Raw genomic sequence first — 113,002 nt, forward strand, 5'->3', positions numbered from 1 at the left:
AGGCGGGTGTAGGCACCGAGCAGCACGACGATCAGCGCCAGCAGGGTGGCAAACAGCGCGAGGCGGAATCCTGGCTTGGCCATGCCGTTCTCCTTAGCCGATGTTCGACAGTTTCAGCAGTTGGCGCAGGTCGTTGAGCAGGTCCTTGCCCTTGACCCGGGCGTCATAGCGCAGCACCAGGTTGCCGTGGGGGTCGATGATCCACAGTTGTGGCGCGGCGGCGCCCCGGATCTGGCGGGTGTAGGCGGGCAGATCGAGGGCATAGCGTTGCAGTTGCGGATACTCGCGTTGCAGCTTGGCCGCGTAGTCGTCGGCCAGTGGCTGCGCGGTCGCGAGCGCGTGACTGGCCCGCGAAGCATCGCGTCCCAGGCCGATATGGATCTGCCGCGCCAGGTAGACCAATTGCTGGCAGTCCACCGAGCACGCCTGCGGCGCGGTCACCAGCAGTTGCCAGCGGGTCTCTTCGGCCTGTATCCCGAGGTCGGCACGGCCCTGGCCGTTGCCGATCAGTTCGCCGTGGTAGCTGCGGCCTTCCGGCACCCAGAACTGCAGCTTGTACATGCCGGTGGCCAGGAGCATCGGTCCGATGACCATCAGCACGATGAGGATCAGTTGCCAGCGACCACGGGCACGCACGCCCGGCTGTCGTGGCTCAGTGGTGTCGAATGGATTCATGGCCGCTCCCATGCTGTTTCTCCCTTGCGTTATGCCATCCGAGATAGAGATAGAGACCGAACAGGGCCAGGGCCATGGCGAACCACTGCACGGCGTAGCCGAGGTGCTTTTCCGGCCCCATGCCTTCGGCCACTACCGGCCAGCCGGTTTCGTAGCTGCCGGGGCCAGGCTCCTGGCGCAGTTCGTAGGCGAAGCCGTCACGGCCCAGTTCCTTCCACAGCCTGTCCGGTTCGATCGCGGTCACCAGTCGCGGCCAGGCGGCATCGGCCGGGTCGGCGTGCAACTGGAAGGTCGCGCCCGGCGCCACGTAGACCCAGACGTCGAGGTTCAGCACCTGCTCCGGCGTGCTGAACGACGGTGGGGTGCGCCGTTGCGGCCAGGGCAGCCAGCCACGGTTGACCAGCAACCAGAGCCCGCTGGCCTGGTCGTGGAACGGCTGGATCAGTTCGACGCCAACCCGGCCGTTGCGAATGCGGTTGTCCAGCAGGTAGCTGTGTTCGCCATCGAACTGGCCGCGCAGGCGCACCCGGCGAAAGGCCGGATCGGCCTTGTCGTGGAGCTGCCCGACGCTCAGCGGCTCGGCCATGCGCCGCTGGGCATGACTGTCGAGCAACACCCGCTTCTCCTCGCCACGGTGCAGTTGCCAGAAACCCAGCGACACCAGCACCGGCAGCAACAACAGCACCACCAGGGTCGGGGCCACGCCGGGACGAAAGTGCCTCATGCTGGCACCCCATGGACAGGAAGCGGGCTCGCTATACTCAAATACATGCGCATCTCCCCCCGGAGTCTCACCATGCTCAAAGCGGCGATAGTCCTGATGCTGATTGCCACGGTGGTCAGCCTGTTCAGCGGTCTGTTCTTTCTGGTCAGGGACGAGGGTCCGTCCCATCGCCTGCTGACCGCGTTGACCCTTCGTGTCGTCCTCGCCGCAGCCACCCTCACCTTGATCACCTGGGGCTTCTACAGCGGCCAACTGGTCTCCAGCGCCCCCTGGTAGGCGGGCGCCGCGTTCACAGCACGTAGACGAAAACGAACAGGCCGATCCAGACCACGTCGACGAAGTGCCAGTACCAGCTCGCCGCCTCGAAGCCGAACTGGTGCTCGGCGTCGAAGTGCCCGCGCAGGATGCGTACCAGCATCACGAACAGGATCAGCGTGCCAATGGTCACGTGGGCACCGTGGAACCCGGTGAGCATGAAGAACGTCGCACCGTAGATGCCCGAACCGAGGGTCAGGCCCAACTCGTGGTAGGCGTGCAGGTATTCCTTGGCCTGGAAGCCGAGGAACGCCAGCCCGAGCAGCACCGTCAGCGCCAGCCAGGCTTTCAGCGCGCCACGGTGGCCCTTCTTCAGGGCATGGTGGGCAAAGGTCACCGTCACGCTGGAGCTGACCAGCAGTACGGTGTTGAGCAGCGGCAGGCCCCACGGGCTGATGGTGCCCTTGGGTGACGGGAAGAGTTTCGGATCCGGGTTGTCCAGCAGCGGCCAGGCTTTCTGGAATTCCGGCCAGAGCATATGGGCCAGGCCCTTGGCGCCACCTTCACCGGCCAGCCACGGCACCGACATGTGCCGCACGTAGAACAGCGCGCCGAAGAAGGCGATGAAGAACATCACCTCGGAAAAGATGAACCAGCTCATGCCCCAACGGAACGAACGATCCATCTGCGGGCTGTAGAGGCCGGAGCGGCTTTCCCTGATCACCGCGCCGAACCAGCCGAACAGCATGTAGGCCAGCAGCAGGCCGCCGACGAAGAAGATCAGCGGGCCATGGGATTCCGGGCGGGCCGCCTTGAGGTCGTTGAACCAGGTGCCCAGGCCGTAGACCGTGACCAGCAGGCCGAGGGTGGCGATGATCGGCCACTTGCTCTGGGCCGGGACGTAGTAATGCTCGTGGGTTGGAGTCGCCATCTATTGTTCTCCTTGTCGGGCACGCCGACTGGCCTACCCACCCGAGTGGGCCACGGGTGGGTTGTGGGCGGTGATGTCGAACAGCGTGTAGGCCAGCGTCAGGTGCTTCACATCCCTGGGCATGTCACGGTCAACGATGAAACGGACCGGCATCTCGACCCGCTCCCCGGGCTTGAGCGTCTGCTGGGTGAAGCAGAAACATTCGGTCTTGTGGAAATACACCGCCGCATTGCCCGGGGAAATGCTCGGGATGGCCTGGGCCTTCATCACCCGGTCGGTAGGGTTGTAGGCGACGAAGATCATCTCGTTCACGGCACCGGGGTGGACGTCGATCCGGTCGGCCTTGGGGTAGAACTCCCAGACCATGTCCACCGCGTTGGTGGAGAGGAACTGCACGCCGATCTGGCGCGAGGCATCCACCACCTGCTCACCCTCGTACTGGCCGGCGGTCTTGCCATTGATGCCGAACGCCTTGCACATCACGTCGTAGATCGGCACCAGGGCGAAGCCGAAGGCGAACATCGCCACCACCACCAGCAGCAGTCGGCTGACCAGGCGCCTGAGTGAAACCGAGTCGCTCATCGGACGGTCCTCCCGGTCACTTCACTTCCGGCGGCGTGGTGAAGGTGTGGTACGGCGCCGGCGACGGAATGCTCCACTCCAGGCCCTCGGCACCGTCCCACGGCTTGGCCGGCGCTGCCGGGCCGCCACGGATGCACTTGATGACGATGAACAGGAACAGCAACTGCGTGGTGCCGAACATGAAGCCACCGATCGACGAGACCATGTTGAAGTCGGCGAACTGCAGGTTGTAGTCGGGAATCCGCCGCGGCATACCGGCAAGGCCCACGAAGTGCATCGGGAAGAAGGTCAGGTTCATGCCGACGAACGACAGCCAGAAATGCAGCTTGCCCAGGGTTTCGTCGTACATGTGGCCGGTCCACTTCGGCAGCCAGTAGTAGGCCGAGGCGAAGATGCCGAAGATCGCCCCCGGCACCAGCACGTAGTGGAAGTGCGCCACCACGAAGTAGGTGTCCTGATACTGGAAATCCGCCGGCGCGATCGCCAGCATCAGCCCGGAGAAGCCGCCGATGGAGAACAGGATGACGAACGCCACGGCGAACAGCATCGGCGTCTCGAAAGTCAGCGAACCCTGCCACATGGTGCTGACCCAGTTGAACACCTTCACCCCGGTCGGCACCGCGATCAGCATGGTCGCGTACATGAAGAACAGCTCGCCCACCAGCGGGATGCCGACCACGAACATGTGGTGCGCCCAGACGATGAACGACAGGAAGGCGATGCTCGCCGTGGCGTAGACCATCGAGGTGTAGCCAAACAGCGGCTTGCGCGAGAAGGTCGGGATGATCGCGCTGACGGCGCCGAAGGCCGGCAGGATCATGATGTACACCTCGGGATGGCCGAAGAACCAGAACACGTGCTGGAACAGCACCGGGTCACCGCCGCCGGCGGCACTGAAGAAACTGGTGCCGAAGTGGATGTCCATCAGCATCATGGTCACGCAGCCGGCCAGCACCGGCATCACCGCGATCAACAGGAAGGCGGTGATCAGCCAGGTCCAGACGAACAGCGGCATCTTCATCAACGTCATGCCCGGGGCCCGCAGGTTGAGGATGGTCGAGACCACATTGATCGCGCCCATGATCGAACTGATGCCCATCAGGTGGATGGCGAAGATGAAATAGGTGACGCTTTCCGGCGCGTAGGTGGTCGACAGCGGCGCATAGAAGGTCCAGCCGAAGTTCGGTCCGCCACCGGCGCTGAACAGGGTCGAGACCAGCAGGCCGAACGCCGCCGGCAGCAGCCAGAAGCTGAAGTTGTTCATCCGCGGCAGGGCCATGTCCGGCGCGCCGATCATCAGCGGGATCATCCAGTTGGCGAGGCCGACGAAGGCCGGCATCACCGCGCCGAAGACCATCACCAGGCCATGCATGGTGGTCATCTGGTTGAAGAACGCCGGCTGCACGATCTGCAGGCCGGGCTGGAACAGCTCGGCGCGGATCACCATGGCGAACGAGCCGCCGATCAGGAACATGGCGAAACTGAACCACAGGTACAGCGTGCCGATATCCTTGTGGTTGGTAGTCAGCACCCAGCGCATCAGGCCCTTGGCGGGACCGTGGGCGTGGTCACCGGCGTGACCATGGTCATCGATCACAGCACTCATGTCCTGTCTCCTGCAGAGGTTTGAACCGGACGGCCCGGGAACACGATGGGCCCGGTCATTTGCTTTCTGCCTGTTTCAGCGCCAGCACGTCTTTCGGCGTGACCATGTCGCCCTTGTTGTTGCCCCAGGCGTTGCGCTCGTAGGTGACGACCGCGGCGATATCGACTTCCGAAAGCTGCTTGCCGAAAGCCGCCATCGCGGTACCCGGCTTGCCGTGGAAGACCAGGCTCAGGTGGGCTTCCTTGGGCCCAGTGGCGATTTTCGAGCCCTTGAGCGCCGGGAACATCGGCGGCAGGCCCTGGCCTTCGGCCTGGTGACAGGCGACGCAGGTGGTGTGGTAGATCTTGTCGCCACGGGCCACCAGCTCGTCGAGGGTCCATTCCTTGCTGGTCAGTTCCTTGAGCTTGGCCGCCTCGGCCTTGCGCTCGGTCAGCCAGGCGTCGTAGTCGGCAGGGGATTTCACGTCGACGACGATGGGCATGAAACCGTGGTCCTTGCCGCACAGCTCGGCGCACTGGCCACGGTAGATGCCGGGCTTGTCGACCTTGGTCCAGGCCTCGTTGACGAAACCGGGGATGGCGTCGCGCTTGACCGCGAAGGCCGGCACCCACCAGGAGTGGATCACGTCGGCGGCGGTCACCAGGAAACGCACCTTCACCCCCGCCGGCAGCACCAGCGGCTGGTCGACCTCGAGCAGGTAGTGCTCGCCCTTGGCGGCCTGGTTGTGGATCTGGTCCTGGGGCGTGGCCAGGTTGCTGAAGAACTCGACGTCCTGGCCCAGGTACTTGTAGTGCCACTTCCACTGGTAACCGGTGATCTGGATGTCCACGTCCGATTCGCTGGTGTCGTACATCCTGATCAGCGTGGCGGTGGCCGGAATCGCCATGGCCACCAGGATCAGCAGCGGCACGACGGTCCAGAGGATCTCCACCGTGGTGCTTTCGTGGAAGCGGGCGGCCACCTGGCCGGTGGAGCGGCGGTGAATGATCATCGACCAGAACATCGCCCCGAAGACGATGACACCGATCACCACGCAGATCCAGAAGATGGTCATGTGCAGGTCGAAGACCGCGTGACTGACCTCGGTCGCCCCCTGCGTCATATTCGTGGTCCAGGCGGCTTGCGCCTGGCTGAATAACGACCACAACAGCAGGCCCATCCAGACCCGTGGATGTCGCATCATTGCGCGTTCCCCTTATCGTTCTTGTTATCCCGTCGGCTTTCACCTGGGGCAAAGGGGAATGGTCGGACTACGCACGCGGACCATTCGGTCTTGCCGAAACACAAAGCCGGACGTCATCAGCTAACTCCATACAAAACCGAGTATAGACAGCGACCGGGACCACGCAATGCAATACAAAAAATGAACCTGTCAGTTTCCTGAAAGCCACGAATGGCGTGGGCTGTAGCGAAATGATGGCAATTCAATATAACGCACGCATATAACCATGAAATAATTATTACAAATACGTCTTAACAGCTTTTATAACCCAGCTACCTTATGGTCTCCCTTTTTCCCTTTGTATTACCGACTGGAGCATTCATGAACACCGCCGCATTGCGCGAGCAAATACAACGTGCACATCAACACGAAGCCGAAACCGGCCAATTGACGCGACAACTGGAAGTTCAACTGCCGCACCTGCACCCTGCCATTCAATTACCGGAGATCGATGCCACGGGAGTCATGACCCGTTTTGTAACCGCCTACATCGAGCTGGTCCCCGACCTGCTGGATGCCGCCAATTCGGTCGCCCGCGAAGCGGGTATCGAATCGCAGATCAAACCTGTGCTGAAAATTGCCGAGCAGTTCTTCCTGCAACCGCCCAGCATTCTCGAAGGCCATGTCGGCCTCGACGGCCTGCTGGACGAAGCCTATCTGGCACATCGCCTGGTGGAGGAGGTCAACGATCTGTACATCGTGCATTTCGGCCAGTCGCTGATCCCGCTGAACACCACCGTGGCCAACCTGATCGCCCACCAGTTGATCGGCGAAGCGTTCGCCAACCAACTGGATGAAGCGGTGCATCACGCGGTCGATGAAATGCTCGACGAGGAGAGTTTCGCCCTCGAATCGGTGGAAGCCTATCGCGACCGCCTCAACAGCCCGGACACGGAAGCGGCGTGGAAACGCTGGCCTTGCCTGTCCCGCCAACTGGGTGTGGAGCTGGAACTGGAACAGCCCGCCGCCTGACCTTGCCGCTGCGCACCTAGACCGTCGACCCCACACCGGTCGTGGTGCGCAGGCGACCCTCCAGACGCCGTTTCAACCCACGGGATTCGATCACCAGCCGCGAGCCCTTGGCCGCGTTGGCGCGCCCCCATTCCTCGAGCAGTTCCAGGCAGGAATGGTCGATGTAGGTCAGGTTGCTCAGTGGCACATGCAGCGTGGTTCCCGGCGGCACCTTCGACAGCACCTGAGTCAGTACCGGCACCTTGAGAAAGGTCGCCGCCCCGGTCAGGCGCAGTTCCTGCTCGCCTTCACCCGGCAGGTCCACCAGGCTGACCTTCAGCCGCGAGGCCTTCCAGGCCAGCTTCGCCAGGGTCAGGCCGAAACCGATCAGCACGCCGGTCAGCAGGTCGGTGAAGACAATCGCCAGTGCCGTCGCGGCATAGGTGAACATCGGCATCCGCCCGTAGCGGCCCAGGCCGCGGAAGACCTTGAGGTCGACCAGCTTCAACCCGGTGAACACCAGCACGCCGGCCAGGCTCGCCACCGGAATGCTCTGCAGCACGCTCGCCAGCAACAGCACGAAGGCCAGCAGCCAAAGGCCATGGAGCATGGTCGACAGGCGAGTGCGGGCGCCAGCCTGGACGTTGGCCGAACTGCGCACGATCACCCCGGTCATCGGCAATGCCCCAAGCAGGCCGCAGAGCATGTTGCCGACTCCTTGCGCCGACAGCTCGCGGTCGAAGTCGGAGCGCTGGCCGTCATGCATGCGGTCGACCGCCGCCGCCGAGAGCAGGGTTTCGGCACTGGCGATGAAGGCCACGGCAAAGGCCGCGACCAGGATCGCCGGGTCGGCCAGGTTGAGCAGGTCGGCCGGACGCAGCCAGTCGATGGCCTCGGCCAGGTTCTCCGGCACCTCCACGCGGCGTACCGGCAACGCCAGCACCAGGCTCACCAGTGTCGCCAGGCCCACGCCCAGCAGGGCGCCCGGCACGAAGCGCAGGCGCTGTGGCTTGAACTTCTCCCAGAGCCACATCACCAGGATCGTCAGCAGGCCCAGCAAGCCGGCCTGCCAGCCGATGCCGGCACCGACCAGCGGCAGGGCCTTGCCCAGGGCCTGGGGAAAGCCCAGCAGGTTGTCCAGGCCCGAAGGCAAGGGCGATGCGTCGAACATCACATGGATCTGCGACAGCACGATCAGCACGCCAATACCGGCGAGCATCCCGTACACCACGGCCGGAGCGGTAACCCGGAACCAGCAGCCCAGGCGCAGGCGCCCGGCGAGCAGTTGCAGCAGGCCGGCCAGCAGCAGGATCGGCCCGAGCATGGCGAGGCCATGCTGGCGCACCAGTTCGAACACCAGCACCGCCAGGCCCGCGGCCGGACCGCTGACCTGCAACGGCGAACCCGCCAGCCAGCCGACCACCAGGCCACCGACGATGCCGGTGATCAATCCCTTGGCCGGCGGCACGCCGGACGCGATGGCGATTCCCATGCACAGCGGCAGGGCGACCAGGAACACCACCACGGAAGCCAGCAGCTCCCGGGGTAAAACAGCTTTCAGTTGCGCAGCACGCATGACGAATCTCCTGAGGATTTCTTCAGGCATGGCAAAGCCAGACCGCTCTGTGGCAGTCATGGCAGAACCTTATCGATTGAGAAGAGCTTTAGGCAGAAGTGACCTGTCCCGGCAATACCGCTCCCTTCTGACGACGTCGACGGCCGTCAAAAGGGCGAATACCGCCGAGCCCGGCTCTAGAAGCGTGCCTTGGGCGTCGCGCAGGGGATGGGGTGGGTGCCATCCAGAGGCAGGAAATCGCCCCGGTCCGCGTCGTAGGCTTTGATTTCGCTGGTTTCGATGTTGTACACCCAGCCATGAATGAACAGATGCCCGCTGGCGATGCGCGAGGCCACCGAAGGGTGGGTACGCAGGTGCTGCAGTTGGGCGATCACGTTCTCTTCGGTCACCACGTGCATGCTTTCACGTTCGTCGGCGCAATTGCAGTTGTCATGGACCATGGTGCGTGCCACCTCGGCATGCCGCAGCCAGGCCTTTACCGTGGGCATCTTGTCCAGGCTTTCAGGGTTCAGCACCGCGCGCATGGCGCCGCAGTCCGAGTGGCCGCAGATAATGATGTGCTGCACGCCAAGGGCGAGTACGGCGTACTCGATGGCGGTGGACACACCACCGTTCATCTGGCCGTAGGGTGGCACCACGTTGCCGACGTTGCGGGTGACGAACAGGTCGCCGGGGCCGGTCTGGGTGATGAGTTCGGGAACGATGCGCGAGTCGGCGCAAGTGATGAACATGGCCCGGGGAGCCTGGGCCGTGGCGAGTTTCTTGAAAAGTTCTTCCTGCTGCGGAAAGACTTCATGGTGAAAACGCAGAAAACCATCGACGATATGTTGCAGTGCTGCATCGGCGCTTTCGGTCTCGGGGAGCACTGAAGCCGACGCAGCCAACGGCTGTTTATCCTTGTCACTCATGATTCATCCTCTTTACGGGCGGATTTAAGGGGATTTTCCTGATTTGGCTTGCTCAGGGCCAGCGTTCTTCGGGTCAGCGCGCCCGATTCCTTGAACACTACCTGCAAAAACACAGGCCTGGTCACCATAACCCTGGAAACTTAACTCAAACTGAATCAGAGGCTCTAGGACGGGTGTTCCACATCCCTCCCGAGGGACAGTCCCGACGCCGGCCATCACGAAGAGACATTATATGGCATGCCTCATCCAAAGCTTACGTCAGAGCAGTGACATCTGCGCTCCCGGCGGGCAGAAAAGGCTGCAATCGAGGTTGAAACCATCCCGGCGGTCCAGACCCAGGCGCTTGAGGGCCTTGGCGAAGCGCTGGGCGAGCAGGTCGGCGAACGGTCCCTCGCCACGCATCCGCGCACCGAAGCGGCTGTCGTACAGCTCGCCGCCGCGGCTCTGGCGGATCAGGCTGAGGACATGGGCCGCCCGCTGCGGGTAATGCGCGGCCAGCCATTCCTCGAACAGCGGCGCCACCTCCAGCGGCAGCCGCAACATCATGTAGGCCGCGCTCCGGGCACCGGCGGCATGGGCCTCGCCGAGCAGGCTTTCGAGTTCGCTGTCGTTGATCATCGGAATCATCGGCGAGCACAGCACGCCCACCGGAATGCCTGCCTCGCGCATCACCCGGATTGCCCGCAGGCGCGCCCTGGGTGCTGCGGCGCGGGGTTCGAGGATACGCTTGAGTTCGTCGTCCAGGGTGGTCAGGCTGATCATCACCGCCACCAGCCGCTGCCGGGCCAGCTCCGCCAACAGGTCGAGGTCACGCAGGATCAGCGCGCCCTTGGTCACGATCGTCACCGGATGCCGGTAACGCAGCAGCACTTCGAGGGTCTGCCGGGTCAGCCGGTGCTCGCGCTCGATCGGCTGGTAGGGGTCGGTATTGGAACCCAGGTTGATCGGCGCGCAGCGGTAGCCCGGTTTCGACAGCTGCTGTTCGAGCACCGCCGGCGCGTTGCTCTTGGCGATCAGCCGGGTCTCGAAATCCAGGCCCGGCGACATGTCCCAGTAGGCGTGGCTGGGCCGCGCGTAGCAGTAGATGCAGCCGTGCTCGCAACCGCGATAGGGGTTGATGGAGCGGTCGAAGGGCAGGTCCGGCGAGGTATTGCGGGTGATGATGGTCTTCGCCGTCTCGATGCGCACCTCGGTGCCCTGGGTTGGCGGCACCTCCTGGTACCAGCCGTCGTCCTCGACCACCGAGCGGCTCGGCGCGAAGCGGTTGTGCGGGTTGCTCGCGGTGCCACGACCGCGTGGCGGGAGAGGAGTGGACATTGGCGAAGCCCTTGACTGTATTTATATACAGTAATCGAGCAGGCGGGATCTGACCAGCACTCGCCGACCTGCGGGCTTCACCGACGAATCTTTGACATGAGCCTCACAGGCTTTTGATCCCTCGGGGGGCATGCTGCGTGCCAGTCTCCCCTCTCTCCCGGGTCACCCTGTCATGTCCATCACTCGTGCCCTCGCGATCCTGTGCATCACCCTGAGCAGCCTGTTCATGCTGGCCCAGGCCCAAGCCGACAGCACCTTCGTCCGCCCGCCCCAGTGGGCCCAGCCGGTCGGCGACAAATACAACCTGAACCAGATGAGCCCGACGCTCTACCGCAGCGCCCTGCCGGACGCCGATGCCCTGCCGCTGCTGGAACAGCTGAAGATCGGCACGGTGATCAACTTCCTGCCGGAGTCGGACGCCAGCTGGCTGGCGACCCCCAACGTCAAGAAAGTGCAACTGCCCTACCGCACCAACCATGTCGACGACGCCGACGTGCTGGCCGCCCTGCGGGCGATCAGGGACGCCGAAGGCCACGGCCCGGTGCTGATGCATTGCAAGCACGGCTCCGACCGCACCGGCTTGATGGCGGCCATGTACCGGGTGGTCGTCCAGGGCTGGAGCAAGGAGGACGCCCTGGCCGAAATGACTCAGGGTGGCTTTGGCGAAAGTTCCCACCATAAGGACGGCATTCGCTACATGATGAAGGCCGATATCGACAAACTGCGCACGGCCCTGGCCAATGGCGATTGCAGCACCAGCCCATTCGCCACCTGCAATGTGCAGAACTGGTTCAAGTCAGCTTCGGCCAACGCCCACTGAGGGCGATGCCGGGCCGGCACTGACCCGTGGCGCCTTCAACGCCGAGCCGAACATCATCGCCGCCCACGCCGGGACCGAGCGCGGCCGGGCCGGGCCTGCAGGGTCACTTTCGGTACCCTGATCAGCGGTCTCGCCGTTCTGCACCTTGACCAGTTGCTCCATCAGGTCGATGAACTGCGGGTCGCTCGAGTCGCGCATGACGGCTTTCGCCGGTCGCCCGAGAAAGGCCGCGACGGATTCCGTCAACGAACGGATGGGCGCCGGAACAAACAGTTCCTCGCGCAGGCGACGGCCCTCCACAGCATCGAACAGCCCCTTTTCCACGAAACGCGCAAAGACCTCAGTAGCCAGTTCCAGTCCCCACAGATAGGTGAAATAGCGGGCCTCATAGCCCGTGACCAGGTGGGTGAAGGAGTAGATGAAACGGTCGGGCATCGGCTTGGGCCAATGGGCGAGGTTCTCCTGGGTCAGCGCGTGGATATTCGCGGTATCGACCGGCTGCAGCAGGTGCAGGAAAAAGTCCATGCCCGAATACATCAGTTGCATACTGTCATTCAGCCAGGTCTGGCTTTCCAGGAAGATCCGCAGGCGACGGGCCTGCTCGGTGGACAGGCTGGCCCCGGTCTGGTGGTGACGGCTCATGTCGACCAGGAAATCGACGTTGTAGCTCCAGCGTTCCATCAATCTGGAAAAAAACTCCCGCACATCCATCCCCGAATGCTCGCTGCACGACAACTGCCAGGTTTCCGACGTGTCGAGCAGTTGATACAGGCAATGCCCGAACTCGTGGAACAGGGTCCGCACCTGCCCGTGTTTCAGCAGCACGGGCGCACCTGTGCCATTGCCGGGCAGGGCACAGGACAACACCGCCACCGGCAGCTTCACTTCGCGCCCCTCGACCGACAGCAGGCGATGGGCAAGGGAAAACGTGGAACCGGACTTGAACAGTTTCTGCTCGCGGGAAAACAGATCGAGAAACAGATAACCGAGGGTCTGCCCGGCCTCGCGGACCTCGAAGGCGCGCACGCTGGCGTGCCAGGTATCGAGCTGCGGGCGCTCGACGAACTCGATGCCGAACAGGCGCCTGGGCAGGTCGAACATCTTTTCCAGCACCCGTTCGAGTTCGAAATGGCGACGGAACTCGTCCTCATCCAGTGCCCCTTTGTGCAGGCGCCTCTTCTGCCCGTAGTACAGATAGTCCCAGGGTTGCAGGGGGGTGGGTGCCAATGAGGTCAGTTCCTCGCGCTCGGTGATCCAGGCGGGGGCCTTGCTCGCGATCTGCTGGTGGAGGAACCAGAGCACATGGGCCGGCTTGCGCACCGAAAGACGTTGCAGGGCCAGTTCGGCGAAACTGCCAAAGCCCAGCATCCGCGCCTGCTCCAGGCGCAGCCGCAGCAACTGTTCGAGCACCCTGCTGTTGTCGAAAGTCTTGCAGTCCGCCAGGCCCTGGTCGGAGGCCAGGGTGCCGCGTCGCTGGAACACCTGCTGGCGCAAGGCCGATGCCTGGGCGTCGGTCATGATCGTGCGGACCAGCTCCGGATCGCTCATGTCGATCTTCCAGCCCAGCAGTTGCTTGTCCTGATAGAGGGCCATGGCCGCCTTGTCGTGGCTGGACAGCCCGTCCAGCAGCGCCTCGTCCGCCACGTCGATCTGCCAGCTGGAACAGTCGGTGGCCGCGGCCACATTGCTGAGAAAGCGCAGACGCAGTTCATCGGTCGTCTCGCCCAGTTCCCTGAACCGCTGGCGCTCCTCGGCGGGCAGCGCCATGCCATCCAGACGGAAGCGCCGCAGGACCCTGTCGAGCAGGACCCGGCGCGGCCGACTGAACTGGCGGGCCAGCGGGCTGGCGGCCAGCTTCTGGTAAAGGGCGTACAGCTGCTCGTTGCCCCAGAGCAGTTGGTCGAACTGCACCTCAATGCGAAAACAGCGCACGAACGCCTTGTTCCACTTCGCCCCGGAACGCGCGCGGGACAGGGCCAGGAGGGTGCCGACACACCAGGCCATGCGCGCGCCGAGCGCGTCGAGCGGCACGACGAAATCATCCCAGGTGGGCAGCTCGCGCTGACTGACGAGGATCGCCTCGATGGTGCTGCGGGCCTCGTTGCGCACCTGCAGCATCGCCGGTACCAGGTGATGGGCGCGTATGGACGAGTAAGGCGGCAGTTCGCCACAGTGATGCAGCAGCGGGTTGTAGGTACCCATGGGCACTCCTTGAGAGACGCGGCCCCGGGACGGGACCACTCAAGGAGCGAGCCTAGGTGGCGCAAGCCTGGCGCTGGACCTACATAGATAGGCCCGGCAGCGGCGATTACTCGCTCGGCTTTTTCAGCTTGGGATTGGGGAAGAACTGCACGGTTTGCACGGTCTTGTCGGCGACTTTCGCCGTCGGCGTGTTGACCCGCGTGCTCAACTCCCTGGGCACCGACAGCCCCTGTTCGTTGAGCGTGTCGGCATAGCCGCACGCCACGCACTCACGATGCGGAACGTCATCCTCGCTCCACATCATCAGCTTGTCCTGCTCGCTGCACGCCGGGCAGACCGCCCCGGCGATGAAGCGTTTCCTGGTCTTGGTCACGACTACCTCACTCATGCCGCCGCGTCCTCGCTCAGGCCGCTGTGGCGCAACAATGCGTCAATCGAAGGTTCACGGCCACGGAAATCGACGAACAGCACCATCGGTGCCTGGGAGCCACCGCGGGCGAGGATCGCTTCGCGGAACGCGCGACCGGTCCGGGCATTGAGCACGCCTTCTTCCTCGAACCGCGAGAAGGCATCCGCCGACAGCACCTCGGCCCACTTGTAACTGTAGTAGCCGGCCGCGTAGCCACCGGCGAAGATGTGCGCGAAGCTGTTGGGGAAGCGGTTGTAGGCCGGTGGACGCATCACCGAGACCTCGTTGCGCACCGCCTCCAGCACCTGGGCCACGCTGCGGCCGTCGCCGTGGGTAGCATGCAGTTCGAAGTCGAACAGCGAGAACTCCAGCTGGCGCACCATCATCAGGCCGGACTGGAAGTTCTTCGCCGCGAGCATTTTTTCCAGCAGGTCCTGGGGCAGTGGCTCGCCCGTCTCGTAGTGGCCGGAGATCAGCGCCAGGCCTTCCGGCTCCCAGCACCAGTTCTCCATGAACTGGCTCGGCAGTTCCACCGCGTCCCAGGCCACGCCGTTGATACCGGATACGCCGGCATGCTCGACGCGGGTCAGCAGGTGGTGCAGGCCGTGGCCGAATTCGTGGAACAGGGTGGTCACTTCGTCGTGGGTCAGCAGCGCCGGCTTGCCGCTGTCGGCCGGGGCGAAGTTGCACACCAGGTTGGCCACCGGGCTCTGCAGCACGCCATCGGCGGTGCGGCGACGGTCACGGGCACCGTCCATCCAGGCGCCGCCCCGCTTGTTCGCGCGGGCATACAGGTCGAAGAAGAAGCGTCCGACGTGCTGGCCGTTCTCCCTGATTTCGAACAGGCGGACATCCGGGTGCCAGGTATCGAAACCGGTCTGCTCGGCGATCTCGATGCCGTAGAGCTTCTGCACGATGGCGAACAGGCCGCCGAGCACCTTGTCGATCGGGAAGTAGGCACGCAGGGCTTCCTGGGACACGCTGTAGCGCTGCTCACGAAGCTTCTCGCCGTAGAAGCCGCTGTCCCAGCTCTGCAGTTCGGCACAGCCCTGCTCGGCAGCGTAGGCCTTGAGCTGTTGCAGGTCCTGGGCGGCGAACGGCTTGCTGCGCCTGGCCAGGTCGCGCAGGAAGGTCAGCACCTGGTCGCTGGAATCGGCCATCTTGGTCGCCAGGCTCAGTTCGGCGAAGCTGGCAAAGCCCAGCAGCTTGGCCAGTTCCTGGCGCAGGTCGAGAATTTCAGCCATCACCGGGCCATTGTCGAACTGGCCGGCGTTGGGGCCCTGGTCGGAGGCGCGGGTGCAGTAGGCGGCGTAGACCTCTTCGCGCAGGGCGCGGTCTTCGGCGTAGGTCATCACCGCGTAGTAGCTGGGGAATTCCAGGGTGATCAGCCAGCCTTCCAGGCCCTTGGCCTGGGCCGCGGCGGCCATCTGCGCCTTGGCCGAAGCACTCAGCCCGGCGAGGGCGGCCTCGTCGGTGATGTGCTTGGTCCAGGCCTGGGTGGCGTCGAGCAACTGGTTGGAGAAGCGACTGCCCAGCTCCGACAGCTTGCTCTGCACTTCGGCATAACGCTTCTGCTCGGCCTCGGGCAGGTCGATACCCGACAGGCGGAAGTCACGCAGCGAATGTTCGAGAATGGTTTTCTGCGCCACGTCGAAGCCGGCGGCCTCGGGGCTGTTGGCCAGGGCTTCGAAGGCCTGGAACAGCTCGCGGTTCTGGCCCAGCTCGGTGGAGTAGGCACTGAGCGCCGGCAGGCAGGCCTCGTAGGCTTCGCGCAGCTCCTGGCTGTTGCACACCGCGTTGAGGTGGCTGACCGGGCTCCAGGCGGCGCCCAGGCGGTCATTGAGTTCGTCCATGGCCAGCACCAGGCCGGCCCAGCTCGGATTTTTCCCCTGGCTTTGCAGGATACCTTCGATGGCCTTGCGGTTGTCGGCGAGGATCTGCTCGATGGCCGGTTGCACGTGCTCGGCACGGATCGCCGAGAAGGGCGGCAGGTCGTAGGGCTGCAGAAGAGGGTTGTTCGCGCTCACGGTGGACACCTTGGCTGAAAAAACATGTAGGAACAAAGATGGGGCCATCTTAATTACAATCAATGCCCACCGCAGCTATCAGCAACAGAGAGAGTGCCTATCGTGACCCTTCGCACCTACCAGAACCACACGCCGTCCCTGGGTTCCAGGGCTTTTGTCGACCACTCGGCGGTGGTGATCGGCGATGTCGAGATCGGCGACGACAGTTCGATCTGGCCGTTGACCGTGATCCGTGGCGACATGCACCGCATCCGCATTGGCGCCCGCACCAGCGTGCAGGACGGTTGCGTGCTGCACATCACCCACGCCGGGCCTTTCAACCCCGACGGTTTCCCGCTGCTGATCGGCGATGACGTGACCATTGCCCACAAGGTCATGCTGCACGGCTGCAGCATCGGCAGCCGGATCCTGATCGGCATGGGCAGTATCGTCATGGATGGCGCGGTGATCGAGGACGAGGTGATCGTCGGCGCCGGCAGCCTGGTGCCACCGGGCAAGCAACTGGCCAGCGGCTTTCTCTACGTCGGCAGCCCGGTGAAGCAGGTGCGGCCGCTGACGGAGAAGGAGAAGGCCTTTTTCACCTACAGCGCCGCGAACTACGTGAAGCTCAAGGATCAGCACATCGCCGAAGGCTACGACCGCGCCGAGTGAGCGTTTTCTGTACGGATTGGGACATTTCATGCACTACCAGACAATTCTGTTCGACCTCGACGGCACCCTGACCGACCCACGCGAGGGCATCACCCGCTCGATCCAGTTCGCCCTCGCCAAGCTGGGTATCGACGAGCCGGACCTGGGCAAGCTGGAACACTTCATCGGCCCGCCGCTGCTGCAGGCGTTCATGCAGTTCTACGGCTTCGACGAGGCCAAGGCCTGGGAGGCGGTGAATTTCTACCGCGAGCGCTTCAAGGTCACCGGCCTCTATGAAAACCGTGTGTTCGACGGTGTCGTGCCGCTGCTGGAAACCCTCGGCGGGCAAGGGCGCACGCTGTATATCGCCACCTCCAAGCCCTGGGTGTTCGCCCGCGAGATCGCCCGCCATTTCGACTTCGCCCGGCACTTCAAGGTGATCTACGGCAGCGAGCTGGATGGCACGCGGACCGACAAGGTCGAGCTGATCGCCCACCTGGTCGCCGAGGAGGGCCTGGAACCTGGCGATACGCTGATGATCGGCGACCGCAAGCACGACCTGATCGGCGCGCGCCGCAACGGCCTGGCCGCGGCGGCGGTGGGTTACGGGTTCGGCAGCTTCGAGGAGCTGAGTGCCGAGCAGCCGGCGTATCACTTCCAGACACTGGACGAGTTGCATCGGGCGTTTGTGTAGGCGCAAGAGCGAGCCGCGCCGTTCGCGGGCAAGCCACGCGCCGACAGGGTTGTGCCACACGCTGGCGCCAAACTCTCTGTAGGAGCGCGGCTTGCCGCGAAGAGGCCGGTCAGCCCGGCATCAATTTCTGTAACGCCGCCTTTCTCGCCTCGGGCGGCATGGCCCCCAGCCTTTCCACCTCGGTGAAAAACGCCGGCCAATCGCCGTCGACCTGCCTGAACAGCGCCGCAAACGCCGGCACCCACTGGTCATAAAGCCCGAACGGCAACAGCTTGGCGTTGTTCAGCGGCGTATTGATCCAGCCATCGTAGCGCCTGTCGCCGGCCCACTGCGTCGCCTGCAGCAGCCGGTATTCCTGGCGCAGACGCTCGAACTCGGCGGCCTTGCGCGCGCGCATCCGCTCGGCCGGCAACGGCAGCGCGTAGAGCGCCTGCAGGCGCTTGCGGGTGTCCAGCACCAGGGTGATGAACTGATCCTTCTGCTGCGTCTCGTTGCCCAGGGTCGCCGGCAAGCCGCGCGCCGCCCGCCACTGCCGGGTACCTTCCTGCTCGACGAAGTTGGCGTAGGACTCGTTGAACTCGGTGTCGTCCTTCACATAGAAGCGCTGGTGCGCCAGCTCATGGAAGATCAGCGTCGCCAGGCGCTCGTCGCCCCAGTTCATCATCGAGCTGAGGATCGGGTCATCGAACCAGCCCAGGGTCGAGTAGACCTCGACCCCACCGATGTACACATCCAGGCCCTGCTGGCGCTGCAACGCGGCTTCGCCCCGGGCCGCGCCCTGGCTGTAGTAGCCGCGATAGGCGACACAGCCGGCGATGGGGAAACAGTGGCTCTGCGGCGTCAGGGAAAATTCCGGGGTGGCGAAGACGTTCCACACCACGTAGGGCCGCCTGATATCGGCATACAGCCGATAGCTGCGGTTGTCCGGCAGGTGCAGGTGCTGGCTGGCGAAGGCCCGCGCCTCTTGGGAACGGATCAGGTGCTCGCGCAGCGCCTGGGGACGGCTGGGATCGGCGATCACCTGCGCCACCGGTTCACGGGCGCGCAGCAGGCTCAGTTGGCCGCTGGCCAGCTGGCTGTAGTAGTCCAGGCTGCTGCAACCGCCCGCGAGCAGCAGCAGGCCTGCCAGACCGAGGCGTAGAAGGGGAGCGAATGGCCGGTGCGGCATGCGGATCATCCAGTCGGGGTTTGCGCCAAGACTATCGCGCGCGACGAAACATGTTCCATGAAGATTGGCCACATTCAGGCAAAAGCGTCCAGCCAAGACCACTGATCACAGGTATGCTGAACCCCTGTCATCAAGCGAAATCCATCATGCGCAAGCTGCTGACCTTCCTTGCCCTCGCCAGCCTCGGCGGCTGTGCCGGACCGCTGCCGGCGGTCGACCCGAACATGGCCTGGATCGACCTGGGGACCCGCACCGGCACCCTGGTCATGGCCGAAACCCTGGACAGGAAGCGCCTCGACGACGGGCGCTTCTTCCAGGTGACACCCGGGCCCCATGAGCTGACCGTGCGCTTCGACTACGACGTGTACATTGGCGGCATGGCGATGAACACCGACCCGCTGCAGCGAATCTGCTACATCAGCGTGTCCTACCCGAACTTCGAGGCAGGACGGCGTTATCACCTGGAAGGGGTTGCCCTGGGGTTCCAGGCCAATGCCCGACTGTATGACGACAAGGGCGTACAGATCGCCTCGGATGAACGAGTGATCTGCATGCCCTAGGGGCCTCAGGTATCGTTTTTCTGGTAGATGATCGCCTTGGTGCCGTTTTCACAGGTACCGACCACCATCGCCACGTCATGCTTCTCGGCTTCCTCCCGGGAGACGATCTCCAGGGTGTAGGAAGGTACGGCGTTGGCCTGGATCTTCACCTCGATCTCGTTTTTCAACTCCTGGCAGTCCTTCGGGGCCGCCAGGGCCTGAGTCGCCAGCGCGCAACAGAAAATGCCCAGGGCAATGCGTTTCATGATCAGACTCCTTCTGGCGGCAACGCGTCGCAAGGGCGTACGCAATCAGTTGCCGCATACCGATTCGACCACAAACGGGAGAATCAAGTTCTGACTCGCCTCACAACCTGTGATAACGGAGCCACACGTGGGCGCCGGTTCCCTCCATGAAAGCACAACCCTGTGGGGCCAACTTCTTGGGGGCAGTCCGGAGATCGCCAAAAGCTTCGCGGAGGAATCCAGCTGCCACAGGTCATGTTCCGCGAAGTCAGCCCAGCAGGGTCGCATCCAGGCTGATCTTCGCGTTCAGCACCTTGGACACCGGGCAACCCTCCTTGGCCTTCTGGCTCAGCTCATCGAACTGCTGCTGGCTGGCACCCGGGATCTTCGCCTTGAGAATCAGGTGCACCGCGGTAATGGCAAAACCGCCATCCACCTGGTCCAGCGTCACCTCGGCGTGGGTGTCGATGCTGTCGGCCTTGAGCCCGGCCTCGCCGAGAATCATCGAGAAGGCCATGGAAAAGCACCCGGCATGGGCCGCGCCGATCAGTTCCTCGGGGTTGGTGCCCCGGCCACCCTCAAAGCGTGCCTTGAAGCCATAGGGTGCCTCGCGCAAGACACCGGTTTCGGTGGAAATGGAGCCGATACCGGTTTTCAGGTCGCCTTCCCAGTGAGCCGAGGCTTTCTTCGTGATACTCATGGACTGTCTCCTCAAAAGCGACGCGGGGGTTCGCGCCAGACCAAAATTTTGAGAATAGTCGGCCTCTCAAAGTTCATCTTGTAGGAGTCGTCTTTGATTTCTGCAGGTTAAAAACTCAGACTGCTCTTGAAACTCGGGTATATGCCCATATTGCCCAGAACACCGACAGGTCCTTCGCCGCGTATCGCAAGCCTGTCCCTCAAACAGGAGTAACAGGCTTATGAAGCGCTTGTCCGACGTGAAGTTTTCCACCCTCGACCTGGTACCGGTGCGCCAGGACGGCAGCCCGGCGCAGTCGCTGCGCAACTCGCTGGACCTGGCCCGGCATGTGGAAAAGTGGGGCTTCAACCGGTTCTGGGTCGCCGAGCACCACAACATGGACGGCATCGCCAGCTCGGCCACCTCGGTGCTGCTGGCCTATCTCGCCGGCGGCACCTCGAGCATTCGCGTCGGCTCCGGCGGGGTGATGCTGCCCAACCATGCACCGCTGGTGATCGCCGAACAGTTCGGCACCCTGGAAAGCCTCTACCCCGGGCGGATCGACCTGGGCCTGGGCCGGGCACCCGGTTCCGACCAGATGACCGCCCACGCCCTACGCCGCGAGCGCTCGGGCAGTGCCGACGATTTCCCGGAAGACGTGGCCGAACTGATGAAATACCTCGGCCCGCGCACCCCCGACCAGCGTGTGATCGCCGTCCCCGGTACCGGTACCCAGGTGCCGGTCTGGCTGCTCGGTTCGAGTCTGTTCAGCGCGCAACTGGCCGGCGAGCGCGGCCTGCCCTACGCCTTCGCCTCGCATTTCGCCCCGCGCTACATGCATGAGGCGATCCGCGTCTATCGCAACCACTTCAAGCCTTCGCCAGTGCTCGACAAGCCCTACGTGATGCTCGGCGTGCCGCTGGTGGCGGCCGACAGCGACGAGCAGGCCGACTACCTGGCAACCTCGGTCTACCAGCGCATCCTCGCGCTGATGCGCGGCCAGAGCCTGGTGCAGCGGCCTCCGGTGCAGAGCATGGACGGTCTGTGGCTGCCCCATGAGAAAGAGGCCGTGGCCAGTTTCCTCGGCCTGGCGACGGTCGGCAGCCCACAGAAGATCCGCGCCAAGCTGGAGGTGCTGATCGAGCACACCCAGGCCGACGAACTGATCTTCACCTGTGACCTGTACGAACACGCCGATCGCCTGCACTCCTACGAGCTGCTGTCGCAGGTGATGAAGGGCTGAAACCCGATCGACGCCCATGAAAAAGCCGGCGCATTGCGCCGGCCCTGATCCTGCGAACGCTTACTTGCGCTTGTAAGTAATGACCTTGGTACCGGCTTCGCAGGTGGCCACCACCTTGCCGTCGGCGCCTTTCTCGCCGGTGGCGCGATCCAGGATCTGCAGCGAATAGCCATGCACGCCCTTGGACTCCAGCTTGTCCTTGATCTCCCTTTCCAGCTCGTCACATGGCTTGCCTGCCGCAAGGGTCGTTCCCGCGACACTCAACAAACCCAGCGCCAAAATCAGCTTCTTCATCGGTCACATTCCCTGGTCGTATCAAAAAAAGTGCGTCGGCTTTTGGGCGACGCACAGGAGGCTCGATTGGAGCCTTCTGTATAGCAAGCTATATGGCAGTCGGCCAGTGGACTAGTTCACAAGTGCCAGCATTTACTCAACTGTTGGCGATCTTGAAGCCGACCTTGAGGGTCACCTGGAAGTGTGCCGCCTTGTTGTCGCGGATATGCCCGCGGGTCTCGACCACCTCGAACCACTCCAGGTGCTTGAGACTCTTGCCGGCTTCGGCCAGGGCGTTGTTGATCGCTTCCTCGATGCTGTTGGGCGACGAACCGACCAGTTCGATCTTCTTGTAGGTGTGATGATCACTCATGCTGCTCTCCTTGGGCTTGCGGGCTGTCAGGGACAGCCTAGCAGTGATTTTCCAGAGGGCCCGGATGGGGTCGGCACAGCGGATTGCAGATTTTCTGCACTTTCGCCAACCGGTGCAGTCGGACTTCACAGACGCCATCCATCACTGAGAGGAGAGCCGATATGGCCAGTTCATCGTTGCGTAAAGCTGCACTGCAAAGCATGGAAGCGGAGATCGAGAGCCTGCTCAAGTCCCTGGAAAGCCTGAAGGACGACGCCTCGGACGAATCGCGCAAGACCCTCAAGGCCCTCAGGAGCAACGCCGAAAGCGCCCTGCGCCATTCGCGTCACCTGCTCAGCGACGCCTACGAGGAGGTCAAGGTGAAGACCCGCGAGACCGGGATCGCCACCCGTGACTACGCCCAGGAACATCCATGGACCACGGCGGGCGTGGCAGTCGGTGCGTTGGGTCTGCTGGCGGCCTACCTGCTGTGCAAGCGCGGGGATTGAGGCCGGTCAGGCACCTTTTTCCAACTCGGCCTTGAGCCACTGCGCCAACTGCAGGGCGCGGCCATCCACGGCCCGCCCCGGCAACCACAAGGCCAGTCGCCCGGGGGTTTCGTTGAAGCCCCACGGCGCGACCAGCCGACCAGCGCGCAAGTCATCGGCCACCAGCGCCTGCGGCGCGATCGCCACTCCAAGCCCGGCCACCGCCGCTTCCAGCAGGTAGTACAGGTGCTCGAAGCCCTGTCCGTACTTCAACCCGGACGCCTCGATACCATTACTCCTTGCCCAGCTCGGCCAGGCCTGCGGGCGCGAACTGGTATGCAGCAGCGGCTCGCCCACCAGTGCGCGGGCCGGCGCCTGGCGCAGGGCCGCATAACGGGAAAAATGCGGGCTCATCACCGGCCCGATGCGCTCGCAGGCCAGTTCATGCACCAGCATGTCCGCCGGCCACGGTGGCTCGGCGAACAGCAGCAGGGCATCCAGCCCCGGCTTGCGGGGATCCAGGTCGCCCTCGCCGGCGGACAGGTGCAGGCGCAGGTCCGGCAAATCGGCATTCAGCCGCCCGAGCCGCGGGATGAACCAGCGCGCCAGCAGGCTGCCGGAGCAACCGAGGACGAACGGTGCATCGCTCGAATCGCGGGTCAGTTCGGCGCAGACCAAACGCAGCCGCTCGAAAGCCTCGGCGCTGGCATCGCGCAGGCGGAGGCCGGCATCTGTGAGTTTCAGGCCGCGCCCATCCTTGACGAACAGGCTCAGCCCCAGGTGTTCCTCCAGCACCTTCAGTTGCCGGCTGACCGCACCGTGGGTCACGTGCAGCTGTTCGGCAGCTTGGCTGACGCTGTTCAGGCGGGCCGTGGCTTCGAAGGCGCGCAGGGCATTGAGCGGGGGCAGGTCGCGGCTCATGATATCTGTGAGTTTTCCTGACAGGTTACGGCGATCTTATCGGTTTTCATCCACGCCTGTCATGGTTAGAGTGAAGCCATCGATCATTCCATCGCCCACCTGGAGCCTCCCATGACCCAGTCCACCCTGCGCAACGGCCCCGATGCCCATGGCCTGTTCGGCGCATTCGGCGGCCGCTACGTGGCTGAAACCCTGATGCCGCTGATCCTCGACCTGAACCGCGAATACGAGGCGGCCAAGGCCGACCCGGCATTCATCGAGGAACTGGCCTACTTCCAGCGCGACTACGTCGGCCGTCCCAGCCCGCTGTACTTCGCCGAACGCCTGACCGAACATTGCGGCGGCGCGAAGATCTACCTCAAGCGCGAAGAGCTGAACCACACCGGCGCACACAAGATCAACAACTGCATCGGCCAGATCCTGCTGGCACGGCGCATGGGCAAGAAACGCATCATCGCCGAGACCGGCGCCGGCATGCACGGCGTGGCCACCGCCACCGTGGCTGCGCGCTTCGGCCTGCAATGCGTGATCTACATGGGCACCACCGACATCGAGCGCCAGCAGGCCAACGTGTTCCGCATGAAGCTGCTGGGCGCCGAGGTGATCCCGGTGGTCGCCGGCACCGGTACCCTCAAGGACGCCATGAACGAAGCGTTGCGCGACTGGGTGACCAACGTCGACAGCACCTTCTACCTGATCGGCACCGTCGCCGGCCCGCACCCGTATCCGGCCATGGTCCGCGACTTCCAGGCCGTCATCGGCAAGGAAACCCGCGAGCAGTTGCAGGCCCAGGAAGGGCGCCTGCCCGACAGCCTGGTGGCGTGCATCGGCGGCGGTTCCAACGCCATGGGCCTGTTCCACCCGTTCCTCGATGACACCAGCGTCGAGATCATCGGCGTCGAGGCGGCCGGCCACGGCATCGAGACCGGCAAGCACGCCGCCAGCCTGAACGGCGGCGTACCGGGCGTGCTGCACGGCAACCGGACCTTCCTGCTGCAGGACGACGACGGCCAGATCATCGACGCCCACTCGATTTCCGCCGGTCTGGACTACCCCGGCATCGGCCCGGAACACGCCTGGTTGCACGACATCGGCCGCGTCCAGTACACCTCCATCACCGATGACGAAGCCCTGGCCGCGTTCCACCAGTGCTGCCGCCTCGAAGGCATCATTCCGGCCCTGGAGAGCTCCCACGCCCTGGCCGAAGTCTTCAAGCGCGCGCCGAACCTGCCCAAGGATCACCTGATGGTGGTCAACCTGTCCGGTCGCGGTGACAAGGACATGCAAACCGTCATGCACCACATGCAACAGTCCCAGCAGGAGAAACACTGATGAGCCGCCTGCAAGCCCGCTTTGCCGAGCTGAAACAACAGAACCGCGCCGCCCTGGTGACCTTCGTCACCGCCGGCGACCCGGGCTACGACACCTCCCTGGCGATCCTCAAGGGGCTGCCCAAGGCCGGTGCCGACGTGATCGAGCTGGGCATGCCCTTCACCGATCCGATGGCCGACGGCCCGGCGATCCAGTTGGCGAACATCCGCGCCCTGGCTGCCAAGCAGAACCTGGCGAAAACCCTGCAGATGGTTCGCGAGTTCCGAGCCGAGAACAACGACACCCCGTTGGTACTGATGGGTTACTTCAACCCGATCCACTACTACGGCGTGGCACGCTTCATCGAAGAGGCCAAGTCCGCCGGTGTCGACGGCCTGATCGTGGTCGACCTGCCGCCGGAGCATAACGGCGAACTGTGCGACCCGGCCCAGGCCGCTGGCCTGGACTTCATCCGCCTGACCACCCCGACCACCGACGACGGCCGCCTGCCGACCGTCCTCAACGGCAGTTCCGGCTTCGTCTACTACGTCTCGGTCGCGGGCGTGACCGGTGCCGGTTCGGCCACCCTGGAACATGTCGAAGAGGCAGTCAGCCGCCTGCGCCGCCACACCGACCTGCCGATCAGCATCGGCTTCGGCATCCGTACCCCGGAACAGGCCGCCGCCATCGCCCGCCTGGCGGACGGTGTGGTGGTCGGTTCGGCCCTGATCGACCAGATCGCCAAGGCCGAAACCGGCGAACAGGCCGTCGATGGCGTGCTGAGCCTGTGCGCGGCGCTGGCGGAAGGGGTGCGTGGCGCGCGCCACTGATCCAGCGAATAGTCGCTACACCCAAGGGCTTCAGTGCTACGGCGCTGAGGCCCTTTTTCATGGGCGTCAAAATCCTTTCCCTACTCAATGTTCAGAGGGGCTAACCGATTCACCGGCGATGGGCGTTTATTGGCAGAATTCCCTTCTACAAGCGCCAACCATTGAACGCTCGTACCGCCTTTTAAACGGTGGATCGCGCCAGTCCTAACGTGCTGGATCGTCTCGACTTCAAGAATGGGCCATCATGACACGTCCCTTTGCCTCCCTTTCAAGTTCACCAACTATTCCTCCCGGCATGTTGCAAAGCGAGCAGTCGGGGAAAAACTATAAAGCCAACCAGCAATTGCAAGATGGCAAGAACGTTCCCGATGAAGCAGGGCCCAACGCACAGATAAATTTTCTCCACAAGCAACGCGCGGAGATGCTAGGCTCTGTCTGAAAAAAGCCGTCGCATACACCGCAAGACACAAGCCAGCGAGACCATCGCTGCATAACTTTTTGCGAGCTTGTCGAAGCGCGTGACGATTCGGCGGTTCTCTTTCAGCCAGCCAAACATGCGTTCGATGATGTTGCGCTGTCGGTATTTGGGCCGGTCGAACAGTCTGGGTAAGCCAGGCTTGGGCTTGCGCTTCATCGAACGCAGTGGGATGACGGGTTGCATTCGATATTGGTCGCAGTAGCGGCGTAGCGCTTCGGCGTCGTAGCCCTTATCGGCAAGCAGCCATTTACAGCGCTTGCGCGGGCGCCCACGTTGGCTCGATGGAATGCTGACTCCGTCCAACAGTGGTTGTGCGTAGCTGGTGTCACTGGCTTGACCGCCAGAGAGGAGAAAGCGCAACGGTATCCCGTTGGCGTCGCAGAGCATGTGGATTTTGGTTGTCAGGCCGCCACGACTGCGGCCTAGAGCGTGATCGGTAGGCTCGTCAGCCCCCCTTTTTTCCGCGCTCCAGATGAAGCACGGGTTGCTCTAACAGCGGTCGAATCGATCATCCAGGTGCGGGGGTCGATCAAGCCTTTGTCATTAAGTCTGAGGTGCAATCGTCTGAGCATCTGATCGAATGTTCCGCGGTTTCGCCAGACTCGGAAGCGGTGATAGACCGTCGCCCAAGACCCGAAACGCTCGGGCATATCTCGCCAGGCTGCTCCTGAACAAAGTACCCAGAGCACACCATCGAGCATCAAGCGATCACTGCTGCGGGGCCGGCCCCTGACGTGAGCTGCCGTAAAGAGATCGGCGACCACCGCCCACGCTTCATCCGAGAGCTCATAACGCTTTGCCATCACAGAATTCCTTTCCGTAGATGGTCGGCGACTGTACAGAGCCCAGGCTGTTCTGAGGCCACATTTCAGTTTCTTGGGATTTCAGACAGAGCCTAGACCTCAAGGCTAAGGCTGCTTTATTACAGGTAACAAACCAACCCAAGAAAGCTTTTTTGAGCTATTCAAAAAAAGACAGTCAATTTGTCGTCAGCGATAGTCTGAATTTTATAAAAAAACTGGCTATCAAGCTTGGGCTCAGCGACGGTGGATATTCAAATGCCCCCTTCAACCCCAAATCTCACAACATTGCCAACCCTGGTCAAAGAGTCAAAATCGAGGATTTGATCGAACGTTTGGAGAACAGTCAACAGCGCGTCACTTCAGAAATAAAACTTAACGAAATTCTCAACTCAGGGGATAAGTGGGACGATATTGGTGAACCTCCACCAGAGCCACCACCAGCACCCGGCAACCTGAAGTCTGTCAAACAAAAAGGCTCGCCCCCTGAAACATCACCGCCTGCCAAGCCACCACGCAACTTTGAATATAGCGTTCCCGCCCAGGATATTCGAGCCGAACGGCCAACGACAGCTGCTGACCTATCTAATGAAAGCTCCGATACCGAAGACTCCACAGACAGAGAATTTAATGAGCTATATAACTCATACCCAGCGCTTGCTCAAATGTCTGCTGACGCCATAGACAAAGAATTTGACGAAACATTCGGATACAAACAAACAGCGCCTGGTAGCCAGGGCGCGTCATTATCATTAGCCAACCCTGGACACTCTGAAGCCGACAAGAGTGCCGTGCCAATCCGACCACCGCGAAAGAGAGATGCTCTGAACGATCAGAAAAAAAACCAGAGCCCCTCTGAAGATAGGTTAACAGGAATAAATAAAGGTCACGTTGTAAACCTCATCTCTCACTATGAGGAGCTGACCAAGAACAATTCGACTAAATCGCCTGGCACAGGATAATTCATCGGACTTTTCCAAAGCGACAGAAAAGAGATCATTGCCAGCAGCAATCAGCCGCCCTGGTGACCTTCGTCACCGCCGGCGACCCGGGCTACGACACCTCCCTGGCGATCCTCAAGGGGCTGCCCAAGGCCGGTGCCGACGTGATCGAGTTGGGCATGCCCTTCACCGACCCAATGGCCGACGGCCGCCTACCCACCGTCCTCAATGGCAGTTCCGGCTTCGTCTACTACGTGTCGGTCGCGGGCGTGACCGGTGCCGGCTCGGCCACCCTGGAACACGTCGAGGAGGCGGTCACCCGCCTGCGCCGCCACACCGACCTGCCGATCAGCATCGGCTTCGACATCCGTACCCCGGAACAGGCGGCCGCCATTGCCCGCCTAGCGGACGGTGTGGTGGTCGGTTCGGCCCTGATCGACCAGATCGCCAAGGCCGAAACCGGCGAACAGGCCGTCGATGGCGTGCTGAGCCTGTGCGCGGCGCTGGCGGAAGGGGTGCGTGGCGCGCGCCACTGATCCAGCGAATAGTCGCTACACCCAAGGGCTTCAGTGCTACGGCGCTGAGGCCCTTTTTCATGGGCGCCATAAACTTTTCCTACCTGGAATTCAGAAGTGATCGCCGATTCGTTGATAAAGAGCGATTGCTGAAAGCGCCGTTCGATATCGGCGCCCGAGTATTCCAACTGGTAGTTCGCGTCGACTCACAACATGAAAACTCAAACAGGAACAAAGGACCCTATATATGTCTCCCCCAATCAAAATGTCAGGCCCAGGCTTGTTGGCAGTTAGAGAAAACTCTATAAAATCTGCCGAAGCCAGTATTGAATATTATAAAAACCAAAACACCTTCATTGACAAGTTGATCAGCACCGTCAACTGCCAACCTCAAAAAGGCTTTCTTAAATTAGACAAAGAAAATAGCCCTTACCTAAATGAAAAGCTAACCATAGGAATAATAACGGGAAAACACAGGATAGAAAACTCAAGACTACCCGAGAACATCAGAAATCTTGGTATAGATCTGAAGTTCGGAAAAATGACATCCCGAGCAGATATCATCTCAAAACTTGAGAACAGAAAGAGCGAAAACAAACATGGCATTGAAACAAACAATTTAATAATAAAAAACAACAGGGAAAAAATAGCTGAAGCATTGGCAACTCAAAAAGAAAAACCCTCTGAAAAAACTGAAATCCAACAAGAAAAAAACAATATACCCTCAACAGAAAATCCAGCCCAAAATACCTCAAAGCTTTCGACAACATTAGAAGGAGGCGAATCCACCTTTAATGAGAGGAAGCCTGAATTCAGCAATCCGAAAAAACCGATACCATACCCAAGAAATATACATTTCAATAGAGTTTCTCCCACATTGCTTATAGAGAAACCCGCTCAGGGAAAAACAAACAATACCATTCATGGCGGCAATACAGCCAATCCCAGTATAGGTATGGGGCCATCCAACACAAGCGAAGAACAGACTGGAAATTCTCAATTAAAACCACCGAAGGATTTTTTAAATTTCTGGTTGAGGGATAGCGGCAAACCTTTAAATAAAACAGCCAACAAACCCTTCTCCAGAAACCCCAGCACCTGATTAATCAAGTTACAAACACGCAGAAACGGGGACTGACTTATTTCCTCTTAAGCTTAAAGTCCTAGCTGACTAGCCACTGTAAGTAAGGGTGAAGAGGGCCTATCGACAATAGCGCTCTTCACCCTTTCAGCACTTCACAGACAGGACCGATTGGTGAGCTGAATCCAGCGGACCGTCAATTCACTTTATCGTCGCCCTGTTTTCAGGATTCATTCCTCCTCCAAACTCACGCCATTGTTGCTCAACCTGCTGATGCAGTTCATTGAGCTCTTTGGCCTCGCCAAAGCTCCTGTAGATGTTCCGGCCGGACCATGCAAGAGCCGCCACCGATGCCCCGGCGAGCGCAGCAAGACCCAACGGTGGGGATGCGATAAACAATAGTGTCCCCACTACAGCCGCCCCACCCCCGATCAGGATTTTTGTCTTGGTTGGCTTGAAGGAGCGCTTGAGTGCCAATTTCAGGGTATCCTGGGTCGTCATCCGTTTCGGCAGGAGCCTATCTACCTCGCTCTTCAGCGACTCGGCGACCGGAAGTACAACCTGCTCCAAATCATTTTTCTCCAGTTTCAGATGAACGTCATGGGAAAGATTACGTACCTTGTTCAAGTCGGCAATCGCGTTAGCTGAGTACTTAACCAAGTTTTTTGAAAGTTCAAGCTTGCCATCCATTCCCTCTGCAGGCTCTCTCTCATCCAGTTTTTCGTGGTGACGGTTGAGTACACCCCGGTAGTTTTCCAGAACCTTTTTGCGGATGGATTTGGCGAAGTCGAGTTGCAGTGTTTCGAACCCCTCCGATATACCCTCCACCGCCTTTTTACCAAACCTTTTCTCCACCTCGCTGATATCTGACTCGTGGTGGGTTTGCGCGACCTGATACAGGTCACTCAGGTTCCTGTTGATATGGATGATGTTGTCCACCGACCTTTCGAGGCTCTTTCCCTTGAAATAATCGTCGACGGAGAAAGAAGCTACCGCTTCGGTCATATCCGCGACAAATTCGCCTTCATAGGCCAGAACAGTACCTCGGAGCACCTTGTGAAAGTTTTCCTCGGTTTTTGTATCGATCTGGCGGGCACTCTCCGCATTCATGACCTCAGGGTAGATATTTCGCCCCTTCATCTGCTGGGCGTAATCCCCGTGTGCCTGCTTCAAACGTTGATCAAGCATCTGCTTCGTCCGTGATGCCACGGCTTTCGGCGCGTGCTGTTCGTGAATCCGATCCAGATTCCCGAGCATTTTTTTCTGGAACACCTTCCCGGCCTCTGCCACCTCGTTATTGAAGCGGTCCACCCGCTCCCCGGTTTTCACTCGATGGAAAAAACGCCTGACCGCATCGACGAAGCCACGGTCATTGAGCGAAAGGCCGCTTTTCTGTGCCACTGCCAGCGCTGATGAGCGTGCCTGGTCCAGGTCTTTCTCCGTGCGGCCGTAGTGGCTGATCAGATCGTCCACGGCACCCTCCGGCAAGGGCTGGTCGTGGCGCTGCGGATCGCTGAAGTGCTCAAGCACGTCGCTCATGACCTTTCGCTTCATAGCCACTACCTCGCCCTTGCCCGGACGGTGCATTGCCGGCTCGGCCGCCTTGCGGATGATCCGGTCATGGGCCGCATCGTCGAGCAGGCGATAGCCTGCACCAGGGAAGTCGAAGTTTGTCAGCAGCGTATAAAAACTGCCTTTCCCCTTGTGCAACGCCTTGAATGCCTGCAGCAGACTCTGAAATTCCCTCTCATTGGCAGGTGGTTCCTTCCATGTGACGGAGTCCTTTCCCTCTTCGCTCTTCAGGGTCAGGAAGTTTGAGAGCGGCGGGGTGCTAATGTCCTTGGCCAGTTTTTTAAGGTGGTTGCTGTTGGTGCAGTCCCCAATAGAGCCGTTGCCATGGGTCCTCAGGTAGGTAGTGAGCAGTTGGGTGAGCGCAAGGGGGGCACCGAATTCCACGTCAAGCTTGGATGCAGACAGCAACAGCTCCGGCGCACTGGTGGGTGAGTCATCAAGGATCTCGGGGGCACTCTCGAAAGGGTTCAACTCTTGCGGATAGGCCGGCGGGTCCCTGGTAACACGTTTGGGGGAGGGTGATCCCTGCTGCACCTTGACACTGGACTCATCAGCGGTGCCGATTTCGCCCTCAAAGGGGTTCAACTCTTGCGGATAAGTGTCAGCAAAGGGATTGAGCTCATCTGGGTAGTCAGGTGCAGTTCCTTTACTGTGAACATTTGAAATCGAGGAGTCGATAGTTTTCATTTTGTTACTAGTGTTTTCGACTCTATCGATTTTCACTGCGAAACTTGACTGATTTCCAGTTATTGGTAAAAAAGTCTCCACTGATCCTTTTATAACTTTCAATAATGTCGCTCCAGCTTCTCGCTCATAAATAAATCATTCGAGCGCATCACTGCCATGGCGACTACTACAATCCGCGCATCCTTCGAAGGTAAAGTTCCTGATACGCAGGATTTGCGTACACCCAAGAACCTTGTGGGAGCTGGCTGCGGGCGGCGTTCCGACGAAGGCGACCACCCACGGAAATGGCTAGAAAATAGACAGATCCAGCGGCCGTACCGCGCCCATCCAGATGGCATGGTCGCTATGGTCCGCCAGGTCATCGCCCGTCAGAGGGTGGGTGAATATCACCAACCCCTGGCGATTGAGCGCCAACCACGGCACCACTGCGCCAAACTGCTCGGCCTCGAAAGCCAGCTGGCAGCTCCAGTCTGGGTGAGGCCCCACCAGCCGCTCATGCACCCGCCCCATCTTCAGCGGGAATGTCGCCGCCGCCCGCTCGCACAACTCACGGGCCTGGTCGAGGGTCGATGCATCGAAGTAGACATGGGCGTGATAACCCTTGATTACTGGCATACCACTCTCTTTCAAAAACTCTGATCGATCCCCCACGCTACACCGCAATCGACGGCAAGCCCAGCCCCACCAGCGATTGCGCACTGCTGGCCTGCTCGGCCATCAGCCAGTCGAAGAACCGCTGGATCAACACCCCGCGCCGTTTGCGCGGCGGCAGCACCACGTAGTAACCGAAAGTCGACAGTACCGTCTGGCTGATGGGCCGGCACAACAGGCCCTGCTCCAGCAGGTTATCCACAAGGTGCCGCCAGCCGATGGCCACGCCCTGGCCGCCGATCGCCGCCTGGATCAGCAGCGTGTAGTTGTCGAAGCGCAGTTGCCCCGGTGCCGGCGCGCTGGTCAGGCCCAGCTCGCGAAACACCCCGGCCCAGTCGAACCAGTGGCTGCTGTTCTCGCCCTTGAGGTGCAGCAAGGGAAACTCCAGCAACGCCTCGGTCGCCAGCGGCCGCTCGCGGCCCTGGAGCAACTGCGGGCTGCACACCGGGAACACTTCCTCGCTGAACAGCCAGTGGCTTTCGCCCTGCTTGAACCGGCCCTGGCCAAACAGCACGGCCACGTCGATGTCGCTGCGCAACATGTTGTGGCTGCGTTCGCTGGTCACCAGGCTGACATCGACCAGCGGGTTGGCCGCATGGAAGCGGTGCAGCCGCGGCATCAGCCAGTACGCGGCGAAGGCGAAGTCGGTGGCGACCTGCAGCACCTCATGCCGGCTGTGGGCAGTTACCGCACTCAGGCCACTGTCGATGCTCTGCAGGCCCGCCTGGACCTGCTCGAACAGCAGCAGGCCGGCCTCGGTCAGTTCGATACCCCGGTAAATGCGGTCGAACAGCCGTGTCGCCAGCTGTTCCTCCAGGCGCTTGATCTGCTGGCTGATCGCCGGCTGGGTAGTGCCCAGCTCGACCGCCGCGGCGGTGAAACTGCGATGACGGGCCGCCGCTTCGAACACCCGCAGCAGGTCGAGAGACAACTCACCCAGCGCATCAAACATAAGCGGTACTTATCCTAGTCATTGTGTGGCATGGGCTTTACCGTCCGAGGGCAAAGGCCACATGCTCGATCGCAGCACTATCGCATAACAATTGACTATGGAACGCCGCGATACCATGAAGCGCAAGAACATTCTCTTCATCATGGCCGACCAGATGGCCGCGCCGCTGTTGCCCCTCTACGGCCCATCGCCGATCAAGCTGCCGAACCTGAGCCACCTGGCCGCCGAGGCGGTGGTGTTCGATGCCGCCTACTGCAACAGCCCGCTGTGTGCCCCTTCGCGCTTCACCCTGGTCAGCGGCCAGTTGCCAAGCAGGATCGGCGCCTACGACAACGCCGCCGATTTCCCCGCCGACGTTCCGACCTACGCCCACTACCTGCGTCGCCTGGGCTACCGCACCGCGCTGTCGGGCAAGATGCACTTCTGCGGCCCCGACCAGCTCCACGGCTACGAGGAACGCCTGACCAGCGACATCTACCCGGCGGATTACGGCTGGGCGGTGAACTGGGACGAACCGGACGTGCGCCCCAGCTGGTACCACAACATGTCCTCGGTGCTGCAGGCCGGGCCCTGCGTGCGCACCAACCAGCTGGACTTCGATGAAGAGGTGGTGTTCAAGGCCCAGCAGTACCTGTTCGACCATGTGCGCGAAGGCGGCGACCGGCCCTTCTGCCTGACCGTGTCGATGACCCATCCCCACGACCCGTACACCATTCCCAAGGCGTTCTGGGACCTGTACCGCGACGAGGACATCCCGCTGCCGCACACGCCGGCCCAGGCCAGCCTCGACCCGCACTCGCAGCGCCTGCTCAAGGTCTACGACCTGTGGGACAAGCCGCTGCCTGTGGACAAGATCCGCGATGCGCGCCGCGCCTACTTCGGCGCCTGCAGCTACATCGACAGCAATGTCGGCAAACTGCTGCAGACCCTGGAAGACATCGGCCTGGCCGACGACACCCTCATCGTGTTCTCCGGCGACCACGGCGACATGCTGGGCGAGCGCGGGCTCTGGTACAAGATGCACTGGTTCGAGATGTCCGCCCGGGTACCGCTGCTGATCAGCGCACCGGGGCAGTTCGCCGCCCGGCGCGTCAGCGCCGCCGTGTCCACCGCCGACCTGCTGCCGACCCTGGTGGAACTGGCCGGCGGCCGCGTGCAGGCCGACCTGCCGCTGGACGGCCGCTCGCTGCTGCCACACCTGACGGGCGAGGGCGGGCACGACGAGGTGTTCGGCGAATACATGGCCGAAGGCACCGTCAGCCCGCTGATGATGATCCGCCGCGGTGCCTACAAGTTCATCTACAGCGAAGACGATCCCTGCCTGCTCTACGATATCCACAACGATCCACGGGAAGAGGAAGAACTCAGCCAGTCACCGCAACACCAGCCACTGTTCAACGACTTCCTGGCCGAAGCCCGGGCGAAATGGAACATCCCGGCGATCCACCAACAGGTGCTCGCCAGCCAGCGACGCCGGCGCTTCGTCGCCGACGCCCTGACCCTCGGAAAGCTGAAGAGCTGGGACCACCAGCCGATGGTAGACGCCAGTCAGCAATACATGCGCAACCATATCGACCTCGACGATCTGGAGCGCAAGGCCCGTTATCCACAACCCTGCCAAAACCAATAACGAACACAAGGGGAAGCCATGAAGAAGTTATCCACAATCCTCTGCGCCGGGCTGCTGGCCGCGAGCAGCCTGGGCGCCCATGCCGACCCGGCCTGCGACACGGTGAAAATGGCCGATCCGGGCTGGAGCGACATCGCCGCGACCAACGCCATCGCCAGCCTGCTGCTCGAAGGCCTGGGCTACAAGGCCAAGGTCGATACCCTGGCGGTGCCGATCACCTACGGTGGTCTCAAGGATGGCCAGGTGGACGTGTTCCTCGGCAACTGGATGCCGGCGCAGCAGGGCTTCCATGACAAGTTCATCGCCAGCGGCGATGTCACGCAACTGGCGAAGAACCTCGAAGGCACCGAATTCACCCTGGCGGTCCCGGACTACGTGTGGGACGCCGGCGTGCATGACTTCGCCGACCTGCACAAGTTCGCCGACAAGTTCGACAAGAAGCTCTACGGCATCGGCTCCGGCGCACCGGCCAATGCCTCGCTGGCACAGATCATCAAGAACGACGAGTTCGACCTGGGCCAGTGGAAACTGGTGGAATCCAGCGAACAGGCGATGCTGGCCGAGGTCGGCCGGTCGATCAAGAAACAGAAGTTCGTGGTGTTCCTCGGCTGGACGCCGCACCCGATGAACGTGCAGATCAAGATGCATTACCTCAAGGGCGGCGAGAAGTATTTCGGCGACAGCGGCAGCGTCTACACCGTGACCCGCAAGGGTTATGCACAGGCCTGTCCGAACGTCGGCAAGCTGTTTGCCAACCTGGGCTTCACCCTCGACATGGAAAACAGCATCATGGCCGAGGTGGCGAACAGGAAGCTGAGCAATGCCGACGCGGCCAGGGCCTGGATCAAGGCCAACCCGGCGGTGCTGGACAAGTGGCTGGACGGGGTGAAGACCGCGGATGGCCAGGATGGGCTGGCGGCGGTGAAGGCCAGGCTCTGAGCTTCGGGCTGCCTGATTCATCTGTTACCGATCATTCCCACGCTCCGCGTGGGAATGACTCTCTGGACGCTCGGCGTCCGCTCTTGTGACCCACAGCGTCACAGGCCGCATTCCCACAGGGAGCGTGGGAACGACCAACGATCACCAGGCCTTCTGGCACACTGCCCCCGACACGACTCATCCAACCGAGAACCCCATGGGCCGGACCAACCGCCACGCATTCCTGCCATTTCTCAGCTGGCTGCCCCGGCAGACCCGCGCCAGCGTCAGCCGTGACCTGATCGTCGGCCTGAGCGGCGCCATCCTCGCCCTGCCGCAATCGGTGGCCTACGCCCTGATCGCCGGCCTGCCGCCGGAGTACGGCCTGTACGCGGCCATCGTGCCGGTGCTGATCGCCTGCCTCTGGGGCTCGTCCTGGCACCTGATCTGCGGGCCCACCGCGGCGATCTCCATCGTCCTGTTCGCCAGCGTCAGTCCGCTGGCCGTGCCCGGCAGCCAGGACTACATCACCCTGATCCTGCTGCTGACCTTCATCGCCGGGATCTTCCAGTGGCTGCTGGGCCTGCTGCGCTTCGGCGCTCTGGTGAACTTCGTTTCGCATTCGGTGGTGCTCGGCTTCACCCTCGGCGCCGCCGTGGTGATTGCCCTCGGCCAATTGCCCAACCTGTTGGGCATCGATGTTCCCAACCAGGCCACCGCGCTCAATAGCCTGCTGGCGCTCATGCAGCATATCGGCGACATCGACCGACCTTCGCTAACACTGGGGCTCGGCACGCTGGTGGTCGGCCTGCTGCTCAAGTCGCTGCTGCCGCGCTGGCCGACGTTGCTGATCACCCTGGTGCTGGCCAGCCTGCTGGTCTGGCTGTGGCCGGCGATGTTCGGCCACGTGCAACGGGTCGAGGGTTTCGTCGGGCGCCTGCCGCCGTTCAGCCCGTTGCCGCTGGATCTGGAAGCTGTGCTGCGGCTGCTGCCCAGCGCCGTCGCCGTGGGCATGCTCGGGCTGGTGACGAGCCTGTCGATCGCCCGCTCGTTGTCCGCCCGCTCGCAGCAGTTGCTCGATGCCAATCAGGAAGTGCGTGCCCAGGGCCTGTCGAATATCGTCGGCAGCCTGTTTTCCGGCTACCTGTCCGCCGGTTCGTTCACCCGCGCCGCCCTCAGTTACGAGGCCGGAGCCTGCTCACCGCTCGCCGGGGTGTTCTCGGCACTGTGGGTGGCGCTGTTCGCGGTGTGCGGCTCGGCGCTGATCGCCCACATCCCGATTCCGGCCATGGCCGGCAGCATCCTGCTGATCAGTTGGGGGCTGGTGGATCACCGCGGCATCCGCGCACTGTTGCGGGTCAGCCATGCCGAATTCGCGGTGATGTCACTGACCTGCGTGGCGACCCTGCTGCTGGAGCTGCAGACGGCGATCTATGCCGGGGTGCTGGCCTCGCTGTTCTTCTACCTCAAGCGCACCTCGCAACCCCGGGTGCAGCACTGGCGCGACGGTGACGAAGAGGTGCTGCGGGTCGGCGGGTCGATCTTCTTCGGCGCCAGCCATTACCTGCAGGTGCGCCTGCAGCGGTTGAAAGGGCCGCGGGTGGTGATCGAAGCGCAGCAGATCAACTTCATCGACTATTCCGGGGTGGAGATGCTGCACCAGGAAGCGCGCCGGCTGGCGCGGGAGGGGCGCAGCCTGACGTTGAGGAAGGCACGGGCGCAGGTGGTCGAGGAGTTGGTCAAGCTCGAGGGTGTGGATAGGTGCCCGATCCGTTTCGAGGATTGAGCACGCTCTCCTGATGCACCGCCGTTCCCATGTACAACGCTACCCCTTGTAGGAGCCGGGCTTGCCCGCGAACCGCCAAAGGCGGCCATTCATCCCGAAGCAGTGTGGCGCCGGTAAAATCGCCTTCGCGGGCAAGCCCGGCTCCTACAGGGGATGCGGCGATTGATGATCGTTCCCACGCCAAGCGTGGGAACGATCGAAGTTTGACCGGGAACAGAGTATCTACAAGGTTCGCGGTAACTTGTGGAATTCAGGCAGCCAGCAGGCGCCGCAACTCGGCCAGCACCGGCGCCGTGTCCGGGCGCACGCCACGCCACAGCTCGAAGGCAACCGCCGCCTGTTCGGCGAGCATGCCCAGGCCATCCAGGGCCACCGCCGCCGAGTGCGCGCTGGCCCAGCGGCAGAATGCGGTCGGTTCCTTGCCGTACATCATGTCGTAGCAAACGGTCTTGCCGGGTTCGACCAGGCTCGGCGCAATCGGCGGCACATCGCCGGACAGGCTGGCCGAGGTGGCGTTGATGATCAGATCCACCGGCTCGCGCAACCACTCGAAACCGCTGGCGGACACCGGCCCCAGATCGGCGAACAGCTCGGCCAGCAGCTCGGCCTTCTCGACGGTGCGGTTGGCGATCACCACCGACGCCGGCTGCTGCGCCAGCAATGGCTCCAGGGCACCGCGTACCGCGCCGCCGGCCCCCAGCAGCAGGATGCGCTGGCCTTGCAGGCTGAAGCCGGCGTTGACCTCAAGATCGCGCACCAGCCCGGCACCGTCGGTGTTGTCGCCCAGCAGGCTGCCATCGGCCAGTTTGCTCAGGGTATTCACCGCGCCGGCTCGCCGCGCCCGGTCGGTCAGGCTGTCGGCCAGGCGGAAGGCCTCTTCCTTGAACGGCACGGTGACGTTGGCGCCACGACCTTCCTGGAAGAACGCCCGGGCACAGCCGGAAAAATCGTCCAGCGGCGCCAGCAGCGTGCTGTAGTCCAACCGCTGGCCGGTCTGTTCGGCGAACAGGCGGTGGATCAGCGGCGACTTGCTGTGGCCGATGGGATTGCCGAAGACAACGTAACGATCCATCAAACAGGGTCCTGTCGGGGCTGGCGGGCCAGCGGTCAGATCAATAGGGTGGGAATTCGGTCGTTGCAGGCTAAACCGCCAGCCAATCCCGATCCTGCAGGAAGTACTCGGTCAACCGCGCCTCTTCGCTACCCGGCTCGGCCTTCCAGTCGTAACCCCAGCGCACCTGCGGCGGCAGCGACATCAGGATCGACTCGGTACGCCCACCCGATTGCAGGCCGAACAGGGTGCCACGGTCGTACACCAGGTTGAACTCCACATAACGCCCACGGCGGAACTCCTGGAACTGGCGCTGCTGCTCGGTCCAGGCCTGCGCCTTGCGCCGCTGCACGATCGGCAGGTAGGCCTCGATGTAGGCATCGCCGATCGCCCGCATGAAGGCGAAGCAGGTGTCGAAGTCCCACTCGTTCAGGTCGTCGAAGAACAGGCCACCGATGCCCCGCGGTTCGTTGCGGTGCTTGATGTGAAAATAGCTGTCGCACCAGGCCTTGTAGCGCGGGTAGACATCCGCCCCGAACGGCGCGCAGGCCTGTTCGGCGACACGGTGCCAGTGCACGCAGTCTTCCTCGTTGCCGTAGTAGGGCGTCAGGTCGAAACCGCCGCCGAACCACCAGACCGGCTCTTCGCCTTCCTTCTCGGCGATGAAGAAGCGCACGTTGGCGTGGGAGGTCGGCACATACGGGTTGTGCGGGTGGATCACCAGGGACACCCCCAGCGCCTCGAAGCCGCGCCCGGCCAGTTCCGGCCGGTGGGCACTGGCCGAAGGCGGCAGGCCGGCACCGAAGACGTGGGAGAAATTCACGCCACCTTTCTCGATGACCTGGCCGTCGGCGATCACCCGGGTCCGTCCGCCGCCACCGGCAGGGCGGGTCCAGGCGTCTTCGACGAAACGCGCACCGCCATCCTCGGCTTCCAGCGCAGCGCAGATACGGTCTTGCAGGTCGAGCAGGTAGGCTTTAACGGCTTCGGTGCGGGTAGTCATGGCATCACCTGGAATCGGGCAAAGCTACGCGGCAGATCTGACGTGCCGGCGGCAAAAGGCCCGTAGCATAACACCGTGCCCGTGACAGTCGCAGTTGACGAAGGTCAAGCGAAGGAGTCCGATAGGGGATCTTCAGGCTTTGCAAGAAATCATTTCAAGGAGCGTATCGATGGCCAAGCGAATCCAGTTCCGTGCCCATGGCGGCCCCGAAGTCCTCGAGTATGTGGACTACACCCCCGCCGAACCGGGACCACAGCAGGTCAGGGTGCAGAACAAGGCGATCGGCCTGAACTTCATCGACACCTACTGGCGCAGTGGCCTGTACGCACCGCCGAGCCTGCCTTCCGGGCTGGGCGGCGAGGGCGCCGGGATCGTCGACGCGGTGGGCAGCGAAGTGACCCGCTTCAAGGTCGGCGACCGGGTCGCCTATGGCACCGGGCCGCTAGGCGCCTATAGCGAGTTTCACCTGCTGCCGGAGGCGCATCTGGTGAAGCTGCCGGAGCAGATCGACTTCGAGCAGGCCGCCGCGGTGATGCTCAAGGGCCTGACCGTGCAGTACCTGCTGCGCCAGACCCACGAACTCAAGGCCGGTGAAACCGTGCTGTTCCACGCCGCCGCCGGCGGGGTCGGAGCACTGGCCTGCCAGTGGGCCAAGGCCATCGGGGCGAAGCTGATCGGTACCGTGAGCTCGGCGCAGAAGGCCGCCTATGCCAAGTCCCTGGGGGCCTGGGAAACCATCGACTACAGCCATGAGGATGTTGTGAAGCGGGTGCTGGAACTGACCGATGGCAAGAAGGTTCCGGTGGTGTACGACGGGGTCGGCAAGGATACTTGGACGACGTCCCTGGATTGCCTATCACCGCGGGGCCTGCTGGTGAGCTTCGGCAACGCTTCGGGGGCGGTGGAAGGCGTCAACCTGGGGATTCTGTCGGCCAAGGGCTCGCTGTACGTGACCCGGCCGACCCTGGGCACCTACGCCAGTAACCCACAGCAGTTGCAGGCCATGGCCGACGAGTTGTTCGGGCTGGTGATCGGTGGCCAGTTGAAGGTCGAGATCGGCGCGCGCTACGGGTTGGCCGAGGCGGCCAAGGCGCAAACCGAGCTGGCGGGGCGGCGGACGACCGGGTCGACGGTGTTGCTGCCCTGAGGTCGTGGGGGATGGCCGCTGCCTGGCAGCAGCGGTTCGCGGGCAAGCCCTGCTCCTACAGGCATGGCGTCGTGCACTTGTATCGTGTGCACCCAATACCTGTAGGAGCAGGGCTTGCCCGCGAACCGCCGCGAAGGCGGCCTCAGGGACCAGTGAGAACTACGACGGACGCACCACCTTGCCCGTCGCCAGATCGCGGATCAGGCTCGGGTTCTTGCGCCCGCCCAGGCTGCCACCCAGTACCAGGTCCAACTGCCCGCCGAAGTACTGCTGCACCCGCAACCGGGTCCTGGCCGACGGCCGGCCCTGGGGGTTGGCGGAGGTGGAGATCAGCGGCCCGACCAGCGAGCACAGATCCCGCACCAGCGGGTGGTCGCTGACCCGCACGGCCACGGTGTCATGGCGGCCAGTGACCCACTCAGGCAGCAGGTCCTGGTGCGGCACCAGCCAGGTGTTGGGCCCCGGCCAGGTACTGGCCATGCGGTCGACCCACTCCTGCGGGAACTCCTCGAAGAGGAAATCGAACTGGCGGATATTGTCCGCCACCAGAATCAGCCCCTTGTCCACCGAACGATTCTTGAGCGCCAGCAACCGATCCACCGCCTCTTCGTTCCAGGGATCACACCCCAGCCCCCAGACCGCTTCGGTTGGATAGGCAATCACCGCTCCTGCGCGAACTTCTCGTGCGGCTTCTTGCACGCGCCAACTCTTGACCATCGCTTGCTCTCCGGATTCAACGCTGCCGGCAGTTTACCTCAGGTCGGGCTACGCGCTAACCAGCGTCCGCCGTCACTGGCCACCCGGCCTTCCAGTTCCAGCTCGGTCAGGCTCGCCAGGACCCGCGCCAGGCTCCAGCCACAGGCCCGGGCCAAGGCCTCGCTGGTCTGCGGCGCGGCATGCAGCAGGGCCAGCAGCGGGTGCGTGGGCGCCTCGGGCAGTACGCTGGCCGGCATGCGCTGCCAACCCCGCAGGTTCTGCAGGATATCGTCGACCGTTTCCACCAGCACCGCACCGTCGCGAATCAACTGGTGACAGCCACGCGCGGCCGGGTGATGGATGGAGCCGGGAATCGCATAGACCTCGCGCCCCTGTTCCGCCGCCAGCCGGGCGGTGATCAGCGAGCCGCTGCCGACGCTGGCCTCGACCACCAGTACGCCGAGGGACAGGCCGCTGATGATCCGGTTGCGCCGGGGGAAATTGCCGGGTTGGGGGGTGGTGTCCAGGGGAAACTCGGAGACCACGGCGCCGCCCTGGTCGATCATGGCCCGGGCCAGGGCGCGATGCCGCTGTGGATAAAAATTCTCGATGCCGGTGCCGAGCACGCCCACCGTCAACCCGCCAACGTCCAGTGCGGCCTGGTGGGCAGCGCCATCGATGCCCAGGGCCAGGCCGCTGGTGATGACAAAACCGGCGGCGGCCAGGCTGCGGGAAAAGGCCGCGGCGGTATCCATGCCCGGTCGCGAGGCACGTCGGCTACCGACCAGCGCCAGTTGCGGCTTGTCCAGGATCGTCGGCTCGCCGGCGACGAACAACAGCGGCGGGGCATCGTCCAGTTCGGCCAGCAGGGCCGGGTAGGCGGCCTGGTCCCACATCAGCAAATGCTGCTCCGGCCGCTCTAGCCAGGCCAATGCAGCGCTGGCGCCATCGCGCACGGCCGGGCTGCGGCGCGCCTCGGCGCTGCTCGCGGGCAGCCCCAGCGAGCGCCAGGCCGCGGCCGGGGCACTCAGGGCGGAAGAGGCCGAACCAAAGGTTTCGATCAGTTGGCGGAAGCGCCTGGGGCCGATTTCCGGCAGGCGATGCAGCCGCAGGCGGGCTTCCAGCTCCGCCGGCGACAGGGTGTTGCACACAGACTGTGACATCAGCTCATCCTTGATCCGTGGCAGTCGTGATCAAGCAGGACAAGCTGTGGATAACTCTGTGAGTAACCTGTTCAGCAAGCGGTCGCAGATACTGCGACAGCCGTTACGGATTGCGTACCTTGTCCTGCACCGCCAGCGACCGCGTGGCATTGAGTACCAAACCATAGCTGAGCTTTTCGTAGGTGCGGAACACCATCAGCAGGCCGGAACGCTCGTCGGGAATCTTCACCGGCTGCCCGGTGACCCGGTCGCGGACCGTCTCGCCGGTCTTGAACACCGCGAGAACATTGCCTTCGGCCAATCCGTCGCGGCGTCCCTTGTCGATCGTGACCACGTCCATGACGCCGATCTGTGTAACACCTCGTGGCACATCTATGATCACGCCGTTGACCTGGGACTGCGGCGCGCTCGGCATGAAGGTCGAGGTGATCGGCCGTTCCTCGCTGACGAACAGCCGGTCGCCCAGGCGCACTTCCTCGGTGGTACGGCGCAGGGTCAGGGTGCCGACATCGCCTTCGGTGGCCAGCAGTTCGCCGGTGCCGATGTCGTCGGCGTTGATGCCGAGGAACTCCTTGGTCTGCGGGTCGGTGTAGACCTTGCCCTGGCGGAACAGGCCGTACACGTTGTGCGTCGGGTCGAATGCGCCGCGTGCGTAGATCCGGTCGCCCATGCCGCTGAGCACCCGCTCGTTGCTGCCGGCGAGGATGTACGGGGCACGCTTGAACGCCTCGACGCTGTCGACGATGCGGTTGCTCAGCAGGAAGGCGTTGATCTTTTCCAGCGGAATGCTCGGAATCGCCTCGGCCACCGCCGAGCGGCGCACCTGTGGCGACAGCTTGATGGTGCCGCGCGACGCACCGCGCTCGACCACCAGCCGCGGCTGGCCGTCGACGAACTGCAGGGTCAGGGTGTCGCCGGGGTAGATCAGGTCGGGGTTGGCGATCTGCGGGTTGGCGTGCCAGATCTGCGGCCACTGCCAGGGCTCGCGAAGAAACTTTCCGGAAATATCCCACAGCGTATCGCCGCGCACCACGGTGTAGCGCTGTGGATAACCATCCTTGAGTTGCACTTGCGCCTGCGCGACACCGGTAAAGGCCAGCAGCAGGGCGAGTAGTGTTTTCCTCATGCAGTGAATCCCTTTATCATGTGTCTTCGCGTGAAACGCCAGAGCCCCCGCGGCTCGCTCCCAGGGAGAACGTTTTACAACGGTAGCCGATCCCGCCGGGATGTTTCGGCAGCCGTCTCTGACTTTACCTCACATGTGCAGCAAATACGCCTATGGCCATTTTAAACATCCTCGAATTCCCAGATCCGCGCCTGCGCACCATCGCCAAACCCGTGGCCGAGGTGGACGACAAGGTTCGGCAACTGATCGATGACATGTTTGAAACCATGTACGAAGCCCCGGGCATCGGCCTAGCCGCGACCCAGGTCAACGTGCACCAGCGTATCGTGGTCATGGACCTGAGCGAGGATCGCAGCGAGCCACGGGTGTTCATCAACCCCGAGTTCGAGCCGCTGACCGAAGAGAAGGACCAGTACCAGGAAGGCTGCCTGTCGGTACCGGGTTTCTACGAAAACGTCGACCGCCCGACCCGCGTGCGCATCAAGGCACTGGACCGCGACGGCAAGCCGTTCGAACTGGAAGCCGATGGCCTGCTGGCGGTGTGCATCCAGCACGAATGCGACCACCTCAACGGCAAGCTGTTCGTCGATTACCTGTCCACGCTCAAGCGCGACCGGATCAAGAAGAAGCTGGAAAAGCAGCACCGCCAGAACGCCTGATCCCCCCACCGACTCTGTCCTGTAGGAGCCGGGCTTGCCCGCGAAGCTTTTAGCGCTCTCAAGGGCCATTCGCGGGCAAGCCCTGCTCCTACAGAAAGTGGCATTCATAATGTCCTGTCCTCTCTCAAGCGAGCCCTCCCATGACTGAGCCACTGCGCATCGTCTTTGCCGGCACTCCCGAATTCGCCGCCGAACACCTCAAGGCCCTGCTCGACAGCCCCCATGAGATCGTCGCGGTCTACACCCAGCCGGACCGGCCGGCCGGGCGCGGGCAGAAGCTGATGCCCAGCCCGGTCAAGCAGTTGGCGCTGGAGCACGGCATCAGCGTCCTGCAACCGCCGACCCTGCGCAACGCCGACGCCCAGGCCGAACTGGCGGCGCTCAAACCGGACCTGATGGTGGTGGTCGCCTATGGCCTGATCCTGCCGCAGGTGGTGCTGGATATTCCGCGCCTGGGCTGCATCAACAGCCACGCCTCGCTGCTGCCGCGCTGGCGCGGTGCGGCACCGATCCAACGGGCGGTGGAAGCCGGAGACGCGGAAAGTGGCGTCACCGTGATGCGCATGGAAGCCGGCCTGGACACCGGGCCGATGCTGCTCAAGACCGTCACCCCGATCAGCGCCGAGGACACCGGCGGCAGCCTGCATGACCGCCTGGCCGAACTCGGCCCACCCGCGGTCATCCAGGCCATCGCCGAACTGGCTGCCGGCACGCTGGTCGGCGAGGTGCAGGACGACAGCCTGGCGACCTACGCCCACAAACTGAACAAGGACGAGGCGCGCATCGACTGGCAGCGCCCGGCCGTCGAGCTGGAGCGGCTGATCCGCGCGTTCAACCCGTGGCCGATCTGCCACAGCAGCCTCGATGGCGAAGCCCTGAAAGTACTGGCCGCCCGCACCGCCGAGGGGCAGGGCCAGCCGGGCGAAATTCTCGCCGCGAGCAAGGACGGCCTGATCGTCGCCACCGGTAACGGCGCGTTGTGCCTGACCCGCCTGCAACTGCCCGGCGGCAAGGCGCTGAACTTCAGCGACCTGTTCAACAGCCGCCGGGAGAAATTCGCCCTCGGTACGGTACTCGGCCAATGAACCCGCGCCTGGCCGCCGCCAAGGCCCTGGCCGCCGTGCTCAGCGGCAAGGCCTCGCTCAACAGTTCGCTGCCGGCGCAACTGGACAAGGTCGAGGCCCGCGATCGCGGCCTGACCCAGGACCTGGCGTTCGGCGCCGCCCGCTGGCAGCCACGGCTGGCGGCGCTGGCGGCCAGGCTGCTGCAGAAGCCCTTCAAGGCCGCCGATACCGATGTCGAGGCGTTGTTGCTGGTGGGCCTCTACCAGTTGCTCTATACGCGCATCCCGGCCCACGCCGCCATCGGCGAAACCGTCGGTTGCGCCGACAAGCTGAAGAAACCCTGGGCCAAGGGCCTGCTCAACGCCGTGTTGCGCCGCGCCCAGCGCGAAAGCACCGAGCTGCTGGCCGAGCTGGAGCGCGACCCGGTGGTGCGTACCGCCCACCCGCGCTGGCTGCAGAAGTCGCTGAAAGCCTTCTGGCCCGAGCAGTGGGAAGCCATCTGTGCGGCGAACAACGCCCATCCGCCGATGATCCTGCGGGTCAACCGCCGCCATCACAGCCGCGACGCCTACCTCAGGCTGCTGAGTGACGCCGCCGTTGCGGCCCGGCCGTGCGACTACAGCCGCGACGGCATCGTCCTCGACGAAGCCTGCGATGTGCGCAACCTGCCGGGCTTTGCCGAAGGCTGGATCAGCGTCCAGGACGAAGCCGCGCAACTGGCCGCCGACCTGCTGGACCTGGCTCCCGGCCAGCGGGTGCTCGACGCCTGCTGCGCGCCGGGCGGCAAGACCTGCCATATCCTCGAAGCCCAGCCGCAACTGGCCGGGGTGGTCGCTGTCGACCTGGAGGCCAAGCGCCTGCTGCGGGTACGCGAGAACCTCGACCGCCTGGGGCTGGAGGCCGAACTGATCGCCGCCGATGGTCGCGACACCGCCAGTTGGTGGGATGGCAAGCCGTTCCAGCGCATCCTGCTCGACGCGCCCTGCTCGGCCACCGGCGTGATCCGCCGCCATCCGGACATCAAGCTGACCCGCCAGGCAGACGACATCGCCGCGCTGGCCAGCCTGCAGGGTGAGCTGCTGGACGCCATGTGGGCCACTCTGGAAGTCGGCGGCATCCTGCTCTACGCCACCTGCTCGACCCTGCCGACGGAAAACACCGAGGTGATCGAGGCGTTCTTGGCCCGCACCTCCGGTGCCCGCGAGCTGGATATCCCCGGCAGCTTCGGCGTCAGGCAACCCCATGGCCGGCAACTGCTGGCGCAGGAAGGCGGCCATGATGGTTTCTATTACGCCAAACTGATCAAGATCGCGGCCGCGCGCGGCTGACCGGGTCGAAACGGAGCTGCTACCCGATGAAAATCATCATTCTCGGCGCAGGACAGGTCGGCGGGACGCTGGCCGAACACCTGGCCAGCGAAGCCAACGACATCACCGTGGTCGACACCGATGGCGAGCGCCTGCGCGACCTCGGCGACCGCCTGGACATCCGTACCGTGCAGGGCCGCGCCTCGTTTCCGACGATCCTGCGCCAGGCCGGCGCGGACGATGCCGACATGCTGGTGGCGGTGACCAACAGCGACGAGACCAACATGGTCGCCTGCCAGGTGGCCCATACGCTGTTCCACACCCCGACCAAGATCGCCCGGGTACGCGAGTCGGCCTACCTGACCCGCACCGAGCTGTTCGACAACGACGCGATCCCGGTGGACGTGCTGATCAGCCCGGAACAGGTGGTCACCAACTACATCAAGCGCCTGATCGAAACCCCCGGCGCCCTGCAGGTGATCGACTTCGCCGAGGGCAAGGCCCAGCTGGTGGCGATCAGGGCCTACTACGGCGGCCCGCTGGTGGGCCAGCAACTGCGCCAACTGCGCGAGCACATGCCGAATGCCGACACCCGCGTGGCGGCGATCTTCCGCCGCGACCGGCCAATCATGCCTCGCGGCGATACGGTGATCGAGGCCGACGACGAAGTGTTCTTCATCGCCGCCAAGGCGCACATTCGCGCGGTGATGAGCGAGATGCGCCGGCTCGACGAGAGCAACAAGCGCATCGTCATCGCCGGCGGCGGGCAGATCGGCGAGCGCCTGGCCGAGGCGATCGAAAGCCGCTACCAGGTGAAGATCATCGAGATGAGCGCCGCCCGTTGCCGGCAGTTGTCCGACACCCTCGACAGCACCGTGGTGCTGCAGGGCAGCGCCTCGGACCGCGACCTGCTGATGGAAGAGAACATCAACGATGCCGACCTGTTCCTGGCGCTGACCAACGACGACGAGGCCAACATCATGTCCTCGCTGCTGGCCAAGCGGATGGGTGCGAAGAAGGTCATGACCATCATCAACAACCCGGCCTACGTCGACCTGATCCAGGGCGGCGATATCGACATCGCCATCAGCCCGCAACTGGCGACCATCGGCACCCTGCTGGCCCACGTACGCCGTGGCGATATCGTCAGCGTGCACTCGCTGCGCCGGGGTGCGGCGGAGGCCATCGAGGCGATCGCCCATGGCGACATGAAGTCGAGCAAGGTGATCGGCCGGGCCATCGAGGACATCGCACTGCCGCCGGGCACCACTATCGGCGCGATCATCCGCGACGAGGAAGTGCTGATCGCCCACGACGACACGGTGATCCAGGCCGGCGACCATGTCATCCTGTTCCTTGTGGATAAGAAGCACATCCGCGATGTGGAGAAGCTCTTCCATGTCGGCCTGAGCTTTTTCTGAGATATTGCGACAACACGGAAAGGACCTGCCTCATGCTCGAATCACTGGAGAAGATGCTCGCCAAGGGTGTGGATAACCCGCTGCTGCGCTTCGGCCTGGGCAAGGGTTACCTGGATCTCGGCGACCACGCCCGCGCCGCCGAACACCTGCAGCGCTGCGTCGCCCTCGACCCCAAGTACTCGGCCGCCTGGAAGCTGCTGGGCAAGGCCCATCAGGGCACCGGGGACATGGTCGCCGCGAGGCAGGCCTGGGAACACGGCCTGGAAGCCGCCCGTGCCCATGGCGACAAGCAGGCGGAAAAGGAAATGACGGTGTTCCTGAAGAAGCTGGAGAAGGCTGCGCTCAAAGATCGATGAAGCGCAGGCCGATGCCTTCGGCGTCGACCCGGATCACTTCCATGCGAATGCGCGGCGCGGCCACCGGCAGGTCCTGCACCTGGCCGTAGACCACCGCCCCGGTGGGCAGTCGCGACAACCCCGGATGCTGCACGTAGACACCCTGGCTGGACAGATTGCGCGTATGCCCCAGGCATTCGCCTATGCTCGGGTGCTGGATCTTGATGCGCAGATAGTTCTTGTTCTCGGACATCTGATGCGCCCTTGGATAAACCGCTGTGGATAAATCATCGACGATTTTATCCACAGACCCCACCGATAAGTTGTTTCAGTACCAGCGCTGCTCACCCGCCGGACGCTTCTTGAAGCGTTTCATGCTCCACATGTACTGGCTCGGATAGGCCCGCACGTAGCGCTCGACCACCTTGCTCATGGCCGCGGCCGAGACTTCGGCATCGGTGCTGTACATCTCCTCTGGCGCCGCTTCGAGGATCACCTTGAAGCCCGAACCATCGGGCAGGCGCAGCGCGTGCAGGAACACCCCGACCGCCTTGCCGCCGGCGAGCATGTTCGGCACGAACTTGCTGGTCAGGGCCCGGGTACCGAGGAACGGCACGAACACCCCGGCGGACTCGGCCGGCTCCGGGTCGGCGGGGATGCCCACCGAGCCGCCCTTGCGCACTTCCTTGATGACGCTGAGGATGCCTTCCTTGGTCGAGGCCGCCACGCGGTTGCCCAACTGCACCCGCTGCTTGCGCAGCAGTTCGTCGACCGCCTTGAGCTTGGGCGGACGGTAGAAAATGATCGGTTTGCACTGGCTGCAGTAGAAGTGATTGAGCACTTCCCAGTTGCCCAGGTGGCTGGTGATGCCGACCACGCCCTTGCCCGAGGCCAGCGCCTCCTTCAGCACATCGAGGCCTTCGACCTCGCGCACCAGCGCGATCGAGCGCTCGGCCGGCCAGATCCAGGCACAGGCGCTTTCGGTCAGGGACTTGCCGATATCCTTGAGGCTCTGTCCGACCAGTTGTTCGCGAGCGACCGGATCGAGTTCGGGAAAACACTTGGCCAGGTTGATCCGCACCACGTCGCGGGAACGGTTGGGCAGCTTCCACATCACCCAGCCGATGGCCGAGCCGACACGCTGCACGGCACGCCAGGGCAGCATCGCGAACAACCGCAACGCCCCCACCAGCATGGCGCCTTTAAACTTTTCCACAGGTCACTCCCGGTGTGCTTGGCTAATCGTCAGCCGGCTATTGTAGCCGTGGCGCGGCCAGCGCGGCATAGCTATCACAATCGGTGGTGTGGTCCATGACCATGCCCGAGGCCTGCATGAACGCGTAGCAGATGGTCGGGCCGACGAAGCCGAAGCCGAGCTTCTTCAGCGCCTTGCTCATGGCCTCGGCCTCGGGCGTGACGGCCGGTACCTCGCTGCGATCGCGGAAATGGTGGATCTGCGGCACGCCGCCGACGAAGGACCAGAGCAGCGTCACCGGGTCCTCCAGCTGGAGCCAGGCGCGAGCATTGCGCCGCGCCGCCTCGAGCTTCAGGCGGTTGCGCACGATCCCCGGATCGAGCAGCAGGGTTTGCAGGTAGTCATCGCTCATGTCGGCGACTTTCCGCACATCGAAACCGAACAGAACCTTACGGTAGTGCTCGCGTTTTTTCAGGATGGTGATCCACGAAAGCCCGGCCTGGAACCCTTCGAGCAAAAGCAACTCGAACAGTCGCTGCCCATCGCGCAGCGGTACGCCCCACTCCCGATCGTGGTAGTCCATGTACAGGGGATCGTCGTTGCACCAAAAGCAGCGTGGCATAAGGCTCCAGGGAGGCGGAGGCGCGACCTAATCGGGTATACTCCCGCCTTTTGAATCGCAGCCCAAGTAACAGGTGAATTTCGTGAGCCAGCCTACGCCAGCCGTGCGTACCTTCCAAGACTTGATTCTCGCCCTCCAGCAATACTGGGCCGAGCAAGGTTGTGTGGTACTTCAGCCCTACGATATGGAAGTAGGCGCCGGGACTTTCCATACCGCCACGTTCCTGCGCGCCATCGGCCCGGAAACCTGGAACGCCGCCTACGTACAGCCCAGCCGTCGCCCGACTGACGGCCGCTACGGCGAGAACCCGAACCGCCTGCAGCACTACTACCAGTTCCAGGTGGTGCTCAAGCCCAACCCTGACAACTTCCAGGAGCTGTACCTGGGCTCGCTCAAGGCCGTCGGCCTGGACCCGCTGGTGCACGACATCCGCTTCGTCGAGGACAACTGGGAATCGCCGACCCTCGGCGCCTGGGGCCTGGGCTGGGAAGTCTGGCTCAACGGCATGGAAGTCACCCAGTTCACCTACTTCCAGCAGGCCGGCGGCATCGAGTGCTACCCGGTCACCGGCGAAATCACCTACGGCCTCGAGCGCCTGGCGATGTACCTGCAGGGCGTCGATTCGGTCTACGACCTGGTCTGGGCCGACGGTCCGTTCGGCAAGGTGACCTACGGCGACGTGTTCCACCAGAACGAGGTGGAGCAGTCGACCTACAACTTCGAACACGCCAACGTCGAGAAGCTGTTCGAACTGTTCGATTTCTATGAAAGCGAAGCCAAGCGCCTGATCGAGCTGGATGAGCCGCTGCCGTTGCCGAGCTATGAAATGGTCCTCAAGGCCTCGCACACCTTCAACCTGCTGGATGCACGCCGGGCCATCTCGGTGACCGCGCGTCAGCAGTACATCCTGCGTGTGCGCACCCTGGCGCGTTCCGTCGCCCAAGCCTACCTGCTGGCACGTGCCAAGCTGGGCTTCCCGATGGCAACCCCGGACCTGCGTGATGAAGTGTTGGCTAAGTTGGAGGCGGCACAATGAGTGCGCAAGATTTTCTGGTAGAACTGGGCACTGAAGAACTGCCACCCAAGGCCCTCAATACCCTGGCCGAGGCGTTCCTGGCCGGTATCGAGAAAGGCCTGCAGGCCGCCGGCCTGAGCTTCGAAGCCAAGCAGGTCTACGCCGCGCCACGCCGCCTGGCGGTGGTGCTCAAGCAACTGCAGACCCAGCAGCCGGACCGCAGCATCAACCTCGACGGCCCGCCACGCCAGGCCGCCTTCGATGCCGAGGGCAACCCGACCCAGGCCGCCCTGGGCTTCGCCAAGAAGTGCGGCGTCGAGCTGAGCGAGATCGACCAGAGCGGGCCGAAGCTGCGCTACAGCCAGAACATTCCGGGCAAACCGACCGCCAGCCTGCTGCCGACCATCGTCGAGGACTCGCTGAACGACCTGCCGATTCCCAAGCGCATGCGCTGGGCCGCGCGCAAGGAAGAGTTCGTGCGTCCGACCCAGTGGCTGGTGATGCTGCTCGGTGACCAGGTCATCGACTGCACCATCCTCGCCCAGAAGGCCGGTCGCGAGTCCCGTGGCCACCGTTTCCACCACCCGGAAAACGTCCGTATCGGCTCGCCGGCCAGCTACCTCGACGACCTGCGTGCCGCCTACGTGCTGGCCGACGCCAACGAGCGTCGCGAGCTGATCAGCAAGCGCACCACCGAGCTTGCAACGATGCAGGAAGGCACGGCGATCATGCCGCCGGACCTGCTCGACGAAGTGACGGCACTGGTGGAGTGGCCGGTACCGCTGGTGTGCTCGTTCGAGGAACGTTTCCTCGAAGTGCCACAGGAAGCCCTGATCACCACCATGCAGGACAACCAGAAGTACTTCTGCCTGCTGGACGTCGATGGCAAGCTGCTGCCGCGCTTCATCACCGTGGCCAACATCGAGAGCAAGGATCCGAAGCAGATCATCGCCGGTAACGAGAAGGTCGTGCGCCCACGCCTGACCGACGCCGAGTTCTTCTTCAAGCAGGACAAGAAGCAGCCGCTGCAGGATTTCAACCTGCGCCTGCAGAACGTGGTGTTCCAGGAGAAGCTGGGCAGCGTCTACGACAAGGCCGAGCGTGTCTCGAAGCTGGCCGCGTTCATCGCCCCGCGCATCGGCGGCGACGCCCAGCGTGCGGCCCGGGCAGGCCTGTTGTCCAAGTGCGACCTGGCCACCGAGATGGTCGGCGAGTTCCCGGAAATGCAAGGTATCGCCGGTTACTACTACGCCCTCAATGACGGCGAGCCGGAAGACGTTGCCCTGGCCCTGAACGAGCAGTACATGCCACGTGGTGCCGGTGCCGCCGAACTGCCAAGCACCCTGACCGGTGCCGCGGTGGCGATCGCCGACAAGCTCGACACCCTGGTCGGGATCTTCGGTATCGGCATGCTGCCGACCGGCAGCAAGGACCCCTACGCCCTGCGCCGTGCCGCCCTGGGCGTGCTGCGCATCCTGATCGACAAGAAACTCGACCTCGACCTGATCGAGACCGTGGCCTTCGCGGTCAACGCGTACGGAGCCAAGGTCAAGGCCGCGGGCCTCTCCGACCAGGTGCTGGAGTTCATCTTCGACCGCCTGCGTGCCCGTTACGAGGACGAAGGCATCGACGTCGCCACCTACCTGTCGGTGCGTGCCCTGAAGCCGGGCTCGGCCCTGGACTTCGACCAGCGCGTCCAGGCGGTGCAGAAGTTCCGTCAGTTGCCGGAAGCCGCAGCCCTGGCCGCGGTGAACAAGCGTGTATCGAACCTGATCAGCAAGGCCGAACCGACCATTTTCTCGACAGTCGATCCGAAGTACTTCGACAATGCGAAAGAGTTCTCCATGCACTCGGCCATCCAGCAAGCCGACAAGGACGTCCAGCCGCTGATGGAGAAACGCGAGTATGCCGAGGCACTGGCACGCCTGGCCGCCCTGCGCGAATCCGTCGATGCCTTCTTCGAAGCGGTCATGGTCAACGCCGAGAACGAAGACGTGCGCAAGAACCGCTACGCCTTGCTTGCACGTCTGCGCGGGTTGTTCCTCAACATCGCCGACATTTCGCTGCTAGGCTGAGGACGCGACTTGAAGCTGCTGATACTCGATCGCGACGGGGTGATCAACCAGGACTCCGACGCCTACATCAAGTCGGTGGAGGAGTGGATTCCGATCCCCGGGTCGATCGAAGCCATCGCGCAGTTGAGCAGGGCGGGCTGGACGGTCGCCGTGGCGACCAACCAGTCCGGCATCGCCCGCGGCTACTACGACCTCGCGACCCTGGACGCCATGCACGAGCGCCTGCGCTCGCTGGTGGCGCAACAGGGTGGCGAGCTCGGGCTGGTGGTGTATTGCCCTCATGGGCCGGACGAGGGCTGCGATTGCCGCAAGCCCAAGCCGGGCATGCTCAGGACCATCGCCGCGCATTATGGCGTTGAACTGGCTAGGCTATGGTTTGTCGGCGACAGCCTCGGTGACCTGGAGGCCGCCAGCGCCGTCGATTGCCAGCCCGTTCTGGTAAAGACCGGCAAGGGCGAAAAGACCCTGGGGAAAACCCTGCCGGTGGGCACGCTGATCTTTGACGATCTGGCGGCCGTCGCGGCTGAGCTTATCCACAACTAGCGCCTTTCTGACTTCCTGATCAAGGACTGTTCAGGGGTTCACTTATTAACAGGCGGGCAATGCCCGCAACGGTAAATGTCGCTATGTCGATCCTGCAGGCCATCAGAACCTTTTTCTTTTACCTGCTGCTGGGCACCAGTTCGCTGCTGTGGTGCTCCCTGAGCTTTTTCGTCGCGCCGTTCCTGCCGTTCAAGGCGCGCTATCGCTTCATCAACGTGTACTGGTGCCGCTGCGCGCTGTGGCTGACCAAGGTATTCCTGAATATCCGGGTCGAGGTGCAAGGTGCACACAACGTTCCCGAGCGGCCCTGCGTGATTCTGTCGAACCACCAGAGCACCTGGGAAACGTTCTTCCTGTCGGCCTATTTCTCGCCCTTGAGCCAGGTGCTCAAGCGTGAGTTGCTCTACGTGCCGTTCTTCGGCTGGGCCATGGCCATGCTGCGGCCGATCGCCATCGACCGGGACAACCCGAAGGAAGCGCTCAAGCACGTGGCGAAAAAGGGCGATGAGTTGCTCAAGGACCACACCTGGGTGCTGATCTTTCCGGAGGGCACTCGCGTGCCCTACGGTACCATCGGCAAGTTTTCCCGCGGCGGTACGGCGCTGGCGGTGAATGCCGAGCTGCCCGTGCTGCCGGTAGCCCACAATGCCGGCAAATTCTGGCCGAAGACCGGTTGGGCGAAGAAACCGGGCACCATCACCGTGGTGATCGGCGCCCCGATGTACGCCGAAGGCACCGGCCCACGGGCCATTGCCGACCTGAACGAGCGGGTCCAGGCCTGGAACGAGAACGCCCAGCGTGAGATGGGTTCACTGCCGCCGGTAGCGGCTGCCGAAGCACCCAGCGCCGCCTGACCGATCTGTGGATAACTTGTGCACAAGATTTTGATATTTCTTGAAATAGCCACGTAAGTAGATGATTTATATACTTATTTCTCTGTATGACTATTCAATGTAAATCGTGCATAAGTTTTTTCGAGCAATAAAAAAACCGGCTTTCATGCCGGTTTTTTCATGCCTGCGAATCTCTCAGACCTTGTCGATATCCACATCCCGGGTTTCTTTCAGGCAGAACAGCCCGACCACCAGGCTCACGCCGGTGATCAGCACCGGATACCAGAGGCCATAGAAGATATCCCCGGTGTAGACCACCAGGGCGAACGACACGGTCGGCAGGAAGCCACCGAACCAGCCGTTACCGATATGGTAGGGCAGGGACATGGAGGTGTAGCGGATCCGGGTCGGGAACAGTTCGACCATCACCGCCGCCAGCGGACCGTAGGTCATGGTCGCGATCAGGATCAGCAGCACGATCAGCAACACCACCATCGGCTGGTTCACCGTCGCGGCCTCGGCCTTGGCCGGGTAGCCGGCCTGGCCGATCGCCGCGCGCATGGCCGCCTCGTCGAAGCCGTTGATCTTCTGCGCGCCCACGGTGACCGTCACCTCGCTGCCCGCTGCAGCCGACTGGGAACTGTAGGGCAGGCCCTGCTTGACCAGGAAGGTCTTGACCTTGTCGCAGGGGCTGTCGAAACGCGCCTTGCCCACCGGGTCAAACTGGAAGGTGCAGCCGGCCGGGTCGGCCGTCACCACGATCGGTGCCTGCCGGCTGGCGGCATCGATCTGTGGGTTGGCGTAATGGCTGAGGGCCTTGAACAGCGGGAAGTAGCAGACCGTCGCCAGCAGCAGGCCCATCATCAGGATCGGCTTGCGCCCGACCTTGTCCGAAAGCCAGCCGAACAGCACGAAGAACGGCGCACCGATCACCACGCTGATGATCAGCAGGGTGTTGGCCTGGCCCGGGTCCATCTTGAGCATCTGGGTCATGAAGAACAGGACATAGAACTGCGCGGTGTAGAAGGTCACCGCCTGCCCGGCATTGATACTGAAGAGGGCGGTGAGAACGATCTTCAGGTTCTGCCAGGAGCCGAAGGACTCACGGATCGGTGAATGACTGGCCTTGCCCTGGGCCTTCATTTTCACGAAGGCCGGTGACTCGTGCATGCTCATGCGAATCCAGGTGGAAATAGCCAGCAGGACGATCGACAGCAGGAACGGCAGCCGCCAGCCCCAGGTTTCGAACTGGTCACCGCTGATGTAGCGGCTGGCCAGGACCACCAGCAGCGACAGCAACAGGCCGAGGGTGGCCGTGGACTGGATCCAGCCGGTGTGGAAACCGCGTTTCCCAGTGGGCGCGTGTTCGGCCACATAAGTGGCGGCACCCCCGTACTCGCCTCCCAGCGCCAACCCCTGAAGCATGCGCAGCAACACGAGGATGATCGGCGCGGCGATGCCGATACTGGCGTAGGTCGGCAGCAGGCCGACGGCGAAGGTCGACAGCCCCATCAGTACGATGGTCATGAGAAAGGTGTACTTGCGGCCGATCATGTCCCCCAGCCGGCCGAACACCAGCGCACCGAAGGGCCGCACCAGGAAGCCGGCGGCGAAGGCCATCAGGGCGAAGATGAACGCCGTGGTGTCGTTGACCCCGGCGAAGAACTGCTTGCTGATGACGGCGGCCAGGGCACCGTAGAGAAAAAAGTCATACCACTCGAAAACCGTCCCGAGGGATGACGCAAAAATGATCCGGCGCTCTTCCTTGCCGCTGCTGGCAGAGACAGACGCCGACTGTTGCTGGATGTAGTCCGACATGAGTGATGTCCTCGGCCTCGTGGGCCACAGTGATTATTCTTGTTGTTCCACTGTGGACTCCGGCTGACTGCCACCGGAGTCCGTGTCTTGCTCGTTACCGATCTTTCTTTTGACCGCTCCTGTCATCCGCCTGAACAGCGCAATCCGCACCGCCTGCTCCTACAGGATTGTGGATAACTCCGCCGCAGGCGTCCGGACATCTGCCAGGATCATCTGCGCCGCCTTCTCGGCAATCATCACCGTGGGCGAACAGGTATTGCCCGAGGTGATCTGCGGCATGATCGAGGCATCGGCCACTCGCAGGCCCGGTACCCCATGCACCCGCAAGCGGGCATCGACGACGTCCTGCACACCGTGGCCCATGCGACAGGTACCCACCGGGTGAAAGATGGTGGTGCCGATCTTCGCCGCCGCTTCGTGCAGCTGTTCCTCGCTTTGCAAGGCCGGGCCGGGCAGGTACTCCTCGGGGGCAAAGCGGCGCAGGGCAGGGGAGGCGACAATGCGTCGGGTCAGGCGAATCGCCTCGGCGGCGACCTTCAGGTCCTCGGGGTCACTGAGGTAATTGGGGTCGATCAGCGGAGCAGCGCCCGGATCGGCCGAACGGATGTCGATGCGCCCGCGGCTCTGCGGACGCAGATTGCACACCGAAGCAGTGAACGCCGGAAAGCGATGCAGCGGCTCGCCAAAGCGCTCCAGCGACAGCGGCTGCACGTGGTATTGCAGGTTCGCCGACGTCTGCTCCGGGCTCGACTTCACGAACGCGCCCAGTTGACTCGGCGCCATCGCCAACGGACCACTGCGGTCGTAGAGATATCGCAGGCCCATGCCGGCCTTGCCCCACAAGCTATTGGCCATCTGGTTGAGGGTCCGGGCATTGCTGAGCTTGTAGATCAGCCGCAATTGCAGGTGATCCTGCAGGTTGCCGCCGACCCCCGGCAGTTCGTGGCACACGCCGATCCCCAGGCTCTCCAGCAGCGGTCGCGGGCCGATCCCGGAACGTTGCAGAATCCCCGGCGAACCGACCGAACCGGCACACAGGATGATTTCCCGACGGGCCGGGAACAGATGTTCTTCGCCTTGCCAGCGCGCCAGCACCGACGTTGCCCGACCTTTTTCCAAGTTGACCCGGTCGACCTGTACGCCGGTGAGGACGGTCAGGTTGGGGCGCTTGAGTACCGGCCGCAGGAACGCCTTGGCCGAATTCCAGCGTACCCCGGAGCGCTGGTTGACCTGAAAGTATCCACAGCCCTCATTATCCCCCGTATTGAAATCACTGACACTGGCGATACCGTTTTCAGCAGCCGCCTCACGGAACGCATCGAGAATCGGCCAGGAATAACGCTGCTGTTCCACCCGCCACTCACCGGTGTCGCTGTGGAACTCCCCACTACCGCCGAAGTGATTTTCGCTGTGCTTGAACAGCGGCAACAGGTCCTTCCAGGCCCAGCCCGGATTGCCCTGTTCGGCCCAGCGGTCATAGTCGTGGGCCTGGCCACGCATATAGATCATGCCATTGATCGAGGAACAGCCACCGAGCACCTTGCCCCGAGGATAACTCAGGCTGCGGCCCTGCAGGCCGGGTTGCGATTCGGTCTTGAAGCACCAGTCGGTGCGTGGGTTGCCGATGCAGAACAGATAGCCGACGGGGATGTGGATCCACGGGTAGTTGTCCCGGCCACCGGCTTCGAGCAGCAGCACGTTGTTGCTCGGGTCGGCGGACAGCCGATTGGCCAGCACGCAGCCAGCTGGCCCGGCACCGACGATCACGTAGTCATAAGGCAAATGGGCAGATGCCATGAGGACCTCGCCTTTATTGTTCTTGTATCAGCCCATGTTATTGATTAGTTTCGGGATGAAAACCTTCGTTTTTGCGCAAGTGCTGTGCGTTTTCAAGCAGGCAGGTGAACCCCACGATTCACAAGGAAGCTCAATGTTTGACTGGAACGATCTGCGTTTTTTTCTCGAACTGCAGCGCAGCGGCCGCCTGCTGACCGCGGCCAAGCGGTTGAATACCACCCACAGCACCGTGGCCCGGCATATCGAGACCATCGAGCAGAGCCTTGGCACCGCGCTGTTCGTCCAGCATGCCCAGGGCTACGAGCTGACCCCCGCCGGCCAGGCCCTGCTCAAGCATGCCGAAGCCATGGAAAACGTGGCACTGCTGGCCCAGGAAGAGATCACCCAGGCCATCGCGCCGCTGGGCAAGATCCGCCTGGGGGTCACCGAAGGCATCGGCATCATGTTTCTCACTTCGCGCCTGGGGGCGCTGTTCGAGCGCTATCCGGGGCTGGAGGTAGAACTGGTGGCCGTACCGCGCTTCGTCAGCATCCTCAACCGCGAGGCCGAGATCAGCATCCATCTGGACCGCCCCCACGCCGACATGCTGATCACCCGCAAGCTCACCGACTACCGCCTGGCCCTCTACGCCAGCCCGGCCTACCTGGCCCGGGCGCCCCGCCTGGAAACCCGTGACGATCTCTCGGAGCACCAGTGGATCGGCTATGTGGATGACCTGCTGTTCAGCCAGGAGCTGCTGTTCCTCGACGACTTCTGCCGCTCGCCGAACGTGACCCTGCGCAGCACCAGCGTGGTCGCCCAGCAGATCGCCGCCCGGGCCGGACTGGGCATTGCGGTGTTGCCCAACTACATGGCCAAGGATGATCCGGAGCTGGTGCGGGTACTGCCGCAGGAGACGATCCAGCGCAGCTACTGGATCAGTACCCGCCGTGAGTTGCACAAGTCGGTGCGGTTGCGGGTGGTGTGGGATTTTCTGTTGACGCTGTGTGCCCAGGAACAAGCGGTGTTGCTGGCCGAATGAGGCAATAAGAAAGCCCGCTTGCGCGGGCTTTCTTGAGCAGCGAGCCACCGGGAATCAGAAGTCCAGGTTGGCCACCGACAGGGCATTGCTCTCGATGAAGTCGCGGCGTGGTTCGACCGCATCGCCCATCAGGGTGTTGAAGATCTGGTCCGCCGCGATGGCGTCTTCGATCGTCACTTTCAGCATCCGGCGAACGGTCGGATCCATGGTGGTTTCCCACAGCTGATCCGGGTTCATCTCACCCAGCCCCTTGTATCGCTGGATGGTGTGGCGCTTGGTACTTTCAGCCATCAGCCAGTCCAGGGCTTCCTTGAACTCGGTCACGGCTTTCTTGCGTTCGCCACGCTGGATGTAGGCCCCCTCGTCGAGCAGCGAGCTCAGTTGCGCGCCCAGGGTGACCACGGTCTTGTAGTCGTTGCTGCCGAAGAAGTCGCGGTTGAAGGTGACGTAGCTCGACAGGCCATGGGAGATCAGTTCCACCTCCGGCAGCCAGACGTTACGCTCACGGTCTTCGCGCAGGCTGGTCTTGTAGACCAGGCCGGACTTCTCGCTCAGGCGCAGGCGGGCATCGTACTTGGCCAGCCATTCCTGCATCGCCGAATGATCGCCCAGTTGCTCAAGGCTTACCGCCGGCAGGTAGATGAAGTGCTCGGTCAGCTCCTGTGGATAGATACGCGACAGGCGCTTGAGGGTCTTCATCACCATGCGGAAGTCATTGACCAGACGCTCCAGCGCCTCGCCGGAAACACCCGGCGCGTCTTCATTCAGGTGCAGGCTGGCGTCTTCGAGAGCCGACTGCGTCATGTATTCTTCCATGGCGTCGTCGTCCTTGATGTACTGCTCCTGCTTGCCTTTCTTCACCTTGTACAGCGGTGGCTGGGCAATGTAGATGTAACCGCGCTCGATCAGCTCCGGCAACTGACGGAAGAAGAAGGTCAGCAGCAGGGTACGAATGTGCGAACCGTCGACGTCAGCATCGGTCATGATGATGATATTGTGATAACGCAGCTTCTCGATGTTGTACTCTTCGCGACCGATGCCACAACCCAACGCGGTGATCAGCGTGCCCACTTCCTGGGACGAGATCATCTTGTCGAAACGAGCCTTCTCGACGTTGAGGATCTTGCCCTTGAGCGGCAGGATCGCCTGGGTCCGACGGTTGCGACCCTGCTTGGCGGAACCGCCTGCGGAGTCACCCTCCACCAGGTACAGTTCGGAAAGGGCAGGGTCCTTCTCCTGGCAGTCAGCCAGTTTGCCCGGCAGGCCGGCGATATCCAGCGCACCTTTGCGGCGGGTCATCTCACGGGCCTTGCGCGCCGCTTCACGGGCACGAGCGGCATCGATCATCTTGCCGACCACCAGCTTGGCTTCGTTGGGGTTCTCCAGCAGGAAGTCGGAGAAGTACTTGCCCATTTCCTGCTCGACCGCACCCTTGACCTCGGACGACACCAGTTTGTCCTTGGTCTGGGAACTGAACTTCGGATCCGGCACCTTGACCGAGATGATCGCCGTCAGGCCTTCACGCGCATCGTCACCGGTGGTGGCGACCTTGTGCTTCTTCGCCAGACCTTCCTGTTCGATGTAGTTGTTCAGGTTACGGGTCAGTGCGGAGCGGAAGCCCACCAGGTGGGTACCGCCATCACGCTGAGGAATGTTGTTGGTGAAGCACAGCAGGTTTTCGTTGAAGCTGTCGTTCCACTGCAGGGCGATTTCCACGCCGATGCCGTCTTCACGCTGGATGTTGAAGTGGAACACCTGGTTGACCGTGGTCTTGTTGGTGTTCAGGTATTCAACGAAGGCACGCAGGCCACCCTCGTATTTGAACATCTCTTCCTTGCCGGTGCGCTCGTCACGCAGCAGGATGCCGACGCCGGAGTTGAGGAAGGACAGCTCGCGAATCCGCTTGGCCAGGATGTCCCAACTGAAGTGGATGTTCTTGAAGGTTTCGGCGGAAGCCTTGAAGTGGATCTGGGTACCTGTGGTTTCGCTGTCGCCAACGATAGCCATCGGTGCCTGGGGTACGCCGTGGACATAGGTCTGTTCCCAGATCTTGCCGCTACGGCGGACGGTCAGAACCAGCTCTTCGGACAGGGCGTTCACCACCGACACACCCACACCGTGCAGGCCGCCGGATACCTTATAGGAGTTGTCGTCGAACTTACCGCCAGCGTGCAGCACGGTCATGATGACTTCGGCTGCGGAGACGCCTTCCTCCTTGTGTACATCGACCGGGATGCCGCGGCCGTTGTCGCGAACGGAGATCGACTCGTCCGGGTGGATAGTGACGCAGATGTCGTCGCAGTAACCAGCCAGCGCTTCGTCGATGGAGTTGTCGAGCACCTCGAACACCATGTGGTGCAGACCGCTACCATCATCGGTGTCGCCAATGTACATACCGGGACGTTTGCGTACGGCATCCAAACCTTTCAGCACCTTGATGCTGTTCGAGTCGTACGTATTTTCTTCGCTCATGCCTTCACTCCCGATGGTCGTGGGTCTGGGTGATACAGCCCTGTTCCACGTGGAACAGCGCAACTGGCGTTTCCGTCTGCCAGCCTTCCCTCAGTAATTCGTGGTCTACACAGGTGATGAACACCTGGCAGCGTAATTCTTCAAGCAAACGACATAGTGCGCGGCGGTGCTGGTCGTCCAGTTCGGACGGCAAGTCATCCACCAGATAAATACATTGCCCGCGCCGGGCCTGACTCACCAGGTGTCCCTGGGCAATGCGCAACGCGCAGACCACCAGTTTCTGCTGCCCCCGCGACAGAATGTCTGCGGCGTTGTGTGCGCCCAATCGAAGACGCAAGTCAGCTCGCTGTGGTCCAGCCTGGGTATGGCCCATCTGCTGGTCCCGCTGCAGGGAGGAGGCGAGCACGGCGCTCAGCTCTTTTTCCTTGTCCCAGCCACGGTAATAGCTCAGCGTCAGCCCCTCGAGTTCGACTAGTTCGCTCAAGGTCTGCTCAAAGACTGGTTTCAAGGCTTTGATATAGGCGCGGCGGTATTCATCGATTTCGGCACTGGCCAGGCACAGTTCCCGGTCCCAGGCCGCTTGCGAAGCGGCGTCAAGTGTACCATGCCGCAGCCACGAGTTCCGCTGCCGCAGGGCCTTCTGCAGGCGCTGCCAGGTCGACATGAAGCGCGGTTCCACGTGGAACACTCCCCAGTCGAGGAACTGCCGACGAATCTTCGGCGCCCCCTCCAACAGACGAAAGCTGTCGGGGTTGATCAACTGCAGCGGCAGGATTTCCGCCAACTGCGCGGCGCTCCTGGCATTCTGCCCGTCGATGCGGATCTGGAATTCCCCCTGGCGATCGCGGGATATCCCCAAGGCGCTCTGCCCACCCTCGGCCAGTTCGACGTGGCCGAACACCGTACAGGCCAACTGCTCGTACTGGATCACCGGCAGCAGACGGGTGCTGCGGAACGAACGGGCCAGCCCCAGCAGGTGGATGGCTTCCAGCACGCTGGTTTTGCCGCTGCCGTTGGCGCCGTAAAGGATATTGATACGCGGGGAGGGGGAGAAGGTCACCGGGTGCAGGTTGCGCACCGCGGTGACCGAAACACGGCTGAGGGACATCTAGCGTGTGCTGAACATATAAAGGAGGGGCACGGTTACAGGCGCATCGGCATGACGACGTAGGCCGAGTCATCGTTGTCCGATTCCTGCAGCAGCGCACTGCTGTTGGAGTCGGACAGGATCAGGCGCACCTGCTCGGTGGTCATCACGCCCAGCACGTCCAGCAGGTAGCTGACGTTGAAGCCGATTTCCAGGGAGCCGCCGTTGTAATCGACGCCCACTTCTTCTTCCGCCTCTTCCTGCTCGGGGTTGTTGGCCTGGATCTTCAATTGACCACTGGCCAGTTGCAGACGGATGCCGCGATACTTCTCGTTGGACAGGATCGCGGTACGGCTGAAGGCTTCGCGCAGTGCCTGGCGGTCACCCAGTACCAGCTTGTCCCCGCCTTTTGGCAGGACGCGCTCGTAGTCGGGGAACTTGCCGTCGACCAGCTTGGAGGTGAAGGTGAACTCACCGGTGGTGGCGCGGATGTGGTGCTGACCCAGCACGATGCTGACGTTGCCTTCCGGCTCGGTGAGCAGGCGGGCCAGTTCCAGGATACCCTTGCGCGGCACAATCACCTGGTGACGGTCCTGCTGGCCGATGTCGGCCTGCATGGAGCACATCGCCAGGCGGTGGCCGTCGGTGGCCACGGCACGGATCACGCCGGCGGACACTTCCAGCAGCATGCCGTTGAGATAGTAGCGCACGTCCTGCTGGGCCATGGCGAAGCTGGTGCGCTCGATCAGGCGACGCAGCTTGCTTTGCTCCAGGCTGCAGGTCAGCGAACCCGGGCCTTCTTCCACAGTCGGGAAATCGTTGGCAGGCAGGGTCGACAGGGTGAAGCGGCTGCGGCCGGCCTTGACCACCAGTTTCTGCTCGTCGACCTTGATGTCGATCAGGGCATCGTTCGGCAGGCTCTTGCAGATATCCATCAGCTTGCGCGCCGGTACGGTGATCTCACCGGGTTCGGCAGGCTCTTCGAGCTGGACGCGGCCGACCAGTTCGACTTCGAGGTCGGTACCGGTCAGCGACAGTTGCTGGCCTTCGACGACCAGCAGCACATTGGAGAGCACCGGCAAGGTCTGGCGGCGCTCGACGACGCCTGCGACCAGTTGCAGGGGTTTCAACAGGGCTTCGCGTTGAATGGTGAAATGCATGGTCTAGTCCCTTGCCTTAATAAGCTGCGCTGCAATTCTCAAGTGGTCAGTGTACGCAGCAGGTTCTTGTAGTCCTCGCGGATGTCCGCGTCGGATTCCTTTAGTTCGTTGATCTTGCGGCATGCGTGCAAGACAGTGGTGTGGTCGCGCCCACCAAACACATCGCCGATTTCCGGCAGGCTGTGGTTGGTCAGTTCCTTGGACAGGGCCATGGCGACCTGACGCGGACGAGCGACCGAGCGCGAACGGCGCTTGGACAGCAGATCGGAAATCTTGATCTTGTAGTACTCGGCCACGGTCCGCTGGATGTTATCCACAGACACCAGCTTGTCCTGCAGGGCCAGCAGGTCCTTCAGCGATTCGCGGATCAGCTCGATGGTGATCTCTCGCCCCATGAAGTGCGAGTGGGCGATCACCCGCTTCAGTGCGCCTTCGAGTTCGCGTACGTTGGAGCGAATACGCTGGGCAATGAAGAACGCCGCGTCATGGGGCAGTTCGACCTTGGCCTGGTCGGCCTTCTTCATCAGGATCGCCACGCGGGTTTCCAGCTCGGGCGGCTCCACCGCAACGGTCAGGCCCCAGCCGAAACGCGACTTCAGGCGCTCTTCCAGGCCTTCGATTTCCTTGGGATAGCGGTCACTGGTGAGAATCACCTGCTGGCCGCCTTCGAGCAAGGCATTGAAGGTGTGGAAAAACTCTTCCTGGGAACGCTCCTTGCGTGCGAAGAACTGAATGTCGTCGATCAGCAGGGCGTCCACCGAACGGTAGAAGCGCTTGAACTCGTTGATGGCGTTCAACTGCAGCGCCTTGACCATGTCGGCGACGAAACGCTCCGAATGCAGGTAGACCACCTTGGCATTCGGGTTCTTCTTCAATAGATGGTTACCCACAGCATGCATCAAGTGGGTCTTACCGAGACCGACGCCACCATACAGGAACAGCGGGTTGTAGCCGTGCTTGGGGTTGTCCGCCACCTGCCACGCCGCAGCGCGGGCCAACTGGTTGGACTTACCCTCGACGAAGTTCTCGAAGGTGAAGGTACGGTTCAGGTAACTGGTGTGCTTGAGTGCGCCCTCGACCTGGACCGTGCGCTGTTCGGCACGTACCGGAGCCTGCTGCGCGGCGGCGCCGGCCATCGGATCGAAACTGTCGCGGGACGGCTCTTCGCTGGCCTCCGCCACTTCCTTCTGGCTGGCGGCTGGCGGGGTCGGCGTTGCCACCGGTGCAGTCGGTGTAGCCGCCGCGGCGGCAGCCGCACTGGCGGCCAGGGCCTGGGAAGCCGCGGCAGCCAGAGGAGCATTCGGTGCAGCACGCGGCGCCGAACTGCGTTTGCTGCCTATTAATAAGGAAAGGGCAGGCGCCATGCCGTTGCCATGCTCGTTCAGCAGCTCAAGCAAACGTCCCAGGTACTTTTCGTTCACCCAGTCGAGCACAAAACGGTTCGGTGCATAGACACGCAACTCGTCGCCTTCGGCTTCGACCTGTAGTGGACGGATCCAGGTGTTGAATTGCTGGGCAGGCAGCTCATCACGCAGAAGCTCCACGCACTGCTGCCAAAGTTCCACTGACACGGATATCCCCTAAGTTGAAAGCCGGTAAGGCAAAAACAAGCGGCCATTGTACCGGCAGGCCGAGCACTTATCCACACGTCGATTGCAGGCAGAGCCCGGCGAATCAATCTCTTATCTGTGAACAAGGCGACCAGCGGTATGTGAATAAGCCCTGTGGATAACAGCCCTTGAGGGCGTTGCACAAGTGTGATCGAAAGTCTGTGGACAACCCGCCTGTGGATAACCTCTCTTTCCACACACAACTTATTCGCCGGCGCAGCACAGGCAGGGCACCGTTTCCCCACCGTGTTGTCATTCTCTGTACAGTAGGTGTTTCCTGGCCTCAAGCCAGTTATCCACAGGTGCTCGCGAGCTAAGCTTTTATAAGCTTTACAGAAAAACTTTAAATAATTCGCTTCTTTATTTCTATGTCTTGAGCTCGTGTTGATCAAGCCCGGGAACGAGAAATACCTATAGGAAGGAAAAGCTGGTTGGAAATTGACCTGAAGGCTTGCTTTCTCTAGAATCGCCGATCTCTTAAAACGGGGGCCATTCCGGCCCGTTGTGACGAACCAGGTAGCAACGCCATGAAACGTACTTTCCAACCCAGCACTATCAAACGCGCCCGCACCCACGGTTTCCGTGCTCGCATGGCAACCAAGAACGGTCGTGCCGTCCTGTCGCGCCGCCGCGCCAAAGGTCGTGCCCGTCTGTCGGTTTGATATTCCGGCTTTGGTGGTGAGTCAGGACTTCAGTCGGGAAAAGCGTCTGCTTACTCCACGACATTTCAAGGCGGTCTTTGACTCCCCTACCGGCAAGGTTCCGGGGAAAAACCTCCTGCTCCTTGCGCGCAACAACGACCTCGATCATCCCCGGCTGGGGCTGGTTATCGGTAAAAAGAGCGTCAAGCTCTCCGTTGAGCGCAATCGCCTCAAACGTGTGATGCGCGAATCGTTCCGTCTGCACCAGGATTTACTGGCAGGCTGGGACATTGTTATCGTCGCGCGCAAAGGTTTGGGGGACGTAGAAAACCCCGAATTGATTCAGCATTTCGGTAAGCTGTGGAAACGCCTGGTTCGTAATGCACCAGCTGCCGCAGTCAAAACCGAATCTGCAGGGGTAGACAGTCCAGATGCGTAAACTGGCACTCGTTCCGATCCAGTTTTACCGCTATGCCATTAGTCCCCTGATGGCCAGTCACTGTCGTTTCTACCCCAGTTGTTCCTGCTACGCGTACGAAGCCATCGAAACTCATGGACTCCTGCGCGGTGGCTGGCTGACCTTTCGTCGTTTAGGTCGCTGTCATCCGTGGAATGCCGGTGGTTATGACCCGGTTCCACCTATTCCTACCTCCCGTTCTTCTTCGATGGCCGAGTAATCATGGATATCAAACGCACGATCCTGATCGTCGCCCTGGCAATCGTGTCCTACGTCATGGTTCTGAAATGGAACCAGGACTACGGCCAGGCTGCCCTGCCGACTCAGAATGTTGCCAGCACCACCGTTTCCGGTCTGCCGGATACCGCAACCGGCAGCAATGCCGCCGCCAGTGATGACATTCCACGAGCCACCAATGACACCAGCGCTCCTGCCGAAGCACCGCTGGCCGTCAGCAAGGACCTCATCCAGATCAAGACGGATGTGCTGGAACTTGCCATCGATCCGAAAGGTGGTGACGTCGCGCAACTCAAGTTGCCGAAATACCCACGTCGCCAGGATCATCCGGACGTTCCATTCCAGCTGTTTGACAACGGTGGCGAGCGTATCTACCTGGCACAAAGCGGCCTGATCGGTACCAACGGCCCGGACTCGAATGCCGCAGGTCGTCCGCTGTACGCATCCGAGCAGAAAAGTTATCAACTGGCTGACGGTCAGGACCAACTGGTCGTCGACCTGAAGTTCAGCGCGAACGGCGTCAACTACATCAAGCGTTTCACCCTGAAGCGCGGCCTGTATGACGTGACCGTTTCCTACCTGATCGACAACGAAAGCGGCCAGCCATGGTCGGGGGCGATGTTCGCCCAGCTCAAGCGCGACGCCAGCGCCGATCCGTCCTCGAGCACCGCCACCGGTACCGCGACCTACCTGGGCGCCGCCCTGTGGACAAGTTCGGAGCCGTACAAGAAAGTGTCGATGAAAGATATCGACAAGGGCTCGCTGAAGGAAACCGTCCAGGGTGGCTGGGTGGCCTGGCTGCAACACTACTTCGTAACCGCCTGGGTTCCTGCCAAGGGCGACAGCAATGTCGTAAGCACCCGCAAGGACAGCCAGGGCAATTACATCATCGGCTACACCGGTCCTTCGCTGAACGTGGCGCCAGGCCAGAAGGCCGAGGTCAGTGCCGTTCTTTACGCCGGTCCGAAGATCCAGTCCGTACTGAAGCAGTTGTCCCCAGGCCTGGAACTGACCGTCGACTACGGCATCCTGTGGTTCATCGCCCAGCCGATCTTCTGGCTGCTGCAACATATCCACGGCCTGCTGGGTAACTGGGGCTTCTCGATCATCGTGCTGACCATGCTGATCAAGGGCCTGTTCTTCCCGCTGTCGGCTGCCAGCTACAAGTCGATGGCCCGCATGCGTGCCGTTGCCCCGCGACTGGCCCAGCTGAAGGAACAGTTTGGCGACGATCGGCAGAAGATGTCGCAGGCCATGATGGAGCTGTACAAGAAAGAGAAGATCAATCCGCTGGGTGGCTGCCTGCCGATCCTGGTGCAGATGCCGGTTTTCCTTTCGCTGTACTGGGTGCTGCTGGAAAGCGTTGAAATGCGCCAGGCCCCGTTCATCCTGTGGATTACCGACCTGTCGATCAAGGATCCGTTCTTCATCCTGCCGATCATCATGGGCGCCACCATGTTCATCCAGCAGCGTCTGAACCCGACTCCGCCGGACCCGATGCAGGCCAAGGTGATGAAGCTGATGCCGATCATCTTCACCTTCTTCTTCCTGTGGTTCCCTGCAGGTCTGGTGCTGTACTGGGTTGTGAACAACTGCCTGTCGATCGCCCAGCAGTGGTACATCACCAGCCGTATCGAAGCCGCTACCAAAAAGGCCGCTGCCTGACATACGCTGTGGATAACCACTCAAGACGCCCCCTAGTGGGGCGTTTTGCTATCTGCCACTTTCTGTTTTGAGGCTCGCTCCATGAACGTCCCTCGGGAAACCATCGCCGCCGTCGCCACCGCCCAGGGTCGTGGTGGTGTCGGTATCGTCCGTATTTCCGGGCCTCTGGCGCAGACTGCGGCACAGGCCATCAGCGGTCGTGAGCTGAAACCGCGGTTTGCCCACTATGGCCCATTCCACGGTGAGGCCGGTGAAGTGCTGGACGAAGGCCTGGCGCTGTATTTCCCGGGGCCGAATTCGTTCACCGGCGAAGATGTGCTGGAGCTGCAGGGCCACGGTGGCCCGATCGTGCTCGACATGCTGCTGCAGCGTTGCCTGCAACTGGGTTGCCGGTTGGCCCGTCCGGGCGAATTCAGCGAACGCGCGTTCCTCAACGACAAGCTCGACCTGGCCCAGGCCGAAGCGATCGCCGACCTGATCGAGGCGAGTTCCGCCCAGGCGGCGCGCAATGCCCTGCGTTCGTTGCAGGGAGCGTTTTCCCAGCGTGTGCATAACCTCACCGAACAGCTGATCAGCCTGCGGATCTACGTCGAGGCGGCCATCGACTTTCCCGAGGAGGAAATCGACTTCCTTGCCGATGGCCATGTCCTGGCGATGCTCGACGCGGTCCGTGACGAGTTGTCCACAGTGATCCGCGAAGCCGGGCAGGGCGCGTTGTTGCGCGATGGCATGACCGTGGTGATCGCCGGCCGGCCGAATGCCGGCAAGTCGAGCCTGCTCAATGCCCTGGCCGGGCGCGAAGCGGCCATCGTCACCGAGATCGCCGGCACCACCCGGGATATTCTCCGTGAACATATCCACATTGATGGCATGCCGCTGCACGTGGTCGATACCGCCGGCTTGCGCGACACCGACGACCATGTGGAAAAGATTGGAGTGCAACGGGCGCTCAAGGCCATCGGCGAGGCGGATCGCGTGCTGCTGGTGGTGGACGCCACGGCGCCCGAGGCTGCAGATCCCTTCGCCCTGTGGCCGGAGTTTCTTGAACAGCGGCCAGACCCGGCCAAGGTCACCTTGATCCGCAACAAGGCCGACCTGAGCGGCGAGAAGATCGCCCTGGAAGTCAGCGAGGACGGTCATGTCACCATCAGCCTCAGCGCCAAGTCTGCTGGCGAGGGCCTGGAGCTGCTGCGTGATCACCTCAAGGCCTGCATGGGTTATGAACAGACCGCCGAGAGCAGTTTCAGCGCACGTCGCCGGCACCTGGAAGCCCTGCGCTTCGCCAGTGCGGCCCTGGAACACGGCCATGCCCAGTTGACCCTGGCGGGGGCGGGCGAGCTGCTGGCCGAAGACTTGCGCCAGGCCCAGCAGTTCCTCGGCGAAATCACCGGTGCATTCAGCTCCGATGACTTGCTGGGAAGAATTTTCTCGAGTTTTTGTATCGGAAAATGACAGCCAGCAGCAATGTGGTTATCCACAATTCAAGGTAGGCGCCTGCCTTGAGGTGAGCCGGGACGGTAGGGGTCCACCCGGCTCGCGTTTCTTACCTGTTCCTGAAAACGGCCACTTGCGCCATTTCCCTCCAGCCATACCCGTCATCAACCCTTTCCTGCCTGACACTCCAATCTCCACTGATTCATCCTGGCCACGGGAGGATTTTCCGTGTCCGGCCGTCGCCTCCCCGGTCTTTTTCTGTGGATTAAGCCCTGTGAATAACCGCGCTTCAGCTCAGTTGATAACCCGGCCTGAAAACTGAGGATGAACCGATCTGTGGATAACGATCACTTTAATCCACAGGCTTACACCGGTTATCCCAAACCCTCCCGAGCACATGACCACAGAGTTATGAATCGTTGTACACATTGATAAATAAGGGCTGCATAACCTTATCCACAGATAGGTTGGGCCCTAAGAATAAACATAAAAACAAGGTTTTAATACATTTCCTTCTTTTTGATTTCTATTGTGCGTGCTTATCCACAACTGGTTAAATTTTGTGCAAAGGGTTCTTTAGGAAGGGCGAATTCCCTATACTGGGTCATTCAGTCCAAATTTCTCTTATTTACCTACCTGGAAGCAGGCACGAGGTGCGTGGTGGATTTCCCTTCCCGTTTTGAAGTGATCGTCATCGGCGGCGGTCATGCCGGTACCGAGGCAGCACTAGCATCAGCACGCATGGGGGCAAAAACCCTGTTGCTGACGCACAACGTGGAAACCCTCGGTGCCATGAGCTGCAACCCGGCCATTGGTGGTATTGGTAAAAGCCACCTGGTCAAGGAAATCGATGCCCTTGGCGGCGCTATGGCGATTGCCACCGATAAAGGTGGCATCCAGTTCCGCGTTCTCAACAGCCGCAAAGGTCCGGCGGTGCGCGCCACCCGGGCCCAGGCCGACCGCGCCCTGTACAAGGCCGCGGTACGCGAGATCCTGGAAAACCAGCCGAACCTGTGGATATTTCAGCAATCCGCCGATGACCTGATCGTCGAGCAGGACCAGGTCCGCGGCGTCGTCACCCAGATGGGCCTGCGTTTCTTCGCCGACTCCGTGGTATTGACCACCGGTACCTTCCTGGGCGGACTTATCCACATCGGTTTGCAGAACTATTCCGGCGGCCGTGCCGGTGATCCGCCCTCGATCGCCCTGGCCCATCGCCTGCGCGAGCTGCCGCTGCGTGTCGGCCGGCTGAAAACCGGTACGCCGCCACGCATCGACGCGCGGTCTGTGGATTTCTCGGTGATGACCGAGCAACCAGGGGACACGCCGATCCCGGTGATGTCTTTCCTCGGTTCCAAAGAGCAGCATCCACGGCAGGTCAGTTGCTGGATTACCCACACCAACGCCCGCACCCACGAGATCATTGCCGCCAACCTCGATCGTTCGCCGATGTATTCCGGCGTGATCGAGGGCATCGGCCCGCGCTACTGCCCGTCGATCGAGGACAAGATCCACCGTTTCGCCGACAAGGCGAGCCACCAGGTGTTCATCGAGCCGGAAGGTCTGACCACCAACGAGCTGTACCCGAACGGGATATCCACATCCCTGCCGTTCGACGTCCAACTGCAGATCGTCCAGTCGATCCGCGGCATGGAAAACGCCCATATCGTCCGGCCCGGCTACGCCATCGAGTACGACTACTTCGATCCGCGTGACCTCAAGTACAGCCTGGAAACCAAGGTGATCGGCGGTCTGTTCTTCGCCGGCCAGATCAACGGCACCACCGGTTACGAGGAGGCCGGGGCCCAGGGTCTGTTGGCTGGTGCCAACGCCGCACTGCGGGCCAAGGGCAAGGACAGCTGGTGCCCGCGTCGCGACGAGGCGTACATCGGCGTATTGGTCGACGACCTGATCACCCTCGGTACCCAGGAGCCGTACCGGATGTTCACCTCCCGTGCCGAGTACCGCCTGATCCTGCGCGAGGACAACGCCGACCTGCGCCTGACGGAAAAAGGCCGCGAACTCGGGCTTGTGGATGACGTGCGCTGGGCGGCTTTCTGCAAGAAGCGCGAGGGTATCGAGCAGGAAGAGCAGCGTCTGAAAAGCACCTGGGTCCGCCCGGGTACCGAGCAGGGCAACGCCATCGCCGAAAAATTCGGCACCCCCCTGGCCCATGAATACAACCTGCTGAACCTGCTGAGCCGTCCGGAAATCGACTACGCTGGTCTGGTCGAAGTGACCGGGCAGGGTGCGGATGATCCACAGGTCGCCGAACAGGTCGAGATCAAGACCAAGTACGCCGGCTACATCGACCGCCAGCAGGACGAGATCGCCCGCCTGCGGGCCAGTGAAGACATCCGCCTGCCTGTGGATATCGATTACTCGACCATTTCCGGCCTGTCGAAGGAAATCCAGAGCAAGCTCAGCGCCACCCGTCCCGAGACCCTGGGCCAGGCTTCGCGCATTCCCGGGGTGACGCCGGCGGCGATATCCCTGTTGATGATTCATTTGAAAAAACGCGGCGCCGGCCGTCAGTTGGAGCAAAGCGCTTGAGTTCGTTGGTCACCACGCAACACGCCGAAGAGTTATCCACAGGTGCTCGCCAGCTCGGTGTCGACCTGACCGCAACCCAGCACGAACAGCTGCTGGGTTACCTGTCCCTGTTGATCAAGTGGAACAAGGCCTACAACCTGACCGCCGTGCGTGATCCGGACGAAATGGTTTCGCGGCACCTGCTCGACAGCTTGAGCGTGATGTCCTTCATCGAGGACGGGCGCTGGCTCGATGTCGGCAGTGGCGGCGGCATGCCGGGCATCCCCCTGGCGATCCTGTTTCCCGGTTCGGCTGTGACCTGCCTGGACAGCAACGGCAAGAAGACCCGCTTTCTGACCCAGGTCAAACTCGAACTCAAGCTGGATAACCTGCAAGTTATCCACAGTCGTGTCGAAGCCTTCCAGCCTGAACAGCCCTTTACCGGCATCATTTCCCGGGCGTTCAGCAGCATGGAGAACTTCACGAACTGGACCCGTCACCTGGGTGACCGCGATACACGCTGGCTGGCAATGAAGGGCGTCCATCCAGCGGATGAGCTGGTAGCATTGCCGGCAGACTTCCACCTCGATAGCGAACACGCCTTGGCCGTACCCGGTTGCCAAGGCCAACGTCATCTGCTGATACTGCGCCGCACGGCATGATTGGGAACACAAGCAAGAATGGCTAAGGTATTCGCGATAGCGAACCAGAAGGGTGGCGTGGGCAAGACCACCACCTGCATCAACCTCGCAGCATCCCTGGTCGCGACCAAGCGCCGGGTGCTGCTGATCGACCTCGATCCACAGGGCAACGCCACCATGGGTAGCGGTGTGGATAAGCACGGCCTGGAAAACTCCATCTACGATGTGCTGATCGGCGAATGCGATCTGGCCCAGGCCATGCACTTCTCCGAACACGGCGGTTACCAACTGCTGCCGGCCAACCGCGACCTGACGGCGGCCGAAGTGGTGCTGCTGGAAATGCAGATGAAGGAAAGCCGTCTGCGCAGCGCCCTGGCGCCGATCCGCGAAAACTACGACTTCATCCTGATCGACTGCCCGCCATCGCTTTCGATGCTGACCCTCAATGCCCTGGTCGCGGCCGACGGGGTAGTTATCCCCATGCAGTGCGAGTACTACGCCCTCGAAGGCCTGAGCGACCTTGTGGATAACATCAAGCGCATCGCCGAGCTGCTCAACCCCGAGCTGAAAATCGAAGGCCTGCTGCGGACCATGTACGACCCACGTCTGAGTTTGATGAACGACGTTTCCGCACAGCTCAAGGAACATTTCGGTGACCAGCTGTACGACACCGTGATTCCCCGCAACGTCCGACTGGCCGAGGCGCCGAGCTACGGCATGCCGGCCCTGGCCTACGACAAGCAATCCCGCGGCGCGGTGGCCTACCTGGCCCTGGCCGGCGAGATGGTTCGTCGCCAGCGCAAAAATTCACGCGTCACCGCCCCGGCAACCTAAGGAGTCCCCATGGCCGTCAAGAAACGAGGACTCGGACGCGGACTGGACGCTCTGCTGAGTGGTCCGACCGTCAGTGCGCTGGAAGAGCAGGCTGTACTGGCCGACCAGCGCGAGCTGCAGCAGTTGCCACTGGACCTGATCCAGCGCGGCAAGTACCAGCCGCGCCGCGACATGGACCCCCAGGCGCTGGAAGAACTGGCGAATTCAATCAGGGCCCAGGGCGTCATGCAGCCGATCGTGGTCCGTCCGATCGGCGGCGGGCGCTATGAAATCATCGCCGGCGAACGCCGCTGGCGCGCCAGCCAGCAGGCCGGCCAGGAGACCATCCCGGCCATGGTCCGCGATGTGCCGGATGAAACCGCCATCGCCATGGCCCTGATCGAGAACATCCAGCGCGAAGACCTCAACCCGATCGAGGAAGCCCTGGCCCTGCAGCGCCTGCAGCAGGAATTCCAGCTGACCCAGCAACAGGTCGCCGAGGCTGTGGGCAAGTCCCGGGTGACCGTGGCCAACCTGCTGCGCCTGATTGCGTTGCCGGAAGTGATCAAGACCATGCTGTCCCACGGCGACCTCGAAATGGGACACGCCCGTGCCCTGCTCGGATTGCCGGATGACCGGCAGGTCGAAGGGGCGCGACACGTTGTCGCACGCGGCCTCACCGTACGTCAGACCGAAGCCCTGGTCCGCCAGTGGCTGAGCGGCAAACCGGTACCGGTCGAGCCGCCCAAGGCCGATCCGGATATCAGCCGTCTCGAACAGCGCCTGGCCGAGCGCCTGGGCTCTGCGGTGCAGATCCGCCATGGCCAGAAAGGAAAGGGCCAGTTGGTGATCCGCTACAACTCGCTCGACGAGTTGCAAGGTGTCCTTGCGCACATCCGCTGAAACATTTCCTCATGTAGCGCGCAGTCGGAAAAGACTACCTGACAGTTGAATAGGGGCTGAACCGCCCCTATACTCTGCGCGCATTTTGTCGGCACAATTTATGCCAAGTTATTGATTTACGGCGGCCGACCCTTGAGGAGCGCAAGTGATGGAAAACCGCACGCCAAACAGGTTGCCCTTCCATCGCTTGGCGGTATTTCCGGTTTTATTGGCTCAATTGGTCGTATTGCTGGTGGCCGCGCTGGCGCTTTGGCAATGGCGTGGTGTCGTTGCCGGATACTCGGGACTCTGCGGAGGCCTGATAGCATTGCTCCCCAATGCGTATTTTGCTCACAGGGCCTTTCGGTTTTCCGGCGCCCGAGCAGCCCAGTCCATCGTCCGGTCCTTTTACGCCGGCGAGGCGGGCAAGTTGATTTTGACGGCAGTGCTGTTCGCACTGACGTTTGCAGGTGTGAAGCCACTGGCGCCGATCGCGGTATTCGGCGTCTTCGTGCTGACCCAGTCGGTCAGCTGGTTTGCACCCCTGCTAATGAAAACAAGACTTTTGAGACCTTAGGGCGTTTGAGGCAAACATGTCAGCAGAATCCGCTTCGGGCTATATCCAGCACCACTTGCAGAACCTGACCTTCGGTCAGCTACCTAACGGCGGTTGGGGCTTCGCCCATTCCGCAGCAGAAGCCAAGGCCATGGGCTTCTGGGCATTCCACGTGGATACCCTGGGCTGGTCCGTGGCTCTGGGCCTGATCTTCATCCTGCTGTTCCGCATGGCGGCGAAGAAGGCGACCTCCGGTCAGCCGGGCGCCCTGCAGAACTTCGTCGAAGTGCTGGTCGAGTTCGTCGACGGCAGCGTCAAGGACAGCTTCCACGGCCGCAGCCCGCTGATCGCGCCGCTGGCCCTGACCATTTTCGTCTGGGTGTTCCTGATGAACGCCATCGACCTGGTACCTGTCGACTGGATCCCGCAACTGGCTGCGCTGATCTCCGGCAACCACGAGATTCCGTTCCGCGCCGTATCGACCACCGACCCGAACGCCACGCTGGCCATGGCTTTCTCGGTGTTCGCGCTGATCATTTTCTACAGCATCAAGGTCAAGGGCATCGGCGGCTTCATCGGCGAACTGACCCTGCACCCGTTCGGCAGCAAGAACGTCCTGGTCCAGGCGCTGCTGATCCCGGTCAACTTCCTGCTGGAATTCGTGACCCTGATCGCCAAGCCGATCTCTCTGGCACTGCGTCTGTTCGGCAACATGTATGCCGGCGAGCTGGTGTTCATCCTGATCGCCGTGATGTTCGGCACCGGCCTGCTCTGGCTGAGCGGCCTGGGCGTGGCTCTGCAGTGGGCGTGGGCGGTGTTCCACATCCTGATCATCACCCTGCAGGCGTTCATCTTCATGATGCTGACCATCGTCTACCTGTCGATGGCGCACGAAGAAAACCATTAAGACCGGCCTCGGCCAGTCTGATGTCTCTCCCGGTCAAACGGGAGAGGGCCTCAAGCGGGAAACCGCGGCAGGGCCCGCTGAAACGATTTGTTTTACCGCTTTAAATTAAAAAAACCTAAACCATACGACGTAAAAGTCGGGAGGAAAGATGGAAACTGTAGTTGGTCTAACTGCTATCGCTGTTGCACTGCTGATCGGCCTGGGCGCACTGGGTACCGCAATTGGTTTCGGCCTGCTGGGCGGCAAATTCCTGGAAGGCGCTGCTCGCCAGCCAGAAATGGTTCCAATGCTGCAGGTTAAAATGTTCATCGTGGCCGGTCTGCTCGACGCCGTTACCATGATCGGCGTTGGTATCGCTCTGTTCTTCACCTTCGCGAACCCCTTCGTTGGTCAACTCGCTGGCTAATCACTCGAATTTTCGAGTTGATTGATGGACAACGAACGAGCGAGGTGTTGGCGTGAACATTAATGCAACCCTGATTGGCCAGTCCGTTGCGTTCTTCATTTTTGTACTGTTTTGCATGAAGTTCGTGTGGCCTCCGGTCATCGCGGCTTTGCACGAACGTCAGAAGAAGATCGCGGATGGATTGGACGCTGCCACCCGTGCAGCTCGCGACCTGGAGTTGGCCCAAGAGAAAGCGGGCAATCAACTGCGCGAAGCGAAAGCACAGGCAGCCGAGATCATTGAGCAAGCCAAGAAACGCAGCAACCAGATCGTCGAAGAGGCTGTTGAAAAAGCCCGCGTCGAAGCTGAGCGCGTGAAGGCTTCGGCTCAGGCCGAGATCGAACAGGAACTGAACAGCGTCAAAGACGCGCTGCGCGCCCAACTGGGTAGCCTGGCCGTCGGTGGTGCCGAGAAGATCCTGGGCGCCACAATCGATCAAAACGCGCACGCGGAGCTGGTTAACAAACTGGCTGCTGAAATTTAAGCGAGGGCGATCATGGCAGAACTGACCACGTTGGCCCGACCTTACGCTAAGGCGGCCTTCGAGCACGCTCAGGCCCACCAGCAACTGGCCAATTGGTCAGCCATGCTCGGCCTGGCAGCAGCGGTGTCGCAGGACGACACCATGCAGCGCGTGCTCAAGGCCCCGCGACTGACGAGCGCAAACAAGGCCGCCGCGTTTATCGACGTGTGCGGCGACAAGTTCGATGCCAAGGCACAGAATTTCATCCACGTCGTTGCCGAAAACGACCGTCTCCAGCTGTTGCCGGAGATCTCCGCCCTGTTCGACCTGTACAAGGCCGAGCGGGAGAAGTCGGTAGACGTGGAAGTCACCAGTGCTTTTGCATTGAACCAAGAACAGCAAGACAAACTCGCCAAGGTTCTCAGTGCACGACTCGACCGGGAAGTGCGCCTGCAAGTTGCGGAAGATGCATCCCTCATCGGGGGTGTTGTCATTCGCGCCGGCGACCTGGTTATCGATGGCTCAGTTCGCGGCAAACTCGCGAAACTGGCCGAAGCATTGAAATCTTGAGTTTGAAGGGGCAGCAGAGCAATGCAGCAACTCAATCCTTCCGAAATAAGTGAAATTATCAAGGGCCGCATCGAAAAGCTCGATGTGACCTCCCAAGCCCGTAACGAAGGCACCGTCGTCAGCGTGTCTGACGGTATCGTGCGGATTCACGGTCTGGCCGACGCTATGTACGGCGAAATGATCGAGTTCCCGGGCGGCGTCTACGGCATGGCCCTCAACCTGGAGCAGGACTCCGTGGGTGCCGTGGTACTGGGCGCGTACACGACTCTGGCTGAAGGCATGAGCGCCAAGTGCACCGGCCGCATCCTGGAAGTTCCGGTAGGTAAGGAACTGCTGGGTCGCGTGGTCGACGCACTGGGCAACCCTGTCGACGGCAAAGGTCCGCTGAACAACACCGAGACCGACGCGGTCGAGAAAGTTGCTCCAGGCGTGATCTGGCGTAAGTCGGTAGACCAGCCTGTACAGACTGGCTACAAGGCAGTCGATGCCATGATCCCGGTCGGCCGTGGCCAGCGTGAGCTGATCATCGGTGACCGTCAGATCGGTAAGACCGCCATGGCGATCGACGCCATCATCAACCAGAAGAACAGCGGTATCTTCTGCGTATACGTCGCCGTTGGTCAGAAGCAATCGACCATCGCCAACGTGGTTCGCAAGCTGGAAGAAAACGGCGCACTGGCCAACACCATCATCGTTGCCGCCAGCGCTTCCGAATCGGCTGCCCTGCAGTTCCTGGCTCCGTACTCCGGTTGCACCATGGGCGAATACTTCCGCGACCGCGGTGAAGACGCGCTGATCGTTTATGACGATCTGTCCAAGCAGGCTGTGGCTTACCGCCAGATCTCCCTGCTGCTGCGTCGTCCACCAGGACGTGAAGCGTACCCAGGTGACGTGTTCTATCTCCACTCCCGTCTGCTGGAGCGCGCATCCCGCGTTTCGGAAGAGTACGTCGAGAAGTTCACCAACGGCGCAGTGACCGGCAAAACCGGCTCCCTGACCGCTCTGCCGATCATCGAAACCCAGGCTGGCGACGTTTCCGCGTTCGTTCCGACCAACGTGATTTCCATCACCGACGGTCAGATCTTCCTGGAATCGGCCATGTTCAACTCGGGCATCCGCCCAGCAGTGAACGCCGGTGTTTCGGTATCCCGTGTAGGTGGTGCCGCTCAGACCAAGATCATCAAGAAGCTGTCCGGTGGTATCCGTACCGCCCTGGCTCAGTACCGTGAACTGGCGGCATTCGCCCAGTTCGCTTCTGACCTGGACGAAGCGACCCGCAAGCAACTTGAGCATGGTCAGCGCGTTACCGAGCTGATGAAGCAGAAGCAATACGCGCCAATGTCGATCGCCGACATGTCGCTGTCGCTGTATGCCGCTGAGCGTGGGTTCCTGACCGACATTGAAATCGCCAAGATCGGCAGCTTCGAGCAGGCGCTGATTGCTTACTTCAACCGCGATCACGCCGATTTGATGGCCAAGATCAACGTGAAGGGTGACTTCAATGACGAAATCGACGCTGGCCTGAAGGCTGGTATCGAGAAGTTCAAGGCCACCCAAACCTGGTAAGCCGCAGCGGGAGCCGCAAGGCTCCCGCTTGCTAACCTGATAGGTGTTACATGGCAGGCGCAAAAGAGATTCGCAGTAAGATTGCGAGCATCAAAAGCACGCAAAAAATTACCAGCGCCATGGAAAAAGTGGCGGTCAGCAAAATGCGCAAGGCACAAATGCGCATGGCTGCTAGCCGTCCTTATGCGGAGCGTATCCGCCAGGTAATTGGGCATCTGGCCAACGCCAACCCGGAATACCGCCACCCGTTCATGATCGACCGCGACATCAAGCGCGTCGGTTACATCGTGGTGAGCAGTGACCGTGGTCTGTGCGGCGGCTTGAACACCAACCTGTTCAAGGCCCTGGTCAAGGACATGGCGGTAAACCGCGAAAACGGCGTCGAGATCGATCTGTGTGTCGTGGGTAGCAAGGGTGCGGCGTTTTTCCGCAACTTCGGCGGCAACGTCGTTGCAGCTATCAGCCACCTGGGTGAAGAGCCGTCGATCAACGACCTGATCGGCAGCGTGAAGGTGATGCTGGATGCCTACCTGGACGGCCGTATCGACCGCCTGTCCGTGGTATCCAACAAGTTCATCAACACCATGACCCAGCAGCCTACCGTGGAGCAGTTGATTCCACTGGTGGCAACCCCGGATCAGGATCTCAAGCACCACTGGGACTATCTGTACGAACCGGACGCCAAAGAGCTGCTTGACGGCCTGATGGTGCGCTATGTGGAGTCGCAGGTGTACCAGGCGGTGGTCGAGAACAACGCTGCTGAACAAGCGGCGCGGATGATCGCGATGAAGAACGCTACCGACAACGCCGGTGATCTGATCAGCGACTTGCAGCTGATCTACAACAAGGCGCGTCAGGCTGCGATCACCCAAGAGATCTCGGAAATCGTCGGCGGCGCTGCCGCGGTTTAACGGTTCAAATATTCAGAGGATCCAGCTATGAGTAGCGGACGTATCGTTCAAATCATCGGCGCCGTCATCGACGTGGAATTTCCACGCGACAGCGTACCGAGCATCTACGACGCCTTGAAGGTTCAAGGCGCCGAAACCACCCTGGAAGTTCAGCAGCAGCTGGGCGACGGCGTGGTACGTACCATTGCGATGGGTTCCACCGAAGGCCTCAAGCGTGGCCTGGACGTGAACAACACTGGCGCAGCCATCTCCGTACCGGTCGGTAAAGCGACCCTGGGCCGGATCATGGACGTGCTGGGCAACCCGATCGACGAAGCCGGTCCGATCGGCGAGGAAGAGCGCTGGGGTATCCACCGCGCCGCTCCATCCTTCGCTGAACAGGCAGGTGGCAACGAACTGCTGGAAACCGGCATCAAGGTTATCGACCTGGTTTGCCCGTTCGCCAAGGGTGGTAAGGTTGGTCTGTTCGGTGGTGCCGGTGTCGGCAAGACCGTAAACATGATGGAACTGATCCGTAACATCGCCATCGAGCACAGCGGTTACTCCGTGTTCGCCGGTGTGGGTGAGCGTACTCGTGAGGGTAACGACTTCTACCACGAGATGAAGGACTCCAACGTTCTGGACAAAGTGGCACTGGTCTACGGCCAGATGAACGAGCCACCAGGGAACCGTCTGCGCGTTGCCCTGACCGGCCTGACCATGGCCGAGAAGTTCCGTGACGAAGGTAACGACGTTCTGCTGTTCGTCGACAACATCTACCGTTACACCCTGGCCGGTACCGAAGTATCCGCACTGCTGGGCCGTATGCCTTCGGCAGTAGGTTACCAGCCGACCCTGGCTGAAGAGATGGGCGTGCTGCAAGAGCGCATCACTTCGACCAAGCAAGGTTCGATCACCTCGATCCAGGCCGTATACGTACCTGCGGACGACCTGACCGACCCGTCGCCAGCGACCACCTTCGCCCACCTCGACGCCACCGTCGTACTGTCCCGTGACATCGCTTCCCTGGGTATCTACCCAGCGGTAGACCCACTGGACTCGACTTCGCGTCAGCTGGATCCGAACGTGATCGGCAACGACCACTACGAAACCGCTCGTGGCGTTCAGTACGTGCTGCAGCGCTACAAGGAACTGAAGGACATCATCGCGATCCTGGGTATGGACGAGCTGTCGGAATCCGACAAGCAGCTGGTATCCCGCGCTCGTAAGATCCAGCGTTTCCTGTCGCAGCCGTTCTTCGTGGCTGAAGTCTTCACCGGTGCATCGGGTAAATACGTTTCCCTGAAAGACACCATTGCTGGCTTCAAAGGCATCCTCAACGGTGACTACGACCACCTGCCAGAACAAGCGTTCTACATGGTTGGCGGCATCGAAGAAGCGATCGAGAAAGCCAAGAAACTGTAATCCCGGCGCCCGGCAACGGGCGCTAATTTAGGTTGAGGCAATCAGATGGCTATGACAGTCCATTGCGATATCGTCAGTGCGGAAGGAGAAATTTTCTCCGGACTGGTCGAGATGGTGATTGCACACGGTGCACTGGGTGACCTGGGTATTGCCCTGGGCCACGCGCCGCTGATCACCAATCTCAAGCCGGGTCCGATCCGCTTGATCAAGCAGGGCGGGGAAGCCGAGGTGTTCTACATCTCCGGTGGTTTCCTCGAGGTTCAGCCGAACATGGTCAAGGTTCTTGCCGACACCGTGCAACGTGCTGCCGACCTGGACGAAGCCTCCGCTCAGGAAGCCGTTAAGGCTGCCGAGAAGGCCCTGAACGAAAAAGGCGCGGACTTCGACTACGGTTCCGCTGCTGCACGTCTGGCCGAGGCCGCAGCCCAGCTGCGTACCGTCCAGCAGATCCGCAAGAAGTTCGGCGGCTAAGCCACCGCTTGTTGCGCGATTGATTAAAAAGGGTAGCCTCGGCTACCCTTTTTTCTTTTCCGATATTCATCACCTGGTCACAGCCGCTGACCACCCAGGATTGGTAGCCAGTCATGTCTCTCGAAATCGTTATCCTTGCTGCCGGCCAAGGCACCCGCATGCGTTCGGCGTTGCCGAAGGTTCTTCATCCCGTAGCTGGCAATTCGATGCTCGGACATGTTATCCACAGCGCCCGCCAATTGAATCCACAGCGCATTCACGTGGTGATCGGCCACGGTGCGGACCAGGTGCGTGAACGACTGGCCGCCGATGACCTGAACTTCGTCCTGCAGGATAAACAACTGGGGACCGGCCATGCCGTGGCCCAGGCCGTTCCTTTCATTACCGCCGACACCGTGCTGGTGCTCTACGGCGATGTGCCGCTGATCGAAGTGGAAACCCTGCAGCGCCTGCTGCAGCACGCCACGCCTGAACAGGTGGCACTGCTGACCGTCGAACTGGCGGACCCGACCGGCTACGGCCGTATCGTGCGCAACGCCCAGGGCAAGGCCTGTGCGATCGTCGAGCAGAAGGACGCCAACGAGGCGCAGCGCGCCATCACCGAAGGCAACACCGGCATCCTCGCCTTGCCGGCCCGGCGCCTGGGCGACTGGATGAGCCGTCTGTCGAACAATAACGCCCAGGGCGAGTACTACCTCACCGATGTGATCGCCATGGCGGTCGCCGACGGCCTGGTGGTGGAAACCGAGCAACCCCACGATGCCATGGAAGTGCAGGGCGCCAACGATCGTCGGCAACTGGCCGAGCTCGAGCGTCATTACCAGAAGCGTGCGGCCCTGCGTCTGATGGCCCAGGGCGTGACCCTGCGTGACCCGGCCCGGTTCGATGTGCGTGGCGAGGTCACGGTGGGGCGTGATGTGTTGATCGACATCAACGTGATCCTCGAAGGCCGCGTGGTGATCGAGGATGACGTGGTGATCGGCCCGAACTGCGTGATCAAGGACAGCACCCTGCGCAAGGGCGTGGTGCTCAAGGCCAACACCCACCTCGACGGCGCGATCATGGGCGAGGGCAGCGATGCCGGTCCGTTCGCCCGCCTGCGCCCCGGCAGCGTGTTGGGCGAGCGTGCCCATGTGGGTAACTTCGTCGAGTTGAAAAATGCCGTGCTCGGCAACGACACCAAGGCCGGCCATCTGGCCTACCTGGGCGACGCCGTGATCGGTGAACGCACCAACATCGGCGCCGGCACCATCACCTGCAACTACGATGGTGCCAACAAGCACAAGACGGTGCTGGGTGATGACGTCTTCATCGGTACCAACAACTCCCTGGTCGCTCCTGTGGATATCTCCCACGGTGCCACCACGGCGGCGGGGTCGACCATCACCCAGAACGTCGATGATGGTCAACTGGCGGTGGCGCGTGCACGCCAGCGCAATATCGATGGCTGGAAGCGGCCGGTGAAGATCAAGAAGAGCTGAATTATCCACAAGCGCTTTTGAGCGCTGTGGAAAGTGAGGGCCACCGTGGGTGGCCCTCTGCGTTCGTGGATAAATCTTCCCTCTTCCCCGTGCGCAGACTTCCCCCTGCGCAACCGGGCTTGCTGGCGACACCACAACATGTCGTGAATGGCCGCCTGCCAAAGGATTTTTCTGGCGGTGAAGGGAAGGCCTCGACCCGCGAACCGAAAAAGTTACCCACACGCCATTTTTTGAAAACCTTCACTTGACGAAGTTTCGATTACAGGTTTTGATTGCACTTATTATCTTTCGAATCGAAACATAACGTCCCATGTCGAAACGTAATACCCCTCAACGTCGTCATAGCATTCTCGCCTTGCTCAGTGAGCAGGGTGAAGTGAGCGTGGACGAACTGGCCAAACGCTTCGAAACTTCCGAGGTTACGGTTCGCAAGGATCTGGCCGCGCTCGAAAGCAATGGTCTGCTGCTGCGTCGTTATGGCGGCGCGATCAGCATGCCCCAGGAACTGGTCAGCGATCCCGCCCACTCGGTGTCGAAATACAAGCAGGCTATTGCCCGTGCCGCCGTCGGCCGTCTGCGGGAACACGCCCGCATCATCATCGACAGTGGCAGCACCACGGCCTCGATGATCCCGGAACTGGGCCTGCAGCCTGGCCTGGTGGTGATGACCAACTCCCTGCATGTCGCCCGTGCCCTCAGCGAGCTCGAGCACGAGCCCGTGCTGCTGATGACCGGCGGCACCTGGGACCCGCATTCCGAATCGTTCCAGGGCCAGGTCGCCGAACAGGTGCTGCGCTCCTACGACTTCGACCAGTTGTTCATCGGTGCCGACGGCATCGATCTGGAGCGGGGCACCACCACCTTCAATGAATTGCTCGGCTTGAGCCGGGTGATGGCCGAAGTTTCCCGCGAAGTGGTGGTCATGGTCGAGTCCGACAAGATCGGTCGGCGTATTCCCAACCTGGAACTGCCGTGGAGCAGCGTCCATACCCTTATTACCGATGAACGCTTGCCCCAGGAGGCACGCGAACAGATTCAGGCCCGCGGCATACATTTGATTTGCGCGGCCGTCAGCTAGGAGAGAGAAGCATGTGCGGAATTGTCGGTGCAGTTGCTGAACGTAATATCACGGCCATTCTGGTCGAGGGTCTCAAGCGTCTGGAATACCGGGGCTACGACAGCGCCGGTGTCGCCGTCTTCACCCACAACGGTACGCTGGAGCGGACCCGCCGGACCGGTAAGGTCAGTGAGCTGGACCAGGCCCTGGCCGGCCAGCCACTGGCCGGCCGCCTGGGCATCGCCCACACCCGCTGGGCCACCCACGGCGCCCCCTGCGAGCGTAACGCCCACCCGCATTTCTCCGGCGCCGATATCGCCGTGGTGCACAACGGCATCATCGAGAACCACGAAGCCCTGCGCGAACAGCTCAAGGGCCTGGGCTACGTCTTCTCGTCGGACACCGATACCGAAGTGATCGCCCACCTGCTGAGCCACAAGCTCAAGGACCTGGGCGACCTGACCAAGGCCCTCAAGGCCACGGTCAAGGAACTGCACGGCGCCTACGGCCTGGCCGTGATCAATGCGCAGCAGCCTGATCGTCTGCTGGCAGCCCGCAGTGGCAGCCCGCTGGTGATCGGTCTCGGCCTCGGTGAGAACTTCCTCGCCTCCGACCAACTGGCCCTGCGCCAGGTGACCGACCGCTTCATGTACCTGGAGGAGGGCGATATTGCCGAAATCCGCCGTGACAGCGTGCAGATCTGGGACATCGATGGCCAGGTCGTCGAGCGCGAAGCCGTGCAGTATCGCGATGGCGCCGAAGCCGCCGACAAGGGCGAGTTCCGCCACTTCATGCTCAAGGAGATCCACGAGCAACCCTCCGTGGTGCAACGCACCCTGGAAGGTCGCCTGAGCCAGAACCAGGTGCTGGTGCAGGCCTTCGGCCCCCAGGCCGCCGAGCTGTTCGCCAAGGTACGCAATGTACAGATCGTCGCCTGCGGTACCAGCTACCACGCCGGCATGGTCGCGCGTTACTGGCTCGAAGGCCTGGCGGGCATTCCGTGCCAGGTCGAAGTCGCCAGCGAATTCCGCTACCGCAAGGTGGTGGTGCAACCGGACACCCTGTTCGTCTCCGTCTCCCAGTCCGGCGAAACCGCCGACACCCTGGCCGCGTTGCGCAACGCAAAAGAACTGGGCTTCCTCGGCAGCCTGGCGATCTGCAACGTCAGCATCAGCTCGCTGGTGCGCGAGTCGGACCTGACCCTGCTGACCCAGGCCGGTCGCGAAATCGGCGTGGCCTCAACCAAGGCTTTCACCACCCAACTGGTTGGCCTGCTGCTGCTGACCCTGGCCCTGGGCCAGGTCCGTGGCACCCTGGCGGAAGGTGTCGAAGCCGAACTGGTGGAAGAACTGCGTCGCCTGCCGACCCGCCTGGGCGAAACCCTGGCGATGGACGCCAAGGTCGAGAAGATCGCCGAGCTGTTCGCCGACAAGAACCACACCCTGTTCCTCGGTCGTGGCGCGCAGTATCCGGTGGCGATGGAAGGTTCGCTCAAGCTCAAGGAGATCTCCTACATCCACGCCGAAGCCTATCCGGCCGGCGAACTCAAGCACGGCCCACTGGCGCTGGTCGACAATGACATGCCGATCGTCACCGTGGCACCGAACAACGAGCTGCTGGAAAAGCTCAAGTCCAACCTGCAGGAAGTCCGCGCCCGTGGCGGCGAACTGATCGTCTTTGCCGACGAACAGGCCGGCATGAGCAATGGCGAGGGGACCCACGTCATCACCCTGCCGCACATCCACGACACCCTGGCGCCGATCCTCTACACCATCCCGCTGCAGTTGCTGTCGTACTACGTCGCTGTGCTCAAGGGCACCGACGTCGACCAGCCGCGCAACCTGGCGAAGTCGGTGACGGTGGAATAACGCGGTAGACGGTGATGATCTGCGGGTCCGTTGCAAGTCGCCTCGTCTTGTAGCGGACCTGTAAAGCCGGCCCGTCATCGTACGCTGTGCTGGCCAATGTGCTGTTCCCCAGGAGATGTAAAAGGATGTCGCTTCACGATTGGTTCGGTTTTGTCGTCGTCGCCATGCTGGTTACCCTGACCCCAGGTCCCGGGGTGATCATGGCGTTATCCAATTCGGTGGCCTATGGGCCGCGACGGGCGATGCTCGGCTCGCTTGGAAACGCCTTCGGCCTGCTGCTGATCTCGGCCGCCACCAGTGCCGGGCTGGGGGTGTTGCTGCAGGCTTCGGCCACTGCCTTCCTGCTGCTCAAGGTGCTCGGTGCGAGCTACCTGATCTACCTGGGCGTCAAGCAGTGGAAGAGCCGCACCAGCGCGTTCGACAAGCTCGACCAGCCGGCCAGGCGCGCCTCCACCAATAACAGACTGATGTTCAACGGCGTGACCGTCGCGCTGACCAACCCCAAGGCGATTCTGTTCTTCGCCGCGTTCCTGCCGCAATTCATCCGCCCGGGCAGTGATTCGAACATGCAGCTGGGCATTCTCGTGCTGACCTTCGCGGCCTGCTCGATCGTCTCCCATGCCTTTTATGTGACCCTGGCCCAGGTGCTGCGGCGCAAGCTCGCCTCGCCGAACCGGTCGCGGTTGATGAACCGGCTGTTCGGCGCCTCCTTCGTGGCGCTGGGAGCCAGCCTGTTCAGCGTTCAGACCAAGGTTGCCTAGAGTGTCGGGATCGCCTGATGCTGCTGCGCAGGATGGGAGATGAATCACTTGGCTCCCCTGTTGCGCCGCAGCGGGCGTATTTGTCCGGGACGCGCTAATACTTTCGTCGGAAAACCAGGTTTTCTCGAACCACCGAAAATGCAAGTTTTTCCCGATTTTCCCACCTGATTCAGCGGTTTTTCCGAAGTTTTTCCAGGTTCCTCGGGTGGAAAACCGGTCACTTACAAAATGTACTAACCTGTTAATTCAATTGTTGGGGGCATAAACTGCGCGACCTCTCGCTTGCAGGCCATCCGTGGTGATCACGACTGACAGTGCACGTCTGCCGGCGATGAGTTCTTCACCTACCGTCCGAGATACCGCAATGCCCCTCCCAATCAGCCATACCCCGACTATCCTGTTGCTGGCCCTGGCCAGCAGTACCGCCATCGCTGAGGGGGATCTGCTGTCGCGCAGCACCATGACCGGTGACTGGGGCGGCCTGCGCCATCAGCTTGAGGAAGAGGGGGTCCGGTTCACGGGGGACTACAGCGGAGAAACCGCCTACAACGCCGATGGCGGCCTGCATCGCTCGGCGCGCTATTCGCAGAACATCAAGCTCGGCGTGCAGTTCGACCTGTCGAAACTCTACGGCTGGGAAAACGCCGGCAAGGTCCAGTTGACCATCAACGACCGCCGTGGCAACAGCGCTTCGCAAGAGCTGGTGGGCAACCGCCTGCCGATCCAGGAAAACTACGGCGGCCTGTACACCCGCCTCACCGAGCTCAGCTACGAGAACAGCCTGTTCACCCCGGCGCTCAACGTCAAGCTCGGCTACATGGCCATGGGCAACGACCTCGGTGGCCTGGACAGCGGCATCCTCTGCAACTTCATGAACGCCGGTTTTTGTGGCCACCCGTTGAACATGTCCGGTGGCAGCGGCTGGACCAACTACCCCAACGCCCACCTGGGCGCACGCGTGAAGTACGACCTGTCGCGGTCCTGGCAACTGCGCGTGGCGGCGTTCAACGTCGACCCCGAGAGCAACGGCAACTCCAGCCGTGCCTGGCACCTGGGGCCCAAGCACACCACCGGCACCGTGCTGCCTGTGGAACTGGTGTACAAGCCCCAGGGCGAACTGCCGGGTGAGTACAAGCTGGGCTACTACTACGACAGCTCCGATGTGAAACGCATCGGCAGCAGCAAGGAAGTGTCCGGCCGCAGCGGTCACTACCTGCTGGCCGAGCAGGCGGTGTGGAACGATGCCGGCTCGCCGGGGCGCAGCCTGCACGTCTTCGGCCAGTACTCGGCGTCGAGCGAGGCGGCCTCGCCGTTCACCCGGTGGTATGGCGCCGGCGTGGTACTGTACAAGCCGTTCGGAGGACGCCCGCGCGATACCGTGGCCCTGGGCTACGGCCGTGCGGTGCCCAACCCGCGTAGTCGAGATCTGCTGGAAGACGCCGCGTTCAATGCCGGCCAGCCGTTTCCCGACATCGACAACGCCGAGCGTTTGATCGAGCTGAGCTACGGCTACCAGGCCACGCCGTGGCTGACCCTGCGCCCGGATGTGCAGTACATCATCGAGCCGGGCGCTTTCTCCGGAAAGGACATCGACAACGCGCTGGTATTCGGCCTGCAGGTCAAGGCCACGTTCTGAACCGCCGAACTGCCGGGCAGGCATTCATGGCCTGCTCGTCACGTCCATGCCACGGCCGTTCTGGATGAGGACTAGTGGGCCGCGGTCCATTCACCACAGCCGCGGTAGTCCCGGTCGCCGACCTTGAGCAGCACGGTGGCCTCGAACTTCCTGCCGCTCATGTCGTCGGCGCAGCTGCTTCTGTCGATCAGTACCTGGACTTCGGTACCGTCCGCCGCATTGCCGAAGAAACCGTCCGGTGTCGATTCGGTCTTGGCCACTTCGGTTTTCTGCTGGCCATAGTTCATCTCCACGTGCAGCGGTGGGGTTTCTCCCAGACCCACTTCCACGACCCAGCCCGGCTCGTTGCCGGTTGCCCGGAAACCGCCCTTGAGGGTGTTGGCATCGGGGGTTGTCGCAGAAATCCCATTGCTTGAAGTAGCCGATTGTTCACAACCGGCAAGCGACAACAGCAAGGCCGCGCAGAGAAGTCCTGAGTAGTTCATGTAGGAAATTTCGGTGCTTGAAAGCCACGAGGTTAGCTCAGTCGATCCGTTCCGGCCGAAAACGAAGGTTTCAAAGTGTTAATGGATGCCGGATGCCTGTCGACTTATCCACAGCTCGTCGGTCTACCTACTGATTCGGCTGGGTTTTGCCTACAATGCCGTCGGCTTGAGCTGACTTGTTGATCAATCAGCCCTGCCTTTAGGCTCTGGTTCTCGTTGCCAAATCAACGAGCGGGTTTAGCGACCCGAGTGAATCAGAGCGTCTTGACGCCAAGACTTCATCCAGTCCGTTTTCATGTCTGGAAGGATGCTTCATGGCGGCTGTGTACGGGAGACCTTCGGGTCTGCCGGTTCTTTGGTTCCCGGTTCGCTAACCTGTGCACAGCTGCCACCCTCATTCGTTTAGCGACGTCTGGTGGCGGTTCACGAACCAAAGGAGCCGAACTTCATGAAAACCAAGATCGTTCCAGACCCACCCCATACTTCCACTCTGGATGAAAAATGCGCCGTGGTACGTGATGTCATTGGCCGTTGCATCGACTATCTCGCCCCCGACTCCGACCCTGCGCAGCCACCGCGCTTTGGCGTAATCGATAAAACCGCCGCCCCTCCTGCCGATTACCTCAACGCCCACAAGCTCCCGGTTTTCACGGTCCGCGCAGGCATCGACGTGGAAGTGGCCCTGCAGCATGTGTCGTTTTTGCTCAAGGCTGCCGAGTACGTCGCCGATGATCTGGTTCCTTCCACCAACGATCTGGCTCGGGACCAGCTCTGGTCGATCACCCATTCGGTCGAAATGGCCCGGGCGGTGGTGGATGCGTTGCTGAGCGGTGCACATCGATCGCTTGGGTGAATGGCGTCCTTCTCTTGTCGGAAGGCTCGCCGCTTCAGTCGTCGGTCCTGGGTCTGTCCAGCATGGAAAAGGCCCGTCGAGACGGGCCTTGTGAAACACGATGAAACGGAGTGTCAGCGTGAGGTGGCAGATGCCAGCCTGCGCTTGATACCGGCCTTTATCCTGGTCATCCAGCTGGCTGGAGGAGTGACCGCCGGGCTGGGTGGAGCCTCGACGGGGGGCGCGATTGCTGCAGCCTTCGCTGCAGGAGCTTGCGCTGTCGGCCGCTGAAGGCCATCAAGCACCTGCTGCGAGTTCGCCCAGAGGTTGGGTGAGCCTTCAGTGAGCACCATCCGGCTTTGCATTTGCTGGCGCGCAGGAAATTCAGGGGCCAACAGAGCCTCGGCGAACGAGAGCCCCATCACGATATTGTTCTGGTTCTGCTCGAAAAATATGCCGTGGTCGGAAATCTGATTCCTGATACCGGATGCGTATCGCTTTACCTGGTACTCCGACATTTCACTCATCGACAGCGTGTTGATGACCAGGTCGAAATTTTCGGACAGCGTGTCGAACAGGTAATTCGGTAGCAACGACAGGCGCTCGTTACCGGCTCCGCCATGCATTTTCACGTTCTGGGTCGCTATCGACAGGTAGATACCGGAGAAAAGCAGGCTCTCCGGCAAATCGCAGATGACATATTCGCAGTCGGGTACGGCCTCCATCAGTGCCAGCGCCAGAGCGCCATACCCACCGCCGATTTCAAGAATTCTCGCCGGTCGACCCAGCGATCTCAGCTTGTCCAGAACTCCGGACGAATAGAGCAGCGTCATCCGTTCCTGATAGACGCGGGTATCGTAGTTGACGAGGACGCCGTCAACGTACCAGCCGACTTCTCCCAGGATATGAGGTGGTTTTACCCTGGCCCATTCCGGCACATCTTTTACAGAGTCTTGCCAGGATCGAATGACCTCAGTGGGGTCTATCTGGCGCAAGCGGTCGTCGAAGTCGCTCGATATTTCGCCAACACTTCGAACGCCGCGTGCCCCTTTCATTTCCCGGAGGCTGTAGCCAGTAAAGCATTGCGCCATCAGCCTCAGATTGCTGATGTGTGTCCATTCAAGCGTTGCAAGCAGTTTGACGGCGTCACGAAAGTCGTTTGGAGAGTCATCGGCCCAGTTCGCGTCAGGCTTCCCGAACTTCGCATCAAGGCCACGCTTCTCGATGATGTCGTCTCGATTTTCGAGCGAGGCGAGAACTTCGACGGCCATCCGTTTTGCCGCCTCTCGCCGCGCCTCTGATGGCGCCGCTATTCCAGATAATGTCGCAATACTTGAAATTTCCACTGATTTCCCCTGCGTCCTGCGTTCAAGAGTAAAAAGACCAAATGATAGTAGAAGAAACCTGTTCTGCAGGAACTGCCCCTGTGGCTTGAATGAGTGTGCTTGAACCGTCCTGATATCCACAAGCTATCCGTTTTCACTGGCTATGGATTATCAACATTGATGCAGAATCTTTCATTACAAAACCCTGGCTGTTGGCCGGTGAACTCCTGTAGCCAATACGGTCCGATCTCTGCAAGATCCACTCACCGCCTGCCGCTCGGGCATTTGTCGTTTCATCCACACCCAAGGGGGATTCCATGCCAGTTGTGACTATCGATGGTCAGCCGCTCCACTACCTGGACCAGGGGGAGGGCGAGGTGGTCGTCCTCGGCTCCAGCTACCTGTGGGACAGCGCCATGTGGGCGCCGCAGATCGCCGTGTTGTCCCGGCACTATCGGATGATCGTGCCGGAGCTGTGGGGCCATGGTCAGTCGGGACCCTTGCCGGCCAACACCCACAGCCTGGATGACCTGGCCAACCAGGCGCTGGCCTTGCTCGACCGGCTGGATATCCAGCGCTTCAGCCTGGTCGGCCTGTCGGTTGGTGGCATGTGGGGCGCGCGCCTGGCACTGGCTGCGCCGCAACGCATTCGTGGCCTGGTGCTGATGGACACCTATGCCGGTGCCGAACCGGAAGCCACCCGCCAGTATTACTTCTCGATGCTGAAGATGATCGAGGACGCCGGCAGCATTCCGCCGCCGCTGCTCGATGCCATCGTGCCGATCTTCTTCAGGCCCGGCATCGACCCCGAGACGCCGTTCTACCAGACCTTCCGCCATTCCCTGACGGCCTACTCCCGCGAGCAACTGCTCAACAGCATCGTCCCGCTGGGGCGGCTGATCTTCGGCCGTGACGATCGTCTTGCGGCGTTGGCCGCGCTGAATGCCGAGACCACCCTGGTGATGTGCGGCGAGCAGGACAAGCCTAGGCCACCGAGCGAAGCGCGGGAAATGGCCGAACTCATCGGCTGCCCGTATATCGGCATTCCCGAGGCGGGGCACATTTCCAGCATCGAGAACCCGGCCAGCGTGAACCAGGCGCTGCTGGCGTTCCTGGAAAAACTCTCCGGGTAATCCCGCCGGGTTTTCGATACGCTGAAAAGGGCCGCCGATGCGGCTCTTTTCTTTGTGGGTGCGTACAGGGGGCACAGTGGACAGATTCCAGGAAATGCAGGTGTTTCTTGCCGTCGCCCAGGAGCAGGGCTTTTCGGCGGCCGCGCGGCGCCTGAACCTGTCGGCGCCCAGCGTCACCCGGGCGGTGGCGGCCCTGGAGCAACGCATTGGCGCGCAACTGCTGATTCGTACCACGCGCAATGTGCACCTGACCGAACCCGGCCAGCGCTATTTCGAGGATTGCCGGCGGATTCTCGCCGAACTGGAAGAAGCCGAAGCCAGCGCTGCCGACAGCCACGCCCATCCCAGCGGGCAACTGACCATGACCGCGCCGGTGCTGTTTGGCGAGTTGTACGTCACGCCGGTGATGGTGCGTTACCTGGAACAGTATCCGGCCGTAACCATCAATGCGCTGCTGATCGACCGGGTGGTGCGCATGGTCGAGGACGGTATCGACGTGGCGGTGCGCATTGGCGAGTTGGCGGACAGCGGACATCACGCGGTGCGGGTAGGGCAGGTGCGGCGGGTGGTGTGTGCCTCCCCCGGCTACCTGGCGCAGCATGGCCGGCCCGGGCATCCGGATGAGTTGCGCCAGGCGCGGATCATCATGACATCGAGCGCTTCCCAGGTCCGCAGCTGGCAGTTCGCCGACGGCGACAAGCCGCTGAATGTGCGATTGGAACCGCGCATGGCGGTGACCGCGAACCAGGCGGCGATACGGGCGGCGTGCCTGGGCGCGGGATTGACCCGGGTGTTGTCCTACCAGGTGGCGGACAAGCTGGCCTCGGGTGAACTGGAGGTGGTGCTCGAGCACTTCGAGCTGCCGCCGTTGCCGATTCATGTGGTGTACCAGGGCGGGCGCAAGGCCCCGGTACGGGTGCGCAGTTTTGTCGATTTTGTGGTGGCGGCCCTGAGGGAAAATCGGGCCTTGAGAGGATAAACACGGTTGAGTCCTCTGGCGCTTTATTTCATCCACTGAAATAACGGATTGCCATTCCTGGTGATTCTGTTGTTTTCGCCGGAGGCGGAAGATGACTCCACCGCGCGGTCCATCCCGGATCGCATCAGCGCCTCTGGAGTGTCCAATGTCTCAGCCTGCCATCAAACTCTATAACTTCCCTCGCTCCGGTCATGCCCATCGCGTCGAGTTGATGCTGTCCCTGCTCGGCCTGCCGGTGGAACTGATCCATGTCGATCTGCCCGGCGGTGCCCACAAGAAGCCCGAATACCTCGCGCTGAACCCCTTTGGCCAGGTACCGGTGATTGACGACCAGGGTGTGGTCCTCGCCGACTCCAACGCGATCCTGGTGTATCTGGCCCAGAAGTATGGCAACGGCCGCTGGCTGCCGAGCGATCCGCTCGGTGCTGCCCGGGTGCAGCGTTGGCTGTCGGCGGCGGCGGGGCCGATTGCCTTTGGTCCGGCGCGGGCGAGGCTGATCACTGTGTTTGGTGCGAACTTCGATGCCGAGGAGGCGATCAGCCGCTCCCATGCCTTGCTCAAGGTGGTCGAGCAGGAGTTGAGCCACACGCCTTATCTGGTCGGCTCCGAACCGACCATCGCCGATGTCGCCGGCTACAGCTACATCGCCCATGCACCGGAGGGCAACGTCTCGTTGGCGGACTACCCTAACGTGAGGGCCTGGCTGGCGCGTATCGAAGCCTTGCCAGGTTTCGTACCGATGCCACGCACTGTCGTTGGCTTGCAGACGGCCTGAGTCCGCACGGGAGAGATCGCGATGAAACAGTCCGGCGTTTCACCCTGGCATGCGGGCGAACGGCAGATGCAGGCACGAGTCGGCGTCGCCGAGCGGATGGCTGAACTGGGCACCCGGGTGGTCCGGGACTATATGCCGGACCAGCATCGCGATTTCTTCCGGCAACTGCCGTTCATGCTGTTGGGTGCGGTCGATGAAGCGGGGCGGCCTTGGGCCAGCCTGTTCGAAGGCGAACCTGGTTTTGCTTTTTCCCCGGATCCGAAACACCTGTTGGTCGACAGTTTTCCCCAGCCCGAGGACCCGACTTATAAAGCCGTGCGACAAGGGGCGGCGCTGGGCCTGTTGGGCATCGAACTGCACACGCGGCGGCGCAACCGGATCAATGGGCGTATCCACAGCCTGGGAGAACAGGGCCTGGATATCGTCGTGGAACACAGCTTCGGTAACTGCCCGCAGTATATCCAGCTACGCCAGTTCGAGCGGGTGGCGCCAGTCGATCCGGCACAACGGGTCGTCCACCGTGGCACGACCCTGGACCCGCTGGCCACGGCGATGATTCGTCAAGCCGATACCTTTTTCGTCGCCAGCTATGTCGATATCGACGGTGCCCGTTCGGTGGACGTTTCCCATCGCGGCGGCCAGAGCGGTTTCGTCCGGGTGGAGGGTGACTGTCTGACCATCCCGGACTTCTCCGGCAACCTGTTCTTCAACACCCTGGGCAACCTGCTGGTCAATCCACGGGCCGGTTTGTTGTTCATCGACTTCAACAGTGGCGACCTGCTGCAATTGAGCGGTCGCACCGAGATCATTCTCGACGGCCCGTTAGTGAAAGCATTCCAGGGCGCGGAGCGTTTGTGGACGTTCCACGTGGAACATGTTGTTCGCCGCCCGGCTGGTTCGACCTTGCGCTGGAAGTTCGAAGGCTTTTCCCCCAATAGCCTGATGACCGGCAATTGGCAGCAGGCTGCCGCCCGCTTGCAGGCCGAAGCATTGGGCAATAGCTGGCGGCCGCTGCGCATCGAGCGGATCGTCGAGGAAAGCCGCAATATCCGTTCGTTGTACCTGCAGCCAGCCGACGGGGCGGGGAGTCCGTTGTTCCTGGCCGGGCAGCATCTGCCGTTGCGGTTCAACATCGATGGGCAGACTCATATTCGGACCTACAGTCTGTCCGGAGCACCATCTGATCCGTTTCTGCGGATCAGCGTGAAACGCGATGGGCGGGTGTCGTCGCATATCCACGATCACCTGCAAGTAGGCGATCTGCTTGAGGCGAGAGCGCCACAGGGGCACTTCACCGTGGCACCGAGTGCGCCGCGTCCGCTGGTGCTGCTGGCGGCGGGTGTCGGCATCACGCCGTTGCTGTCGATGCTGCGCGAGGTGGTTTACCAGGGGCAGCGCACACGGCGGATGCGGCCGACCGTGCTGTTCCTCAGTGCCCGCTCGCTGGCGGAACTGCCGTTCACCGAGGAGTTGGACGAGCTGATGGCGCGTGCCGGTGAAACGGTGCGGGTGGTGCGTCTGCTGAGCCAGCCGGAGGCGCAGGCGGTGCCGGGCAGGGATTACGATGTGCGTGGGCGCCTGAGTGTCGAGGTCATGCAGCAGTTGTTGCGGATCGACGACTATGACGCGGTGGATTTCGTTCTCTGCGGGCCGGCTGGCTTTACCCAGGATTTATACGATCAATTGCGTGACAGGGATATTCGTGACGAGCAGATCCATGCCGAAACTTTTGGTCCGTCGACGCTGAGTCGGCGGTTGGATCCGGGCGCCAGGCAGATCGAGCAGCCGCCGGCGGCTACCGTAGCGGTGCCGGTGCTGTTCCACCGGTCGGCGAAAGAGGCCCGTTGGCAGCCGGAGGGGGAAAGCCTGCTGGCGTTGGCGGAGAGCCGTGGCTTGCGGCCGGAGTTCAGTTGCCGGGGTGGCTCGTGCGGTACCTGCAGCACGCGCCTGATCAGTGGACGGGTGCATTACCCGCGGCCGCCGGCGGAACTGCCGGGGGACGGGCAAGTGTTGATCTGCTGTGCGGTCCCGGCCCAGGGGAGGAGCCATTGGTGCTCGATCTCTGAACCATGCGGCTGTGATGGGGCGTTCCCACGCGGAGCGTGGGAACACTCAAGCAGGTGTAGCGTCTGTATCGGTCAGCGGCGCAGGCGGGTATCGACCTGAGTCATCCGGCTGCGCAGGGTGAACACCCCGTCACCCGAGAGAATCGCGCCACGGGCGAACAGCCGACCGTTCTCCCAGTTCGAAAGACCCAGCTCCGGCTTGTTCAACGCATACTGTCCATCGACCCAACGGGTGAAACCATCACCCACGAAGGGCGCATTGATGCTGTTGTAGAAGTAGTCATGGGCCTGGCGATCGGTGCTGAGCAGCGACACGGTGAACTGCGGGCTGTAGCGATTGAACAGGGCGATGGCCTGGTCCAGGTCGTCGACGATTTTCAGGCTGACTTCCGGCGTGTCCTCCCATTCCCATTCTCGACCCAGTTGCGCCTCGGGGAGGATTTCCGTCTGTGCCTCTTCCTGGTCGCCCTCGGCCCGGCGAACCTGAACCCGCGCCTGCAGCCACTGTTCGGGCAGCACGCCTTCGTCGCCACTGACCACATGCAGCTTGCAGCTCTGACCACGAGCCCGGCCGGCCTCGGTCAGGGCCTCGAGGAATACCGGAACCAGTTCCGCCGCCCGCTGACGATGGATCACACAGACGTTCAGTGTGTTGCATACCTTGCGATCGAGGGAGTTGCGCACCACGTCGGCGAAACGGGCGGCATCGGCATCCTGGTGGGCGACCAGCCAAGCACCGCCGGTGCCGTGCAGGCTGACGACGGTACCGGCCTGCTGGGCGATGCCGCCGAGCTGTTTCACTGCGTGGCCCGAGCCACGGGCCACGGCCAGGGACAGGCGGCGGTCGGCGAACATCGCCCAGCCCGCTGCGCGGTCGAGGCTTTCCACCAGCGATACCGCACCCTCTGGCAAACCGGCTTCACGCAGGGCCGGCGCCAGGGCGTGCCTGACGATCGCCTGGGCGGTGCCGAGGGCATCGCTGCCAATGCGCAGCACGGCGGTATTGCCGGTGCGCAGAACCCCGGCCGCATCGGCGAAGACGTTGGGCCGGCCCTCGAAAACGAACGCCACCACACCCAGCGGTGCGACCACCTGCTCGACTTTCCAGCCTGCATGTTCCACGGACTCGCGTACGCGGCCACGGATCAGCGGCGCATCGCGCCAGGCGCGCAGCCCGGCGATCATGTCGCGGCGCATGGCCTGGCTGGTGGCCAGGCGCGTGGTGGAGCGCCCCAGGGCTTGGGCGCGGGCCAGGTCGGCCTGGTTGGCGGCCTCGATCAAGGCCCAGGATGGCTCGGCCTCCAGGTGCCCGGCGAACAGGTCGAAGAAGCGGCTGATGGCTTCGTCCGAAACCTGTGCCAGGGCACTGAAGGCGTTTTGCGCGGCATCGATGGCAGCCGCGGCGAGCTGCTGCACCGACTGTGGGATCAGCAGCAGTTCACCGCTGCTCTGGTCGACCAGCAGATGATCGCCCGGCTGGAAACGCTCGGCCAATTCCGGCGGTACCGGGGAAACCCGATTACCCGCGTAGAGAATGGGAGTGCCGGCGATAAGACGATCGAGCGTGCTGGTCATGGTGACTGGACTGCCTGAATAAATGAGGAATGAAATGTATAAGAAAAACGCCGTCGGCTCACCTGCTAACGGCGTTTGTCATGCATGAAGGTTCAGGCTTGCTGGATAAAGGCCAGGCGCGCGGCAAAGCCGATCAGCAGGCCGCCGAACAGCCATTGCTGCAGACGCTGGGCCCGCGGGTTGCTGTCCAGCCAGCGGCCGATCCAGGCGCCGGTCAGGGCATAGGCGCTGTCGAACAGCAGGCCCACGCCTACCAGCGTTGCACCGAGCCCGAGGAATTGGGCGCCGACGGCCCCGGCCTGGGCATCGATGAACTGTGGCAGCAGCACCGAACAGAACAGCAGTGCCTTGGGGTTGAGCAGATTGGTCAGCAGCCCCTGGCGAAAGGCGCCGCGCCAACCGAGTCGAAGAGGGTGCGCGGCCCGGGCGTCGCCCCCAAGGCTGGCCAGCGTGCCGGGGCGCAGCATGCGGATACCGATCCACAGCAGGTAGGTGGCGCCTGCCAGGCGCACCAGGTCGAAGGTCCACGGGGCCGCCCTGAACAGTGCCGCCAGGCCCAGGGCGGCGAGGACGACATGGCAGGCACGGGCCACGGCCAGCCCCAGTGCGGTGGTGAGAGCCAGGGCGCGGCCATGGCGGGCGCCGGTTTGCAGCAGCAGGATCATGTCGGGACCGGGGAGCAGATAGACCATCGCCAGCGCGAGCAGGTAGAGGAGCATCGTTGCCGTTCTCTCGATTGAGTGGGGGAACAGGCAAAAGTCTATGCCGGAAGGCCGGGGCAGGTGCTTGCGTATTCGACCCCGCACGGGCTTAGACTTGGCACAAAATGCCAACAGGAACCACTCGGGTAGCTGGATATGCCAAAAATCAAACTCGATGCCTATGACCGCAAGATTCTCGCCGCGCTGCAACGCGATGGCCGCCTGAGCAACGTCGAACTGGCCGACGAGATCGGCCTGTCGGCCTCGCCGTGTTTGCGCCGGGTGCGCATGCTGGAAGAGGCCGGGGTGATTCGCGGTTACCAGGTGAATCTGGATCGGGACGAGGTCGGGCTGGGGCTGACGGTGTTCGTCGGGGTCAAGGTCGAGCGGCACCATGAGGCCGACGCCGAGGCGTTCCGGTTGGCGGTCACGGCCCTGCCGCAGGTGATCTCGGCGTTCCTGGTGTCCGGCGAGTCGGATTTCCTGCTGCAGGTGGTGGTCCCCGACCTGCGTGCCTACGAACGCTTCCTCACCGGCGAACTGTTGCGCCTGCCGGGAGTGCGCGATATCCGCAGCAACTTTGCGATCCAGGCGGTGAAGGCGCCCGGACCGCTGCCGCTCGATCATCTTCCTGTCTAGTGTCCTGTACGGTCAATTCGAAGACTCGAAGTTGAGCAAGCGAATCAGCCACACAGGACACTAGGCTCTGTCTGAAATCCCAAGAAACTGAAATGTGGCCTCAGAACAGCCTGGGCTCTGTACAGTCGCCGACCATCTACGGAAAGGAATTCTGTGATGGCAAAGCGTTATGAGCTCTCGGATGAAGCGTGGGCGGTGGTCGCCGATCTCTTTACGGCAGCTCACGTCAGGGGCCGGCCCCGCAGCAGTGATCGCTTGATGCTCGATGGTGTGCTCTGGGTACTTTGTTCAGGAGCAGCCTGGCGAGATATGCCCGAGCGTTTCGGGTCTTGGGCGACGGTCTATCACCGCTTCCGAGTCTGGCGAAACCGCGGAACATTCGATCAGATGCTCAGACGATTGCACCTCAGACTTAATGACAAAGGCTTGATCGACCCCCGCACCTGGATGATCGATTCGACCGCTGTTAGAGCAACCCGTGCTTCATCTGGAGCGCGGAAAAAAGGGGGGCTGACGAGCCTACCGATCACGCTCTAGGCCGCAGTCGTGGCGGCCTGACAACCAAAATCCACATGCTCTGCGACGCCAACGGGATACCGTTGCGCTTTCTCCTCTCTGGCGGTCAAGCCAGTGACACCAGCTACGCACAACCACTGTTGGACGGAGTCAGCATTCCATCGAGCCAACGTGGGCGCCCGCGCAAGCGCTGTAAATGGCTGCTTGCCGATAAGGGCTACGACGCCGAAGCGCTACGCCGCTACTGCGACCAATATCGAATGCAACCCGTCATCCCACTGCGTTCGATGAAGCGCAAGCCCAAGCCTGGCTTACCCAGACTGTTCGACCGGCCCAAATACCGACAGCGCAACATCATCGAACGCATGTTTGGCTGGCTGAAAGAGAACCGCCGAATCGTCACGCGCTTCGACAAGCTCGCAAAAAGTTATGCAGCGATGGTCTCGCTGGCTTGTGTCTTGCGGTGTATGCGACGGCTTTTTTCAGACAGAGCCTAGATCTGTGTCGCCAGGCCTTCCACGTTCATCGCCGCCTGGCGCAAGGCCTCGGAGCGGGTCGGGTGTGGGTGGCAGGTCAGGGCGATGTCTTCGGCCGAGGCCGAGAACTCCATGGCCACGCAATATTCGCCGATCATCTCGCTGACGCTCGGGCCGACCAGGTGCACGCCGAGGATCTCGTCGGTCTGCGCATCGGCCAGGACCTTGGCGAACCCTTCGGTCTCGTGGTTGATCTTGGAGCGGCTGTTGGCGCTGAAGGGAAACTTGCCGACCTTGTAGGCGCGGCCTTCGGCCTTGAGCTGCTCTTCGGTCTTGCCGACACTCGCCAGTTCCGGGCGGGTGTAGATCACGCTGGGAATCAGGGCGTAGTTGACCTCGGCGGCCTTGCCGGCGATCCGTTCGATGCAGGCCATGGCTTCGTCCTCGGCCTTGTGGGCGAGCATCGGTCCCGAGGTGACATCGCCAATCACCCAGATGCCCGGCACTTCGCTGCGATGACCGTGCTGTGCGAGCAGGCCGCGCGGGTCGGTGACGAGGCCGACGTTTTCCAGGCCGAGGCCGCGGGTGAACGGGCGGCGGCCGATCGCCACCAGCACGTAATCGGCTTCGATCAGTTCGCTCTCGCCGCCGGCGGCCGGCTCGACCCGCAGTTGTACGCCGGTGGCCGAAGGAGTGGCGCGGGTCACCTTGGTACCGAGCCTGAAGCCGATGCCCTGTTTGCCGAGGGCGCGCTGCAGGGTCTTGCCAGCCTCGAGGTCGGTGCCGGGGCAGATGCGGTCGAGGTATTCGACCACCGTGACCTGACTGCCCAGCCGTCGCCACACCGAGCCCAGTTCCAGGCCGATCACCCCGGCGCCGATCACCACCAGGTGGCGCGGCACTTCCGGCAACGAGAGGGCGCCGGTGGAGTCGAGGATGCGCTGGTTGTCGATTTCCACGCCGGGCAGTGGCGTCGGTTCGGAACCGGTGGCGATCACGATGTCCTGGGCCTGCAGTTGGCTCTTGCGGCCATCGGCGGCCGTCACCTCGACCTGACCGGGCCCGGTGAGGCGGCCCCAGCCCTTGATCCAGTCGACCTTGTTCTTGCGAAACAGGTACTCGATACCCTTGGTCAGCCCGGCAACGCTGTCGTCCTTCTGCTTCATCATCTGCGCCAGGTCGAGGCGCGGCGTCACCTCGATACCGAGGTTGGCCAGCTCGCCGCTGGTGGCCGCCTCATACAGTTCGGAGGCGTGCAGCAGCGCCTTGGAGGGCATGCAGCCGACGTTCAGGCAGGTGCCGCCGAGGGTGTCGCGGCCCTCCACACAGGCGGCTTTCAGGCCCAACTGACCGGCGCGGATCGCCGCGTTATAGCCGCCAGGTCCACCGCCGATGATGATCACGTCGTAATTGCTCATGGTTGTTCTCCTGCCAGTCGGGTCACCAAGGGAAACAAAATATTATGATCATAATATGAGCGCATAGCAGGATGCCGGTCAAGTGCCTGTCTTGCCAGCGGTGAGCGTTCCCACGGTCCCCGTGGGAACGTCTCCCAGGACGCGTCCGCACGGGTGACGCAGAGCGTCAGGGGCTGCATTCCCACGCGGGGCGTGGGAACAATCGGATCAGGTGAGCGGACCGGTCAGGTCCACCAGTAGCGCACCAGGTGGAAGAAGATCGGCGCGGCGAAGCACACCGAGTCCAGCCGGTCGAGCATGCCGCCGTGGCCCTCGATCATGTGGCCCCAGTCCTTGACCCCGCGGTCGCGCTTGATCGCCGACATGACGATACCGCCGGCAAAGCCCAGCAGGTTGATCAGCAGGGCGATCAGCAATGCCTGCCAGGGCTTGAACGGGGTGATCCAGAACAGCGCGCCGCCGATCAGCGAAGCCAGGGTGATGCCGCCGACGAAGCCTTCGACGGTTTTCGACGGCGACAGGTTGGGCGCGATCTTGCGTTTGCCGAACAGCTTGCCGCAGACGTACTGCAGCACGTCCGACAGTTGCACCACGATCACCAGGTAGGCGATCAGCAGCAGGTTGCGCCCTTCGTAGCCGGCGATGTCGAGGGTCAGCAGGGCCGGCACGAACGACACGCAGAACACCGCGATCATCAAGCCCCACTGGACCTTCGAGGCCCGTTCCAGGAAATGCGTGCTGTCGCCGCCGAGGGAGGCGAGGATCGGCAGCAGCAGGAACACGTACACCGGGATGAAGATCGAGAACAGCCCGTACCAGTCGGAATAGATCAGCAGGTACTGCAGCGGCAGCGCCAGGTAGAACGCCGCCACCAGCGCCGGATAGTCGCTGCGCCGGGTCGGCGTCAGGGTCAGGAACTCGCGCAGGGCATAGAACGACACCGCGTAGAACAGCAGGATCACCGCTCCGGTACCGAGCCAGAAGGCGGTACCGATCACCAGCACCATCACCCACCAGGCGTTGATCCGTGCGTTGAGGTTGTCGATCACCGCGTTCGGTGCATCGCCGGCGCGTCGCTTGAGGATGAAGCCGATCAGCGAAGCCAGGACCAGGATCATGCCGATCCCGGCGAACAACATCAGGGTCTGCCTATCCATCTCAATGTTGCTCCGGTGCCAGGGCCAGCAGCGCATCGCGGCTGCGTTGCAGGAAATGTTCTTTGCTTTCGTCTTCTTCGAGTTGCAGCGGTGCGCCGAAGGCGGTGGTGCACAACAGCGGCAGAGGCAGCACCCGGCCCTTGGGCATGACCCGGTTGAGGTTGGCGATCCACACCGGAATCAGTTGCGCCTGTGGATAAGCCCGCGCCAGGTGGAAAATCCCGCTCTTGAACGGCAGCAGGCCTTCTTCCTGGTTGCGGGTGCCCTCGGGAAAGATGATCAGCGAGTGGCCCTGTTCCAGAGCGTCGAGCATCGGTTGCAGCGGATTATCCCCAGGCTCCTTGCGTTCGCGGTCGATCAGTACGCCGTTGAACACCCGCCGAATGATGTAGCGGCGCAGCGCGCTGCGGTTCCAGTAGTCGGCGCCGGCGACTGGCCGGGTGAGTGTCCGCAGCGCTGGCGGCAGCGAGGCCCAGAGCAGCACGAAGTCGCCATGGCTGCTGTGGTTGGCGAAGTAGATGCGTTGCACCGGGTCGGGCGCGCAACCTATCCACAGGCTGCGCGCGCCGGTGATCAGGCGCGCGGCGGAGGTGATCAGGGTGGCTACCACGGGTTCGAGCATGACGATTCCTTATCCGGCGAAAGGCAGCCAGGGGCTGGCCAGGATGACGATCAGGGGCGGCAGGATCTGCAACGCCAGCCACAGGGCCTGGCGCTTGAGCAGGCGCAGCGCACCGCGGCTACGTTCGCTCCAGGGACGGCTGAGCGACTGTCGCGGTTGCAGGCCCAGGTCCTGCAGCGCGGTGTCGAGGGCTTCGGTGCGGTCGCCCAGGGCACTCGGGTTGCCGGCCATCAGTTGGAACAGGTCGGCGTCGAAGGCGACCCTGAACGCCCAGTATTTCTGCAACAGCCCCGACACGGCCAACCACAGGCCGAGCCCCAGGCACCACGGGCTGAGCGTACCGATCAGCAGCGGCGCCAGGCCCAGCAGCACACCGAGCAGCGTCAGCCCTGTGGATAACTGATCCAGCGAGCGTCCTCGGCGCAACAGGCTGGCGACGACTTGCAGGGGAATGTCAGTGGGCATCGGCGATCCTCAGGTGGGCGGGGGCCGCACCGGGCTACAGGTGGATCATGGCTTCCAGCGCCTGGCGGTGGGCCGGGTGCAGGACCACGCCGGGGCGCGCCGCACGGATCAGGGCCAGGGCCTCGTCGATTTCCTGCACCCGGCCGCTGTGCAACAGCCAGGCGGCGACGGCCGTGGCACTGCGCGAGTAACCCAGGGCGCAGCAGACCAGCAGCGGTCCGTGCTGACGCAGTTGTTCGATGGCCTGCGCGGCCTCCCGGCACTGTTCGGCGGAGGGGGCGATCAGGTCCAGCACCGGGATGTTCCGATAGGCTCGCCCTTCTGGCGCCAGCGGCAGTTCGGCGCACAGGTCGACGATGGCCTTGAACGGGCCGGCTCGCAGTTCGTCGCGGCCGGGCAGGCGGCCGAGCCAGAGGTTATCCACAAGCGGATCGGGCTGTGGATGGGATCTTGTCCACAGCCGTGAATTGATCCAGGCACCTGCCCGGTAGGGCGCGAACAGCCAGCGCGCGGCCGGGCTGAGGCTGCCGTCGGCGCGCTTCTGGAAGCCCTGGGCGCCGAACAGCGCGTAGTTGAGCGCCACCAGCGCCAGGGCCAGCGCCGGCCAGAACAGCCACAGCGCGCTGCCGGCGAAATAGCCGGCGGCAACGGCCAGCAGCAGGGCGGCCAGCCCGTAGCGGGCCGCCAGGCGCAGACGCTGCCCGTCGCGGGCCGGCCGCGCCACCGCCAGCGGGCTGGAGCGATCGTCCGGCCACAGCCAGACGCACAGCCAGCCGGCCAGGGCGCCGGTGGGCACGTCGATGAAGTGATGTTGATAGGTGGTCAGCACCGAGAGGCCGATCAAGGCGAACCAGCCGTGCACCAGCCAGCGTCCGGCCCCGTTGAAATGTCGGCGGTACATGACCCAGAGGATCACCAGCAGGGCGATGTGCAGCGACGGCGCCTGGTTGAACGGCTTGTCGAAGCCGGCCAGCACCGCGAACAGCCAGCCGAACACGCCGTCCAGCGGTGGCCGGGTGAAGGTGAAGGTCAGCGGCCAGAGCAGGAAGCACGACACCGCGATGGCCTGCGCCGTCAGCAGGCGCAGGGCGTGCCGGTCCAGCTCGCGTCTGCTGCGTGGCAACAGCAGGGACAGGCCGTACAGCAGGTCGATGGACCAGTAGGGCACGATGGTCCAGGCCCAGAACGGTATCTGGCTCTCCCAGCCGAACACGAAGCTGCCGACATCGCTGCGCTGGCTGGTGTACCAGGTGGCGAAGCCATAGCTGCCGAAGAACAACGGTGCCAGAAGCAGCAGCCAGAGCACGGCGCGCTTGAGCAGGCCGGCTTCGCGCGCGGTGGCGTCCATCATTGCACCCGTTGTGCCAGGGAGACGCTGAAGATCCCCCATTCATCGACCCGCTGGGTGATCTTGCGGAACCCGGCGGCTTCCACCAACTGGTCCATTTCCGCCTGGCTGCGTCGGCGCATCACCCAGGCCTGGCCCTGGCGATGGCTGGTCAGGGCGCGGGCGATCAGTTCCAGCTGCGGGTGCCACGGTTGTCCGGTATAGACCAGGTAGGCGCCCGGCTCGCAGGCTTCGGCCAGCCCGGCCAGGGAGTTGCCGACCATGCCGTTGTCGGCGAACAGTTCATACAGCCCCGACACCACCGCCAGGCTGGGCTTGGGGTCCAGCGCGGCGAGGTCGGCGCGGTCGAAGGCATCGCCCTTGACGAAGCGGGCGATCTCGCCGAGGCCCTTCTCGGCGATCAGCACGCCGCCGTCGCGGACGTTGATATCACTGTAGTCGCGCAGCAGAATCGATTCCGGCAGCGGCGTGACCCCTTGCAGGGCTTCGAGGATGTAGCGCCCGTGGCCGGCAGCGATATCGACGATGCGCACCTCGCGACCCTGCTCGCGCAACCGGGCCATGGCCAGGCGCAGCAGTTCCTCGACGTGCAGCTTGCGTTGGCGGATGCCGCGCCAGCCGATGGAGTTCAGGTAGTTCTGGTCGATCAGCCGGCCCAGCGCAGTGTGCCCGGTGGGCTGGTTGCGATAGACGTAGTCCAGGGTGCTGCCGGAGTCGAAACCGGTGTCGAAGCCGAGCTTGACCCCGGCCGACAGCTTGCCGCCCACGGCCATGCCGGCGCGGGTCAGGCGCCAGTACAGGTCGCGCGGCGAGTTGTGTGGCAGTGGCGCGGCCAGCGCTTCGGACTCGGCGCAGGTCTCGCCGATGCGGTCGGCGTCCAGCAGGCCCGGGCGACTCACCGGGCTGAGGAAGCCCTGCTCGATGAAGCGTCTGGCGCGGCTGACCGCCAGGTGCCGGTCGCGCTCGCCGAGGGTGTCGTGGAAGAACCCCGGCAGTACGTGCAGCTCCTTTTTCAGGCTGCCCAGGCGCTGGAAGAATTGCTCCTGGGGTTTGCGGTGGACCACGAAATCGGCACCGGAAATCAGCACCTGGGTCGGTACCTGAATCGCATTGGCATCGGCGACCACCCGCTCGGCGGCTTCGTACAGGCCCAGTAGCACGTTCACCGAGATCGCCTTGGTGATCAGCGGGTCGCTGTCATAAGAGGCGATGCGTTGCGGGTCGTGGCTGAGGAACTTGGCCTTGACGTAGCTGTTGACGAAAAAGTTGCCGCGAAAGCGTCGCAGCAGGGCCAGGCCCGTACGGGCGAATGGTACGTACAGTTTGACCTTGAAGGCCGGCGAGGCGAGCACCAGCGCGCGGATCTTCGGCGCGTAGTCGTGCACCCAGGTGGCGACGATCACCGCGCCGACGCTCTGGGCGACCACCGCGAGGTTTTCCTCGGCGATGCCGAAGGTCGTGCCCAGGTGGTCGCAGAAGGTCTGCACGTCGCGCACGCTGGTGGCGAAGCTCGGGCTGTCGCCGCGTTCGCCCGGCGATTGGCCGTGGCCGCGGGCGTCCCAGGCGAAGAAGTCGAATTGCGGCAGGTCCAGCTCGTCCACCAGGTGGGCGATGCGTCCGGAGTGTTCATGGCCGCGGTGGAACAGCAGGATGGCCTTGCGCGGCTCGCCGGCCACCGGTGCGGTGGCCGGCCAGTGGCGATAGAACAGTTCGACGCCATCGTGGGTACTGAAGGTCTGGGTTTGCTCGTCGCGCATCGGATTATCCTTGTGCCGTATCGCAGATCAGTGGAGAGCCCGCAGGGGCCTGCCTTTCATTGCCTGTGGTTTTCCATGGGAGCCAGCGCTTCCTGCTATCAGGGTTCTTGACCGGCCTCTTTCAGGCCCTGGCGGACGCGGTTGATCAGCGTGACCACCAGCAGCGCGGCGATCAGCAGGAACAGGCCGTTTATCCACAGGGACTGGAGCAGGCCGAAAGCGACACCGGTGGCGATCACGCCGAGGGCGAAAGCCCGATCGCTCTTGCCCATCGGCCCGTCGTAGCGCCGCGAGACGCCGACCAGCGGCCCCATCACCCCGGCGTATTCGCTGAACAGCGCCAGCAGGGTCACCAGCAGCACCGCCGGCAGGCTGACCCCGGGCAGCAGGGCAAACGGCAGGATCAAGGCGCTGTCGGCAATGATGTCGCAGAGCTCGTTCAGGTAGGCGCCGAGCTTCGATTGCTGGCCGAACTCCCGGGCCAGCATGCCGTCGATGGCGTTCAGAGCCATGCGCAGGATCATCCACAGCGGGATGAGCAGGAAGACCCAGGCGTGGCTGGCGAAGGTGGCTACCACCGCGCCCACCAGCAGGGAAATCAATGCCGCGCTGAGGGTGACCTGGTTGGCCGTGGTGCCATTGTCGAACAGGCGCTGGACCACCGGTCGCAACAGATTCTGGAAGCGGGGTTTGAGTTGGTAGATCGAAGGCATGGAAGCGACGGTCCTTGTCTGAGAGGGCTTGGGTCCAGACGGTGGTGATCGGGGATAACCGTTTATCGGCAAAGTGAACGAATTATTGCCATAAACAACAGAGGCTGACATTAGCTTCCGGCTAAAAATCCGTGCGGCCCTGCACATTCAAGAAATAAACCCGCAAGGGTCCTGGGCCTGGCGCTGAATCCAGGCGACGGACACCTGGATTCAGGGGGGAAGGGTTCAGATTGATAGCTTATTGCTACTATTGCTGAGAGCAGGATCTTCCAGATAAGTGACCTGTGGATAACGTGAGTCGCTGTGGAAGCTGATACGCGGCCCACGAACCGTAATCAGGTTGGCATCGACTTTTATGCAGAGTGTCTGGCCACTCCTGAAGGTGAGTCGATGGACTTTCTCATTATCTTCCTGGCGTATTTCATGACTGATCAAATCCAGCAGGTTGTTCAGCGCCAGGCGCGAGCCCGGTTGATTGATGGTCAGGCAACTGACTCCACCGGAAGCACCAAAGGGCATGGAAGAGGGTTGGAAGAAACAATACTGGTTCAGATCACGACTCATGGCGGCTCCGTCGTTGGGGTGCGCGCTGAGTGTTGGCGATATTATGGGTCACCAGCACGCACGATGGGGTGTCAAGTGTGTTTGCCGTCTGGCATATAGTTATTAATTTTTGCAAAACATCAGTCTTAACTTTTGGCTCTCCAGCAGGAGTCCTCGGCATGGCGAGCCGGCAGGTAAAGCGCTTACAGTCTTTTAGTGCAAGGTTCCCGGAGTTTTCCGATGTTCGGCTTTTAATTGGAATATTTTAAGTTAATGAAAAACATTGTTCGGCTGCTCGGATGTTAGTCACTGGCGATTCGCCAATCAAGTCACTCTCTTGTTGGATTTTGTTACATTGCTCTCGCTATTGATTTATAGGGTCGGTTTTATCTGTAGGACTTATATATTGTTCATGTGAGTAACTTCCCTTTGCTTTTGAGTTTTGGAGTAGTCCGGGTTTTCAGCCTGGTGTTCATCGGGTTCGATAGCGCTTTTGGGTTGGCGGTGTTCGGCAGGTCCGGGTTTGCAGCATCACAACCGGGCCTGCCGGCTGCGCACAAAAAGCGCTCCTGCGAACGAAAAATTCACCCTTTCTGTTATAAGGTAACCAAATATTTCAAGGGGCTCGCGGGTGCGCCGACCTGAGGTCTGCGCCAGGGCTCCGGCTATCCTGATGTGAATGACCTCGGTGATCGAACCGGGTCTGGAGTGGACATGCGAGTGGATCTTGAAGCGTCGCAGGCCGACCTCGAAAGCCTGCCGCGCTTCCAGCGGGCGGGCTTGCAGGCCCGTCAGTTGCAACGCCTGGGCCTCGGCCTGGCGGTGCTGGCGCTCAGTGGCCTGGTGCTGGGCTTCTTCGTCGGGCTGTTTGCGCCGGCGTCGATCTGGCCGAGCCTGCTGAACAACAACGCCGCGGCCTTGCTGGTGCTGGTCGCGGCGTTGCAGTCGGCTGCCGGTGTGGCGCGTTGGCGCGAGCAGGCGAGGGCGCCTGCCGTGGTCGAGCCCGGCGTGGCGTCCGCGCTGCAGGCGGCAGAAGCACTGGGCGCCTACGAGCGTCTGCTCGCCCGCCTGGACAGCCTGTGGCGCAACGCCCTGGCGCAGATCGGTGCGGCGACGCTATGGCTGGGCGGTTGGGCCTTGCTGGCGCTGGTGAGCGTCGAGCAGACCTGGAACCTGACGCTGGCCGGCGCGAGCCTGGGGCTGAGCGGCTCCGTGGCGGCGAGCCTGGGCCTGTTGCTGGCATTTGCCCTCTTGGTGCTGGAGCGCCAGTTGGCCCAGGCCCATGCCGCCGAATGGCCGGAAGCCGAGGCCCTGGCGCAGTTCGTTCGGGTGGCGATCGGCGTGCAGGTCATCAGTGCCCTGTGCCTGTTGTTCAGCGGGCCGCAGAACCTCTGGCCGGCGCGCCTGCTCAGCCTGCTCGGCCTGTTGCCGGCACTGGTGGCGGCGGAATTGTTGCTGCGGGCGCTGTTGTCGTTGTTCAGCCCGCGGCGCGACAGCCTGGAGCCGCGCCTGGTGGCGACCAGCTTCATCGCCGGCCTGCTGCGCTGGCCGCCGCAGCCGTTGCTGGCGCTGCAGGATGAACTGCACAACCGCTTCGGCATCGACCTGCGCCAGATCTGGGCCTTTAGCTACATGCGCCGGGCATTCGCACCGGTCCTGCTGGTGGTGCTGGCGGTCGGCTGGCTGTTGAGCGGGGTCAGCGAAGTTCCGCTGCAGGGGCGTGGTATCTACGAACGTTTCGGCAAACCGGTGGACGTCTTCGGCCCCGGCCTGCATGTCGGCCTGCCCTGGCCGCTGGGCCGGGTGCTGGCGGTGGAGAATGGCGTGGTCCACGAGTTGGCCACCAGCGTCGAGGCGGCGGCCTCTGCCGTACCCGACCCCGCCGAGGGTGAGGCGCCGGCCAGCGCCAACCGGCTGTGGGACGCCAGCCACGTGAACGAGAAGTCCCAGGTGATCGCCAGCAGCAGCGGCGACCGGCAGGGCTTCCAGGTGGTCAACATGGACGTGCGTTTCGTCTACCGCATTGGCTTGAGCGACCAGGCCGCGCTGGCCGCCACCTACAACAGCGCCGATGTGCCGAGCTTGATCCGCAGCACCGCCAGCCGGGTGCTGGTCCATGATTTCGCCGCGCGGACTCTCGATGGTCTGCTGGGCGAACAGCGCACGGCGCTGGCCGAGGATATCGGCCGTGCGGTACAGGCCGACCTGCAACGCCTGGACAGTGGCGTGGAAATCCTCGCCACGGTGGTCGAGGCGATTCATCCGCCAGCGGGTGCGGCGAACGCCTATCACGCGGTGCAGGCGGCACAGATCAGCGCCCAGGCGCTGATTTCCCGCGAGCGTGGCGCCGCCAGCGAACAGGCCAACCAGGCGCAGTTGCAGGCCAGCATCGTCGAGGACCAGGCCAGGGCCAGCGCCCACGAAGTACAGGCCGGCGCCCGCGCGGCAGACCTGCGTTTCAGCGCCGAGCGCCAGGCCTATGCCCAGGCCGGCCAGGCTTTCGTGCTGGAGCAGTACCTGGCGCAACTGAGCCAGGGGCTGGGCAAGGCGAAGCTATGGCTGCTCGACCACCGCCTGGGCGGCAACAGCGCCCCCACCATCGATCTGCGTTCATTCACGCTGCCGGCCGACCCCATGCCTGCGCGTAAAGCCGTCCAGCCAGGAGTCACCCCTTGAGCCTGTCCCACTCCCATTGTGCCGATCATCACGATCACGGCGGCCACGAGCACGCCGGTCATCATCACGGGCATCACCCTCATCACGGGCACCATCACCACCACGGCGATGCGGGCAGCGGCGGGCCATTTCCGTGGCGGCGCATGGGCTGGGCGCTGCTGCTGATCCTGTTCGCGGTCGCGGCGGCGAGCCTGGTGCAGGTGCGCTCCGGCGAGGCCACGGTAATCACCCGTTTCGGCAACCCGGCGCGGGTGCTGCTCGAACCGGGCCTCGGCTGGCGCTGGCCGGCGCCGTTCGAGGCGGCGATTCCGGTCGACCTGCGCCTGCGTACCACCTCCAGCGGCCTGCAGGATGTCGGCACTCGTGATGGCCTGCGCATCATCATCCAGGCCTATGTGGCCTGGCAGGTCCAGGGCGATCCGCAGAACGTCGAGCGCTTCATGCGCGCCGTGCAGAACCAGCCGGACGAAGCCGCGCGGCAGATCCGCACCTTCGTCGGATCGGCGCTGGAAACCACCGCCGCCAGCTTCGACCTGTCGAGCCTGGTCAACACCGATGCCAGGCAGGTACGAATCGCCGATTTCGAGGCGCAACTGCGTCAGCAGATCGACCAGCAATTGCTCTCGACTTACGGCGTGCGCGTCCTGCAGGTCGGCATCGAGCGCCTGACGCTGCCTTCGGTGACGCTCTCGGCCACCGTCGACCGCATGCGCGCCGAGCGGGAAACCATCGCCACCGAACGTACCGCGATCGGCAAGCGCGAGGCCGCGCAGATCCGCTCCGCCGCCGAACGCGATGCACGCATCCTGCAGGCCGATGCCACGGTCAAGGCCGCCGACATCGAGGCACAGTCGCGGGTCGAGGCGGCGCAGATCTATGGCCGGGCCTACGCCGGCTCGCCGCAGTTGTACAACCTGCTGCGCTCGCTGGACACCCTCGGCACTATCGTCACCCCGGGAACCAGGCTGATCTTGCGCACCGATGCGGCGCCGTTCCGGGTGCTGGTCGACGGGCCGCCGGCCGCCGTCGACAAGCATGATGGCAAGGCCGGGGCGCAGCCATGAGTGAATACCCGGAACCCTCACGGGGCCTGGACAGCCCGTGGATCCAGGCCGGTCGCCTGGCGTTTCTCGGCCTCTATGCGGTGACGCTGCTGGCGGCGCTGGCCTGGGCCTTTTCCAACGTGCGGCAGATCGACCCGCAGGAGCGCGCGGTGGTCCTGCGCCTGGGGGCCCTGGAGCGTATCCATAATGCCGGCTTGCTGCTGGCCTGGCCGCGGCCCTTCGAGCAGGTGGTGATCCTGCCGGCGGCGGACCGGGTGATCGAGCGGCGCGTCGAAGGGCTGCTGCGCTCCGATGCGGCGCTGCAGGCCGACCGCCAGGCTACCCTGGCGACGCCGATCAATGACGCGCTGGCCGGCTCCGGCTACCTGCTGACCGGCGATGCCGGTGTGGTGCAGCTGGATGTACGGGTGTTCTACAAGGTCACCGATCCCTATGCCTTCGTGCTCCAGGCCGAGCACGTGCTGCCGGCCCTCGACCGGATCGTCACCCGCAGCGCCGTGGCCCTGACCGCGGCGCGGGACCTGGACACC

The 113,002-nt window shown here is 62.5% G+C and carries 109 protein-coding genes and 1 pseudogene (2 of these 110 cut by a window edge); 61 read left to right on the forward strand and 49 right to left on the reverse strand.

Annotated features, from left to right (window positions below):
• The 3 genes in view from ACM62G_RS11460 to ACM62G_RS11470 are tightly spaced (at most 10 nt apart) and all read right to left on the reverse strand, a layout consistent with a single transcriptional unit that may run on beyond the window.
• Positions 1-83, reverse strand: partial view of a COX15/CtaA family protein gene (locus ACM62G_RS11460; protein ID WP_273824908.1) — the start only. 997 nt of this gene lie to the left of the window's left edge; the window shows 83 of its 1,080 coding nt (coding positions 1-83); it begins with the start codon at positions 81-83; its stop codon lies off the left edge, out of view.
• A 10-nt stretch (positions 84-93) separates the two neighbouring features.
• Complete coding sequence (locus ACM62G_RS11465; RefSeq protein ID WP_054057602.1) at positions 94-687, reverse strand: hypothetical protein; 594 nt, start codon at positions 685-687, stop codon at positions 94-96.
• Entirely contained in the window at positions 653-1,399 is a 747-nt protein-coding gene (locus ACM62G_RS11470) for an SURF1 family protein (RefSeq protein ID WP_419737177.1), read from the reverse strand. The genes ACM62G_RS11465 and ACM62G_RS11470 overlap by 35 nt, the downstream gene beginning before the upstream one ends.
• A 72-nt stretch (positions 1,400-1,471) precedes the next feature.
• On the opposite strand from ACM62G_RS11470, the gene ACM62G_RS11475 reads away from it, so the two are divergent.
• A complete protein-coding gene (locus ACM62G_RS11475; RefSeq protein WP_419737178.1) occupies positions 1,472-1,675 on the forward strand; it encodes a twin transmembrane helix small protein in 204 nt (67 codons plus the stop codon).
• Positions 1,676-1,688: 13 nt separating this feature from the next.
• On the opposite strand, the gene ACM62G_RS11480 is transcribed toward ACM62G_RS11475, so the two are convergent.
• Genes ACM62G_RS11480 through coxB form a run of 4 tightly spaced genes read right to left on the reverse strand, consistent with a single transcriptional unit; the run spans position 1,689 to position 5,956 of the window.
• Positions 1,689-2,585, reverse strand: a complete 897-nt coding sequence (locus ACM62G_RS11480) for a cytochrome c oxidase subunit 3 (RefSeq protein ID WP_054057605.1) — start codon at positions 2,583-2,585, stop codon at positions 1,689-1,691.
• A gap of 33 nt (positions 2,586-2,618) precedes the next feature.
• On the reverse strand, positions 2,619-3,167 hold the full coding sequence (locus tag ACM62G_RS11485; protein ID WP_273824901.1) for a cytochrome c oxidase assembly protein: 549 nt from the start codon (positions 3,165-3,167) through the stop codon (positions 2,619-2,621).
• A gap of 16 nt (positions 3,168-3,183) precedes the next feature.
• Positions 3,184-4,773: a cytochrome c oxidase subunit I gene (ctaD, locus tag ACM62G_RS11490; protein WP_054057607.1), complete on the reverse strand. Its 1,590-nt coding sequence runs from the start codon at positions 4,771-4,773 to the stop codon at positions 3,184-3,186.
• Positions 4,774-4,828: 55 nt separating this feature from the next.
• A complete protein-coding gene (gene coxB, locus ACM62G_RS11495; protein WP_054057608.1) occupies positions 4,829-5,956 on the reverse strand; it encodes a cytochrome c oxidase subunit II in 1,128 nt (375 codons plus the stop codon).
• Positions 5,957-6,316: 360 nt separating this feature from the next.
• On the opposite strand from coxB, the gene ACM62G_RS11500 reads away from it, so the two are divergent.
• Positions 6,317-6,967, forward strand: a complete 651-nt coding sequence (locus ACM62G_RS11500) for a hypothetical protein (protein WP_054057609.1) — start codon at positions 6,317-6,319, stop codon at positions 6,965-6,967.
• Positions 6,968-6,983: 16 nt separating this feature from the next.
• On the opposite strand, the gene ACM62G_RS11505 is transcribed toward ACM62G_RS11500, so the two are convergent.
• From ACM62G_RS11505 to ACM62G_RS11515, 3 genes are all read right to left on the reverse strand, one after another.
• Positions 6,984-8,522 (reverse strand): SulP family inorganic anion transporter, encoded by a 1,539-nt coding sequence (locus ACM62G_RS11505; RefSeq protein ID WP_273824898.1) that lies wholly within the window; start codon positions 8,520-8,522, stop codon positions 6,984-6,986.
• A 176-nt stretch (positions 8,523-8,698) separates the two neighbouring features.
• A complete protein-coding gene (locus tag ACM62G_RS11510; protein ID WP_054063393.1) occupies positions 8,699-9,430 on the reverse strand; it encodes a carbonic anhydrase in 732 nt (243 codons plus the stop codon).
• A 258-nt stretch (positions 9,431-9,688) separates the two neighbouring features.
• The gene (locus ACM62G_RS11515; protein ID WP_054057611.1) at positions 9,689-10,747 is read right to left on the reverse strand and encodes a PA0069 family radical SAM protein; all 1,059 of its coding nucleotides are present in this window, start codon (positions 10,745-10,747) and stop codon (positions 9,689-9,691) included.
• Between the two features lie 172 nt (positions 10,748-10,919).
• Between ACM62G_RS11515 and ACM62G_RS11520 the strand changes: the two genes are divergently transcribed.
• Entirely contained in the window at positions 10,920-11,567 is a 648-nt protein-coding gene (locus tag ACM62G_RS11520; protein ID WP_419737179.1) for a dual specificity protein phosphatase family protein, read from the forward strand.
• Here ACM62G_RS11520 and ACM62G_RS11525 read toward each other — a convergent pair.
• The 3 genes from ACM62G_RS11525 to prlC all read right to left on the reverse strand — a co-directional run bounded on the left by ACM62G_RS11525 (position 11,544) and on the right by prlC (position 16,205).
• Positions 11,544-13,769 (reverse strand): M3 family metallopeptidase, encoded by a 2,226-nt coding sequence (locus tag ACM62G_RS11525; protein ID WP_419737180.1) that lies wholly within the window; start codon positions 13,767-13,769, stop codon positions 11,544-11,546. The genes ACM62G_RS11520 and ACM62G_RS11525 overlap by 24 nt on opposite strands.
• 106 nt (positions 13,770-13,875) lie before the next feature.
• Positions 13,876-14,157, reverse strand: a complete 282-nt coding sequence (locus ACM62G_RS11530) for a YheV family putative zinc ribbon protein (protein WP_419737181.1) — start codon at positions 14,155-14,157, stop codon at positions 13,876-13,878.
• Entirely contained in the window at positions 14,154-16,205 is a 2,052-nt protein-coding gene (prlC, locus tag ACM62G_RS11535) for an oligopeptidase A (protein ID WP_301600406.1), read from the reverse strand. Before prlC ends, ACM62G_RS11530 begins: the two co-directional genes overlap by 4 nt.
• 102 nt (positions 16,206-16,307) lie before the next feature.
• Here prlC and ACM62G_RS11540 point away from each other — a divergent pair, with 102 nt between their 5' ends.
• Positions 16,308-16,856: a gamma carbonic anhydrase family protein gene (locus ACM62G_RS11540; protein WP_054063397.1), complete on the forward strand. Its 549-nt coding sequence runs from the start codon at positions 16,308-16,310 to the stop codon at positions 16,854-16,856.
• A gap of 28 nt (positions 16,857-16,884) precedes the next feature.
• Positions 16,885-17,529 carry an HAD family hydrolase gene (locus ACM62G_RS11545; RefSeq protein WP_054057616.1) on the forward strand — a complete coding sequence of 215 codons (645 nt, stop codon included), beginning with the start codon at positions 16,885-16,887 and terminating at the stop codon, positions 17,527-17,529.
• A 109-nt stretch (positions 17,530-17,638) separates the two neighbouring features.
• Here ACM62G_RS11545 and ACM62G_RS11550 read toward each other — a convergent pair whose 3' ends face one another.
• A complete protein-coding gene (locus tag ACM62G_RS11550; RefSeq protein WP_419737182.1) occupies positions 17,639-18,697 on the reverse strand; it encodes an aminopeptidase in 1,059 nt (352 codons plus the stop codon).
• A gap of 146 nt (positions 18,698-18,843) precedes the next feature.
• On the opposite strand from ACM62G_RS11550, the gene ACM62G_RS11555 reads away from it, so the two are divergent.
• Positions 18,844-19,257: a hypothetical protein gene (locus tag ACM62G_RS11555; RefSeq protein WP_054057623.1), complete on the forward strand. Its 414-nt coding sequence runs from the start codon at positions 18,844-18,846 to the stop codon at positions 19,255-19,257.
• Positions 19,258-19,262: 5 nt separating this feature from the next.
• Here ACM62G_RS11555 and ACM62G_RS11560 read toward each other — a convergent pair whose 3' ends face one another.
• A complete protein-coding gene (locus ACM62G_RS11560; RefSeq protein ID WP_054063398.1) occupies positions 19,263-19,502 on the reverse strand; it encodes a DUF1161 domain-containing protein in 240 nt (79 codons plus the stop codon).
• A gap of 247 nt (positions 19,503-19,749) precedes the next feature.
• Entirely contained in the window at positions 19,750-20,181 is a 432-nt protein-coding gene (locus tag ACM62G_RS11565; RefSeq protein WP_054057619.1) for an OsmC family protein, read from the reverse strand.
• 220 nt (positions 20,182-20,401) lie between these two features.
• Between ACM62G_RS11565 and ACM62G_RS11570 the strand changes: the two genes are divergently transcribed.
• Positions 20,402-21,403, forward strand: a complete 1,002-nt coding sequence (locus ACM62G_RS11570; RefSeq protein ID WP_273824884.1) for an LLM class flavin-dependent oxidoreductase — start codon at positions 20,402-20,404, stop codon at positions 21,401-21,403.
• Positions 21,404-21,463: 60 nt separating this feature from the next.
• Here the strand turns inward: ACM62G_RS11570 and ACM62G_RS11575 are convergent, their stop codons facing one another.
• Both ACM62G_RS11575 and ACM62G_RS11580 read right to left on the reverse strand, forming a co-directional pair.
• Positions 21,464-21,697 carry a DUF1161 domain-containing protein gene (locus tag ACM62G_RS11575; protein ID WP_054057621.1) on the reverse strand — a complete coding sequence of 78 codons (234 nt, stop codon included), beginning with the start codon at positions 21,695-21,697 and terminating at the stop codon, positions 21,464-21,466.
• A 136-nt stretch (positions 21,698-21,833) separates the two neighbouring features.
• Complete coding sequence (locus ACM62G_RS11580; RefSeq protein WP_273824882.1) at positions 21,834-22,049, reverse strand: dodecin; 216 nt, start codon at positions 22,047-22,049, stop codon at positions 21,834-21,836.
• A 161-nt stretch (positions 22,050-22,210) separates the two neighbouring features.
• Between ACM62G_RS11580 and ACM62G_RS11585 the strand changes: the two genes are divergently transcribed.
• The gene (locus ACM62G_RS11585; protein WP_017902536.1) at positions 22,211-22,537 is read left to right on the forward strand and encodes a DUF883 family protein; all 327 of its coding nucleotides are present in this window, start codon (positions 22,211-22,213) and stop codon (positions 22,535-22,537) included.
• Between the two features lie 6 nt (positions 22,538-22,543).
• Here ACM62G_RS11585 and ACM62G_RS11590 read toward each other — a convergent pair whose 3' ends face one another.
• On the reverse strand, positions 22,544-23,437 hold the full coding sequence (locus ACM62G_RS11590; RefSeq protein WP_273824880.1) for a LysR family transcriptional regulator: 894 nt from the start codon (positions 23,435-23,437) through the stop codon (positions 22,544-22,546).
• Positions 23,438-23,548: 111 nt separating this feature from the next.
• Between ACM62G_RS11590 and trpB the strand changes: the two genes are divergently transcribed.
• The 3 genes from trpB (at position 23,549) to ACM62G_RS11605 (ending at position 26,017) form a co-directional block, all read left to right on the forward strand.
• The gene (trpB, locus tag ACM62G_RS11595; protein ID WP_054061180.1) at positions 23,549-24,769 is read left to right on the forward strand and encodes a tryptophan synthase subunit beta; all 1,221 of its coding nucleotides are present in this window, start codon (positions 23,549-23,551) and stop codon (positions 24,767-24,769) included.
• Positions 24,769-25,578: a tryptophan synthase subunit alpha gene (gene trpA / locus ACM62G_RS11600; RefSeq protein WP_273824878.1), complete on the forward strand. Its 810-nt coding sequence runs from the start codon at positions 24,769-24,771 to the stop codon at positions 25,576-25,578. The genes trpB and trpA overlap by 1 nt, the downstream gene beginning before the upstream one ends.
• Before the next feature lie 244 nt (positions 25,579-25,822).
• Positions 25,823-26,017: a hypothetical protein gene (locus ACM62G_RS11605; RefSeq protein WP_419737183.1), complete on the forward strand. Its 195-nt coding sequence runs from the start codon at positions 25,823-25,825 to the stop codon at positions 26,015-26,017.
• On the opposite strand, the gene ACM62G_RS11610 is transcribed toward ACM62G_RS11605, so the two are convergent.
• A protein-coding gene (locus ACM62G_RS11610; RefSeq protein ID WP_419735755.1) for an IS5 family transposase occupies positions 26,003-26,859 on the reverse strand; the annotation gives its coding sequence in 2 pieces (ribosomal slippage) (positions 26,003-26,505 and positions 26,505-26,859; 858 coding nt in all). The genes ACM62G_RS11605 and ACM62G_RS11610 overlap by 15 nt on opposite strands.
• A gap of 152 nt (positions 26,860-27,011) precedes the next feature.
• Between ACM62G_RS11610 and ACM62G_RS11615 the strand changes: the two genes are divergently transcribed.
• The 3 genes from ACM62G_RS11615 (at position 27,012) to ACM62G_RS11625 (ending at position 29,414) form a co-directional block, all read left to right on the forward strand.
• Positions 27,012-27,818, forward strand: coding sequence for a hypothetical protein (locus tag ACM62G_RS11615; protein WP_419737184.1), 807 nt, complete (start codon positions 27,012-27,014; stop codon positions 27,816-27,818).
• On the forward strand, positions 27,818-28,333 hold the full coding sequence (locus ACM62G_RS11620) for a tryptophan synthase subunit alpha (protein ID WP_419737512.1): 516 nt from the start codon (positions 27,818-27,820) through the stop codon (positions 28,331-28,333). The genes ACM62G_RS11615 and ACM62G_RS11620 overlap by 1 nt, the downstream gene beginning before the upstream one ends.
• Positions 28,334-28,559: 226 nt before the next feature.
• Positions 28,560-29,414 (forward strand): hypothetical protein, encoded by an 855-nt coding sequence (locus ACM62G_RS11625; protein WP_419737185.1) that lies wholly within the window; start codon positions 28,560-28,562, stop codon positions 29,412-29,414.
• A gap of 180 nt (positions 29,415-29,594) precedes the next feature.
• Here ACM62G_RS11625 and ACM62G_RS11630 read toward each other — a convergent pair whose 3' ends face one another.
• From ACM62G_RS11630 to ACM62G_RS11640, 3 genes are all read right to left on the reverse strand, one after another.
• Entirely contained in the window at positions 29,595-31,652 is a 2,058-nt protein-coding gene (locus ACM62G_RS11630; RefSeq protein ID WP_419737186.1) for a hypothetical protein, read from the reverse strand.
• Positions 31,653-31,940: 288 nt separating this feature from the next.
• Positions 31,941-32,267, reverse strand: coding sequence for a DOPA 4,5-dioxygenase family protein (locus ACM62G_RS11635; RefSeq protein ID WP_419737187.1), 327 nt, complete (start codon positions 32,265-32,267; stop codon positions 31,941-31,943).
• Between the two features lie 37 nt (positions 32,268-32,304).
• Complete coding sequence (locus ACM62G_RS11640) at positions 32,305-33,255, reverse strand: choline sulfate utilization transcriptional regulator (RefSeq protein ID WP_419737188.1); 951 nt, start codon at positions 33,253-33,255, stop codon at positions 32,305-32,307.
• 115 nt (positions 33,256-33,370) lie between these two features.
• Here ACM62G_RS11640 and betC point away from each other — a divergent pair, with 115 nt between their 5' ends.
• The 3 genes from betC to ACM62G_RS11655 all read left to right on the forward strand — a co-directional run bounded on the left by betC (position 33,371) and on the right by ACM62G_RS11655 (position 37,589).
• On the forward strand, positions 33,371-34,885 hold the full coding sequence (gene betC / locus ACM62G_RS11645) for a choline-sulfatase (RefSeq protein ID WP_419737189.1): 1,515 nt from the start codon (positions 33,371-33,373) through the stop codon (positions 34,883-34,885).
• 18 nt (positions 34,886-34,903) lie between these two features.
• Positions 34,904-35,824, forward strand: a complete 921-nt coding sequence (gene choX, locus ACM62G_RS11650; protein WP_419737190.1) for a choline ABC transporter substrate-binding protein — start codon at positions 34,904-34,906, stop codon at positions 35,822-35,824.
• Positions 35,825-36,020: 196 nt separating this feature from the next.
• Complete coding sequence (locus ACM62G_RS11655) at positions 36,021-37,589, forward strand: SulP family inorganic anion transporter (protein WP_419737191.1); 1,569 nt, start codon at positions 36,021-36,023, stop codon at positions 37,587-37,589.
• A 250-nt stretch (positions 37,590-37,839) separates the two neighbouring features.
• On the opposite strand, the gene aroE is transcribed toward ACM62G_RS11655, so the two are convergent.
• A complete protein-coding gene (aroE, locus tag ACM62G_RS11660; RefSeq protein ID WP_273824864.1) occupies positions 37,840-38,661 on the reverse strand; it encodes a shikimate dehydrogenase in 822 nt (273 codons plus the stop codon).
• 70 nt (positions 38,662-38,731) lie between these two features.
• Positions 38,732-39,643 carry an oxygen-dependent coproporphyrinogen oxidase gene (gene hemF, locus ACM62G_RS11665; RefSeq protein ID WP_419737192.1) on the reverse strand — a complete coding sequence of 304 codons (912 nt, stop codon included), beginning with the start codon at positions 39,641-39,643 and terminating at the stop codon, positions 38,732-38,734.
• A gap of 169 nt (positions 39,644-39,812) precedes the next feature.
• Between hemF and ACM62G_RS11670 the strand changes: the two genes are divergently transcribed.
• Positions 39,813-40,790, forward strand: a complete 978-nt coding sequence (locus tag ACM62G_RS11670) for an NADPH:quinone reductase (protein WP_273824860.1) — start codon at positions 39,813-39,815, stop codon at positions 40,788-40,790.
• Positions 40,791-40,949: 159 nt separating this feature from the next.
• Here ACM62G_RS11670 and ACM62G_RS11675 read toward each other — a convergent pair whose 3' ends face one another.
• From ACM62G_RS11675 to ACM62G_RS11685, 3 genes are all read right to left on the reverse strand, one after another.
• The gene (locus ACM62G_RS11675; protein WP_054061270.1) at positions 40,950-41,507 is read right to left on the reverse strand and encodes an L-threonylcarbamoyladenylate synthase; all 558 of its coding nucleotides are present in this window, start codon (positions 41,505-41,507) and stop codon (positions 40,950-40,952) included.
• A gap of 38 nt (positions 41,508-41,545) precedes the next feature.
• Positions 41,546-42,649, reverse strand: coding sequence for a DNA-processing protein DprA (dprA, locus tag ACM62G_RS11680; RefSeq protein WP_054063413.1), 1,104 nt, complete (start codon positions 42,647-42,649; stop codon positions 41,546-41,548).
• A 103-nt stretch (positions 42,650-42,752) separates the two neighbouring features.
• Complete coding sequence (locus ACM62G_RS11685; protein WP_054061568.1) at positions 42,753-43,775, reverse strand: LysM peptidoglycan-binding domain-containing protein; 1,023 nt, start codon at positions 43,773-43,775, stop codon at positions 42,753-42,755.
• A 152-nt stretch (positions 43,776-43,927) separates the two neighbouring features.
• Between ACM62G_RS11685 and def the strand changes: the two genes are divergently transcribed.
• The 5 genes from def to ACM62G_RS11710 all read left to right on the forward strand — a co-directional run bounded on the left by def (position 43,928) and on the right by ACM62G_RS11710 (position 48,582).
• The gene (gene def, locus ACM62G_RS11690) at positions 43,928-44,434 is read left to right on the forward strand and encodes a peptide deformylase (protein ID WP_054063414.1); all 507 of its coding nucleotides are present in this window, start codon (positions 43,928-43,930) and stop codon (positions 44,432-44,434) included.
• Between the two features lie 140 nt (positions 44,435-44,574).
• Positions 44,575-45,519, forward strand: coding sequence for a methionyl-tRNA formyltransferase (gene fmt, locus ACM62G_RS11695; protein WP_419737193.1), 945 nt, complete (start codon positions 44,575-44,577; stop codon positions 45,517-45,519).
• On the forward strand, positions 45,516-46,826 hold the full coding sequence (rsmB, locus tag ACM62G_RS11700; RefSeq protein WP_419737194.1) for a 16S rRNA (cytosine(967)-C(5))-methyltransferase RsmB: 1,311 nt from the start codon (positions 45,516-45,518) through the stop codon (positions 46,824-46,826). Before fmt ends, rsmB begins: the two co-directional genes overlap by 4 nt.
• 26 nt (positions 46,827-46,852) lie before the next feature.
• Positions 46,853-48,226, forward strand: coding sequence for a Trk system potassium transporter TrkA (trkA, locus tag ACM62G_RS11705; RefSeq protein ID WP_054056410.1), 1,374 nt, complete (start codon positions 46,853-46,855; stop codon positions 48,224-48,226).
• 32 nt (positions 48,227-48,258) lie between these two features.
• The gene (locus ACM62G_RS11710) at positions 48,259-48,582 is read left to right on the forward strand and encodes a tetratricopeptide repeat protein (protein WP_419737195.1); all 324 of its coding nucleotides are present in this window, start codon (positions 48,259-48,261) and stop codon (positions 48,580-48,582) included.
• Here the strand turns inward: ACM62G_RS11710 and ACM62G_RS11715 are convergent.
• The 3 genes from ACM62G_RS11715 to ACM62G_RS11725 all read right to left on the reverse strand — a co-directional run bounded on the left by ACM62G_RS11715 (position 48,569) and on the right by ACM62G_RS11725 (position 50,378).
• Entirely contained in the window at positions 48,569-48,814 is a 246-nt protein-coding gene (locus ACM62G_RS11715) for a PilZ domain-containing protein (RefSeq protein WP_054056412.1), read from the reverse strand. The two genes, ACM62G_RS11710 and ACM62G_RS11715, sit on opposite strands and share 14 nt — an antisense overlap.
• Before the next feature lie 75 nt (positions 48,815-48,889).
• Positions 48,890-49,777, reverse strand: coding sequence for a lysophospholipid acyltransferase (locus tag ACM62G_RS11720; RefSeq protein WP_419737196.1), 888 nt, complete (start codon positions 49,775-49,777; stop codon positions 48,890-48,892).
• Positions 49,778-49,814: 37 nt separating this feature from the next.
• Complete coding sequence (locus ACM62G_RS11725; protein WP_054063419.1) at positions 49,815-50,378, reverse strand: DNA-3-methyladenine glycosylase I; 564 nt, start codon at positions 50,376-50,378, stop codon at positions 49,815-49,817.
• A gap of 82 nt (positions 50,379-50,460) precedes the next feature.
• Between ACM62G_RS11725 and glyQ the strand changes: the two genes are divergently transcribed.
• The 4 genes from glyQ to ACM62G_RS11745 all read left to right on the forward strand — a co-directional run bounded on the left by glyQ (position 50,461) and on the right by ACM62G_RS11745 (position 54,865).
• Positions 50,461-51,414, forward strand: coding sequence for a glycine--tRNA ligase subunit alpha (gene glyQ / locus ACM62G_RS11730; RefSeq protein ID WP_054056415.1), 954 nt, complete (start codon positions 50,461-50,463; stop codon positions 51,412-51,414).
• A complete protein-coding gene (gene glyS, locus ACM62G_RS11735) occupies positions 51,411-53,468 on the forward strand; it encodes a glycine--tRNA ligase subunit beta (RefSeq protein WP_054056416.1) in 2,058 nt (685 codons plus the stop codon). The genes glyQ and glyS overlap by 4 nt, the downstream gene beginning before the upstream one ends.
• A gap of 9 nt (positions 53,469-53,477) precedes the next feature.
• Positions 53,478-54,011: a D-glycero-beta-D-manno-heptose 1,7-bisphosphate 7-phosphatase gene (gene gmhB / locus ACM62G_RS11740; RefSeq protein WP_054056417.1), complete on the forward strand. Its 534-nt coding sequence runs from the start codon at positions 53,478-53,480 to the stop codon at positions 54,009-54,011.
• A gap of 83 nt (positions 54,012-54,094) precedes the next feature.
• A complete protein-coding gene (locus tag ACM62G_RS11745; protein WP_054056418.1) occupies positions 54,095-54,865 on the forward strand; it encodes a lysophospholipid acyltransferase family protein in 771 nt (256 codons plus the stop codon).
• A gap of 174 nt (positions 54,866-55,039) precedes the next feature.
• Here ACM62G_RS11745 and ACM62G_RS11750 read toward each other — a convergent pair whose 3' ends face one another.
• Entirely contained in the window at positions 55,040-56,662 is a 1,623-nt protein-coding gene (locus tag ACM62G_RS11750; RefSeq protein ID WP_273819568.1) for an MFS transporter, read from the reverse strand.
• 159 nt (positions 56,663-56,821) lie between these two features.
• Complete coding sequence (locus ACM62G_RS11755; protein ID WP_273819569.1) at positions 56,822-58,459, reverse strand: GMC family oxidoreductase; 1,638 nt, start codon at positions 58,457-58,459, stop codon at positions 56,822-56,824.
• 133 nt (positions 58,460-58,592) lie between these two features.
• Here ACM62G_RS11755 and ACM62G_RS11760 point away from each other — a divergent pair, with 133 nt between their 5' ends.
• On the forward strand, positions 58,593-59,480 hold the full coding sequence (locus ACM62G_RS11760) for a LysR family transcriptional regulator (protein ID WP_273819570.1): 888 nt from the start codon (positions 58,593-58,595) through the stop codon (positions 59,478-59,480).
• 54 nt (positions 59,481-59,534) lie between these two features.
• On the opposite strand, the gene gyrB is transcribed toward ACM62G_RS11760, so the two are convergent.
• The 4 genes from gyrB to dnaA are packed head-to-tail and all read right to left on the reverse strand — an operon-like array spanning position 59,535 to position 65,770.
• Positions 59,535-61,952 carry a DNA topoisomerase (ATP-hydrolyzing) subunit B gene (gene gyrB, locus ACM62G_RS11765; RefSeq protein WP_273819571.1) on the reverse strand — a complete coding sequence of 806 codons (2,418 nt, stop codon included), beginning with the start codon at positions 61,950-61,952 and terminating at the stop codon, positions 59,535-59,537.
• A 4-nt stretch (positions 61,953-61,956) separates the two neighbouring features.
• Positions 61,957-63,060, reverse strand: coding sequence for a DNA replication/repair protein RecF (gene recF / locus ACM62G_RS11770; protein WP_419737197.1), 1,104 nt, complete (start codon positions 63,058-63,060; stop codon positions 61,957-61,959).
• Positions 63,061-63,095: 35 nt separating this feature from the next.
• Positions 63,096-64,199: a DNA polymerase III subunit beta gene (gene dnaN / locus ACM62G_RS11775; protein ID WP_054056424.1), complete on the reverse strand. Its 1,104-nt coding sequence runs from the start codon at positions 64,197-64,199 to the stop codon at positions 63,096-63,098.
• A 38-nt stretch (positions 64,200-64,237) separates the two neighbouring features.
• Entirely contained in the window at positions 64,238-65,770 is a 1,533-nt protein-coding gene (gene dnaA, locus ACM62G_RS11780; RefSeq protein ID WP_419737198.1) for a chromosomal replication initiator protein DnaA, read from the reverse strand.
• Between the two features lie 566 nt (positions 65,771-66,336).
• On the opposite strand from dnaA, the gene rpmH reads away from it, so the two are divergent.
• From rpmH to ACM62G_RS11895, 23 genes are all read left to right on the forward strand, one after another.
• On the forward strand, positions 66,337-66,471 hold the full coding sequence (gene rpmH, locus ACM62G_RS11785) for a 50S ribosomal protein L34 (protein WP_080635311.1): 135 nt from the start codon (positions 66,337-66,339) through the stop codon (positions 66,469-66,471).
• A 16-nt stretch (positions 66,472-66,487) separates the two neighbouring features.
• The gene (rnpA, locus tag ACM62G_RS11790; RefSeq protein ID WP_054056450.1) at positions 66,488-66,889 is read left to right on the forward strand and encodes a ribonuclease P protein component; all 402 of its coding nucleotides are present in this window, start codon (positions 66,488-66,490) and stop codon (positions 66,887-66,889) included.
• The gene (gene yidD / locus ACM62G_RS11795; RefSeq protein ID WP_039792602.1) at positions 66,882-67,127 is read left to right on the forward strand and encodes a membrane protein insertion efficiency factor YidD; all 246 of its coding nucleotides are present in this window, start codon (positions 66,882-66,884) and stop codon (positions 67,125-67,127) included. The genes rnpA and yidD overlap by 8 nt, the downstream gene beginning before the upstream one ends.
• 2 nt (positions 67,128-67,129) lie before the next feature.
• Positions 67,130-68,809, forward strand: a complete 1,680-nt coding sequence (gene yidC / locus ACM62G_RS11800) for a membrane protein insertase YidC (RefSeq protein ID WP_054063424.1) — start codon at positions 67,130-67,132, stop codon at positions 68,807-68,809.
• An 81-nt stretch (positions 68,810-68,890) separates the two neighbouring features.
• Positions 68,891-70,261 carry a tRNA uridine-5-carboxymethylaminomethyl(34) synthesis GTPase MnmE gene (gene mnmE, locus ACM62G_RS11805; RefSeq protein ID WP_054056427.1) on the forward strand — a complete coding sequence of 457 codons (1,371 nt, stop codon included), beginning with the start codon at positions 68,891-68,893 and terminating at the stop codon, positions 70,259-70,261.
• A gap of 642 nt (positions 70,262-70,903) precedes the next feature.
• The gene (mnmG, locus tag ACM62G_RS11810) at positions 70,904-72,796 is read left to right on the forward strand and encodes a tRNA uridine-5-carboxymethylaminomethyl(34) synthesis enzyme MnmG (RefSeq protein WP_054056428.1); all 1,893 of its coding nucleotides are present in this window, start codon (positions 70,904-70,906) and stop codon (positions 72,794-72,796) included.
• Positions 72,793-73,437: a 16S rRNA (guanine(527)-N(7))-methyltransferase RsmG gene (gene rsmG / locus ACM62G_RS11815; protein ID WP_054056429.1), complete on the forward strand. Its 645-nt coding sequence runs from the start codon at positions 72,793-72,795 to the stop codon at positions 73,435-73,437. Before mnmG ends, rsmG begins: the two co-directional genes overlap by 4 nt.
• Before the next feature lie 18 nt (positions 73,438-73,455).
• Positions 73,456-74,250, forward strand: a complete 795-nt coding sequence (locus tag ACM62G_RS11820) for a ParA family protein (protein WP_054056430.1) — start codon at positions 73,456-73,458, stop codon at positions 74,248-74,250.
• Between the two features lie 9 nt (positions 74,251-74,259).
• A complete protein-coding gene (locus ACM62G_RS11825; protein WP_419737199.1) occupies positions 74,260-75,132 on the forward strand; it encodes a ParB/RepB/Spo0J family partition protein in 873 nt (290 codons plus the stop codon).
• A 148-nt stretch (positions 75,133-75,280) separates the two neighbouring features.
• Positions 75,281-75,688, forward strand: coding sequence for a F0F1 ATP synthase subunit I (locus ACM62G_RS11830; protein WP_054056432.1), 408 nt, complete (start codon positions 75,281-75,283; stop codon positions 75,686-75,688).
• 16 nt (positions 75,689-75,704) lie between these two features.
• Positions 75,705-76,574 carry a F0F1 ATP synthase subunit A gene (atpB, locus tag ACM62G_RS11835; protein WP_054056433.1) on the forward strand — a complete coding sequence of 290 codons (870 nt, stop codon included), beginning with the start codon at positions 75,705-75,707 and terminating at the stop codon, positions 76,572-76,574.
• Between the two features lie 148 nt (positions 76,575-76,722).
• On the forward strand, positions 76,723-76,980 hold the full coding sequence (atpE, locus tag ACM62G_RS11840; RefSeq protein WP_002555987.1) for a F0F1 ATP synthase subunit C: 258 nt from the start codon (positions 76,723-76,725) through the stop codon (positions 76,978-76,980).
• 52 nt (positions 76,981-77,032) lie between these two features.
• The gene (locus ACM62G_RS11845; protein WP_054056435.1) at positions 77,033-77,503 is read left to right on the forward strand and encodes a F0F1 ATP synthase subunit B; all 471 of its coding nucleotides are present in this window, start codon (positions 77,033-77,035) and stop codon (positions 77,501-77,503) included.
• Between the two features lie 12 nt (positions 77,504-77,515).
• Entirely contained in the window at positions 77,516-78,052 is a 537-nt protein-coding gene (locus tag ACM62G_RS11850; RefSeq protein WP_017902419.1) for a F0F1 ATP synthase subunit delta, read from the forward strand.
• Positions 78,053-78,073: 21 nt separating this feature from the next.
• Positions 78,074-79,618: a F0F1 ATP synthase subunit alpha gene (gene atpA, locus ACM62G_RS11855; protein WP_054056436.1), complete on the forward strand. Its 1,545-nt coding sequence runs from the start codon at positions 78,074-78,076 to the stop codon at positions 79,616-79,618.
• Positions 79,619-79,668: 50 nt separating this feature from the next.
• On the forward strand, positions 79,669-80,529 hold the full coding sequence (atpG, locus tag ACM62G_RS11860) for a F0F1 ATP synthase subunit gamma (RefSeq protein ID WP_017902417.1): 861 nt from the start codon (positions 79,669-79,671) through the stop codon (positions 80,527-80,529).
• Between the two features lie 27 nt (positions 80,530-80,556).
• Positions 80,557-81,933, forward strand: coding sequence for a F0F1 ATP synthase subunit beta (gene atpD / locus ACM62G_RS11865; RefSeq protein WP_054056437.1), 1,377 nt, complete (start codon positions 80,557-80,559; stop codon positions 81,931-81,933).
• Between the two features lie 45 nt (positions 81,934-81,978).
• Positions 81,979-82,404, forward strand: a complete 426-nt coding sequence (locus ACM62G_RS11870) for a F0F1 ATP synthase subunit epsilon (protein WP_010447599.1) — start codon at positions 81,979-81,981, stop codon at positions 82,402-82,404.
• Between the two features lie 113 nt (positions 82,405-82,517).
• Entirely contained in the window at positions 82,518-83,885 is a 1,368-nt protein-coding gene (glmU, locus tag ACM62G_RS11875; protein WP_419737200.1) for a bifunctional UDP-N-acetylglucosamine diphosphorylase/glucosamine-1-phosphate N-acetyltransferase GlmU, read from the forward strand.
• A gap of 310 nt (positions 83,886-84,195) precedes the next feature.
• Positions 84,196-84,963 carry a DeoR/GlpR family DNA-binding transcription regulator gene (locus ACM62G_RS11880; RefSeq protein ID WP_054056439.1) on the forward strand — a complete coding sequence of 256 codons (768 nt, stop codon included), beginning with the start codon at positions 84,196-84,198 and terminating at the stop codon, positions 84,961-84,963.
• Positions 84,964-84,974: 11 nt separating this feature from the next.
• Positions 84,975-86,810: a glutamine--fructose-6-phosphate transaminase (isomerizing) gene (glmS, locus tag ACM62G_RS11885; RefSeq protein WP_054063426.1), complete on the forward strand. Its 1,836-nt coding sequence runs from the start codon at positions 84,975-84,977 to the stop codon at positions 86,808-86,810.
• Between the two features lie 125 nt (positions 86,811-86,935).
• Positions 86,936-87,571, forward strand: coding sequence for a LysE family translocator (locus ACM62G_RS11890; protein WP_419737201.1), 636 nt, complete (start codon positions 86,936-86,938; stop codon positions 87,569-87,571).
• Positions 87,572-87,935: 364 nt separating this feature from the next.
• On the forward strand, positions 87,936-89,207 hold the full coding sequence (locus ACM62G_RS11895; protein WP_419737202.1) for a carbohydrate porin: 1,272 nt from the start codon (positions 87,936-87,938) through the stop codon (positions 89,205-89,207).
• A gap of 71 nt (positions 89,208-89,278) precedes the next feature.
• On the opposite strand, the gene ACM62G_RS11900 is transcribed toward ACM62G_RS11895, so the two are convergent.
• Positions 89,279-89,692: a hypothetical protein gene (locus ACM62G_RS11900; protein WP_273819690.1), complete on the reverse strand. Its 414-nt coding sequence runs from the start codon at positions 89,690-89,692 to the stop codon at positions 89,279-89,281.
• Between the two features lie 448 nt (positions 89,693-90,140).
• On the opposite strand from ACM62G_RS11900, the gene ACM62G_RS11905 reads away from it, so the two are divergent.
• Positions 90,141-90,545 carry a DUF3077 domain-containing protein gene (locus tag ACM62G_RS11905; protein ID WP_416771129.1) on the forward strand — a complete coding sequence of 135 codons (405 nt, stop codon included), beginning with the start codon at positions 90,141-90,143 and terminating at the stop codon, positions 90,543-90,545.
• Positions 90,546-90,658: 113 nt separating this feature from the next.
• Here ACM62G_RS11905 and ACM62G_RS11910 read toward each other — a convergent pair whose 3' ends face one another.
• Entirely contained in the window at positions 90,659-91,870 is a 1,212-nt protein-coding gene (locus ACM62G_RS11910) for a putative sugar O-methyltransferase (RefSeq protein WP_419737203.1), read from the reverse strand.
• A 296-nt stretch (positions 91,871-92,166) separates the two neighbouring features.
• On the opposite strand from ACM62G_RS11910, the gene ACM62G_RS11915 reads away from it, so the two are divergent.
• The 4 genes and pseudogenes from ACM62G_RS11915 to ACM62G_RS11930 all read left to right on the forward strand — a co-directional run bounded on the left by ACM62G_RS11915 (position 92,167) and on the right by ACM62G_RS11930 (position 96,802).
• Entirely contained in the window at positions 92,167-92,982 is an 816-nt protein-coding gene (locus ACM62G_RS11915) for an alpha/beta fold hydrolase (protein WP_419737204.1), read from the forward strand.
• A gap of 76 nt (positions 92,983-93,058) precedes the next feature.
• Positions 93,059-93,961, forward strand: a complete 903-nt coding sequence (locus ACM62G_RS11920; RefSeq protein WP_416771127.1) for a LysR family transcriptional regulator — start codon at positions 93,059-93,061, stop codon at positions 93,959-93,961.
• A 145-nt stretch (positions 93,962-94,106) separates the two neighbouring features.
• On the forward strand, positions 94,107-94,736 hold the full coding sequence (locus ACM62G_RS11925) for a glutathione S-transferase family protein (RefSeq protein ID WP_054056448.1): 630 nt from the start codon (positions 94,107-94,109) through the stop codon (positions 94,734-94,736).
• 21 nt (positions 94,737-94,757) lie between these two features.
• A pseudogene (locus tag ACM62G_RS11930) lies at positions 94,758-96,802 on the forward strand (pyridoxamine 5'-phosphate oxidase family protein).
• Between the two features lie 72 nt (positions 96,803-96,874).
• Here ACM62G_RS11930 and ACM62G_RS11935 read toward each other — a convergent pair.
• On the reverse strand, positions 96,875-98,377 hold the full coding sequence (locus ACM62G_RS11935; RefSeq protein ID WP_273819702.1) for an aldehyde dehydrogenase family protein: 1,503 nt from the start codon (positions 98,375-98,377) through the stop codon (positions 96,875-96,877).
• Positions 98,378-98,469: 92 nt separating this feature from the next.
• Positions 98,470-99,096: a LysE family translocator gene (locus ACM62G_RS11940; protein ID WP_273819703.1), complete on the reverse strand. Its 627-nt coding sequence runs from the start codon at positions 99,094-99,096 to the stop codon at positions 98,470-98,472.
• A 147-nt stretch (positions 99,097-99,243) separates the two neighbouring features.
• Here ACM62G_RS11940 and ACM62G_RS11945 point away from each other — a divergent pair, with 147 nt between their 5' ends.
• Together ACM62G_RS11945 and ACM62G_RS11950 are read left to right on the forward strand one after the other, a co-directional pair.
• Positions 99,244-99,717 (forward strand): Lrp/AsnC family transcriptional regulator, encoded by a 474-nt coding sequence (locus ACM62G_RS11945; protein WP_054060963.1) that lies wholly within the window; start codon positions 99,244-99,246, stop codon positions 99,715-99,717.
• A gap of 156 nt (positions 99,718-99,873) precedes the next feature.
• A protein-coding gene (locus ACM62G_RS11950; protein ID WP_419735755.1) for an IS5 family transposase occupies positions 99,874-100,730 on the forward strand; the annotation gives its coding sequence in 2 pieces (ribosomal slippage) (positions 99,874-100,228 and positions 100,228-100,730; 858 coding nt in all).
• On the opposite strand, the gene lpdA is transcribed toward ACM62G_RS11950, so the two are convergent.
• The 8 genes from lpdA to ACM62G_RS11990 form a co-directional block, all read right to left on the reverse strand.
• Positions 100,727-102,127 (reverse strand): dihydrolipoyl dehydrogenase, encoded by a 1,401-nt coding sequence (lpdA, locus tag ACM62G_RS11955; protein WP_419737205.1) that lies wholly within the window; start codon positions 102,125-102,127, stop codon positions 100,727-100,729. The two genes, ACM62G_RS11950 and lpdA, sit on opposite strands and share 4 nt — an antisense overlap.
• Before the next feature lie 224 nt (positions 102,128-102,351).
• Complete coding sequence (locus ACM62G_RS11960; protein ID WP_054060960.1) at positions 102,352-103,284, reverse strand: phosphatidate cytidylyltransferase; 933 nt, start codon at positions 103,282-103,284, stop codon at positions 102,352-102,354.
• Position 103,285: 1 nt separating this feature from the next.
• A complete protein-coding gene (locus ACM62G_RS11965; RefSeq protein WP_054063437.1) occupies positions 103,286-103,906 on the reverse strand; it encodes a lysophospholipid acyltransferase family protein in 621 nt (206 codons plus the stop codon).
• A 9-nt stretch (positions 103,907-103,915) separates the two neighbouring features.
• Entirely contained in the window at positions 103,916-104,371 is a 456-nt protein-coding gene (locus ACM62G_RS11970; protein WP_273819708.1) for a hypothetical protein, read from the reverse strand.
• 34 nt (positions 104,372-104,405) lie between these two features.
• Positions 104,406-105,722, reverse strand: coding sequence for a phosphatase PAP2/dual specificity phosphatase family protein (locus tag ACM62G_RS11975; protein WP_419737206.1), 1,317 nt, complete (start codon positions 105,720-105,722; stop codon positions 104,406-104,408).
• Positions 105,719-107,476 carry a bifunctional alpha/beta hydrolase/class I SAM-dependent methyltransferase gene (locus ACM62G_RS11980; RefSeq protein WP_419737207.1) on the reverse strand — a complete coding sequence of 586 codons (1,758 nt, stop codon included), beginning with the start codon at positions 107,474-107,476 and terminating at the stop codon, positions 105,719-105,721. The genes ACM62G_RS11975 and ACM62G_RS11980 overlap by 4 nt, the downstream gene beginning before the upstream one ends.
• 98 nt (positions 107,477-107,574) lie before the next feature.
• On the reverse strand, positions 107,575-108,189 hold the full coding sequence (locus ACM62G_RS11985; RefSeq protein ID WP_054061209.1) for a CDP-alcohol phosphatidyltransferase family protein: 615 nt from the start codon (positions 108,187-108,189) through the stop codon (positions 107,575-107,577).
• Positions 108,190-108,414: 225 nt separating this feature from the next.
• Positions 108,415-108,753 carry a hypothetical protein gene (locus tag ACM62G_RS11990; RefSeq protein ID WP_273819716.1) on the reverse strand — a complete coding sequence of 113 codons (339 nt, stop codon included), beginning with the start codon at positions 108,751-108,753 and terminating at the stop codon, positions 108,415-108,417.
• 693 nt (positions 108,754-109,446) lie between these two features.
• Between ACM62G_RS11990 and hflK (ACM62G_RS11995) the strand changes: the two genes are divergently transcribed.
• The 3 genes in view from hflK (ACM62G_RS11995) to hflK (ACM62G_RS12005) are tightly spaced (at most 2 nt apart) and all read left to right on the forward strand, a layout consistent with a single transcriptional unit that may run on beyond the window.
• A complete protein-coding gene (hflK, locus tag ACM62G_RS11995) occupies positions 109,447-111,408 on the forward strand; it encodes a protease modulator HflK (RefSeq protein ID WP_419737208.1) in 1,962 nt (653 codons plus the stop codon).
• Between the two features lie 2 nt (positions 111,409-111,410).
• On the forward strand, positions 111,411-112,472 hold the full coding sequence (gene hflC, locus ACM62G_RS12000; RefSeq protein WP_419737513.1) for a protease modulator HflC: 1,062 nt from the start codon (positions 111,411-111,413) through the stop codon (positions 112,470-112,472).
• Positions 112,469-113,002 carry the 5' portion of a protease modulator HflK gene (gene hflK, locus ACM62G_RS12005; protein ID WP_419737209.1) on the forward strand. 525 nt of this gene lie beyond the right edge of the window, so only the first 534 of its 1,059 coding nucleotides appear in the window; it begins with the start codon at positions 112,469-112,471; its stop codon lies off the right edge, out of view. Before hflC ends, hflK (ACM62G_RS12005) begins: the two co-directional genes overlap by 4 nt.

This window comes from Pseudomonas sp. COR18 (assembly GCF_048568395.1).
In the GTDB taxonomy this organism is placed as follows: domain Bacteria; phylum Pseudomonadota; class Gammaproteobacteria; order Pseudomonadales; family Pseudomonadaceae; genus Aquipseudomonas; species Aquipseudomonas fuscovaginae_B.

Excerpts from the sequence above, each read along its gene's own strand:
- ACM62G_RS11465 (WP_054057602.1), bottom strand. The coding sequence starts at position 687 with ATGGGAGCGGCCATGAATCCATTCGACACCACTGAGCCACGACAGCCG.
- ACM62G_RS11470 (WP_419737177.1), bottom strand. The coding sequence starts at position 1,399 with ATGAGGCACTTTCGTCCCGGCGTGGCCCCGACCCTGGTGGTGCTGTTG.
- ACM62G_RS11475 (WP_419737178.1), top strand. The coding sequence starts at position 1,472 with ATGCTCAAAGCGGCGATAGTCCTGATGCTGATTGCCACGGTGGTCAGC.
- ACM62G_RS11480 (WP_054057605.1), bottom strand. The coding sequence starts at position 2,585 with ATGGCGACTCCAACCCACGAGCATTACTACGTCCCGGCCCAGAGCAAG.
- ACM62G_RS11485 (WP_273824901.1), bottom strand. The coding sequence starts at position 3,167 with ATGAGCGACTCGGTTTCACTCAGGCGCCTGGTCAGCCGACTGCTGCTG.
- ctaD (WP_054057607.1), bottom strand. The coding sequence starts at position 4,773 with ATGAGTGCTGTGATCGATGACCATGGTCACGCCGGTGACCACGCCCAC.
- coxB (WP_054057608.1), bottom strand. The coding sequence starts at position 5,956 with ATGATGCGACATCCACGGGTCTGGATGGGCCTGCTGTTGTGGTCGTTA.
- ACM62G_RS11500 (WP_054057609.1), top strand. The coding sequence starts at position 6,317 with ATGAACACCGCCGCATTGCGCGAGCAAATACAACGTGCACATCAACAC.
- ACM62G_RS11505 (WP_273824898.1), bottom strand. The coding sequence starts at position 8,522 with ATGCGTGCTGCGCAACTGAAAGCTGTTTTACCCCGGGAGCTGCTGGCT.
- ACM62G_RS11510 (WP_054063393.1), bottom strand. The coding sequence starts at position 9,430 with ATGAGTGACAAGGATAAACAGCCGTTGGCTGCGTCGGCTTCAGTGCTC.
- ACM62G_RS11515 (WP_054057611.1), bottom strand. The coding sequence starts at position 10,747 with ATGTCCACTCCTCTCCCGCCACGCGGTCGTGGCACCGCGAGCAACCCG.
- ACM62G_RS11520 (WP_419737179.1), top strand. The coding sequence starts at position 10,920 with ATGTCCATCACTCGTGCCCTCGCGATCCTGTGCATCACCCTGAGCAGC.
- ACM62G_RS11525 (WP_419737180.1), bottom strand. The coding sequence starts at position 13,769 with ATGGGTACCTACAACCCGCTGCTGCATCACTGTGGCGAACTGCCGCCT.
- ACM62G_RS11530 (WP_419737181.1), bottom strand. The coding sequence starts at position 14,157 with ATGAGTGAGGTAGTCGTGACCAAGACCAGGAAACGCTTCATCGCCGGG.
- ACM62G_RS11545 (WP_054057616.1), top strand. The coding sequence starts at position 16,885 with ATGCACTACCAGACAATTCTGTTCGACCTCGACGGCACCCTGACCGAC.
- ACM62G_RS11550 (WP_419737182.1), bottom strand. The coding sequence starts at position 18,697 with ATGCCGCACCGGCCATTCGCTCCCCTTCTACGCCTCGGTCTGGCAGGC.
- ACM62G_RS11555 (WP_054057623.1), top strand. The coding sequence starts at position 18,844 with ATGCGCAAGCTGCTGACCTTCCTTGCCCTCGCCAGCCTCGGCGGCTGT.
- ACM62G_RS11560 (WP_054063398.1), bottom strand. The coding sequence starts at position 19,502 with ATGAAACGCATTGCCCTGGGCATTTTCTGTTGCGCGCTGGCGACTCAG.
- ACM62G_RS11565 (WP_054057619.1), bottom strand. The coding sequence starts at position 20,181 with ATGAGTATCACGAAGAAAGCCTCGGCTCACTGGGAAGGCGACCTGAAA.
- ACM62G_RS11570 (WP_273824884.1), top strand. The coding sequence starts at position 20,402 with ATGAAGCGCTTGTCCGACGTGAAGTTTTCCACCCTCGACCTGGTACCG.
- ACM62G_RS11575 (WP_054057621.1), bottom strand. The coding sequence starts at position 21,697 with ATGAAGAAGCTGATTTTGGCGCTGGGTTTGTTGAGTGTCGCGGGAACG.
- ACM62G_RS11580 (WP_273824882.1), bottom strand. The coding sequence starts at position 22,049 with ATGAGTGATCATCACACCTACAAGAAGATCGAACTGGTCGGTTCGTCG.
- ACM62G_RS11585 (WP_017902536.1), top strand. The coding sequence starts at position 22,211 with ATGGCCAGTTCATCGTTGCGTAAAGCTGCACTGCAAAGCATGGAAGCG.
- ACM62G_RS11590 (WP_273824880.1), bottom strand. The coding sequence starts at position 23,437 with ATGAGCCGCGACCTGCCCCCGCTCAATGCCCTGCGCGCCTTCGAAGCC.
- trpB (WP_054061180.1), top strand. The coding sequence starts at position 23,549 with ATGACCCAGTCCACCCTGCGCAACGGCCCCGATGCCCATGGCCTGTTC.
- trpA (WP_273824878.1), top strand. The coding sequence starts at position 24,769 with ATGAGCCGCCTGCAAGCCCGCTTTGCCGAGCTGAAACAACAGAACCGC.
- ACM62G_RS11605 (WP_419737183.1), top strand. The coding sequence starts at position 25,823 with ATGACACGTCCCTTTGCCTCCCTTTCAAGTTCACCAACTATTCCTCCC.
- ACM62G_RS11625 (WP_419737185.1), top strand. The coding sequence starts at position 28,560 with ATGTCTCCCCCAATCAAAATGTCAGGCCCAGGCTTGTTGGCAGTTAGA.
- ACM62G_RS11630 (WP_419737186.1), bottom strand. The coding sequence starts at position 31,652 with ATGAAAACTATCGACTCCTCGATTTCAAATGTTCACAGTAAAGGAACT.
- ACM62G_RS11635 (WP_419737187.1), bottom strand. The coding sequence starts at position 32,267 with ATGCCAGTAATCAAGGGTTATCACGCCCATGTCTACTTCGATGCATCG.
- ACM62G_RS11640 (WP_419737188.1), bottom strand. The coding sequence starts at position 33,255 with ATGTTTGATGCGCTGGGTGAGTTGTCTCTCGACCTGCTGCGGGTGTTC.
- betC (WP_419737189.1), top strand. The coding sequence starts at position 33,371 with ATGAAGCGCAAGAACATTCTCTTCATCATGGCCGACCAGATGGCCGCG.
- choX (WP_419737190.1), top strand. The coding sequence starts at position 34,904 with ATGAAGAAGTTATCCACAATCCTCTGCGCCGGGCTGCTGGCCGCGAGC.
- ACM62G_RS11655 (WP_419737191.1), top strand. The coding sequence starts at position 36,021 with ATGGGCCGGACCAACCGCCACGCATTCCTGCCATTTCTCAGCTGGCTG.
- aroE (WP_273824864.1), bottom strand. The coding sequence starts at position 38,661 with ATGGATCGTTACGTTGTCTTCGGCAATCCCATCGGCCACAGCAAGTCG.
- hemF (WP_419737192.1), bottom strand. The coding sequence starts at position 39,643 with ATGACTACCCGCACCGAAGCCGTTAAAGCCTACCTGCTCGACCTGCAA.
- ACM62G_RS11670 (WP_273824860.1), top strand. The coding sequence starts at position 39,813 with ATGGCCAAGCGAATCCAGTTCCGTGCCCATGGCGGCCCCGAAGTCCTC.
- ACM62G_RS11675 (WP_054061270.1), bottom strand. The coding sequence starts at position 41,507 with ATGGTCAAGAGTTGGCGCGTGCAAGAAGCCGCACGAGAAGTTCGCGCA.
- dprA (WP_054063413.1), bottom strand. The coding sequence starts at position 42,649 with ATGTCACAGTCTGTGTGCAACACCCTGTCGCCGGCGGAGCTGGAAGCC.
- ACM62G_RS11685 (WP_054061568.1), bottom strand. The coding sequence starts at position 43,775 with ATGAGGAAAACACTACTCGCCCTGCTGCTGGCCTTTACCGGTGTCGCG.
- def (WP_054063414.1), top strand. The coding sequence starts at position 43,928 with ATGGCCATTTTAAACATCCTCGAATTCCCAGATCCGCGCCTGCGCACC.
- fmt (WP_419737193.1), top strand. The coding sequence starts at position 44,575 with ATGACTGAGCCACTGCGCATCGTCTTTGCCGGCACTCCCGAATTCGCC.
- rsmB (WP_419737194.1), top strand. The coding sequence starts at position 45,516 with ATGAACCCGCGCCTGGCCGCCGCCAAGGCCCTGGCCGCCGTGCTCAGC.
- trkA (WP_054056410.1), top strand. The coding sequence starts at position 46,853 with ATGAAAATCATCATTCTCGGCGCAGGACAGGTCGGCGGGACGCTGGCC.
- ACM62G_RS11710 (WP_419737195.1), top strand. The coding sequence starts at position 48,259 with ATGCTCGAATCACTGGAGAAGATGCTCGCCAAGGGTGTGGATAACCCG.
- ACM62G_RS11715 (WP_054056412.1), bottom strand. The coding sequence starts at position 48,814 with ATGTCCGAGAACAAGAACTATCTGCGCATCAAGATCCAGCACCCGAGC.
- ACM62G_RS11725 (WP_054063419.1), bottom strand. The coding sequence starts at position 50,378 with ATGCCACGCTGCTTTTGGTGCAACGACGATCCCCTGTACATGGACTAC.
- glyS (WP_054056416.1), top strand. The coding sequence starts at position 51,411 with ATGAGTGCGCAAGATTTTCTGGTAGAACTGGGCACTGAAGAACTGCCA.
- ACM62G_RS11745 (WP_054056418.1), top strand. The coding sequence starts at position 54,095 with ATGTCGATCCTGCAGGCCATCAGAACCTTTTTCTTTTACCTGCTGCTG.
- ACM62G_RS11750 (WP_273819568.1), bottom strand. The coding sequence starts at position 56,662 with ATGTCGGACTACATCCAGCAACAGTCGGCGTCTGTCTCTGCCAGCAGC.
- ACM62G_RS11755 (WP_273819569.1), bottom strand. The coding sequence starts at position 58,459 with ATGGCATCTGCCCATTTGCCTTATGACTACGTGATCGTCGGTGCCGGG.
- ACM62G_RS11760 (WP_273819570.1), top strand. The coding sequence starts at position 58,593 with ATGTTTGACTGGAACGATCTGCGTTTTTTTCTCGAACTGCAGCGCAGC.
- gyrB (WP_273819571.1), bottom strand. The coding sequence starts at position 61,952 with ATGAGCGAAGAAAATACGTACGACTCGAACAGCATCAAGGTGCTGAAA.
- recF (WP_419737197.1), bottom strand. The coding sequence starts at position 63,060 with ATGTCCCTCAGCCGTGTTTCGGTCACCGCGGTGCGCAACCTGCACCCG.
- dnaN (WP_054056424.1), bottom strand. The coding sequence starts at position 64,199 with ATGCATTTCACCATTCAACGCGAAGCCCTGTTGAAACCCCTGCAACTG.
- rpmH (WP_080635311.1), top strand. The coding sequence starts at position 66,337 with ATGAAACGTACTTTCCAACCCAGCACTATCAAACGCGCCCGCACCCAC.
- yidD (WP_039792602.1), top strand. The coding sequence starts at position 66,882 with ATGCGTAAACTGGCACTCGTTCCGATCCAGTTTTACCGCTATGCCATT.
- yidC (WP_054063424.1), top strand. The coding sequence starts at position 67,130 with ATGGATATCAAACGCACGATCCTGATCGTCGCCCTGGCAATCGTGTCC.
- mnmE (WP_054056427.1), top strand. The coding sequence starts at position 68,891 with ATGAACGTCCCTCGGGAAACCATCGCCGCCGTCGCCACCGCCCAGGGT.
- ACM62G_RS11820 (WP_054056430.1), top strand. The coding sequence starts at position 73,456 with ATGGCTAAGGTATTCGCGATAGCGAACCAGAAGGGTGGCGTGGGCAAG.
- ACM62G_RS11825 (WP_419737199.1), top strand. The coding sequence starts at position 74,260 with ATGGCCGTCAAGAAACGAGGACTCGGACGCGGACTGGACGCTCTGCTG.
- ACM62G_RS11830 (WP_054056432.1), top strand. The coding sequence starts at position 75,281 with ATGGAAAACCGCACGCCAAACAGGTTGCCCTTCCATCGCTTGGCGGTA.
- atpB (WP_054056433.1), top strand. The coding sequence starts at position 75,705 with ATGTCAGCAGAATCCGCTTCGGGCTATATCCAGCACCACTTGCAGAAC.
- atpE (WP_002555987.1), top strand. The coding sequence starts at position 76,723 with ATGGAAACTGTAGTTGGTCTAACTGCTATCGCTGTTGCACTGCTGATC.
- ACM62G_RS11850 (WP_017902419.1), top strand. The coding sequence starts at position 77,516 with ATGGCAGAACTGACCACGTTGGCCCGACCTTACGCTAAGGCGGCCTTC.
- atpA (WP_054056436.1), top strand. The coding sequence starts at position 78,074 with ATGCAGCAACTCAATCCTTCCGAAATAAGTGAAATTATCAAGGGCCGC.
- atpG (WP_017902417.1), top strand. The coding sequence starts at position 79,669 with ATGGCAGGCGCAAAAGAGATTCGCAGTAAGATTGCGAGCATCAAAAGC.
- atpD (WP_054056437.1), top strand. The coding sequence starts at position 80,557 with ATGAGTAGCGGACGTATCGTTCAAATCATCGGCGCCGTCATCGACGTG.
- ACM62G_RS11870 (WP_010447599.1), top strand. The coding sequence starts at position 81,979 with ATGGCTATGACAGTCCATTGCGATATCGTCAGTGCGGAAGGAGAAATT.
- glmU (WP_419737200.1), top strand. The coding sequence starts at position 82,518 with ATGTCTCTCGAAATCGTTATCCTTGCTGCCGGCCAAGGCACCCGCATG.
- ACM62G_RS11880 (WP_054056439.1), top strand. The coding sequence starts at position 84,196 with ATGTCGAAACGTAATACCCCTCAACGTCGTCATAGCATTCTCGCCTTG.
- glmS (WP_054063426.1), top strand. The coding sequence starts at position 84,975 with ATGTGCGGAATTGTCGGTGCAGTTGCTGAACGTAATATCACGGCCATT.
- ACM62G_RS11890 (WP_419737201.1), top strand. The coding sequence starts at position 86,936 with ATGTCGCTTCACGATTGGTTCGGTTTTGTCGTCGTCGCCATGCTGGTT.
- ACM62G_RS11895 (WP_419737202.1), top strand. The coding sequence starts at position 87,936 with ATGCCCCTCCCAATCAGCCATACCCCGACTATCCTGTTGCTGGCCCTG.
- ACM62G_RS11900 (WP_273819690.1), bottom strand. The coding sequence starts at position 89,692 with ATGAACTACTCAGGACTTCTCTGCGCGGCCTTGCTGTTGTCGCTTGCC.
- ACM62G_RS11905 (WP_416771129.1), top strand. The coding sequence starts at position 90,141 with ATGAAAACCAAGATCGTTCCAGACCCACCCCATACTTCCACTCTGGAT.
- ACM62G_RS11915 (WP_419737204.1), top strand. The coding sequence starts at position 92,167 with ATGCCAGTTGTGACTATCGATGGTCAGCCGCTCCACTACCTGGACCAG.
- ACM62G_RS11925 (WP_054056448.1), top strand. The coding sequence starts at position 94,107 with ATGTCTCAGCCTGCCATCAAACTCTATAACTTCCCTCGCTCCGGTCAT.
- ACM62G_RS11935 (WP_273819702.1), bottom strand. The coding sequence starts at position 98,377 with ATGACCAGCACGCTCGATCGTCTTATCGCCGGCACTCCCATTCTCTAC.
- ACM62G_RS11940 (WP_273819703.1), bottom strand. The coding sequence starts at position 99,096 with ATGCTCCTCTACCTGCTCGCGCTGGCGATGGTCTATCTGCTCCCCGGT.
- lpdA (WP_419737205.1), bottom strand. The coding sequence starts at position 102,127 with ATGAGCAATTACGACGTGATCATCATCGGCGGTGGACCTGGCGGCTAT.
- ACM62G_RS11960 (WP_054060960.1), bottom strand. The coding sequence starts at position 103,284 with ATGGATAGGCAGACCCTGATGTTGTTCGCCGGGATCGGCATGATCCTG.
- ACM62G_RS11965 (WP_054063437.1), bottom strand. The coding sequence starts at position 103,906 with ATGCTCGAACCCGTGGTAGCCACCCTGATCACCTCCGCCGCGCGCCTG.
- ACM62G_RS11970 (WP_273819708.1), bottom strand. The coding sequence starts at position 104,371 with ATGCCCACTGACATTCCCCTGCAAGTCGTCGCCAGCCTGTTGCGCCGA.
- ACM62G_RS11975 (WP_419737206.1), bottom strand. The coding sequence starts at position 105,722 with ATGATGGACGCCACCGCGCGCGAAGCCGGCCTGCTCAAGCGCGCCGTG.
- ACM62G_RS11980 (WP_419737207.1), bottom strand. The coding sequence starts at position 107,476 with ATGCGCGACGAGCAAACCCAGACCTTCAGTACCCACGATGGCGTCGAA.
- ACM62G_RS11985 (WP_054061209.1), bottom strand. The coding sequence starts at position 108,189 with ATGCCTTCGATCTACCAACTCAAACCCCGCTTCCAGAATCTGTTGCGA.
- ACM62G_RS11990 (WP_273819716.1), bottom strand. The coding sequence starts at position 108,753 with ATGAGTCGTGATCTGAACCAGTATTGTTTCTTCCAACCCTCTTCCATG.
- hflK (WP_419737208.1), top strand. The coding sequence starts at position 109,447 with ATGCGAGTGGATCTTGAAGCGTCGCAGGCCGACCTCGAAAGCCTGCCG.